This window comes from Winogradskyella sp. (assembly GCF_028282165.1).
Lineage (GTDB): Bacteria > Bacteroidota > Bacteroidia > Flavobacteriales > Flavobacteriaceae > Winogradskyella.
This window is the reverse complement of the sequence record NZ_JANQIM010000011.1, coordinates 57,672-172,854: the sequence shown is the minus strand read 5'-3', so window position 1 is coordinate 172,854 and position 115,183 is coordinate 57,672. Positions and strand designations below refer to the sequence as shown.

Below are 115,183 nucleotides of genomic sequence, written 5' to 3'. Positions count from 1 at the left end.
CGCTAAGAGGCTTAAACATTTTTTGTTGATTTTCTTCTTTAGCTCTTGTATCATTTATTCCCAAGAAAAAGACATTATTGCTAATTATAAGAGTTACACAGAAGCCCCTAGGGAAGTGGTCTATCTACACCTTAATAAATCAACATACGTCAAAGGAGAAGATATTGGTTTTACAGCATATGTATTCAATAAGCAATCCAAAAAACCGTCACTTATTACTACCAATCTCTATGTTAGCCTAGAAGATGAGAACAATAATATAGTGGAACAGGCACTTTTAAAGGTAGAAGATGGTGTGGCCTCCAATGTCATCACTATAGATTCAACTTATGCCCTTGGCAACTATACCATCAAGGCCTATACCAATTGGATACGGAATTTTAACGGACAGGGTGCTTTTATTGAACCCATAAAAATTGTTGAGCCGAATATCAAAAATGATACTAATGTTACTCCGGCTAACGAAAAAATCGACGCCCAGTTTTTGCCGGAAGGGGGTCATTTACTCCATAATGTAGTTAATAGTGTGGGTGTAGTTCTTAAAGATTCTAATGGTCTTGGTATTGCTAATGCCACAGGAAAAGTAATGGATAAAAACAATCAACTTATTACTGAGTTCAAAGTAAATCACCTTGGCATTGGACGGTTTTTACTAATGGCGGAATCTAACAATAGTTACACAATTGAGATAAATCACGACGACAAAGAACACCATATGGGACTCAATCAAAAAGTAGAACCTTTAGGTGTAACACTCTCTGTAGTTAGCCATAGAAATAAAGCCATAGTTACATTAATAACCAATAATGAAAGTTTAGCACAAATAAAAGATAAACCTTATGCTTTAGCATTACACAATGGTAAGGAAATTGATATTATTGATGTGGTTTTTAAGGATGAAACCACTATTATAAAAATGTTTGATCTTAATACCTTACCTGCTGGAATAAACATGTTTACTTTGTTTAATGAAAATAAACAGCCTATTGTAGAGCGCTTACTTTTTAACTACAACGGTATTCAAACTATTAAACCACAAAAGGTTGTAGCTAGACAAGTTCAGGATTCTATTGAAATAGAACTTAATATTAATCAAATTGACCCAAGCCTTTTCAATAATATCAGTGTGTCCGTTTTACCACAGAAAACAGCATCTTATGGCCACCAGCACAACATAATATCGCATACATACCTTAAACCTTATGTTAAAGGACCTATAGAACAAGCAAAATATTACTTCACAGATATTAATGAGGAGAAAAAAATGGAACTCGATAACCTACTTATAACGCAAGGTTGGAGTAGCTACGATTGGAACAATATCTTTAATAATCCTAACACTTATCCTCATCCGTTTGAACGGGGCATTACAGTAAAAGCAAATTTTCCCTCAAAAGATCTCTCCAAAGATGGAAAACCAAACTATCTAATGTATTATATTAATGATGATAGCAATTTTATGGTTTCTGAATCAGAACTAGGCCAAACTAGCCATCTGCTCGAAAGCTTGTTCCCAAAAGAGGATAATACGTTAAATATCTCTAAGGTTTCTAATGATAATAAATTGGATGTGCCATCATATTACCTTCAATTCTTTCCGAGGGTTATCCCTAAATTAAATACTAATGATATCGGTATGCAAGTTGTTGATGTGATAACAGAAGAGAAAATTGATAATTTTCTTGGAGGAAACCTTATCGTTAAATCCTCAAAAAATATTCAACTTTTAGACGAAGTCGTTTTGAAAGGCAAGATTGATCGAAAGTTAGAACGACAAAACGCATTACGTGCTAGAAGTTTTGGGAGGGTTTTTGTCGTAGATGAGCAAATGGACAATTCGCATACTTTTCTCAGTACTTTTCTTGAATCTAGAGGTATGATCGTAGATGAAGAGAAAGGCACCTTTACGGCAAGCTTTCCAACAGGCGTCAATGGACCCGCAAATATGTTTTTTGATGATGCGTTATTAATTGATACCGGTATATTAGTTAGATATTTTCTTTTTAACATCGATTATATTGAAATCAATCGATGGGGATTAGGAGATGGCATGAGAAGTCCCAATGGCTTCGTTAAAATATACAGTAAGGATTTGTCTCATCCACGTTTTCAAAAAGAAACATCTAAAGAGTATAAATTTCCATTGACGTTTAGCAAAAAGAAAAAGTTCTATGCTCCAAAATATAGATATTATGGTGATGATTTCTACAAACAATACGGAACTATAGATTGGAAGCCTAATCTTTCCTTAGATGTGTCTGGCAAAATCAAGTTCAATATACCAGAGCAAGATGTGCCAATATCACTTTTTATCGAGGGTATAGCAAATGATGGGGCATTTGTTTTTGAGGAAAAATCAATATCCTTAAATTAGACAAAAATTTGCCTATTAGTGCATGCTAAAAGTAGCATTTCACCCTATCTATAAACACCCTCTTCCTCAAGGCCATCGTTTCCCCATGGAAAAGTATGAGCTGTTGCCCGAGCAATTACTTCATGAAGGGACTTGCAGCCTTGATAATTTTTTTGAGCCTAATAAGCCTAATGATAAATACTTATTAGCAGTTCATGAACCGGAGTATTACTATGATCTAGTTAACATTACTTTAGATCAACGTGCCGCTCGAAAAATCGGATTTCCGTTGAGCGAAGTTTTGGTAGAACGCGAAGTTATTATCGCAGATGGCACCATGAAAGCTTCAATGTTTGCCCTAAAACATGGTATAGCCATGAATATAGCCGGAGGCACACACCATGCCTATACCAATCGTGGTGAAGCCTTTTGTTTACTCAATGATCAAGCCATTGGCGCACGCTATTTACAAAACAAAGACTTGGTGGCTAAGGTGCTAATTGTAGATTTGGATGTACACCAAGGTAATGGTACCGCTGAGATTTTTAAGAATGACGACTCCGTTTTTACATTTTCCATGCATGGCAAAAGCAATTATCCCTTTAAAAAGGAACTGAGCGATCTGGATATCGCTTTAGAAAATAATACAGATAATGAAGCTTATCTCAAAATTCTAAAGGAAACTTTGCCTAAGCTCATAGATGAACAGCGACCAGATTTTATCTACTATCTATGTGGGGTTGATGTTATTGCTTCCGATAAATTAGGAAAGCTTGGCATGACCATAGAAGGCTGTAAAGACCGTGACCGTTATGTACTTCAAACTTGTAAAGACCTTGGTATTCCTGTGATGTGTAGTATGGGAGGAGGCTATTCACCAGATATAAAAACTATAGTCGATGCACATGCCAATACGTTTCGTTTGGCACAAGAGATCTTCTTTTAATCAAAAAGCGCAAGTGAGTCACTTGCGCTTTTATTTACACCACTATTTCCCAGAGAAAATCTCCTTTAATTGTGTTACCATATTTCCATTACCAGAGACTGTGATTTCACCAATTTTTTCAGCGATTTTTTCAACATACTCCATCTCTTTTAGTTTGTACAACATGGCATTCTCCTCCATCAACTTTGCTGTGTTTAACAAACTACGAGTAGAAGCTGTTTCCTCACGTCTCATAATTACATTAGCTTGCGCTTTCTTTTGTGCAACTAAAACTTGGTTCATGATATCTTTCATTTCACCAGTTAAAATTACATCTCTTATACCGCAGTTTAGAACGGTAACACCCAACTTAGAGGCACTTGCTTTCACATCTTTAAATACAACCTCGGCAATATTGTCTTTACGTTCTAGCAATTCATCTAAAGTGTAGGCACCAATATAAGCACGCAATACTAATTGCATAGTAATGTACAATTGCTTTTCGTAATCCTTGTTATCTAAAAGTGCTTTTTCTACATCGATAACTTTGTACTGTGTGTAAAAGTTAATTCTAATAGCAGCCTTATCTTTAGTTAACAATTCCTGACCTGCAATTTCTAATTGTAACTGACGTAAATCAACTTTAGCAATCTTAATAGACGTATCATTTCTCCAAAAACGGTATGTACCGCCTTCTAAAGTTTTTGTATAAACATCATCAACTAAAAGTACTGCTTTTTCATAAGCTGCAACCTCAAATGTTCTGATGTACTTACTAATCTCGTAATTACTAAATAAGGACTTGTCTAGGTTTTCTGTTATATAGATCTTGCTCAAATCTACGCGAACATATTTGCGCTCAATTAAACCTTTCCAGTACACATAGCGTCCTGCTGATAGAACAGACTTAAAGTTGCCCTTTTCGTAGAGTAGTACCAATTCGCCGTCCTTTACCTCAACAACATCTAGCATGTTAGCCAAAACCTCATCTTTTAATAAGATCTCTAATGCTACTGGTGCTATAAACATGGTTCCCAAATCATACGTTAATACGCGTTGCTTGAACCCTAGCCAGTGTACTCCTTGAGTAATTACCTTTACGTAATCGCCTCCTTTGAATACTAAGCCTACTTTTCCAACATTAATTCTTACTCGTAACATTGTTCTTAATTTTTAATTAAACATCATTTTTTGCCAATTAAGGCGAATTGGTAATACATGTAACGGACGGATTACCAGCTTCAAAATCGTACTGACGAGCTCAATAAAATTTGAAGTTTATCTTCATTTTTAAAATTCATTTTTATAAAATAGTAGATTGCAAATCATCTCATCCGTACGGAACAGCTGATAGTAAACTCTACCATGTTTAGTGTATTAATTGCCAGATAAAAGCTCACAAGTTTTGGTCTTGCTTTCGACCTTTAATCAATACAGTAATCACTTTATGAGATTACAAATCAGAAATTCAAGGTACATCTCAGATTGCCTATAATTTGTCATTCCTGCTGACGCAGAAATCTAAAGCCAATCTACAATCTACTATTTTGTCATTTTTTATGGAGCAGTGTGACAGACTGCGGCTATCAGTTTTACAAGATGATAAGCTTTGGTGGACATTCTCTGCCCTAAAGCTGCATTTTAAGTGCAGTGTCTACTCTACCAATTGAGTTACAAAAGCCAGCGAGATTTCTCTCGAGCTAATGACCGGATTCGAACCGGTAACAAAACAATCTATTGTTCTGACCTACTGAACTATCTCAAACGAAATGAGAGTGGGAATCGAACCCACGACCTATAGAGTCGGGACTGTTATTTGGTTAACAGACAAACCTTCAAGTCTAGTTGTATATAAAACCATGATACATCACTGCAATGTTTTACACAATAGTGCCATACAGAAACACTCAACAAGACCAGCTTGATATCTTACTATATTTGCACCTCTTATCAGATTACTCGCGATAATTTTAACAAATGTGCTCGTGAATGCTATGCATTTCGAAACGAAACATCTATTGAAAAAATGTTTCTCTTTTTGCTAAAAAGGTGTATATTTTAAAAAAGCGTTCTGAGAATACCTCCGCTTTAGAATAAGCTTTCCTAAGATTATAGCCGTAGCCCTTCCTTAGTTTTCCACGCTCATCCCATTGCTAGAGAATCGCGTACTTATCCGATGCCTTATACACTGTAGCTGTTCGGCAACTTAGACTTGGCTTGCATAGTGGCTCTAAGGCCACGCTTTGCAATTACAAGGGTTGGCTCCCTCACCATTCATAGACGTCCTCTCCCTGGAGGCGGCCTATTAGAATGTTCACCACACAGTAAAGGTTTGCGGCCTCTACTGCCCCATATCTTGCAATGGGTTTAGGCAACTACTAGCTGCTACAATGCCCGAAGTCTTTTGCAAAGTGTTCTACCAATTGAACTATATCCATCCTGTTAGAATACTGGGACTCGAACCCAGACATAAACTGTCTTGACCTAGGAGAAGGGCTTCGGAAATGGCTTCGTAGATTTTTGCCTACAAAATACCAACCTTCTCCATGCATGTTTCCCAACATGCGGTACGTTAAGCTACCGAACCATTTCTGGCCGGGCACCTTTTATACTGCAACAAGCTCCGCAAGGCTGGATGACCTATACGTAACCTATTACTACAACTTTTCCTATTGATGTCTCCATCTCAAGCCTCCAACCTTTTGGCTATAAATTCTAACTCGGCCTCAGCGGTCGCCCCTGGCGCATTATAATTTATGTTTGTTGCTTGCTTACCTGCACTATTTTCATAAGAAAACAGTCTCCACCTGTAGTGTCTACAAGCAGATTTATCCTTGTTACCAAGTTTATCTAAGGACGATAAGCCGCCCCATCAACCTTTAATCGAAATTAAAGCATGATGATTTTTATTTGTTATGAAATCCAACGTATGGATTTCATAATATGTCAATGACCGTCATTTAAAACAATCAGCCTGGAATCTGAATGCTTAAATGTTCTTACTTCAATGTCTATCAAGATTCGAACTTGATCTTAGAGGATATACCTCTCGTGCGAGCCATTACACTATAGTCATCTTGGTAAACCAAGGCAAAGCTGTTTTTGCCTTGGTTATAGTTCTCCTTTCTTTTTAATTACAATAAATTATTTAACCTATTCTGAAACCAACTTTTTTGTTGCTTTTCAGTTTCCTTCTTAGCTTCATTTTCGACGACTTTGGTCTCATTTGCTTTTGCTTGTCTCTTTTTTTTAATTCGAGAAAGCATGGCGTCAACAAAACTGATGAAGTCATCATTCAAAGCCAATTGCTTTGCCTCTTTAAGGACTTTTTCTGCCTCTTCATATTTAAATAAGCTTTCAAACAATTGCCCTTGAGTCAAGGCAATACTTGCCTTACCAACACCCTTCAATGTTTTAGCAAAGTCGATCAACTTTTGAGCTTCTTCAAAATCCTCATTGTTAATCAATACTCTAACATAATCTGGGTAGATATCTGGTGACGCTATGTTGCTAGCCAAAGCACGCTCAAAATAACTTTTAGCCGTTTCGTAATCACCTAATTGTTCATAGTGCACTTTTGCCATTAAGTGCAAAGCTTTTACATTCTCTGGGTCATAAGCCAAAGCGTAATTCAAGGCTTCAACCGCTTTTTCCAATTCCCATGGATAGGCTTCAATAGCTCTAAACAAATAGGTGTTATATAAATTGTTTTCCATCATATTATTAGTTGTGCTAAACTTGTGTTCAGCATGTTAATACTGTTTTAAATACACCATATTCTTACTGATGCTCTTAAAACTGTTCAGATCTATTAAATACTAATGCTTAGAAATATAAAATCCGAAACAGTTGGTTTTGCTTCGGACACTTATTTGGAAAGTAATTCTACAAATAATACCGAAGCCTCTCAAATGACCCTAGGCCATCACTAAAATGATTAAATGCTACTATGTACGTTAGCATGACTTCTTCGTTTTTGTTATTATTAAATATTTGCAGATGGTTTATTCACTTCTGCGGTGCAAAGATGAAAACAATTTTTAAAAAAACAAATAAAAATTTAATTTAATTTATTGATTATCAAATAGTTATATAAAATTCAAGATATAGAAACTCCTGTCCGCATGATGCAGATTATTGAAGGTTTAACGCAAGCTTCTGTTTTTCAAATGCTTAATCTTCAAAGGCTATTATTTTATATTTTAAAATCTCGTTTCAAATTATTTGTAATTTTTTTACTTCATATTTGGTTTTTCATGATCATACGTTTCCTATTCACACTCAAATGATCTGTTGTATACAAAAAAAGCGTCCTTATTTTTGGACGCTTTTCAATCTATTTATGATTTTCTACTTAATCTATTGCCGGTAAAATATTACAAATAGTTACATAACGTCCTTGACCGTTGAAATAATTCAATACTATTTCCACGATAATCCCACTGACATGCCAGTGATTTTGGTGCTCTATGTACTATTGTTTTTATCATTTGCATTGCAAATATGCCATAATATTTACCTAAAATCCAAATTTTTCTGGTGTTAGTACTCTAAAACTACTTCAAATTAGATTAAATATGAATAGGCTACTATAGCTTTTATTAACTCTATTTTAAGGATTTAGTCATTATTTTTGTAAAAAATTGAAATTATGTTATCAAAAACAATAGAATCTGCATTAAATAAGCAAATAAGAATAGAAGCCGAATCATCCCAAGTGTACTTAGCCATGGCGGTCTGGGCAGAAGTAAAGGGCCTTGAAGGTATCTCTAACTTTATGTACGACCAATCGGATGAGGAAAGAGAACATATGCTTAAACTGGTAAAGTTTGTTAATGAACGTGGTGGACACGCACATATCTCAGAACTCAATGCACCCAATGTAACGTTCAATTCCTTTCGGGAAATGTTTGAAAAATTATTGGCACACGAAATTTTTGTTTCTGAAAGCATCAATGAACTTGTACACATATCGCTCGAAGAAAAAGACTATGCTACCCACAATTTCTTACAGTGGTACGTTGCTGAACAAATTGAAGAAGAAGCAACTGCACGTACTATTCTTGACAAAGTAAATATGATTGGCGACGACAAAGGTGGTCTCTATTTGTTTGACAGGGATATACAACAACTAACTGTAAACTCAGCAGTTGAAACTCCAAGCGAGTAAATTTTAATAATAATTATGAGAACTGGTAATTAGTATGCACTGTTACCAGTTTTTTTATTCTGCAAATGTTAAAGTTTATTTAGAATAAATAAAAATAGTTACTTTTGCGCCATTGTTTCAATAGCTATGGGCAAAAAAAAGAAAGACAAAAAACTTAAAAAAGAGCGCATCAAAGTTCTTCAGTCATCGGGTTTAGATAGTCTTGGTAAAGTGAAGTCTAAATGCTGTAAAAAATATAAAAAAGCAGAACACAAGCGTTGCAGAAAATGTCCTTGCTTTGATCTATTGAAAAAAGTGGCTTAAGCCTAAACTCTTTTTCATCTATATTAAAGATCAACCCGTTAAAATTTAGTAACTTTAAGACTCGTAAAATCTAACGATAGCTATGGCATTTAAGCAAAAGTCTTGCGAGCATCTTAAAGCGATTACCACAGTAAAAGAGCCAAAAACCTATGAATGTGAAACCTGTATAACTACTGGAGGTACTTGGGTGCATTTAAGGACTTGCCAAACCTGTGGCATTACACTTTGTTGCGATAGTTCGCCCAACCAACACGCTAGTAAGCATGCCATGGCTACCCAACATCATGTGATCGCTTCTGCAGAACCAAAAGAAAAATGGTTATGGTGTTATGAACATAAATTGATTAATACTTATTAAAATTCCCAATGACAGATCCAAGATTCCCAGAATTAACACAACGCCAAATAGAATATCTCAAACCTTATGGTATCATAGAGCATTTTGAAAAAGAAACCGTTGTCTTTGCAATAGGCGATTTACAATATGATTTTTACGTGATCTTAGACGGTGAAATCTGTGTTAAAAACCGATATAATAACGATGCTATTGTTGTCACCCACAAAAAAAATGAGTTTACGGGCGACAGCAGTATGCTATCAAATCGTAGTGCTCAATTTAATGGTTACGCAGCAGCAGGCACAACAGTTTTGCGCATAAAGCCAAACAAGTTGAAAGAAGCGATTGCCAAATATAGCGACATCAGTGATATCTTATTAAGTGCTTTTATTCAGCGCCAAGAGACCATGCTCAACGATTTTGTGGGTGGTATGAAATTAATAGGTTCTGGTCTATCAAAAGACACCTATCAGCTTAGGGATTTTATGGAAAAAAATCATATATGGTATAACTTTCTAGATACCGAAACCTCTGAGGAAGCTTTGGAGTTACTAGAGACCTTTAATCTCTCCGAAGCGGATTTACCCTTATTCATTAGTAGTGAAGGCGATATCTGCAAAGAACCTACTCTAGATCGACTCGCTGAATATACAGGTGTTTTAATGGATTTTGGTGATGAAGTATTTGATTTATTGGTTATTGGAGCTGGTCCAGCAGGATTGGCAGCTAGTGTTTATGCAGCATCTGAAGGGCTTTCAGTGGTTACCATAGATAGTAATGCTCCTGGCGGGCAAGCAGGTAAAAGTTCGAAGATTGAAAATTATCTTGGTTTTCCCACAGGAATTTCGGGAACAGACTTAGCCAATAAGGCCTATGTACAGGCCCAAAAATTTGGTTGCAATATTTCCATTCCCCATAAAGCAGAACGTGTGGAGCATAACGGCGATTATTATACTTTGTATGCTTCAAACAACAAAGTCATAAAATCTCGAGCCATAATCGCAGCAACAGGTGCAAACTATAGGCAGCTACCTATTGCCAATATTGAGCAATATGAAGGTAGCGGTGTGTATTATTCTGCTACTGGAATGAATGCATCGTCGTGCAAAAATGAATTGGTCGGTGTTGTTGGCGGTGGAAATTCTGCCGGACAAGCAGCTTTATTTTTGGCAGACCATGCCAAGGAAGTTCATGTTATTATTAGAGGCAATGACCTCGGTGCAAAAATGAGCGACTATCTGGTACAACGTATTGAAGCATCGGACAATACCTTTGTACATAAGCAAGCTCAGGTTACAGAATTGAACGGTGAGCATCACCTAAAATCAGTAGTACTTACCAGTGCTGATGGTACCAAAACACCTATGAATATAACCAATTTGTTTACTTTTATTGGTGCAAAACCATGCACGGAATGGCTTAAGGGTCTCATTGACACTGACGAGCGCGGTTTTATACATACTGGTGCTATGGTAAATCCAGAAAACTTATTGCAGTGCCCTATTTACAGACGAGAAAAACCACAATCCTTAGAAACCAACATCCCAGGGTTTTTTGCTGTAGGCGATGTTAGAAAAGGATCGGTAAAACGTGTGGCCTCTGCAGTTGGTGAAGGTTCGATGGCCGTAAGCCAAGTACACCAATATTTGGCAAATCTCAAAACCTCTGCTGTTGAAAGTTGATCTGTTTGTAATGAATGCATAACAAATCAGACCAAAGCTTCATGCAATTACACTTTAAAGAATTTACCACAAATGCCTTTTTCAAAATAGAAAGTAATAGGCTTTTAGAGCAATTTATTCAACCGAAGCAAACCGAATTATACACTTTTATTTGGACAAAGAACCAGCCCATTGAGGTGGTCATAGATAGTATTCCCATATCTGTAAAACCGAATAGTATTTTGGCACTTACACCCATTCAGTATTTGCAAGTTATACAACCTAATGATGTAGTAATATATCAGTTTAACCGTGAATTTTATTGTATTAAAGACCATGACCATGAAGTCAGTTGTGTTGGTATTCTCTTTTTTGGCAACTCCAATATTCCTATTATCCATTTAGACGATGCAGAACAGCGGAAATTTGAATTGTTGCACGAGGTGTTTATAGACGAACTTAATACCAAAGATAATATCCAAGCCGAAATGTTGCGCATGCTCATGGCGCGTTTTATTATTAAAAGTACACGTTTGTTAAAGGCTAAAGCAGGTCTAAACGAAACCGCTAAAAGTAGTAAAGTAGATTTATTGCGTTCGTTTAACTTTCTGGTAGAGCAACATTTTAAAACAGAGCATGGCGTTGCTTTTTATGCACAGCAATTATTTAAATCTCCTAAAACACTATCTAACAATTTTGCCAAATTAAATAGAAGCCCTCTTCAGATAATCCATGAGCGTATTATTTTAGAAGCAAAGCGATTGCTCATTTATACCGATAAAACTGCCAAAGAAATAGCATACGAAGTAGGCTTTGAAGATGCATCTCACCTTAGCAGACTATTTAAAAAATACACATCTCAATCACCTTCAGAGTTTAAAAAACAACTAAAACCAATAGTTGAGGAAAAATTGACAAGTTAAAGGGCAAATTCTTCATTTTATCACAAACGATTCTCTTCCATCTTTGCACTGTAATATTAAACAATGAAAAGATGAAACCTAAGAACAAATCTATATTCAATCTTATTGAAATATTTAGAAAAAGTCCCAAACGCATTATAGGTACTATTATTCCAAAGACACATTGCGAACGAAAATACATTCACGATTACTATTGCGATGCTGAAAAACCGCACATTAGCAACTAGGGAAAAAATGACAAATATTTGGGAATAATAATCATTTTATAAGACCTCACTTGGTTGCAACTTTGTACCAAACAAAAAAAATCAATTCCGATCGCTATCGGGAGAATTTGAAAATTCAAAATCAAACAAATAATCGTTAAAAACAACTAAAAACTGAAAATTATGAACACATTTAATGTACCAACAAGAGAAGAAGTAAGTGCTAACAATCAAGCTATTTTTGATAACCTAAATAACGCACTTGGGTTTGTCCCTAACTTATACGCAACTTATGCACATAGTGATACAGCCTTAGAAAACTATTTAAATTTCGCCAATGCAAAAACGTCATTGTCAGCAAAAGAAAAAGAGGTAGTTAACCTTGCTGTTAGTCAGGTAAACGAATGTATTTACTGTCTTTCTGCCCATACTGCCATTGGGAAAATGAACGGGTTTACAGATGAACAAATCCTAGAATTAAGAGCTGGATACTCTTCCGTAAATACAAAGCTTGATGCCTTAGCACGATTAGCTAAAAATGTTACAGAAAATAGAGGTCGTACTGATGAAGTCGTTTTAGAGAATTTCTTTAACGCGGGTTATACAAAAGCTAATTTAATCGATGCCATTTCCTTGGTAGGTGACAAAACCATCTCTAATTACATTCACAGTACCACACAAGTACCTGTTGACTTTCCTGTGGCACAACCATTAGAAGTTCAGTCCTTTTAAATCATGAAGAGCACGGTCTTAGGGTACCGTGCTCAAGTATAGTTATCTAAATGGAGAAGATTCATATTAATCCCAAACAAACGATCTCGCTTAGAAAACTACATGACTTAAACCTATTAATTAGTTAATCTAATGTAAACAAAATGAATTTATAAAACAATTTTTAAATATTTAATCATGAAAAGAATCATTTCAATACTAATCATAACTTTAAGTTTTACCTTGACAAGTAATGCACAAGAGAGCATGAAAAAAGAAGCTATGATGAAAGAAGACACAAAAGCAACTGTGGTATCTCTAGAACAAACAAAAGGAGAGTTTACACAAAAGACCATTACACTTGCTGAGGGATCTTACATTTTCGAAATTTCTAACAACAATGTAGGCCATCAAGTCGGTTTTGTATTAGCTCCTAAATCTAACCCTGAGGCTCATATTAAAACAGCTTACGTAACAAAAGCCGTAGACAATAATTCTAAAGAAACGTCTAATATTACAACTTTAGAAAAAGGAGAATATGTCTACTTCTGTCCCTTAAATCCAACACCACAATACACACTAATTGTCGAGTAAACGAGATTCAATTTTAAAAACAAATAAGCGCGACCCTTAATCAAGGTCGCGCTTATTGCTAAAGGAAGCCAAGTAATTTACGAGCATTATATTATTCAACTCGAAAGAAATCTACTTTGACTCTTAGGTCTGGGCTTCCATAATTAACCACTGTAGTATTATATTTGTAATAATCATCCATCAATTCTTTTCCCGCAGAGTAAAAGTCGGTGTAAGAGCATAACCCTACCTGAAGCGTCTTAGGCAAATCATTTCTCACAAAAGTCTCAATAACGGTCCACTGGTCCTTCTCATTGTACCTGTAAGATAACGTAAATACTCCGCCTTTTCTATCGGCTTTTAAGCTCACCCAGTCAAGTTTATTAGGATGAAGTTTCAATTTAGATTTACTATTAACTGTCGTTTTGGTTTCAAAAACTGGTTGGACCAGATCTCTCGCAAATCCAGTAGTCAAGAACATCCAGTTTTCACCATTAGGGGTCCAGGATTTAGGCGTAATATCTCTTGGTGCTCTTATCATTATTCCTGAGAGCGACCAGGTTGCTTTTGGAACCTCCGAATTAAGACCACTTATTTTTAATCTTGTAGTTACTGTAAAATTCCCTGTCAATTCCTTAAAAATAAAAGGAGCATGATAATCTGCATACCATCCACTTGTATTGGGTTCCATAACAAGCATTCCGTCTTCAATCTCAATACTTTTCATCATATCTGGCCATTTCTCTTCTTCATAAAAACGCTTCCAATTTTTCAGGGATTTTGAATCGGAAAATTCATCTGATAGATCTAATTTCTGATTCACAGTTAAAACACTTAGTGTAGAATATCCTGTTAAGGATATCAATATTCCTACAATAACTAGTTTGAGTTTCATGCTAAAAATTTTATAATGGTAAATGAGTCAATAATTGCTGTTTCTCTGATTTTTGTTATAGATATTAAGACATTTTAAATGTACATATTGGAATTAGAAATTCTTTCCAATGTTATAAAACTGAACTCGGACCCATAGTAAATATTACGTGGTACTTTTTGTTGGATAACTATCACAAACGTTATTTGGCTAGTCATTTTGATGAGTGTAAAGAACGCCGTTGGGGATGAACACCGTTTATTTTCATTCTATATTCAAATACGATTCCCCTTAGTTATAAATTGGCAATTTATGAGTATTCTTATTGTGTTCTGTTTTATAAATTCAAACTTTGGAATTCAAAATAAACGTGTGCTAAAGAATTATTTTCGTGATGGTTTAATTAATTAAATTCTTTAAAATACAAGACCATGAGAATGAACTATTCAAAAAAAATAATCTTAATCATCTTTGTTTCACTAACATGCAGTTTTGTGGTGGCACAATCAAAAAAGGACAGTATAGCAATCAAAAACACAGTAAAAGACTTCATTGAAGGTTGGTACGAAGGCGATGCCAAAAGAATGGAGAACAGCCTGCATCCTGATGTTGTTTCAAAAATCGTTATTAGAAGTGATAAAGGCATCCGTTTAGGGCGTTTTACCGCAGAAAAGTTAGTAACACTTACAAGGCAAGGTGGTGGAACTGATGTCCCTAAGGAAGAACAACGCAAGAACATTAAAATACTGGAAATATATCAGAACATGGCATCGGCCAGAGTGCTGGCTTATGATGCTATGGAATTTCTGCATTTAGCAAAATGGGAAGGCGAATGGAAAATTATGAACATACTCTTTGAAAGATCAAAAAAATGAAAAGGCAGATCATGGGTTTAAGCAAAACAATTTGCAGAAACATATTGGTACTCGTTGTAATATTTGGAGTAATCTCTGCTTGTAAAGGGCAAAAGCACAAGACAACCATAGATAAAGGCCTTGGCATTTCATATCTAGATTCTCTAAGAGCAGATAAGAATATACCAGGAATATCTGCTGCCATTACAGTAGATGGTTCGTTAGTTTGGGAATATGGTTCGGGATACTCAGATATGAGCCAAAAAAAGGAAGCTTCATCGCATACGTTGTATCGTATCGCTTCTGTATCTAAATTAATTACCACAGCTGCAATTGCAAAAATGGTGCAAAACAATGCTATTAGTTTCTCGGATGATGCCAACCAGTATTTCCGGATATCTGATAACGAAATCAGTATAGCCAGAATACTTTCTCATACCTCCGGGATTAGACATTACTATTACAACGAAAAGATCGAGAATTATCCACACTATGATAAGGTAAGTGATGCTGTGGAGATTTTTATTGATGATCCGTTAGAATCTGCTCCGGGCGAAAAGTTTCGGTATTCAAGTTTCGGAATTAATTTAATTGGTGCGATTATAGAAAAAAAGTCTAAACAATCTTTTGAAGATTTTGTTCAAGAAAATGTGCTTCGTCCATTAAAAATGAATCACACGTTTATGAGAGAACCTAAGTCTTCGAAAGACTTATCGGTGTTTTATGAGAGTGACCAATCCGTTGTTTCTGAAATAGATCTAAGTTATAATATTCCCGGAGGAGGTATGTACTCTACAGTAAAGGATTTAGTGAAGCTTGGCGATGCATTTCTACAAAATAGTTATTTAAAAGAAGACATTAAGAACCAATTGTTTACCAATGCCAAATTGAATAATGGCGAAGAGGTGACTTACGGTTTGGGGTGGATCGTCCAGAAACTAAAAGATGGTTCGAAGGTATATTATCATGACGGACACATGGACGGAACGCATTCAATATTGGCAATTTATCCAAAGTTCAATACCAGTATTTCCATCATTTCAAACAAGGGAAGTAATTTTGGAGTTACTGAAGCCTTAGAACTTTTCTGTAAGGTAAACACTATCGATAATTGCCCCGAAATAATTGCAGATAACACTAATGACCCGGAATTAATCATGAAAACCTTTCAGAATTTGAGTTCTGGTTTTCAAGATTTCCAAAGTGCAATTGGTACTAAAGACAGGCCAAAAATTGAAGGGCTGATTTCCGATACTTTTAAGAGTGGTCTATGGCCTAATAAAAATACGTTTACCGATTTTTTAATGGAGATTGGAAATGAATTTGAAGTCTTTGAACAGGACTTTACGGTCAGGGGACTAGAAAATGGAGAAAATGCCTTTGTTAAAACCATCAGATTTCAAAATAAATACCCGAATAAAAGTTGGTTTTTAAAGTATGTTTTAAATGATAGCCAATGGTCTATAATTTCTATTGGAGAGTATAACTGACCTGATTAAAAACGAAGAAGAATCACATATGAATGGCGCTCATAGGTTTAACCATAGAATAAGATATTGTTCAATATAAAAATAAACGGATGACTAAAATTTATGTTTTTACTTTGCTGTTGTTCTCATTGGTTTCATGTAATCGGCCGATGACTAATGAAGCGTTGATTACAAAATCAATTGAATATCACGACCCAAATCAAAGTTGGCCCCTTTTTAAGGGCAATTTTAAAGTTGATTTAGCTGGGCAAGAGGTAGCATTGGTTATAGATAACGCTAAAGGGATTTTCCATTGGACAGAAACGCTCAAATCTGGAGAAAAATTGACGGGAGGGTACGCAAATAAGGATACTTGTATGGTAAAACTCAATGGAAAAGATATTTTACCGGAAGGGAAATTGGATAATTTTCTACTTGATTGTGAAAATATTATAGGACGGACCAATTATTGGATCTATATGTATGGACTACCCATGAAGCTAAAGGATGAGGAGGTAAATTTCATTGGTTTACCTCAATTAGTAACCTATTTAGATGAAGACCTTTGGATGATAAAAGTCAATTATAATATGGCCCAGTCTAAGGAATATTGGCAGTTTTATTTTGATCCTAAAAACTATTCCTTTAGAATTGCGAGGTTCTTTCATCCTGCTCTCGGGTCTGATAGTGAGTATATTATTTATTCAGAACCAGAACGGATTAAAGGGCTTTTAATTCCAACGAATCACTCATGGTATATGAACGCGTCTAAGGAATACATAGGCTCAGAAAAATTAGAAGTCGTTTCAAATCCTTAAACTAATGCAGTATAAAAGCATGTTGTGGCTTGTTAAAAGATCAAGTTTCTTTTAGAGAAGTCAAGGAAAATCAACTATTCAGGATTGAATAAAGTATACACTATTAACCGTTAAATCAATGATAAGTGCTTGCTAGTGAACAAAAAAAATATAATCTTAGTAAATAATAATTGAATTATATTTTAGATTAAACATAGTGGCAGATTTCTTTTCAGTCTTATACTTGGTTATATTTTGTCAAGGTATTTTCTTAGGAATACTACTTATCTGGCTAGCAAAGAAAAATGGTAAACACCAACTCTACCTAATTTCCTTATTGGTTTTTTGCATTAGCCTCCAATTATTGATCTATGGTTTGTCTTATAATAAGCTTATTTTAGGCACACCTCACTTAGCGGGTTTAGAGGGCCCTATCCCTCTTCTTTATGGCCCTATTCTATACTTCTACTTTAAGTATTCTGAACAAAAATTTAAGATCAAGCTTAAATCACTTGTTCATTTATTGCCATTTATATTGTACATTATTTATAGGTTAGAATTTTATTTTTTACCTGGAGAGGAAAAATTTTTTCTGTTAGAAAAAAGTCTAGACATTTCAAAAGCTGTAACTAGAAGTATTCCAATATCCTCATTTATTATTAGAGGTCTATTTATAACGCATTTGACGTTCTACATTTTTAAGTGTAAATCTATACTCGACAGTATACGCAAGGTAAAATCATCTGATCATCAGAATGAATTTGGTTTTCCATTTCAAATTAAAATCTTTAGAGGGTTTGTATTATACACTATTTTCTTTATTGTTTATAGTGTTATCTTATTGTCTGGCTTAGGTTTTTATAACTTGCCTTGCTATTTAACTAAGTGTTTAATGGCGTTCAGTTTATATTATATCGGTTATATTTTTATTATCCATGATGGTTTTAATGAACCGCTTAGGCATGTTATTAAATACAAAAACTCTCCGTTGTCGCAAGACGTTAAAGACGATATATGGAAAGAGGTTAACAGTTATTTGATTGATAGGGATATGTACAGGTCCTCAAATTTAAGGCTATCGGAAATATCCCAGGATTTGGGATATCCTGTTCACTATATCAGTCAGATCATTAATGAGAAAAGCGAAGATAATTTTTCTGCCTATGTAAATTACTTAAGAATAGAATATGCTAAGAATATCCTCAGCACAAAAAAAGATGTTAAAATATCGGACTTAATTATCGACTCGGGGTTTAACAGTAAGAGCTCGTTTTACACTGAATTTAAAAAATATACTGGGTTGACACCGCTTGAATTTAAAAACGCTTAATAAATTTTATCGTTTGGACACCTTTTGCGAATCCTTGATTCTAAATTCAAGACTTGTTGAGTAAACGATTTAATTTAAACATAAACAAGAGCGCCACTTAATCAAGGTCGCGCATGTTTCTCTTTTCTGATGAGCAAATAAATTCTTTATTCTATAAAAAAGCTTACTGAAAAGATGCCTAAAGCATCTATGGATATTACTTCCCAAGCATCAAAAGTTCGTTGCAAACAACCTCAGTAGTATAGCACTTTATGCCATCTTTATCCTCCCACGACCTAGTGGTTAGTTTCCCTTCTATGGCTACTTCCTTGCCCTTTGTAATAAATTTTTCTACAATCTCAACTGTTTTACCCCAAGCTACAATCTTGTGTCATTGATTTATATTTTACGTTTTCGCCTTGAGATTTTTCAGCTATGACTAATTGAATTTAATGAGACCACATACAAGTGAGTTTAGATGTGTTATACAAAAATTGTGCTGTCATTTGTCTTTACAACAACTGCAAGATATCAACATATCTTATGTAAATAGAGAATTATACGGCTCTAGATTCTGTAGCTAAACCTAATTTTTTATTTTGAAAATTTTAGTTAAGATATCATCCATGAGACACCATTTAGTAAGTGAGGATTGTAATAGATTAGCACCTACGAAAGCTGTAAACCAAAGCCAATTGAGATCGACATAAATAGCCAACAATAGACTTATTAGGATAAAACTTCCAGCGATTCCGCGAACGATTCTATTTTTCATGTTTTGTTTTTGGATTAAATGTGTTTTTCAATTGGCACCACTACTGCCTTTATGGGGTTACTGGTTTCAAGATGCTTATTAAACTCTCTAATGAGTTCAAAAAGAATATCCACCTTATCATCCTGCGTAAATGAAAATAGCAGGATTGATTCGGCTCCACCAGATTTGCTTGAAAACCAGCTATTCGTTATTAATAATGATTTCGCAGTTTTATAACCGTCAATCTCCGAGCCACTAAAACTCTCTATTTTAGCTTTTTTAAAAAGCTCTAAGACCTCATTATGATAATGCTCAACAGAAGTGACAATCAATAATTTCATTTATTTGTAATTTTTTCTTTCAATTAGATAATACACCAATGGTACAACTAACAGCGTTAACACTGTAGCTGTAATAGTCCCTCCCATAAGCGAAATGGCTAAGCCTTGAAATATCGGATCAAACAAAATGACAAAAGCACCTATTACGACCGTTCCTGCTGTTAACAATATTGGGGTTGTTCGCACAGCTCCAGCCTCGATAACAGCTTGTTTTAAGGGAATACCTTCTGTTAGCCTAAGATTTACAAAATCAATCAGTAATACAGAATTACGAACCATAATACCTGCTAAGGCAATCATTCCTATAAATGATGTTGCCGTAAAAAAAGCTCCTAATAGCCAATGCCCGATTACAATACCAACCATAGACAGGGGAATAGCCACCATCATTACAATGGGTGCTCTAAAGTTTTGAAACCAACCAACGATCAAGATATATATGATGATGATGACTCCCAAGAATGCAATCCCAAGATCTCTAAAAACTTCTAGGGTAATTTGCCACTCGCCATCCCATTTTACAGTGAAATTATCTTCAAATTCTGGCTGACCTAAATACTTTTCTTCTAGACTGTAACCTTTTGGCAGTTCAATGACTTTTAACTTTTCTTCCATGCCTAGGATAGCATATACTGGACTTTCTAGCTTACCAGCCATATCTGCCATGACATAAACCACTCTTTTTTGATTTTTTCTATAGATATTTTTTGCTCTGGTACGCTTATAGATATTCACTAAATCTCCAACAGAAATCATATCCCCTTGTTTTGACTTAATCTTTAATTGAGAAATGTCAGAAATGGTAGATTTTTCCTTTTCATCAAGTGCTAATACCAACCCTACCTGTTCAGATGAATATTCATTATACATAGTGCTAGTAGCTCTATTTGATAGTGCCATGTTCATCGTGAAGGCTATCTGTTGCGGAGCAACACCGTACAGCATAGCTTTTTCATTATCGACAACAAAGTCATATTCAATCTGGTCAGCTTCTACCATCCAATCGATATCCACGACATCTTTGGTGTTTTTAAGAATATCTTGAACAGTATTAGCCACTTCAATTTGCCTATCATAATCAGGACCATACACCTCAGCAACTATTGTCGACAAAACTGGCGGCCCAGGTGGTACCTCGACCAACTTTACATTAGCATTGAATTCTTCAGCAATTTTCTGAATGTCTGACCTCATTAGTTTTGCAATATCATGACTTTGAGAACTTCTGTCATGCTTATCGGTTAGATTCACCTGAATATCTGCCATGTTGCTTCCTCCACGCAAATCATAATGACGTACCAAACCATTAAAGGTGATTGGGGCTGAAACACCCACATAGCTTTGATAGTTTACTACTTCTGATCTAGTGGCTAGGTACTGAGCAATCTCTTTCGTCACAGCTAATGTGCGTTCCAAAGTGGTCCCTTCTGGCATATCAATCACCACCTGAAACTCATTCTTGTTATCAAAGGGCAACATCTTTACGGCAACAGATTTGGTAAAGAACATAGCCAGTGAGCCGATTAATAGTAACACCGTAATTCCTAGGAAAACCCAACGTTTGGTTCTGTTTTCAATCAAGGGCCGCTCAAGTTTATTATATATCTTATACACAAAGGAAGACTCCATTTGCTTAACTTCGTCTACTTCATGTGGCTTATTCTCTTTTTTATCTTTTTCGCGTAAGAATAGGTATCCTAAATACGGTGTAATCGTTAATGCAACAAAGAGCGATAGCAACATTGCTATGGACGCACCGATGGGCATAGGACTCATGTAAGGCCCCATTAAACCTGAAACAAATGCCATAGGCAATACCGAAGCAATTACAGTAAATGTTGCTAGTATCGTAGGATTACCTACTTCGTTTATGGCATATAAAGCAGCTTGCTTAAAGGGTAGACGTTTCATTTTAAAATGCCTATGCATATTTTCTGCTATTATGATGGAATCATCGACTACAATACCAGTTACGAATACCAAAGCAAAGAGCGTAATTCGGTTTAAGGTATAATCAAGCATATAATAGCTCAAAAGCGTAAGGGCAAATGTTACAGGGACAGATAAAAACACTACTAAACCGCCACGCCAACCCATAGCCAGCATTACAACTAGTGTAACCGCTATTATCGCACCGATTAAGTGCATCAATAGTTCTGATACTTTTTGAGAGGCCGTTTTTCCGTAGTTTCTGGTAATTTCTACGTGGACATCATCTGGAATTAAAGTACTTCTAAGTTGTTCAACTTTATCAATTATGACATCCGATATTTTCATCGCATCAGCACCTTTTCGTTTTGCAACAGAAATGGTCACTGCTGGATATTCTGATTTAAAATCGCTCTTTTTTTCACTAGCTCCACCAAACCCTAGCGAGACATAGTTTTTAGGCAATTCAGGCCCATCAACTACTGAAGCTATTTGCTTCAAATAGATAGGTTGATTTTGTTGTACGCCAACAACCAAATTCTCAACATCTTCTGCAGTTTCTAAAAACTTTCCTGTGCTTACTGCATATTCGGTATCACTTTTATCAAAACTTCCTGAGCTTAGCTGTTTGTTGTTAACCTTTATCATTTCAGCTACGGTCAAGAAATCCAACCCACTTGTTGCGAGTTTGTCTTTGTCTAACACAACACGCATTTCGCGACTACGACCACCAATTTTTTTTGTAATGGCTACATCATTTACTTTTTCAATTTCATCGGTGAGTTCTTGCGCTATGAGCTTTAGCTCGTAATCGTCGTAATTCTCACTCCATAAGGTAAGTCCTAGCATTGGGACATCGTCAATAGCACGTGTCTTTACCAAGGGAAAGGTCACTCCTTGTGGCATGATGTCCATGTGCTTGTTGATTTCATTGTAGAGTTTTACAAATGATCGCTCAATATCTTCCCCAACATAAAACTGAACTATCACCATACCCTGTTCTTTCATAGACGTAGAATACACATACTCTACTCCTTTTATATTTGAGATTAATTTCTCTAAAGGTTTTATGACACGCGATTCTACTTCTGTCGGGCTTGCTCCTTGATAGCCGACAAAAATATCAGCCATTGGTACATCTATCTGCGGTTCCTCTTCTCTGGGTATCAAAAATGAACTGTATACCCCAATAACCATAAACACTATCATTAAGAGAATAGTAAGTTTAGAGCCAATGAAACTCTTCGCTATTTTTCCTGCTAAACCGTCTTTCATTTTTTTAATGATATTTACATTGGTTATTCAATTGTAACTTTAGCTCCGTTGTATAGTTTTGCTTCGGAAGAAACTATGTAGGATTCATTGGTTGATAGCCCTGATAACACCTCTACATTATCTCCGAACACTCTTCCCAAGCGCAGCCAACGCAATACTGCCGTGTTGCTTTGGCTCACGGTATAAACGCCAGATAATTGACCATTGTTTACCAAGGCTTTGGTTGGGATTAATACCCTGTTTTTAGTAGCTGGAGTATTCTCTACTGGAAATTGAACCATAGCATACATTCCAGAAAAAATATCGGTATCTGTCTTACCTAAATTGATTTTTACCAAATATTGCCCTCCGGTATTTTTAGCTGAGGTACTTACTTCAGTAACTTTTCCTTTCACAGATTTATCTATTGATTTTATCAACACATCAACTTCAGTGTTATTCTTAATTCGTAAAATTTCATTTTCCGGTACCGTAGCGATTACTTCAAATTGACCTTGAGTTTCAACAGCAATTAAGGGTACTCCTGGATTTGCCATATCGCCTTTCTCAATAAATGTATTGGTGATAACACCAGAGAAAGGTGAGCGAATATTAGCATAACTAAATTGCGCATTTACCTCATTCTTCATTTGCTTTGCCACCTCCAATCTTGCTTTGGCCATCTCAAATTGAGCCATCATATCATCGAGTTCTTTTTGCGAAGCACTGTTTTCTGCAAACAGGTTTTGGAAACGCTGATAATCCTTTTTAGTATTTTTGTAAACCGCGGTAGCTTCGGTTATGTTTGCATTGATTTGTGCAGCCTTTGCTTGCAGATCGGTATTGTTTATAGATATTAAAAGTTGCCCTTTACTTACCTTATCTCCTACTTTAACATGAGTTTTCGTTACAAAACCCATCATCCTAGTGCTTAAATTAGCACTATTACTTGCTTGTATTTTACCGCTTACTGTTAGGAAAGGATTGTTATTATCAGTTTTTACGTTTTGAACCACTACTTTAACGGCGGGCGAGTCATCCACAAATGTCTTCTCTTCATTAGAACCACATGCCATAAATAAGAGCAAAGTCGCACACAGAACTGATTTATATATTTTTTTCATTACTTTCTCTTTTGTTGTTTTTGTTTTACTTTGAAAGGAATTTTAGATAGGATTGGGCATTGTTATACTCAAACACTGTTTGAAAATATTCTAATTGTTTTTGCGCATATAGCGTTTCTGCCAATAACAAATCTGAAGTCTTTTCTAATCCTTCCTTAAAACGATTAATCCTAATTCGCAGTGATTCTTCAGATTGAGACAGTGCCAACGCTGTTAACTCCAACTTGTTCTTAGTATCAATAAGCATCCTGTTTGCCTTGTTTAATTCTAACTGGCTTTGTGACCTATATTGTTTATACTCTAATTGAGATTTTTCGTAAGTAGCCTTACTTTTCTGTGCTTTGCCAAAGCGTTTAGAACCCTCAAAAATATTCCAACTTAGCTGTGCCCCAAATGTATATCCACTTGCATTGGCTTGAAAAATTTTATCATCAAATAATTCGTAAGAACCAAATGCATTTAAGCGTGGTAAAAATGACATTCTATCTGCTTTACTTATAGACTCATAGGCATCTGAAGTCAGCTCCATTGCCTTTACATCAGCTCTATCCTCAGAAACAGTTTGTGTATCTTTCAAACCATAGCCAATTAGTTGCAAGCTATCGGCTGGTTGATAGAGGATATAGGTTTTATCATCCATTAAATAAGAAAGATAGTTTGATGCATTTGCGACATTGCTTTTTGCGGTTTGCAATTGGTTTTTTACTTCCGTAACACGCACTTCTACTGCTAAAACATCTGCTCTTTGTAAATAACCCTGCTTAAATCTATCATTGGCTAATTTAAGATTGGCTTGTGAAGCTTCTAAAACTTTTTCTAGCACACTCACTCCTTTGTAAGTCAATTGTAATTGCATATAGGCTTTTTCTACCTCAAATTCTAAATACTCTTTAGTGCGTTGCTTTTGAAATTCCATAGCCTGCATCCTCATCTTTGCAGCTTTGCGCTGATAAATACCATCAATATTAATAACAGGTTGTTGGATTTCGAACTTAGTTGCATAGTTCTCTATTTGGCTAGGATCGTTCAATAAAAGCGGATTGAAATCACTTTGGGTCAAGATTTCTTGGTTCAATTTTGAACCAAAGGCCATCAATGGGTTGGTGGTAGCAATCGCCGTATGCGACGCCATTATATTAGGTAGAAAAATTGTATTGGTTTGGCGAAAATCGGCTTGAGCCTCTTGAAAACTTTGTTCCGAAATCTTTAAAGATGTATTGTTTTTGCTTACCCTACTAACTACTTCTTCTTTTGTAATTAAAGTGATTTGTTGTGCATTGGTTTGGTAAAACCACAATAGTGAACTAAATATTGCGACGGTTTTGTATTTCATGTTACAAAAAATATTGATACAAATTTAGTTTTGGAGTTTGGCATTTACAGTAACTCAGGTTACCTATGAAAAAAAAGCACCCATTATAAAAATGGATGCTCTTTTACTAACCAACCAAAATCACTGACCAATAAACATCAGTTTGTTCTTCTTGTGCCGCCATGTCCTCCGGCAACTACAATCATAATTTTTATACTTAGATAAATAAACTTGAAGAATTGTATTATAGGGTTTTGCATGCGATGCTTCTGTTTTTTTGATATTCTTTCCATGACTGATTTATTAGTTTTTCTATTTGAATCTTCTAGTTTTAATGCGAAATCTTCTTGTTCAAATTGATTTCCTATTCAGGAATCAACCACCAAAAGGGCTTCATTTTTGCTTTGTAAATAAAGGCATGGTGTAATGCTAATTTTAGCCAGTGGCCGGCCAAACCAATATCTCCAAAAGTTTTGCCCAATTTACGACCATGGGTATTTGGATACTTTTCAAAATCTGGGACAATAGGGTATGTTGTGATACTAACACCACTTCCTTCTAGCATACCAAAACCTGCTGAAGCAATACAAGCAGCTCCCATATTGCCTAGTGAGCCTTTATGGTGCAACGAGATGTTATGGCCATTTTTAATGGAGTCTATAATATTGTCGGCCACAAGTTTTGCCGTAATCCCTGAAGGCATTCCTGTGCGCGGAGGGGAAGGTGTTATCTGTGTACCGCTTTTACTTGTTCTTGGTTTTGAAATCGGATGTGGTGGCGCAAAAGCAATGCCTGGCGCAAAAATGTTGGGATAACTAGGGTTTTGATAGGTTTCTGGCCAATCTTGGACACGCCATTTTTCATAGGGTTTTGGGGTGTAATCGGCATCAACAATCATAAAACCTTTAAAGAGTTTGTTTGTGATATCGTTTCCTACTTTACTGAATGCTTTGAATCCATGACCAGAAAACGCTGGGATGAGCATGGCAAAATCGTAGGTTAGGGATTTTTGTTCACCATCAAGCGTTTCGTAATGTGCAACACCATCTTCAATCTTGTTAACGCCTGCGCCCAGTATCCATTTGATCCCTCTGTCTTCAAATATCATTTCGACCATTTCGCTCGATTTCATATTGATGTTTCCGTAGCTCATTAACATACCATCCATGCCAAAATCACCTAATCGGTATTCATTAGAAATCCAGGTAATTTCTGCCTTGTCCCTTATCTTATGTTTACATAGTTCTTTTTCGACGTTTAAAATGTACTCAAAAGCTGCACCCTGGCACGTAGATTTTGCGTGACCAGTACCGATTAGTATTTTCACCTTTTGCCCATTTTTCATACGTGTTATCTGTTCATTCAACGCATCCCACGCATGTTCTGCATGACCATAGGTACATACAGAATAGGCTTTGTTAATGCCTGGTCGTAAGCCTACTGTGGCTTCAAAATCTAATTTTGGACCTGTAGCGTTTATTAAGTAGTCGTAGGTTACCTTTTCTTGAGCACCCTTATTTTCGCCCGTAACAAATTCCACAACCACATATGGTTTTTCTTCATTTTCATCTCCTTCGGGATGAAAAGATATTGCTTTGGCTTGCTTATAACCAATACCTTTCTTTTTGTATAGAGGAGCTAATGGAAAAAGTACATCTTCAGGTTTCATTCTACCAATGCCTACCCAAATATTTGATGGTACCCATTGATAATTGCTGTTTGGGGAAACCACTAAAACTTCATGCTTTTTTGGTAGTTTTCTGCGTAAATGTGATGCAGCTACATGCCCAGCTATTCCTGCTCCTAAGATTACAATTTTGGACATAATAAATTGGATTTTAAACAAAGGTAGAATAGTATGGATACCGCCACAGTGACTTAGGTTACATAAAAAAGGGCATCAGTAATGACGCCCTTCTCCCATGAAACACTTAGTTATTGCTCATACCTAATGCTAATAACTTGTATCATCTAACTTTACCTTACCATTGAAAGTTCTATATAGAAAAAGGAAATACATTGCTAACAAAGGTGCTCCTATGAGCACTATTGTTAACATTATTCCTAAAGATTTTTGAGATGAAGCAGCATTGTAAATAGTTACACTATATTTTGGATCAATGGTAGAGGGTAACAAAACAGGATACATTTGAAAGGCAACTAACATGAGTAAAAAAGCCATAGTCAATGATGAGAATACTAAAGCATACTCATATTTCTTTTTTGAAACAAGTCTTGGTACGTTGGCGACGGCCAAGAACGCTAGAGCTGGTAAGATAAAAAATACTGGGTTCTCCTTGAATTTATCTGTAACCCCTGAAATATATATCAACGTGTAAAAGGATGTAAACGCAAAGCTAAGAATAAAAAAAATCATCCCCTTTTTCAATAAAAAAGTTAATCTGGCGTGTAAGCGTCCTTCTGTTTTCAGCAATAAGAAAATGGCGCCTTGGGTCATAAAAATGAATAACGTGGTTAATCCTACCATAAGGGCATAAGGACTTAAGAATGAAAAGAAAATACCACCTTGGTAGCCAAAATTTTCTCCAATTTCAAAACCTTGTAATAAGTTTCCTAGAACAACACCTAACAAAAAGGCTATTAATGTATTGGATACAAAATAGACAATATCCCAAGTTCTACGCCACCATTTCATTTCTTCGGCACTACGGAATTTTATTGCTGCGGAGCGTAACACAAGTAGCATCAAAAATAACATAAAAGGAATATACATGGCCGATAACATAGTAGCATACATTACCGGGAATCCTGCAAACAGGGCACCTCCACCAATGATGAGCCAAACTTGATTAGCATCCCAAAGCGGACCTATGGCGTTAATGGCTATGCGACGACTTAAATCTTTTTTAAAAAACAAATGCCAAGCTCCTGCGCCGTAGTCAAATCCCTCTAAAATGGCATAGCCAGAAAATAGAAGACCTACTACTAAATACCAAAGTGTTGGATAATCTAAACCTAAAATTGTTTCCATAGCTTTTCAATTTATACAAGTTGTAAGTCAGTTTGTATTTCTTCGTAAGGCCCTTTTTTAATTTTTTTGTTCAACGAATAGAGGAACAATAGAAATAATATAGTATATACAACAAAGAACAGAATTAAAGAGAATAAGATTTGATTAGACGACACCTCTTGTGAAAAAGCTTCGTTGGTTCTCAGATGCCCATATACTACCCATGGCTGTCTACCCATTTCCGCGGCAAACCAGCCTACCTGATTAGCTATTTGGGGTAGGAGTACAGAGAAAGCGAAAATCTTCAACAACCATCTTTTGTTAAATAATTTCTTTTTCCACCAGAGAAAGCTGGCATATATAGTGAGACCTATTAAAAACAGTCCTATGGCCACCATAATATGATAAAATTGGAAAACTGCATTGACTTGAGTAGGCCTGTCTTCTTTTGGAAATGCATCTAAACCTGTGATTGGAGCATTAAAATCTTGATGTACCAAAAATGATAAACCGCCAGGTAATTTTATTCCCCTAACCTCTTGTGTTTTGTCGTCTACCCAACCAAACAAATACAAATCTGCGGGTGACGAAGCTTCGTAATGGCCTTCCATAGCGGCTAACTTAGCGGGTTGATTTTTTGCAACTCCATCTGCAGAGCTGTGTCCAGATAAAAGTTGTGTCAAAGAGATAACAGTAGCGACTATGAGTGCTATTTTAAATCCCCTTCTGGAAATTTCAACATACCTTCCTTTTAAAAGATAATACGCATGTACACTAAGCACTAAAAAAGCTCCTGCCAAAAATGCACCTTGCCATACATGGATTATTCTATCAACACTAGACGGATTAAAGACCATCTCCCAGAAATCGGTTATTTCTGCCCGCGCATTTAATCCTTCACCTACAATGTGATAACCTGCAGGTGTTTGTTGCCAACTATTGGCCACCACTATCCAAACAGCGGAAAACATAGAACCTAAAAAGACTCCAATTGTAGAAATGAAATGTACTTTAGGTGATACTCGATTCCATCCAAAAATCAAAATACCAAGGAAAGTACTTTCTAATCCAAAGGCGAATAGTCCCTCAGCTGCTAGAGCACTACCAAAAATATCACCTACATACTTAGAATATACAGACCAATTCGTTCCAAATTCAAATTCCATGATAATACCAGTTGCAACGCCGATGCCAAAGGTTATAGCAAAGACTTTCAACCAAAAACGGGTCAGTACCTCATAATGCTTGTTTCCTGTTTTTAGATAGAGCCCTTCAAATATGACCATTAATAATCCTAAACCTATGCTTAAAGGTGGATAGATATAGTGAAAAGCAACAGTAAACGCAAATTGGATTCTAGCTAGAATTTCTGTATCCATAGGACTAAAATTTTAGTCAAAGGTATTTTGCAGAATACTATTTTAAAGCAACTGGTGTTACATATAAAGAAAATTAACTTTTAGCGCAACTTTAGTTACTTGATTTTGCTTCTAATGTGTATAGTTTTGTAATGGTTATAATGAGTTAAGGTCATGGTTTATTAAAGGTTGACTATAATTCATTTTCTTTATGTAATATGGGTAATTCTTTCTTTTAGCAACTACCTACTAATTGCTCTAATACTCAATTTGAATTTTTTATAGCTTTGGTTTCAATACGACTAATAAACGATCATTTTTATAAACGTAAAATCAACAATTCTCGGGTTGATTTTAACCCTAATTTTTTAAGAATATTTCTACGGTGAGTATCTACGGTGTGTTTGCTTCGGTTTAACTTTTCAGAGATTTGTGTAGATGTTAAACCTTTTTTCAATAATGCGGTAATTTCTTGTTCTGTTTTTGTTAAAGCACTAATACTCTTTTTATCATCTTCCATTAGATTATTTTTCTGATGAACGTTTCCTTCAACATCAATATATTTTATAGTATAACTAAACGATTCGCTCAAAGGAATGGTGGGAATCGCTTTCCAGTGGGCAATATCAAGTATAACATTATGCTCTGCATCAAATAACAAAGGTTTTATCGTGGCATGAGTGATCTGGTAGCGATCTTGCTTTCGGTTAAAAATTCGGGCGATATAATTAATTTCCAAGCTATCTCTAAAATCTTTAGGAATAGTTTGTAGATAGTCAAAAACCTGTTTTTGAAGTACTAAAACTTTAGAGCGATCTTCTGGATGGTGTAACTGCAAGCCCAATTCTATTCCATTGGCGTAAAAATTTTCGGGAAAATATCCACAAATAGCAAAAGCGTTTTTTGAAGCATATTTTACACTAAAATCCCTGTAATCTTGAATAAAAATTGCCCCTTGAATTAAGTTTTCGGCTTGATTTAGCCTCTCAACTATTTCTTGAAGTTTTTCATGATAATCATTAGTACTAAGTTTTAACGTGTCTTTCCAGTGGCTAAAAATCGAAGTAAACGTACTCACTAGCTAGTATTTTGGTACTCATTATTGAGTATTCTTTTTCTTGATTCAAATATAAGAATAAATCAGTGTTGATATTTGACAGCGTATATAAATAAAACCGTTTAAAACATAAATTAACCCCAAATATAAATTACGAAAACATGGATAAAGTTTTGCTTAGTATTATTGTATTCGCTTCTTTTTGTTTGAACTTAATCGCCCAGAATGTTGTTATTCCCGATACAAATTTTAAAGCCTATTTGGTTGGACAACCGTTTATTAACACAAATTCTGATTCTGAAATACAAGTATCAGAAGCACAAACCTATGTAGGACCTATCAATTGTTCAGGTTTGAATATTTCTGATTTGACAGGTATAGAAGCCTTTACATCACTCACCGCTTTAAATTGTAGCAGTAACCAGATTAGTACCTTAGATGTTTCGCTAAATATAACACTAACTAACTTAAATTGTAGCAATAACCTAATCACCAGTCTTGCATTACCCATAGGGTCAAACCTTACTACTTTAAATGCCTCGTCTATTTTATTGGAGTCATTAAATTTAAGTATGCTCACAGGACTAACTTCCGTAGAAGTACAAAATAATTCAATCATAAATTCTTTAAATGTTGCTAATGGTAACAACGAAGATTTTAATGATTTTGATGCATCTAACACTCCTAATTTAACTTGTATTGATGTAGATAATGTTTCGTACAGCGATGCGGTTTGGATTCCTTGGGGAAGTATAGATAGCGGAGACCAATTTAGTTTAGACTGTTCAACTTTAAGCACAATTGATTTTGATTTTGATTCAAAATTTAGACTATACCCAAATCCTGTCAAAAGTGAATTATTCATTGCAACGAAATTAATAATTTTGAAAGTTGAGATTATCTCCATTACAGGACTAAAAATCCTCGAAATGTATAATAATCTTGAACCAATTGATGTATCGAGATTACCATCAGGAGTTTTCCTTGTAAACATTATCACAAAAGAGGGGATTATTAATAAAAAAATAATAAAAGAATAGACTATCGCTGTTTTTATTATGAAAGAAAACAATAATAGGACTAGAACTATTTTGTAACTATTTTTTTTACGAATTCTACTCTTTTACTGTTTCCCCAATTTGAGATTTCTTTATCGACTAATTCTTTGTGTTTTTTACGGATATCTCTAAGCGAGTTTCCAACAGATCTTCTTAAGTATTCACTTTCGTCATCTCTGTTTGCGCTGATTAATGTAATAGCTATTTGAGGGTTTTCTTTAAAATAAGGTCTGCTTGTCCAAATTCTTAGTCCTTCAGTTACAGCTCTCTTTATGTTAGGGTTCTTATCAGATAACCATTTCTTAATCTTGGGTAAGCTATTTTCATAGCCTAAAGTTTTACAATAATGGTCAAAAGCCTTAGCCAACATTTCTTGGACTCTCCAATTTTCGTCTTTTCCAACTTCGGTTTCTAAAATATGTAAAGCATCTGTATTCTCTGTTGAAAGTTGTCCTAACAGATAAACTGCTAACATTCTTACTTGATAGGTTTCATCGGTCAAAAAGCTATTTGCCAAATCAAAGTGGTTTTGAGTTTTGTCTTTCAATATCAAACTTCCTGCCTCGATAATATGTTTAAAACCATGTTCGATTTTTTTTATTCTCTGAACCAGCTCCTGCATTTTACGTGATGCGTTTAAGGTTATTTCCGTATTTTCTCGCTATCCACTCTTCTCTCCCAAACTCTAAAAAACACAATCCATTATATGTGATAGAAGTATTAGAAAAGGGTACTTTGTTATAACATGTTATTCGATTAATTTGTCTAAATGCCTATCAACTTTTATTTCTAAGCTTACTAATTCTCCTTTATAAAAAACACTATTTATAATCCAAGGAATTGGCATTTTTCGTCCATCTTCTTGAGATTTAATATGATGTATTTCTATAGGAACATTCTTCTTTTTTGCATATGCTCTCAATAATTCGTTGGTGTAAAAATCAGTGAATGGGCAAGTATTAGAATAATATGCGGTGATTCCGTTATTGTTTGGACAAACACCAGATTTAGCAGTTTCCAAAAATCTTGGAAATTCAGCATTAGGATTTGTTCTAAATCCCCAAAGTTTAAAGTAAGGTTTTGCTTCATCAATGATTTCGAAACCATTATACTTTAAAAATCTTGGGTCAGTCATAAAAGGTCGTTTTTTATCACTTGACACCGCAATAACTCCATCCATGTTCTTTGAATCTTTCAGACATTGTTCTAAGAGTTTCTTTCCATTTCCTTTTCCTTTGAATTGTCCGGCGACCCAAAAACAATTGATAACCATAAAGTTCTTTCCTGTTAAGGGCAGCCAAGAACTCTCAATTGGAACATACTCAATAAAGACCTTTCCTCTAACATCAACTTTTTGAAAGTTGTAACCATTCTTAAACTCTTTCTTTAACCATTGCTTTTTCTTTTCATAGCCATTTCTACTTTTCTTATCGCTTATAGCACAGCAAATATGTTCGTCTTGTATATTCTTTTCAGTAAGTTTTAATATTTCCATTTTTTGCAAAAAAAGATGTTCTTTCTCAATACTATTTTATTGCAATCCATAATTCTGTAATTGAATCGGGATTGTCTGGGCCTAAATACTGCGCTCCATATCTCTCAAAACTTGCCCTTGCATCAAGCTGATATTCAGAGTTTGGTAACCATGTGCCATAGGCATAGTCAAATGACATTTGGATATTGCTCATTTTCCCTTTGTGTTTAAAGACAGCATATTTTCCACCTTCAATGGTTAAAGGCTTCAATCCAGCGGGTATGCCATCAAAACTATGAACCTCTACAGTTGCCCATTTTTCAAACTCCTTATCTTTTGTAAAACTCTCAATCTTAAAACTTGAATCAAATGGGTTCACTTCGTAACAACCCGTATTGGCATTATTCTTTATTTCTCCAATTCTTAACATAAAATCATTCCATAATTTTGGAATCTTGTTATTTGCTAACGACGTTAATATACTTAGCCCAACTAACTTTTTTTTATCAATATCTACAATTTTTGGCGTCATCGTTACATTACTTTTTAAATGATTTAATCTTTCGATTGTTAATCTTGCACGACCAAAGGCTATTTGGTCTTTATTCTGCATGCGATACTTTCTAGGGCTTGTACCGTAAACTTTTTTGAATGAACGGGTGTAAGCCTCTTGAGATTCAAATTGATAATCTAAGGCAATAGTCAATATTGAACGGTTAGAGTTTATTAAAGACTTTGAAGATCTTGAAATTCTTCTGCGTCTAAGATAGTTTCCAACTGTCTCTCCTGTTGTTGCCTTAAATACTCTGATAAAATGATACTTTGAAAAAAATGCTTTTTGCGCAATCGTCTCAACGGTAAGCTTATTCATGAGGTTATCCTCAATAAAGTTTATAGCTCTTTCAATTCGTTGATAATAATCATTTTTAACCATTTCTTTCATTGTAAAAATAGTTGAGAATATGATTGATTTTTTGATATTTATTGCTAAGTTATTGTTTAATTAATTTAATTAAAACACGCGTCTGTTCGTCGTTTGATTTTTTTAATATTCTCAATGAGTTTATCCATTTAATTCAAACTTTTACTTATTATGAACAACTTGCCAATGAAATAGGTTTCATATGGATTGAAAGGCCAGCAAGGTTTATATAGCCATTTATTTAGACCGTTTCTTTTAATAAAAAATTGAGGCGAAAACCACATTCTTCACCTCAATTTTTCTAAAAAGTAAGATTAAGATTAGCGAATACATTTCTACCTGGTGCAAATATAGGATCATTTGTTCCTCTCACAGAACGGTTGAGATGTTCATAGTAGTTCTCGTCAAATAGATTATTCACACCTGCATTAATGGATAGCTTATCAGATATTTCATAACCGATATTTATGTCTAAAAGGGTAAACGATGGGGTTACGGTTTCCCCAAATTCATTAGAAATTCTAGATTGTTCTGCTACATAACGGAAAGCAATTTCTGGGCTTAACTTATTCTTAAAGTAACTACCTGAAAGAACATATCTCAAATCCAAAGGTGCGATTTCTGGTAGGGGCTCATCACGTTCCATATCTTGACCATAGGTATATGCTATACCCAATTGATGTTGCAGACCTGCAAATAGTTTCTGCGACCAACTGATTTCAAAACCAGTTTTAAAAACTTCATCTATATTAATAAACTGTCTAACGCCCGGACTTGAAGGTAAGCGTGGATCGAAGTTGGGATTGATAACCGAAGAAATATAGTCTTGCAAATAAGACACAAACACATCGATATTGACTTTTGTTTTCTTATACGGCGTCCATTGTAAAGTTACATCAACCTGATTGTTGACTTCAGGATTTAGATCTGGATTACCTAACATTTCGAATGGGTCCTGACCTACGGGAAAAAAATTGATAAACCGTTCTGTAAGGCCGCCACTTCTTTGAGCACGTCCTAGCCAAAAGCCTGTTTTTACGGTAGTGCCAAAATCCTTAAGAATACCAACACTAAAACTTGGGTTGACTTGGGTAACTCTACTGTCTGAATATATTTGAGTAAACTCACCACTGGCATCATTAACTTTTGCATTGTTGAGTTCTAATCGTCCAGAAAATATGTAGTCAAAAGTAGATCCGTTTAGCTGATATTCTGTAAAAACTCCTGTTTTACTTATCCTACCATCTTGCCAAGCATTGTCCTCAAAAGTATTTCCTGCATTTGGTCCCATTAAAAACGCTCTCAGTCTGGTACCTTCCGCACCTTCTATACGTAAGTCAGCTCCTGCATATAAAGTACCTTTGGTAAAACGCCAAACACCTTCCGTTCTGCCACCATAATTAAAAGTTTTAGCCGCAGTTTCAGCATTGAGTGTGCGAGGGTCTAATGGCTTGAGCAAGTTGTTCATGAGATGATCGACAAAAGAGCCAAAAACCGTCGTATTCCAGCTTTGTAGTTTAGCTCTATTAAACTGGATATCATGTCTTACATTAAACATCCAAGTATCGTCTTCCCTCAAATCCATGGGTAAAGCAGGAAAGTCTGCATCTCTGGCACGATTATAAAGTGCAGATATCCTAAGCTGTTGCCTTGAAGTGATTTTAAATCCCATATTTGTCCCAAAGCTACCGCGTTGAAAATCTGCCTGTACTGTTTCGTCATTGCCTGAGGTATAATCATTGCCTTGAGACCACGAACCAAAAAAGCTAATATCATGCTTCTTACCACTGAAACCTATTTGACTCTCACCTCTTACAATGTCTCCATTGCTTTCGTAACCTGTTGATAGTCTACCATAAACATCATTTTCTATCGTAAAGCGAAGGTTAGTGGGCACAAAGTTTATGGTTGCTCCAAAACCACTTCCATAGCGAAGAGCATAAGGCCCTTTTAATACCTCAATACGATCTATCATATTAGGAGCCATTTGGCTTGTTGGTGGATCCATTCTGTTAGGGCAAGCCGCTGTTGCACTTTGCGCCCCGTTAAATACTATATTAAGTTGGTCATATTTAAACCCTCTAAAAACAGGGTCAAACCCATAATTACCTCCTTTACGAATACTGTTAAATGCTGGCAATTGGTTGAGTAATTGTGCCCCATCGTGTTCCATACGGTCTTGATGCTCTATGTTGAGCCTGCTCTCTGGTTGGGAACTCTGTTGTTTTACGCCTATAATAGTTACGGGATATAGATTTACAGTTTCTTTGTTTCTGTAAAACACTTTATTTTGGATGGCTATCTTAAGATCATTACCATATAACAACCATGAACCATAACTCATATGTGATATCGTTAGGGTTGCATTTTCAATAAAATCGAAACGAATCGTACCGTTTTCGTCCGAAATTCCATTTTGTTCGCCATACTCAAAGGTGGCTTGTACTATTGGCATGGCTGTCTCAAGGTCTAACAACCTTATTTCTTCTTGCTGAGTTTGAGCAAAAAGATGGGTAAATAGTGCACATAGTACTATGACTAAAATATATTTAATCTTCATTTTTAGTTTTATAATTTTATTAGAAAGTAATACACAACTAGAAGCACTACTGGAATACCAGAGTGCTATCTAAGAGTTTGGGTAGCAACACCCACTATGTTATACTAAATAGAATTTTGGCGGATGGAAAACATCAGGAAAATAGTTATAGTGATAAAAACAATCCCTGTAATAGGAAATCTTTTTTTCCGAATGACCGTCTGTTGAGATTAGGAGATGATATTTTTCAATTTGAGAATAGTAAACGACTTCATATCTGTCTTTTTCATTACTAGTTGGGACTTGATCTCGTTGCTGTTCTTCCGTTTTTTTAAGTTGCTCAGAAAGATAACACTTTCCGTTACAGGTTGACATTGGCTTCTCCTTATCTACACATAATACTTTCGCAATAAATTCCTGATTGATTTTAAAGTCGATCAAAATCCCGATCCTTATTAGGAAAGGCATCATTATAGCGGTAGTTACTATTATAGAAAACGCTTTTTTCAAACAGTTTTGAGCTTTATAAAAAGTAGAGATTTATGTTCCTCCCTAAATACCATAGAGTGGTCTGGTTTATAACTATTTTATGGCTTTAAAGATCAAACTTATCTATTTTTTAAACTATGATAATAATCATAAACTACAACTTATGCAGTATCCTAGCTTTTATTCTGTTTTTACGACAGTTCCTTCTTGGCAAGATACCAAGTTACTTTCTCAACGGAATCGTCTTCTAATCTTTTGTTGAGTTCATCCAACGATTTTGGTGGTGGTACAATGGCTTTGTCTCCCTTTTTCCAGTCCAACGGCATGGCGACTTTATATTTATCCGATGTTTGTAATGCCTCTAATGCCCTCAGAATTTCACTCATGTTTCTACCTACATTCAGTGGGTAATACATAATTAAGCGGATTTTCTTTTCAGGATCAATGAAAAATACGGCGCGTACAGCAGCTGTTTCACTTTCATTGGGCTGAAGCATCCCATAAAGTTTTGAAACTTTCATATCTAGGTCGGCAATGATGGGGAAATCAAAATACACCCCTGTGTTTTCCTTTACATTTTGTACCCATCCTAGATGCGCATGAATGCTATCGATACTAAGTCCCAATAATTCTGTATCAAGGGCATCAAATTCATCTTTTCTTATCGCAAAACCGCTCATTTCCGTAGTGCAAACCGGTGTAAAATCAGCTGGATGCGAAAACATAACAACCCACTTATCCTTGGCAAACTCTGAAAATTTAATTTGCCCTTTTGTTGTTAAAGCCTCAAAATCAGGTGCCTTATCGCCAATTCTTGGCATACTTTTTACGAGTTCTTGGTGAGTATCTGAGTTTTCCATAGTTATTTGAGTATTGTAAGTTACTTTTGTATAAAACTAAAGTGTAGCGAAGTAAATTGCAGTAACATTAGTTACAAACAACTAAAAAATGAAATATCTACAATATAGCGGACAAAAAGACGAGGACATTATTCAATTATTCAAAGAAACTTTTAATGATTCTGAAGGTGAAGATGAAGGAAAGCTTATTAGTAATTTGGTTAGTGATTTTCTTAATAGTGACAAACAAGAAAACATACGTGTATTTGTATCTGTTAATGAAGATAAAATTATTGGGTGTATTATTTTTTCAAAAATACAGTTTGAGCAACCTCATGTGAGAACGTTTATATTATCTCCTGTTGCAGTAGCTACTGATTATCATGGTAAAGGCGTTGGGCAAACACTTATCAACTTTGCACATTCAATATTAAGAGATGAAGGCGTACAGATAGTACTAACTTATGGTGATATTAATTTTTATTCAAAAGTTGGGTATTATCAAATTTCAGAAGAAATTATAAAAGCTCCTCTAAAATTGTCATATCCTCATGGGTGGTTAGCGCAATCCTTACAAGCTAAAGCGATACAACCTATAAACGAACAAACGTTTTGTGAAGCTCCACTAAACAAACAAGAGTATTGGTAAAGATTTTTTGTTGTAAACTTTTAGATATTGATATTAAAGGTGCCTTTTTATAACATGTATTAGGGTTGAAGTATCAACTATTCCTGATTGTTTCCATTTGATGGCGCCTTGTTTAAAAAGAATAAGTGTAGGGATACTTCTTATGTTGTAGTTAGAAGCTAACCTTTGATTTTTGTCAACATTAATTTTAATTATTGATACCTCTTCTTTTAGTTCTGCTTTAACATCCTGAAGTATTGGCAACATGGTTTTACAAGGCCCACACCATTCAGCAAAGAAATCTACTAAAACAGGTTTGTTAGAGCTTGTAAGTTCTGAAAATTTACTCATTCTTAGCGTCTTTAAATGTAATGCTCCAAATGCCTCTTACTTGATTTATCTTATAGCCTTTAGCCAGATCGTTAGGGTACAGGCTATTAATTGTAGCTAACACCTCAGATGTTATTTGCTCATTGGGTTCACCATGGCATTGCAGACACATAGTATTAGTTGTAATTGGGTAGTAAAATTGATTATATCCGTTCTTTTTTTCTACTACAGGCTCTGTTTTCTTGTCGTTTGCAATGAGCTCTTTAAAGTACTCGATTTTTTCTAGTTCTTCTATATTAGCCTTGTTGTTGGGATTTCTAGGTTTATCGCTTACTCTTTTTATAGTAGCGTTAAATTGGGTTGCCATGCTATCGGTTAGTGGATATGCTTTTTCATTACAAAAGGTTAAGGCTTCTAAAGTGCCTTTTGCTTGTATTGTGCCCATAAGATTCTTACCCAAAACCTTTTTAGTTCCTAAGGCATAACTAAGTCCAACATCTTTAACAGTCATATCGCTTACGCCAGCGGCTATCTTACCATTATTCTTATAGGGTTTTCTCTTCTTTTTGTGCCCATTTTCCCAATGTTCCTTAAACCAAGATGGTTCATCGATTTGGTAATCATAAATATACTCAGCGATCTGTACTATCTCTTCTTTTTTAAAAGGTTGATAAGGCATAACCCCAAATCTTCTTACCGCACCGCGCAGTTTTGCTCTATCCTTTGAGGGGTTTTTGAGAAAGTTCCACATTGCGTCAGTAAACACTTCTTTTGTTGTTTCATCGTCAATATAGTGGGCTTTAATGGCAATCATTGGTGGCCCGATTCTACCTTCTTTTTCTGCTGCTGATGGACTGTGACAAATGTAGCATTGAGTTTCCATCAATTTTTTACCAGAATGAATTTTTGTGGCTATTTCTTTTTTCTCTTCTGTCTTTTCATTTATAACAGGATTATAGGCTTCGGAGTTTCTATTATTGCAACCCGTAACTACTATAAGAATCAAAAAAAGGAAAGTTAGCGATCTGTTCATTTTAATTTCTGTTGCGATTAATTCTGTTAATATCTTAGCTCCAAGATGAATATCCCCCTCGAAGATCATAGATTTCTTGAAAACCCATTTCTAAAATCATTTTAGCTGCTTTTTGACTTCTATTTCCTGAATGACAGTAGAGAAACACAGGTCTACTTTTGTCTAGTTTTTTTAAAGCATCTACAAAGGTCAAGCGATTAAAAAAATCAATGTTTACTGCTTTTTCAATATGTCCAGAATTATATTCTCGGGATGTTCTAACATCAATGAGTTGAATATCTTTCTCATTGATTGCAGATTTAAATTCTTCAGAAGTTAGAATTTTTATATTGTTAGTCTCTTTTGTTTGTGATCCAAAAATTTTAAGAAGCGTCATAATAAATTAAGTTTGATTTGTCTCAAAAATAATATGCATTGGCTTCTTAGGCAGTAACATAGGTTACATATTATTGGGGTGAAACTATAAGCCGACAGTCTATTATTATCCTTTTCAAAGTATTATAAATTAAGGACCTTTATATAATTTCTGTGAAGATCAACATGACCTAGTCGTTCTAGTTTTTTCAATAATCTAGAAATAACCACTCTTGATGAGTTTAAATCGTAAGCTATTTCTTGATGAGTATTTTTGATGATGTCGTTTTTGACAATTCTTCTTTTTTCTTTGATGTAATCGAGTAAACGCTGATCCATTGCATTAAATGCTATACTATCCAAAGTATGGAGTAATTCATTGAGTCTATTGTGATAGCTTTCAAAAACAAAATTTCTCCAACTTTTGTATTTAGCAATCCATAATTCCATTTTTTGAATAGGGACTAATACAATTTTAGTGTCCATTTCTGCAATTGCTCGTATTTCACTTTTAGTATTTCCCATACAACAAGTCATCGTCATTGAGCAGGTGTCCCCTCTTTCTAAATAGTATAGTAGTAGTTCCCCATCATCGCTATCCTCTCGTAATATTTTTATGGCACCCGATATTAAGAGTGGCATTCCTCTTAAATATTCCCCAATATCAATCAATTTATGTCCCTCATTTACTTCTTTGAAGATTCCAACCTCGATTATTTCATTAATTAGAGTCTCTTCAAAATGTTGTCTATAACTCGTTTTAAATTCTTCTATCATTTGCTTGTGTTTTGTCAATGCCTAAAATCAATTAGTACAATTATGCTATTGCGAATTAGTTCAGAAAATTTCAAAACATCCGTAGTATTTAATATTTAGTACATTGATTAGAATATTACTGACCAAATAAAGTATGTTTAATAGCTTAAATACTAGGTTCATTAAAGCTTTAATTGATTTGGCTAAATTAAAACCTATAGTTGTCAATATTAGTAACTTCTGTTACAGAGAATGATTAAGTTTTCTATGTTAAGGGGACTTGAAAAATTTTACTTTAAGGGGGTTTCAATAGTTTAGGCAGGCTAGAAACCTGCCTAATTTTAATTCAAAATATAGCGATATTATTTACTCAACATTAGTAGCTCATTACAAACCACTTCGGTAGTATAGCGCTTTATGCCATCTTTATCCTCCCACGACCTAGTGGTGAGTTTCCCTCCTATGGCCACTTCCTTGCCTTTTGTAATAAATTTTTCTACAATCTCAGCTGTTTTGCCCCAAGCTACAATATTGTGTATTGACTTGTAGTTTACTTTTTCGCCTCGCTCTAAAACATGTGCCACTCTGTACAAAATCATTAGATAGGCAAACCCTTAATTCAGAATCAAATTCTCTAGCAAAAGTGAGGTCGTTGGAACCAATGAAACACTAGATGTTCCTAAATAAGTTTTTTGGACAGTACTTAATTTGGCACCAAACTGTATTTAATTAAAAATTTAATGCCCAATACCGCCGAAGCTTTTACCATTTTTCCGCATCCAAGAAAAGAATATTGGTAACCCTATCCCGATATTGAACTCATTTGATTCTTGTTTTTAGAACCTTATAAGACAAAAAAATATTTTTTTTGGAATTTTACTACATATGTAGTATGTTTGTTCTACTACACTTGTAGTATTAATTGTAAATAAAATGAAAATAGACACTTTACAACTAGAAGTAATGCAAATTATTTGGGAAAATCCAGATATTACGGTTACGGAGATTCAATCCATTTTTAAAAAACGTAATCGTCATCTTGCAATTACCACAATAGGCACAATTTTAAGAAGGCTAGAGAGCAAAGGCGCGGTTACTCACAAATCCCTTGGAAAAAAGTACATCTATAGTGCTCTGATCGACGAATTGAAAGTTAAAAGATCGATGCTCTCTAAAATTACGGATCAATTTTATAAAGGTAAAAGTTTTGATATTGTAAATCACTTAATCGATGAAGACATGTTAACCTCCGAGGAAATTGATCTATTACAAAAAAAAATCATAATGCTTAAAAAACAAGGAAAATGGAAATAATAGCTGGAGACTTTTGTCTATTAATTTTAACCTATTTGGTACATAGTACCATAATATATTTTGTTATAGTCCAGACTGTAATCAAGTATTCAAAGAATAAATCTAGAAATGAGATCTTTTTGTTATTGGCACTATTTCTTCCAATCTTAACCACAGCTTTTCAGTATTTCTTTCAGCACGAATTAATTAATGTCAATAATTTTGTATATGAACGGTTTCCAAATCATATAACTGAGAGTAACTTACAAAGCCATACGGCACAAAAGGTTAATACGATTAATTTGTCCTATATAATAGCACCTATTTGGTTATTGATAAGTCTTTTTTGGTTCTCGAGATTATATGTTAAACGAAGAACCTTTTTTCTGAAAATCAAAAATTTTAATTGTAAAAATGACGAAGGCCTTGTTTCAATTTTATTAGAAGTAAAATCTAAACTGAAAATAAGAAGATCCATAAAAATAGTGCGCAATAAGTACATCTCAAACCCGTTTGCAACCGGTCTTAATAAGATATTTATTCCCGAAAACCTAAATGAGCTTTTAGACAAAAAGCAATTAAAAAATGTAATAAGCCATGAATTGGCCCACTTAAAACGTTTTGACCCTCAGAAAGCCATGGTATACAATCTCTTAAAATGCTGTTTGTTTTTTCAACCCTTAGTTTTCATTATAACAAAAAAGCTACATCATCTTTCTGAAAATCTATGCGATGAATATGCTGTAAAGGTAACGCAATCTAAATCATCCCTGATAGAGTCTTTTCTTATTATCGCTTCGCAGATAAACGAAAAGAGAGTGTCAGAGTTGGTATTAAATATCGATAATTCTGATTTGGGAAATAGAATTAATCATATTTTGGGCATTACAAACATTAAGCCAAATAAAAACAGAAGACGAGACATCGTAATAAGCATATTGGCTATTCCATTATTTTCTTTTCTCTTACCATCCATGCAACATCCAAATGGTTTGGCAACCGATGATTTAACAGGCAATTTGTCTCAATCCGAGGCTGCAACAGAAGCTGTAACTGTTATTAATACTAAAAACAAAACCAGTAACCCTGTCCCTTCTCAAGATAGCATCTCCTCTGTGAAAAAGAGTTCTAAACCAAAGAATAGCAATACGGATAAAAAACGCTTTTTACCGTCTTTAAAAACCAGTTCTAATGACAAACCCAAGGTAAAAGTTATAATTATTAACAATGAACGCTATTATTATCTTGAAAAAAATGGCAAAAGAACATATTATAATAGCAATGGCGATTTAGTTGATAAAAATGGAAAACCTCTAAAAAAATGAAAATACAAAAACTACTTGCACCGGTTTTTATAATTATACTCTTAGCCTTATTTTCTTGCAGATCTGATTCGCAATTTAAGGATAATGAAATTATTGAGTTGCCGTTTGGTTTCACTAAAGGCTTTGGAAGCTATAACCCCTATGATGCATACAACCCTAGGCACGGAAGATTGTTCCTTAGGGAAATAAGCAACAGGAGTCCATGGTACAATACTATAATTACTACAACCGGAATTCCCGATACATGGGACAATGCCATAGTTTTGCGCATTCTTTTAAATCCACATCAGTTTGCATTTCAAAACTTTAATGAAGGTAAGATAGATAGTGTTTTCTTTGATCAACTCAAGGTGATGTGGAAGATCGACTCGGAAAACTCTAACACTTTTTATGACGAAAACCTAAAATGTTTTGTCCATATCGCCATAAATAAATCCGATGGAAATCAATTAGAATATATACTTGATGCGGATAATGATTTGGATTTCTCCAATAACCCAACAATGAAACCCATTAAATTGGTTGATTGGCAACAACAAAAAGATATTGACCCTAGTTATATTCATGAAGTAGAGTATCAATATGCAAAAACTGACAAAATCAAAGAAACAACAGTTCCCATGCTATTCTTCATTGACCAAAAAGGGCGGTTGTCGTACACAATCCATGAGCATGCAGAGGCTAAGCTTTTGGGCAAAAAAATCTCAATTAACTCCGGCTTTATCAATCTAACGTACAAGAATGCCACAATAGATATATTTGATACTGATGATAATCTAGGTTCTGAAAAGAACAAAAATGTCCATAAAAATCAATTTTTAAAAGTAGACAGCCAAGTTTTTCAATTCTTGGAAGTAGATCCCGTAGATCAAATATTACGATTAAGGAAAATGCCAAAAGATACACTTTTGTACTCAAATCAGGTTGGATTTTACGCTAATCCTATTGTGGAAAAAGAATTCGGCACCAATAACGATATCCGCTTATCCGATTACAGAGGTAAGTACGTTTTTATAGACTTTTGGGGAACTTGGTGCAAGCCCTGTCTTGAGGATATCCCAAATTTAGAAAAAGCATTTTTAAGTTCGGAAAGGTCCGAGATCGAATTTTTAGGGATCGCAGAAGACAGGCCCGATGCGCTTGCCAAATTCTTGAAAAAAAAAGGTCTCCTTTGGCCTATCATTATTTCTAACCCTAAAAACAAAATAGTAGATACATATAGAATTCAAGGATTTCCATCCTCAGTGCTTATCGATAAGGAGGGTATAATTATAGCAAAGAACCTTAGAGGAAAGGAATTATTGGACAAGATAAAACAACTAAATCTAAAGATAAAAAACAAGATGAGCTATTAATGCTTGAAATTTTTAAAAAATCACATCCATTTATATTCAACACTTATAGTGTTTTAATTATATTTAACCTATAACCACTTGGTTTTCAAAATCTTAAAATTGGCGTAAGGACTCTGTTCGCCCTGATTATATCAACTATAGTTGCCTTAAGTATCTATAAAGTTTCTGAAAAGCTATTTCCAAAAAAGAAATTCGGATTCGCTTTCTTTGGCAATAGTAATACTGCAATTAATAAAGTCTCAGAGTTAGAAGATTATTTGATGACGGGAACAAAAAAATAGTCTCTGTTAAGGGTTTTTATCATAATATGAATATTTCAAAAAAAACTGCCATATGGCAGTTTTCTTTTTATTTCCCCAACATCAAAAGTTCATTTACCATTACTTCTGTGGTGTAACGTTTAATTCCATCTTTATCTTCCCAAGTGCGCGTGGTGAGTTTTCCTTCTATGGCCACTTCCTTGCCTTTTGTAATAAATTTTTCTATAATCTCAGCTGTTTTGCCCCAAGCCACAATGTTGTGCCATTGGGTATCGGTGACACGTTCGCCTTGTGCATTTTTATAGCTCTCATTGGTTGCTATAGAAAATCTTGCCAAGGTTTTGCCCGATTCTAAATTAATGATTTCTGGGTCATTACCTAGGTTGCCAATCAACTGTACTTTGTTTCTTAATGTGTTCATGTGTTTTAAATTTTAATGCCTGCCTTTGTCGGCAGACAGGTTAAACAGTTAATACTATATCCTGTCCCGATAACTGTGGGATGCTTCAGGATCTTTTAAGTGATGTCAAATTTTAATAACATTAGACTGTATACAATGCAACTACTAATTCGACATGGCAAAGATGCAAAGGCCTACAAATGTTAGTCGGTAGTTACTCGTTTAAATTCGTTTGTAAATGTTTGTAGTCGTTTGCAATCGGATATAGTCTTGGTTAAAAGGGAACTATATATAAGTTTATACCAATAAGTATAGTTTGGGATATGGGATTATCCATTTTTTTTGAAGTACGTAAGCCAATCGATTCAAGTAATGCAGTACCACTAATTCGGTAAAGCTATTTGGGCTCTTGCCGACCATCCAAGGTCTAACTAAACTATTGCAGTCAATGAACTTGTTAATTCATTCCCAATTCGTCTAATATTGAGAACTCCTCTACCATCAGTAAATAATAGAATGATGGTCTTTGTTGTTTGAGGCTTTATATTTTGGTTTTTCTTCTGTCTTGCCTGGACTACACATAAAACAGCTACATGGCTTTCCAGTTGTTCTTAAAGCATGTTGAACTGTGCCTGTAAGATTGTAGTTCTTCAAACGCTTTTTGTATTTATAATACCCTTTTAGCCGTCGCTCTAATTTATTCATGAATCTAGCCTTCCTTTTTATCCTCTTTCGGTCGAGGAACGGATACCTTTAGAACGTCGTCCAAAGTGCCTTTTATCTTTAAGCTATCGTCTTTCTCGACTGGCTTTTTGTCTTTTTTACTCATAACACAAATTTACATAATAAATGACTAACCAAATATAGACCAGCCAAACCAAGAAACTATAAGTGCAATGATAATTGAAGGTATTGCAAATATAAATTGCGGTGTAATATTGTCGTCATCTCCAACGTAGGGATTGAAAAGATGTAAAGTATATACTAAGCCAATAAAACATGATATTACAATAGGAACTAACTTGCTTGTACCCATAATACCCATAGATAGCCCCATAAAGAAAGAAATTGCAGCTATTTCTATATATCTATTTAAAAAATCCTTTGGTTGTGGAGCCATGCATAAAAATAATAATTATCAATGATAAAAACGGCTTACTATTATTCAGCCGTTAATAACTTACATGGCAGAGTGCTCTCGCTATCCACCAAAAACTTTTCAAAACGCTGTTGGCTATCCAATGAACGCGTATTGAAACGTGCGCTATATTCATCCAAATAACGTTCCAAGTGCTTATCGCTAACTTGGTGGTAAATTCCGGCATCTATACACAACAAGACACAAGTAAAAATGGTATTCAATAAAGTATAGTGAATTTAGAAAAGCAATATTTGAAATTAATTTCTTCAAAAAAAGAATAACCTTTAACTTTTAAAGATCGGTTTATTCATATTAATAATGCTTTAAGGCTTATAAACTATACATTTAGCAATAATTATTCGTTAATCAATAAAGTAGGATTTTTTGAAGTTTTCCCCAAAAACATAATCTGATGATATTTTACAACAATATCTCGGTGATTAGTCCATTAACAATGCTTACGTATTGTTATTTTGAAAATACTCAATCATTGATGCAATGATCTAGTCTGGGTAAAGGTCTGCTACAAGCCGAATTTAGAATAAGGATAAGCAAAGTAAGATTTAATCTTTAGTCACTAATTAAACAATCTAAATAGCAAAAAACAATGAAGGCAACAGTTAAACATTATCTACTGCTACTAGTCCTTGTATTATGCAGTGGTAAGGTATGTGGGCAGAATCCTGTTTCAGAAAATATCAAAGTGACCACTATTCATTCCGAAATCCTTAATCAAGATCGCGAAATTCTAATTTTTTCAACAAAGGGGAATATCGACGATACTAACGATTTCCCTACAATATATCTACTCGATGGCAGGGAAAATTTCTTGTTAGTAGTAGGATTGATTTCAAATTTGGTTAGAGCTGATGTATTGCCAGACCTCAACTTGGTAGGAATTAATAATTATGATTATGATCGTGAATATGACTTTTCTACAAAGTCGTTAGAAGAGGTCCACTTTAAGACGGGTGGTGCCTCGAATTTTCAAAAATTCATTAGTGATGAACTTTTTCCATATATCTCCACTTCTAAAACCTCTAGCACATACAAACTCTTGATAGGACATTCTTTTGGTGGAAGCTTTGGATTAAACATGCTACTTGAAAATCCAAAAAGTTTTTCGTCTGCCATTCTTGTTGATCCAAGTGTTTGGTGGAATGATAGTGAAGTGATTAAAAGATTAAAAAACAATCCAAAAATTATTGATCAAGTTCCTGTTTATTATTCACGCTCTGGCAAAGACTCATTAAGTCTTAAACTTTTTGATTCACTTGAAAAAGTATCTGGAAGTAAAAATTCCATTTTCGACAGATACCCTATGGAAAATCATATAAGCGTGTTACCCTATTCAATAATCAAAGGGTTAAAGTATGTATTTGGTCCCTTTATCCATTTGGAGAGTCTCTACAATGATTTTGATTTTAATGAGATTAAAAAAACAATCCGTGAAGTAAACCGTCAATACAACACAAATATTCTTCCAAGGGTTCGACCTATTGCATCGGCAGCCAGAAACTTAACTAGAGAAGCGAAATACGATGATGCCATTTCTATGCTGAGCTATTTAGAAGAATTACATCCAAAAGACATTATGGTACTCAATTTTTTAGCTGAGGCTTATGAAAAAAGCGGAGATATAGAAAAGGCAAAGGACACTTACAATAGATCATTAAAAATAGCCAAAATGAAAAAATCTCCTATGGTGAGATGGATCGAGAAAAGATTGGCAAAAATAGATAACTAGAGCTATTCAATACGTTAAGTAAGAGGGTATTATAAGGTTATCAACTGTTGGTTAAAACGACTAAAAATGTTTAAGTCGTTCCGTTTTCTATGAATCAAGCACCAGCCTTTTTACGAATTTCTTTCCGATGGGCAAGTCCCCAATCAGCAAGATTGCTAATAACAGGCACAAGATTTTCGCAATACTCAGTCAATTCGTACCGTACCGATATTGGCCTTGTATCTAAAACAATTCTTCTTATAAGTAAGTTAGTTTCCATCTCTTTTAACTCTCTACTCAACATCTTTCCAGAAATCCCTTCTACAACATCTAGCAAATCAGAATAGCGCTTGCCACCAAAATAAAGTGCCACTAAAATATGCATCTTCCATTTTCCTCCTAATACATACATTGTATAAGCAATTGCACGAACCTTGTACATGCAAGCCTTTATTTCTTCCTTGTCTTCTGCCATAATAAGTCACTTAGTTACCTTAATGTTACTATTACTTTTTGTTACTTAATGACAAAAGTATATAAATACTGTAGATATTTGTATAAACAAAACATTAAAAATGAAAACATCAAATAAAACAATTTACTGGATTTTTACGATCTTATTATCTGCTTTGATGATTACATCGGTTGTTAGGTATATATTAGACTTAGAAACATTTAAATCGAATTTCGAGACATTAGGGTACAACGGCCGAATTGTAATTCCTCTTGCAATTGCCAAAATACTAGGCCTGATAGCCATAATAAGCAATAGAATTAAATTTCTTAAAGAATGGGCTTATGCCGGATTTTTTTTCAACTTTCTACTAGCCTTAGAATCGCACATAGCACTTAACGATGGGTATTTTCTCGGACCTATTATAGCACTCACCTTACTAATAGGTTCTTATGTCTTTTACCACAAAGTATATATCAATAAGATTAACCAACGGACTGAATAGTAATATCGCTGTTCTCGCTTACCCTTTGGTAGGAAGGGATCACTTCTGGGAATATCTATGGGATTTCTTCCCTTACCAAAAAAGTCTATTAGTAAAGAGGTGCCGATAGCACTTTAAGTCAGAAGACTATGAATCAAACTATTTTCAAAAGCTCTTCAATAGAAATATCTAATCCATTAGCTATTTTCATTAATGTAAGTAAACGCGGATTGGTTCTTCCATTTTCAATCATGTACAATTGAGTTCTACCAATCTCACAGTCAAAAGCAAAGGACTTTTGATCAATCCCCTTTTCTTCTCTTAATTGCTTGATTTTAGCACCTAATTTTTGAAAATATTTTAATTCTTTCGTGTTCACTATACCGAATATCTATAAATTATTCACATCTCGTATTCGGAATAATGAACACGCCGTACCCGCAATTAGACTTGAAGGAAATTGGCTAAGAGAACTAGGATTTGACATCGGAAAAGAAATTGAAGTCAAACAACAAAAAATAAACTCACCATTACATTAGCGGATATAAGAAAAGAGAACTAATTTCGTCAAACATTCTATATTGCTCATTATTCGAAAATTCCCATCCTAAACTTAAGATTCAGTTTTTATTGGCGAAATTTCTTTCGTTTCCGAAAAGACCTCTACGACTTATTTGCTAACTTAGTGCAAACGCAATACATCATATTCCAAACCACTTACTAAAAAAATGACCGAAGTTGAAGACCTAATATATCAATTTAACCATACCCAAAGAGAAATAATATTGTTTTTTCATAAGATGCTAACAACAGATTTTCTACTAACAGCTAAGATAACTTTCAAAAACCCTTGCTATTACAAAAACAGTTGGATTTGCTATTTAAAACCTATAGAGAATGAAAAGGTTGAACTAGCATTTATGAGAGGTAACGAATTATCAAACAGTCAAGGTATTTTAAAAAGCAACGGACGAAAACAACTAAGAAGTATCGAGATTTCTGATCTAAAACAAGCACCATTAGACCTTATAAAAGACATCTTAAATGAAGCTATATTTTTAGACGAAACAAAACCTTACGCATCTAAACGCAAACAAAAAAAATAACACTATAACCAACAAAACCCTTAAAAAAGGTTCTGTTCTCACAGATTCAAAGTTTTGTTTGTCTTTAAAAAGTAAAGCACAAGATCTTTACGGTTTATACTTACATTTTTAAACAGCTTCAAAATATCTTTTTAAATGCACAAAAAAACTTAAAGTAGAAAAAAAGCACCCATAATGGGTGCTATTGATCATTTGTTATTAATAGGGGGATTAAAAGTCAAACAAGAAATAAAAGTAAAAAGTAAATCCCTTAATTACTATTTACGTTGTAAATGTAAGAAAAATATTAATATATTTTGTAGCTTTCCATAAATTATCTTAAGAATTAAAATTTAGATATAGACAGAAAAGAATGTATTAGAACTAAATAGCTAAATCGGAAACAAAGTGAAACCTACGCAGCTTCTTAGCTACATCTATCCCATGACTAAAACAATAGCGTCTAAATACAGTGGTATCTTAGAGATAACATGGCATAACGGTAAAAAATATCTCAATTCAAAAAACGCTAACTATAGTTATGGGTCGCTCCAGAAAATCTTAAAATTCGGAATTGAACAAACAAAATTAAAAAAGGTTAACTCCATTCTTATTTTGGGCATGGGAGGCGGTAGTGTTGTTGAAACCCTAAGAAAAGACTTTAAGTACAACAAATCTATTACCGCAATAGAGATTGATCCCGTAATCGTTGATATAGCCAGTACTGAATTTGGGATTTCAGAAGACGAACATCTACACATTCATTGTACGGATGCCTATAGTTTTGTTAAGACAAACAAAGAGCAATATGACTTAATTATTGTAGATGTATTTATTGATTTGTCAGTACCTGACCAATTTTTGTCAGAAACATTTTGGGACTTTTTACTCCGCTTAAAGTCCTCAAGAGGAGATATCATTTTTAATGCAGCAGTTAAGGACTCTAAAAATGAAAACATTCAGCAACTTATCGGGTATCTCAAAACAAAGATTTACAAGGTCGATGTTTATGAAAACGTAAACGACACCAACACCCTTATTATCTTAAAGTCGCTGTAAATGTTTCTAAACTTATATTTTGTACCTTGTATTTTATGAAGTATAATCTTACAGATGCTCTAGAAGTTTTAGAACAGACCCCAAGAACCCTGAAGTCTTTTTTAGGGCATTTATCAGACCAATGGCTCTACAATAACGAAGGTGAAGATACCTGGAGCCCTTACGATATCGTTGGCCATCTTATCCATGGTGAAAAAACGGATTGGATTCCTAGACTAAAAGTTATATTGGGTAATTCTAAAAACAAAACCTTTACGCCTTTTAACAGGTTTGCGCAATTTGAAAACTCTAAAGGAAAATCCATGGCACAATTACTCGATGAGTTTAGCGCTCTAAGACAAGTCAACCTCCAGACGCTAAAAGCACTAAATTTATCTAAAACACAGCTACAGCTTAAAGGTATACACCCAGAGTTGGGAGAAGTCAACCTATCGCAACTGTTAGCTACCTGGGTCACTCACGATCTAGCACACATAGCACAAATAAGTCGTGTTATGGCCAAGCAATACAAAACCGAGGTTGGTCCTTGGATGGCCTATATTTCAATCCTTAATTAATTATGATGCAAAGACAATGTCCAGAATGCGGTGATAGAATTATAGGCAGGATCGATAAAAAATTCTGTAGTGATGGCTGTAGAAACACCTACAATAATCGCATTAATAAAGACTCCAAAAATCTTATAAGGAATATAAATAACCGCTTACGAAAAAATTATAGGATTTTAGAAGCTTTGAATCCTAGCAAAAAGATTAAATGTTCTAGAGCTAGATTAATTGAAAAGGGATTCGATTTCAATTACTTTACTAGTATCTACACGACTAAAACAGGTAACACTTACTATTTTATTTATGACCAAGGATACCTACCATTAGAAGGTGATTATTATGCTTTGGTAAAACGAGATGATTAACCTTTGGTCTTGCTATTCCAGTTGACGCCTTTTAGCTGTAAAGCAGCTTTTAAAATATCTTTTTGGCTTATCTGGCCTACCAGTTTACCTTTTTCTACAATAGGGAAACGCCTTCTTTTGGAATTAAGAAACTTATTTGCAGCATCAAAGACATCCATATTACCATCTATAGTTTCAACGTTTCTTGCCATACGTTTTTCTACATTATCGTGCTCTAATGGCATATTATAGTAACGACTTTCACTAAGTTGTTTTAAGCAATCCCCTTCAGAGATTATCCCTACCAATTCTTGCTTTTCATTAACCACTGGCCCACCAGAAATCTTATATTTTATTAACGACTCAACGACTTCCTGTACAGATTGATCTGGTCTAAACGTTATAAGATTAGTTGTCATATAGTCTTTTACTTTTAGTGCTATTGGTTGCGCAGTGTTTTGTTGTTGCTTTCGCGACCCTTGAAAACTTTTTATTCCCATAACGTTTATTTTTTAGAGTGAATTTTAAAGTTACTGAAAATTAATTGTTTAGCAAAATGAAAGTCTCTTAAGCTAATGTTATGTATTTTTGGCTCTTAAATTCCGTAAGACATTTGAAAAAACAAGTCAGCATAATGGGGTGTGGCTGGTTGGGGTTTCCCCTTGCCACAGCTTTGATCGGCGAAGGCTATAACATAAAAGGTTCGACCACTTCAAAAGAAAAACTCCAAACACTTACCAAGGCATCTATTGATAGTTTTTTGATTCGCTTAGACAGTAAAGGGATTTACGGAAATTATACAGACTTCTTATCTGGCAGTGACATCGTCATCATTAATATTCCTCCAGGTCTGAGAAAAAATCCATCAAAAAATCATGTTGCCGAAATACGGCAGTTAATTGCAGCTATAGAAGAACAAAACATACCAAATGTACTCTACGTAAGCTCAACTTCTGTATTTAAGGACGAAATGCATTTTCCGGTAATTGGGCATCGTACCCTCCCCAATGGTATTTCAAATAGTGCAAAACAACTTATCGAAATTGAAAACATGCTTCAAGACAACCCATTTTTCAACACCACCATTGTTCGTTTCGGAGGTCTTTTTGATGCCCAAAGGCACCCTGCCAAATATCTTTCGGGAAAACAAAATGTTCTAAATCCTGAAGCTCCAATAAATCTTATTCATAAAGAAGATTGTATAGAGATCCTCTCGACACTCATAAAAAATAACGCTTGGAATCTTATTCTAAATGCAGTTTATCCTAAACATCCTATGAAAAAGGACTATTATTTGGCTTACTGCAAAGCGCATCGTTTAGATTTGCCTAAGTTTGATTTATCTAAAACGAGTACAGGAAAAATTATTGACAGTTCAAAATTGGAACAACTTTTGAGTTATAAGTATAAACAAGGCCTATAGAAATTAATAATTTTTTTAGACCTAATCCCTTTAATTTTTATAGATTTGGCCTTTAAAATTTAGAATTAATGAAACAGATTACAATTGCAGTTATTATGCTATTATCGGTAAGTGTTTTTGCACAGACCAATGCAGAACTGAAAACGCACTACGAAGCTTATTACAAGCAAATGAAAAAACAAGGTGATGTTCAAGGTATAATCAATGCCATTACACACTTAAATCTTTTAGAGCCTTCAGTAGCACGAAAAGATACATTGGCTTATTTATACCTATCCGAAGGTAAATATATGCAAGCACTAAATACTATAGGAGTAGAAAAAAATGCTACCGACTCTGATATGAATGTGGAAGTTAAAGCCTTATCACTTAAAAATCTCAATCAGCCAAAACTAGCTTTAGAGCATTATGAGGTATTGTTTCAACGCACTCCCAATGTGTATTTAGCCTATGAAATGGCCGATATGAAAATTCAGGTTAATGATTTGGCCGGCGCCAAAGCCAATATAGAATACGGTTTAACCAACGTAAAGGACGATATGAAACGTGCTTTTTATGAAACCCAACAACCTTACGAAACATCCATGAAGGCTGCCTTGTTATATTTAAAAGGCCTATTGACATTCTCGGAAAATAAAACGGCCAATATTGATGCATCCATAAAACTAATGAACGATGCCTTAGCTATTGACCCAAATTTTAACCTTGCCAAGGTAAGCAGACAAGCTTTAGAAAGCCAAAAAGCGCAAAAAGCAGCTGCTGAAAATAAAAAGAATTAGTTTTAAAATATTACACAAATAAAAAATGCTGTCTAAAATGACAGCATTTTTTATTTTGTTTTAAACTTCATTTACCAAATCCTTACACGGTCTTCTGGCGCCATATACATCGCATCTCCTTCCTTGATATCAAATGCTTCATAAAACGCATCAACATTCTTTAGTGGTTGCGTTGCTCTAATATGTCCGGGTGAATGTGGATCTGTATTAATTTGTGTTCTCAAGGCCTCGTCTCTTATTAATGTTCGCCATACCGTTGCCCAAGACATAAAGAAACGCTGCTCTGCGGTAAATCCATCAATATCTTCTGGCCTTCCATTTTCTTCAAAGTACAATTGCAAACCGTCATAAGCACCTAATACACCACCTAAGTCACCGATATTCTCACCTAAGGTAAAAGGTCCATTGACATAAACACTATCTAACACTTCAATTGCAGAATATTGATCAGCAAGAGCTTTACCTCTTTTTCCAAATTCTTCTAAATCTTCAGGTGTCCACCAATTTCTAACATTACCATCTGCATCAAATCGTGCTCCTGAATCATCAAACGCATGGGAAATTTCATGACCAATTACAGCTCCAATTCCACCGTAATTTACAGCTTCATCGGCCGTATAGTTATAGAAAGGTGGTTGCAAAATTGCGGCAGGAAAAACAATCTCATTGTTTAATGGATTAAAATAGGCATTAACCATTTGTGGTGGCATTCCCCATTCAGTCTTATCAACTGGTTCGTTTATCTCACTCAAGTTCTTCTTTTTCGCCCATGCACCAACAGCAAGCATGTTCTCCGCATAAGAATTCCCTTCTTTTACCTGTAGCTCAGAGTAATCTTCCCATTCGTCCGGATAAGCTATTTTTACAGTCATCTTGTCTAACTTTTCTATAGCTTTTTCTTTAGTAGTTTCGCTCATCCAGTCTAATTTAGTAATACGTGCTTGAAAAGCTCTAATAACATTGGCTATCATTTTTTCAGCTTTTTCTTTAGCCTCAGGTGGAAATTTTGCTTGCACATAAAGTTGCCCTACAGCTTCGCCTACACTACCATCTACGGTACTAAGTGCGCGCTCGTCTGCTGGGCGCATTTTCTTAGAACCATTAAGTGTTTTTCCATAAAACTCCCAATTTGCCTTTTCGATTTCGGTAGTTAAGTACCCTGCTGCATTGTCTAGAGTATTCCAGACCATTAGTGTTTTAATATCCTCAATAGGAGTAGACTTTAAGAAGGCATCCATGGCTTTCATATACTTTGGTTGCATCACAAGTAAAGTATCAATCTTTTTATCTATGCCCATATCATCCATTAGCTTCTGCCAATTAATTGCTGGTGCCATTGCCTGTAAATCTGTAACAGAAGTCGGGTTGTTAAAGTTTCTTATGTCTCTACTGGCTACTTTGTCTAGTCTTGGTTCTGCCAATTGAGTTTCTAAAGCCAATATTTTATCTGCAGCCGCTTTAGCATCAGCTTCAGAATAATTAATGTACTGCAACATTCTTGCGATATGCGCAACGTACTTGGTTCTAATTTCTTTTGTTTTTTCATCCTGATCTAAATAATAATCACGCTGCAATCCCAATCCGCCCGGAAACAACCAAGCTATGTTCATACTGCTGTCGTTAAGATCTGGATTGGCACCAATCCCTGCAAATGGTGCACCCACACCTAATGTTGTTGCAAAAACAGTTTGCATATCATTAAGGTTTGAAATGCCATTTATTTTATCCAATAATGGTAGTAGTGGTTTTATTCCTTCTTCATCACGAGCTACGGTATCTAATTCAGATTCAAAAATCAAAAGTGCTTTTTGCTGGTCAGATCCTTCTGTATAAGTGCCTAACTCTTTTGATGTCTTTAAAATATCCAATACATCTTTATTTGTAGATTTACGGAGTACACCAAAACCTCCCCAACGCGATTCGTCGTCTGGTATCGTATTGGTTTCCATCCATTTACCGTTAACGTATTTGTAAAAATCTTCTTTTGGACTTACACTTGTGTCCATGTTTTCCAATATAATCCCTGGAATTTTTTCTTCTGCCATTGCAGTGTCCTTTTTGGCTTCATCTTTACATCCTACAATAGTAAAGAAAGCCAAACCCGATATCGCTAGAACGCGACTAAGATTGGTTTTCATCATTTGGTTTTAGTTAATTCGAATTAAAAATATTACTAATAAGACCGATTAAACAGACCATTTGTTACAACTTAACAAAACTTTAAGATAGAATGTCTCTAATATTCTGACTTAATCTGATCATAAATATCCTTCTCTATTTTTTTATTGATTTGGTAGTTGAGATTGGAAAAAGCTACCAAAACTTCTTTTACACTTTGTAACTTAAGGCTATCAGAAATATTATCTAAAGTTAGGTTTTCGTTTAACCTTAGAAGTGTTGTTTCTACGATTGTGGTTCTAGATACTACAGGGTTTGTTTGCAGTGTGTCCGGGATTCTAAGCTTTAAGGTGTCTATAAACCCTTTCAAAAGTGCTTTATCACCATTAAAAAATGACAGATCTGCTTTTCTTAAATAGCTAACCTGTATAGCCAACTCTTGGTATTTATCCCAATTGGCAACAACTTTTTCTCCATTGGCACTCAATGCGTAATCTGTAAATTCAAACCCACTGATAGTCTTTTCGGTAATAGCTATTTTTTGACTTGTGGTTTCTTTATCTGTTGTCCCTGATGCCTCCTTATCACCACCACAACCCATCAAAAGTATAAAAAAGATATTTAGACAAAAGAGTCTTATTTTCATTCGTATCTATAATTTGGATTGTAAATATACTTAAACTATTATTTTGAGCTCTTAGTATATAAAAAACAAAGATTGCTAAATCTGTAGAAATAAGACCTTTTTTTTGAAAAATTTAATTTTTATGAGGCTAAATTCTTGTTATTTTTGATGATGCTATAATTAAACGATATGCCTTCTAGAATTTTAATTATTGGAGCCTGTGGACAAATTGGCTCTGAGCTTACCACTAAACTTAGAGAGATCAATGGTATAGAAAACGTGATTGCCAGTGACATAAATACCAGAAAATTGGATTTGGTTAACTCTGGTCCGTTTGAAATTATTGATGCCAAAAACTTTAACGCCATAAAAGACTGTTGCAAACACTATAACATAGATACTATTTATTTAATGGCTGCTTTATTAAGTGCTACAGGCGAAAAGTACCCTATGGAAGCTTGGGACCTTAATATGAATTCATTATTTCATGTACTTAATCTGGCCAAGGGTGGTACAATTAAGAAGGTGTATTGGCCTAGTAGTATTGCTGTTTTTGGGCCAACAACACCAAGAGAACTTACACCTCAACACACCATTTGCGAGCCTACAACGGTATACGGAATCACCAAGCAAGTCGGGGAACGCTGGTGCGAGTACTATTATAAGAAATACGGTGTTGATGTAAGGGGTCTTCGTTATCCAGGTATTATAAGCCATAAAGCTATGCCAGGAGGAGGTACTACAGACTATGCTGTAGAAATCTATCACGAAGCCATTAAGACTGGTAAATATGAGTGCTTTCTTTCTGAAAACACAAATTTACCTATGATGTTTATGGACGATGCCATTAAGGCTACTATAGATTTAATGGACGCTCCTAGTGAGGATTTAACCATTAGATCCTCATATAACTTGGCAGCCATTTCCTTTACACCAAAACAGATTTACGAAAGTATAAAAGCGCATTTACCTGATTTTACGATGACTTACCAACCCGATTTTAGACAAGCCATTGCAGATAGCTGGCCATCTTCCATAGATGATTCGGTAGCCCGAAGGGATTGGAATTGGCAGCATCGTTTTGATTTGGATGCTATGACCAAGGTAATGCTCAAAGCACTCAGAAAAAAGTATCATAACCTTATTTAAAGATTATTAAGCAGGCTATGCATAGCATTATTCCGACTAAAGCATATAAGCAAGCCTGATACTCATATTTTTTTTCCATCTGATTAGTTATTCAAAGCACGCCACTTTTGCACTTACGGCTTTTTTTCTGTTGGTATTGTGAATTTAAATATGGTTTCCTCTATCCTAAATACAAAGTTTAACCATATAGCTCTTTGAGTCATTACATTCATTACAGAGCTACTTGAAATCAAAAAAACTTACTTAATGTTTTTAAGAGTACACTTTCTTTTCAAACAACATCTTATATTCTATATCCATATACAGATTTAGAAGTTCTATATATATATAAAATACCTTTTCCTTTTTTCTATAAAGTTTTTGATGAACTCTATTATTAATATTATTTGCTATTTTCTCTACTTCTATTTGTAGATCTATACTATCAAAATCATTTGTATTTAGCATTTTCATTTGAAATACTTTTCTTAATGCATTGTACCAACAATTAGCCTTTAGTTTTCTTAGAACTATTCCTTCTGGCCTAATTAAATTAAGGGATGACTTAAACATCGCTAAGTCTTCATCTACAATTTTACGATTATTAAATCGCTTATACTTTTCATTAACTAGTTTTATGTCCCCGTCGGTGATACGATTTCTATTCAAAAACTGAGAATGTTTTTGTAGCATTTTGCTCTCAGAATTTACAATAAAGCTACTAATCATCTTTTTGAGATAACCAGAATCGTATACATTAGTCTTTATATGACTCAATATTAATGCTGCAACAGTACTGGCTTCTTTTTTAATAATGCTATCTAGATAGTCGTATTTTTTTAAAACTTGATTCTTAAATGCCAATTTCATTAAATCATAAGTATTTTTTTTACTTGTTTTTACAGTAATAACATCATACAATAATCTAAGATTGGATTTATCCATTTCTAAAAAATCAGATATGGTATTAAAATCACAATTATGAGCCAGTAGTTGTAAAAAGTAGGTTTCAACTTTTGAAAATTTTATTTTTTCTTCCATCTATATTTGGGGTTATTATATATTATAATCCGTACTTCTTATACTTACGCCATCTTACAAACTCACAGTCAATGACTTTTTTATCCTTAAAGGTGAGATACAGATATTTTTTAGACCAAAAGGTTTTGTGCGGCAGCTTATACCTCCAGATATTGGAATTATAATCATTGTATGCCTGGCCCAAAAGCTTTGATACCTCATCCATACTGAGGCTTACAAGTTGTTTACCACAATCTGCAGCAATCGTAGTCAATAAATCATGTTCACTGTCTTTTTTCATATTCTACAAGACATCATTCTTTTAAATGCAGATAATGTCTAATAGAGCATTTAATAGCAATACTCTTAAAGAAACTAGGGCTAGGACATTGAAAAAACCATTAGTTGGCTATTCCAAACAAATTTCTTTAGCAAGAAGCTGTATTAAGTATCTTAATAAAAGCATACTGAGTAAAGTAAGAATCTTACTTTAGTTCATCTTTGATGTTGCTTTACACAAAAATTGCCGTACAGATGATGAACATTAAAAAAGAAGCTATAACTATGATAATGAGCCAAACTACTCCTTTAAAACTCAGAACTCTTTTAATTATATTATTCATCTTTATATTTTCATAAATTCTCTCACTTGCTATATATGTTGATGTTCTATGACTATTACACATTAAAAACAGCCCTCTATATATCCATTATTACGTCTTTGCTATTAATCTTATATCTATTATCTAATGAAGTATATATGGAGTTTAACCTTAATTCTGCTATCTTATACTACACTTTAACATATTAAGAATTTCAGTAATACATCAATAAGAAGGCTGTATGTTATATTTTATTCTTTCATATCATATTCTCTGTACTTGTTGTCCATAATTTTTTTCTCGTTCATTTCTATAGCACTGCATTATTGTGTTATAATGACAAACTCACTTCTTCTATTTTTTCTATGATCTTCATCACTACACGCAACACCATTTGCGCATCTGTTAATCAATTGTGTTTCCCCATAGCCTTTTGCCGTTAAGCGACTTCGTGATATACCGCGCTTCACCAAATGATCTAAGGTTGCCTTTGCCCTACGATCCGACAATCTCATATTGTAAGCGTCATTACCCCTACTATCTGTATGTGATCTAATATCTATTTTAAGGCTAGGATACTGCTTCATGGCCACTACTAATTTTTCTAAATCAGCGTAACTTTCTTGTTTTATAATAGCCTTGTCTAAATCGAAATAAATGATAATGTTAAGAAGTGGCGCGAGGTCTGGAAGACCCGTTTCGGTTGCGCTATTGTCTATTGTTGGTTCTGGCTTCAGCGCTATATCAACAATATCGATATCCTTATCTCTGCGCGAAAACGATTCGTCGGTTTCATATTCTGGTTTTATAAACCGTAATCTAAAATCTGAGTCACGATCGGCTTCAAGATTATAGTCGCCATTTCTATCGGTCTTAACGGTTGTAATCGCATTATCATTTTCGTCGAGCAAAATCACAGAGGCATTTACCAAAGGTGCTCCAGTAACACGATCCGTTACTTTTCCTTCTATTTTACGTTTTAATAAGGTCTTAATCGCTTTGGTCTCTACAAATCTGTAGATATCATCGTAACCATCTCCGCCAGACCTGTTTGAACTAACGTAGCCCAGCTTATCCTTTATGGCAAATGCGATATCATCAAATGATGAATTTATGGGCTTCCCAACATTTAGAATATCCTTAAATGCCCCTTCATTGGTCATTTTTGAATAGTACACATCGTAACCCCCTAAACCATAATGTCCGTCTGAAGAAAAGTACAAGTCGTTATCTGAAGTGATAAACGGAAAAGACTCCCTCCCTTTAGTATTTATAGATTCTCCAAGGTTGATGACCTTACCGAGAGACCCATCCGCATTTACGCTTACCTTAAAAATATCGGTCTGTCCCAAGCTTTGTGGCATGTCGGACACAAAGTACAATGTCTTACCATCTGCACTTAACGTAGGATGCGCATTAGAGTAGTTATCGCCATTAATGGATAAATCTTCTACATCGGTCCATTTGCCATCTACCAAATGGGCTCTGTAAATCTTTAAATGCTTGGTCTCGTTATTGCGGCGTTTATGCTTTGGAGTGGTATTTGTTCTGGTAAAATACATGGTATTACCATCTTTACTAAACGTAGCACTGGTTTCGTGGTGCCTTGTGTTGATGTCTCCCTTGAGCTTTACGGGGTCGCTGAGGGAGCCGTCTTCTCCCCTCGTGGCCTCGTACAAATCCATAAAGGCCAAACCGTCCCAAGCGCTGCGGCGTTTAAACAAGGACACCGTATCTTTTGTAGAGGCGAATACCACTTTGTCGTTACCTAAAAAGGCCGTTCCAAAATCTATACCTTCAGTATTGATCTCGGCTCTGGTAAGCTCATAGCGCCCAGAGTTTTCTTCAATGAGGTCTAGATAATCTTCTATCGATCTTGATGAAGCCTTGGTATTAAGCCCTGCTTTTTGCAAATAGGCATTGTACCATGTTTTTGCTGTCTCGTCCTCTCCCATAGCTTTTAAAGACTGGGCATAACGCAAGTAGTAATGCGCTTCTCCTATATTGGCATTGTAAGCAAACAATTCCTTGTACCACTTTAAGGCATCCTGGTAATTGGCATTAAAGTAGTAGGTATTGCCCAGTTTTTTAAACAACTCCTCGGATTTGTACCCCGATTCCGCTACTTTTAAGTACACTTCCGAAGCATCTAAATAAGCCAATCTATCGTACTTTTTATCTGCCCTTTCTATTCTGCCTTCTTGAGCTAGGGTTGTTGTTATCCATCCTATCATAAGGAGAAAAACAATGCTATATCTTATGGTTATTTTCATGATCTACCGTATTAAAAATTAGAAGAACCTTGGGCTTACGACTCTTTTTGTTCTATTGATAAGCTCAAAGCGTAAAAAGATCTCATGAGACCCGGAATTATAGTTGCCCAAATCCGTGGTGTCAAAATCATAAGCGTAGCCCACCATAATTTGGTCGGTTACCTGAAATGCCGCCAATCCACTTACAGCAGCATCCCAACGGTAGGCCGCACCAAGTGTAAATTTGTTATGGAATAGTACATTGGCGGTAAGATCTACTGCCAAAGGTGCCCCTGAGGTTGCTTTACCCAAAACGGCAGGTTTAAGCTTTACATTATCACTTAAATCGAACACATAGCCCGCTATGGCATAAAAAGTAGCACGCTCGCTAGCGGTAGATACTACAACATCGTCGTAATGATCGGTCTCTAACAAGTTGGGTACCGAGACCCCTATATACCACTTATCGCTATGGTGCCAATATACCCCTGCACCTACTAATGGTGATAATTGGTTGTTAACGTTCTGTGCATTGGGATCTGCCGGATTAAAATTTAATTCTGAAAAATTAACGTCCAACAGGTTAAACCCGCCCTTAACACCAAAGGCCAACTTGGTGTTTTCTGAGATTTTAATGCTATAAGACACATCTATGGCCAATTGCTGTTCTTTTGACGGGCCAATCTCATCACTAAAAAATGAGAAGCCCAATCCTACTTTTCGTCCTACAGGTGTGTTTAACGAAAAGTTAAGGGTCTCTGGTGCGCCATCTAAGCCCACCCATTGGTTTCTGTACAGCCCATTAATGCTTAGCATACCCCGATTGCCTGCATAGGCCGGGTTGATGGTCTGTGTATTATACATGTATTGTGTGTACTGGGAATCTTGCTGTGCATGCCCAGAAAAACCCATGCCAAAAAAGATGAGCAGCATCAATACAATTATTATGTTATTATGTTTTATCATCACTCTATTGCTTTAGTTTCCGTTGATATACAGATACCCAGCCTTTTTAAACTGCTGCGTATTAGTACCCTCCTGATAATCAAAGGTTAGGATATAGAAGTACGTTCCTATTGGTAAATGATCATTACCTACAGTGGCTCTTCCCTCAGAAAATCCATTAAACATTTTATTGCCCTCGTCGTAGTCTTGCGCTTCAAATACCTTTACGCCCCAACGGTTAAATATTTTTACATTCATGTTTTGGGCACAACTGGTATCGTTAATGGCCTGTCGTATTTCAAAGACATCGTTAATACCATCATCGTTAGGAGTCAATAAATTGTATATGGTAAGGTCGCATGGGAGTATGGCCGAGCGCTTTACACGTCCTAGTGTAAATACACCGTAGTCATCTACAGCCGTAGTAACGGTTTGGTTGGCCTCATCTATAACACCACCTTCATCTATCCATAGCTGTAGGGATGGGTCCCAGCGTACAATATGTATCCCTTCTAAAGGGGCTTGCAAAATATCTGCTGGCGTGGTGTTGTCGTCCCATGTAAGGGTTACCAGAACATCGCTATCTCCGGTGCTACGCTCAACGGTCCAATACTCTGCTGTATCTACGAGTACCAAATTTGGACCTAAATTGCTTACCGGATAATTGGTATTGGTATCCTCAAAAAAGTATTTTGCCGTAAAGACATCATTGGCTGTATCGGGTGCGCTTATAGCTGCATATCTAAACCATTGGGCATCACCGATAGGATACTCAAAACTGGTATCTCCATTTTTTTGCACCTGTCCGTCTACATGGCTCCCATCATAGGCACCCATATGCGAGGCGTTGTTTTCAAAAATGACCAATCCGCCAAAATCATCGTTTTTAACAATCCCCTCATTAAAGTCTGCCTCATTGTCTATGCTTATCTCACTACTGAGTTCAAAAGAAGCTGTACTGCTTGAGGGGTTGTTAAAACGTACATCATAAAAATAGCTGATGTTTGCCCCAGAGAGCTGCTGTATGGCAGTACCCTCAAAACGGGTATACCCTGTATTGCCTGGGGTAAAGTCTACTATACCATTGTTTGCGAAATGGCTGTATATAAAGGCTTCACCATCATTTATAAACGTACCCGAAGCGGTATTCTCAAAGGCAGCAACCGTAGAAAATTGCGTATTGGGCATAACATATAAATCTCCAGTATTTATGGTTTGGCTATGGGCTATGCCATAGAGACCGAGTACTGTAAAGATGCATATCTGTATTTGCGTTTTCATTTAAGTTATTGTTTTGTGTGTTAATAGCAACATAAAATAGACCTGTGGTTGTAATGCGCATAAACGCTTAATTTAAAAGGGGCTTACTATTGGTAAGGCTCCAATTGTACAAGATGTAAGCCCCTCACCTACTTTTGTTGTTTAAAGTAAGGCAGCTATTAATCTAGGGTATATGGCATTTTTCATCTGTTTTAGTTTAAATCCTTAGGTCTTATAATGTTTAGTGTCTGTTGCAAGGGCCGTACCCTTTGCATTGTATCCTCTTGTATTTTGTTTAGTGCTCCCATGCTTAAAACAGGTCTTAATTGATCTTGGTAATGTTTACATTATTTCTATCGAAATAGGCAGCTTCAATTCCAAGATATACATCACGATAAGGAGGAGGGGCTGGACTTGTTTCGATTGTTTCGAATAACAATCTTTGATAGGTAAATGTTATGGTATCCCCAGGGTTGGCCGTATAGTACAAACTGACCGTTTGCGCAAAAAAACTTGTTATTCCCGGCTGATATATCTCAAGTACATCCTGCAGAACGCCATTGACATAGACCCTAAAATATATAGAGATCTGAACAACCTCATAAGAATAAGAAGGAATAGGTGCTGTCCCATTGTTCAATGCGAAAAACGTTCTTAGAGTGGCTTGGTAATTCCCACTTTGTGGCGCCGTAATGGCAGGAAAGGGAAATAAATATTCCCCGGTGTCCCTATATCTTTGTTCGCTAATGGCTTGGTACCGCGATTGGTGGCTTTGTAATGCTGTAGACAGATTACTCCATTGTGCTCCATCAAAATAGACCAGACCTTTATTTAGAGTCGGCGTTATATTGGTATTGTAAACTACCATTCCCTCAGTAGGTGCATTAATGGTAGCAACATCATTATAGGCCGTTAATGCCACTCTGGGCGGTAAAAAGCCTTTATCCGTAGCCGATACATTTAAAGCCGTGTTGGCCCCAATCGTTTCTGTGCCTATACCAACGCCGCCATCGGCTCCAAATACCACCTGTGTTTCTATGGCAGCAGGGTTAGCCTTGTTGTTAACAAACCGTAAATCACCATTGACGGTACTATTATTAACCGCATACCAGGTATGTACTGGTGAGCTTAAACCCAAAGCAGAATTGCCGGCGGTATTGGCAATAACAGCTTGCGCATCTTGCGCGGTGTTACCTACCACTTGTAGCCCCACACTTGGGGCCGTTGTGCCTATACCCACTTTGCCCATGGTATAGATGTCTTCGGTATTTAAAGTGGCAATGGCATTATCATCTGCCCCAAACCAAGGCTCTGCTCCTGTAATATTAGATACCGTACCATTTTCGCTGGTATAGGTATAGGTGCCATTGCCGTTATCTACCATAGTGGTTACGGTTTCCGCGCCCGGTGTGGCCGTGGTCGTGGCCGTACCATCCTCACTGGTGTAGGTGTAGGTGCCATCGCCGTTATCCACAAAGGTGGTGACGGTTTGGGCATCATTGGCATCAAAGGTGGTGGATGTGGCATTCTCAGAGGTGTAGGTAAACGTACCGTCGCCATGGTCTACCAAGGCCGTTACCGTTTCCGCGCCCGGTGTGGCCGTCGTTGTGGATGTACCATCCTCACTGGTATAGGTGTAAGTGCCATCGCCGTTGTCCACAAAGGTGGTGACGGTTTGCGCACCGTTGGCATCAAAGGTGGTGGATGTTCCATTCTCCGAGGTGTAGGTAAACGTGCCGTCGCCATTATCTACCAAGGCCGTTACCGTTTCCGCGCCCGGTGTGGCCGTGGTTGTGGACGTGCCATCCTCACTGGTATAGGTGTAGGTGCCATCGCCGTTATCCACAAAGGTGGTGACGGTTTGGGCGCCATTGGCATCAAAGGTGGTGGATGTGGCATTCTCAGAGGTATAGGTAAACGTACCGTCGCCGTTATCTACCAATGCTGTTACCGTTTCCGCGCCCGGTGTGGCCGTAGTTGTGGCCGTGCCATCCTCACTGGTATAGGTGTAGGTGCCATCACCGTTGTCCACAAAGGTGGTGACGGTTTGGGCACCATTGGCATCAAAGGTGGTGGATGTTCCATTCTCCGAGGTGTAGGTAAACGTACCATCGCCGTTATCTACCAATGCTGTTACCGTTTCCGCGCCCGGTGTGGCCGTAGTTGTGGCCGTGCCATCCTCACTGGTATAGGTGTAGGTACCATTGCCGTTGTCCACAAAGGTGGTGACGGTTTGGGCATCATTGGCATCAAAGGTGGTGGATGTTCCATTCTCCGAGGTGTAGGTAAACGTGCCGTCGCCATTGTCCACCAATGCCGTTACCGTTTCCGCGCCATTACTACTCCCCACTCTTACCCATTGTGTACCATCATTGTAGTAGTATCCTGGGGTAACGTCTCCTGCTGTAGCGGTATTATAGACGGTCATTCCTTCTTTATGGGCGCTTAAAGGTGCCGCTGTAGTGGTGTTGGTTAGTGCAATACGAGGCAATAACAAGCCTTTGTCCGTGGCTGAGACTTCGAGCGCAGCATCTGGATCAGGTGTTAGGGTGCCCACACCTGTTCCATCTTGTGCTGCAGCTACGCCACTTAGGGTGAATGCCAAGATTACAATAATTTTTCTCATAATATTTATCTAATGTTTTTTGAAAGTCTTATGGATCACATCTAACTCGATGTTTTTAGTTTTGTATCCCTAAGGCTTTTTCAATTTTTATTAAGCGTTGCTCTAACGCTTGGTTTTCTTTTTCTAATTTTAGTATCTGTTTTTGCTGTGCTATGGTATGTAGGAACAACTCCTCAACCTTTTCTAGCGTCTGTACCGAAAGGGCAGTGATATTGACACTGTAGCCCTCTTCTGTTTTTTCTAGGTCTCCAATGCTTGTCACTCCCGGTAAGTGTTTGTGCAGCTTAATGAAGGCATCTACCTCCTCAATACTGCTAAAATTGTAGTCTTTATTGATAGTACTTTCTCCATCTACATAGTCTTCAAATACATAGTCTGGATAGGTCGTAGTACCAGATTGCAGATTACCCGACGCCTTGATGTTGCCAACCACATCGAGCTTTTCCGTTGGTGCAACAGTACCGATTCCCACATTACCTCCTGAAGTACCCGGTGGCACTACAAAATTGGCCACTGAAGTTAAAGAAGGGGCGGCCGATAGACCGTCATAGCCTACAGATATATAATCTGAAGCTTCATCGTAGTATATTCTTCTATGGATACCGGTATCATTGGTTCCTGCGAAATTTATGTATCCGTTTACGCCGCCACTGGCAGCATCCTGCGGACGTCTTAAAACGATGCCCCCATCGCCTGACGCCGAGGTATATGAACCGCCCGTACCGTTTGACGTATTTTGAATTAAACAAGTCGATCCCGTCGCTTTTGAGATATTTAAATCCGTCGCTGGTGTAGTGGTACCAATACCCACATTACCTAAGGCATAGATATCCTCGGTATTATCGGTTGCTGGCCCGTTATCATCGGACCCAAACCATGGTTCTAAATCGTTGGTGTTTACTGTGGTGGCCGTACCATTCTCGCTGGTATAGGTATAGGTCCCATTGCCATTGTTTACCAAGGTGGTTACAGTTTCGTTAGCATCAAAAGTGGTTGATGTGGCGTTCTCCGAAGTATAGGTAAACGTCCCGTTACCGTTGTCTACCAAGGTCGTTACGGTTTCTGCGCCCGGTGCGGCCGTAGTCGTGGTGGTCCCATCCTCGCTGGTATAGGTATAGGTGCCATTGCCATTATCGACAAAGGTGGTCACGGTCTCGTTAGCATCAAAGGTCGTTGATGTGGCGTTCTCCGAGGTGTAGGTAAATGTACCGTCGCCGTTATCCACCAAGGTGGTTACGGTTTCCGCGCCCGGTGTGGCCGTAGTTGTGGTTGTACCATCCTCGCTGGTATAGGTATAGGTGCCATTGCCATTGTCTACCATTGTTGTTACCGTTTCTTGAATAGAAACAACATTACCTGTACCATCATCATGAGTCGCAATTTCGTTACCTGTCACTACTTGAGTCATTACTGAAGTATTTCCTAAAACACTCAATGCTCCTCCATTACGTAATTGGCCTGTCACCTCATCAGCAACTACCAATACATCATTAGCATCAGCTACAGGTAAATCTCTTACTCTAACCGTACCATTTACATCAAGTTTGTCTGTAGGATCTAAAGCTCCAATAGCTACATCGGCATTTTGGTGTACATATATTGCTAAATCATCAAACAATGGAGTATTAGTAGACGATCTATTTTGCGTAACATCTTCTCCTGTATTGGTAGCACTAATTGAAAGCCCAAGTATTCCAGGGCTTCCAGAATATGCTTTTCCGATAAAAAACTGTCTATTAGGAGTAGAGTTATCAACAAAATGAATTCCAGAAGATCTTAAGGGATGGGCATTTTCAAAAACCATTTTTGCAGCTAAATTGACACCACCGGTATTATTAGATTTTAACCTTAAAGAAGTAGCTCCAGTGAGCGGGGCAATGTCTAGATTATGACTTGGTGTTTCAGTAGCGATCCCCACATTGCCCATTGTGTATATATCCTCTGTATTGTCAGTCGCTGCTGCATTATCATCAGTACCATACCAAGGTTCTGGCGCTGTAATATTAGATACGGTACCATCCTCACTGGTATAGGTGTATGTGCCATCGCCATTGTCTACCAATGTCGTTACGGTTTCTGTTCCACTCCCTACTCTCACCCATTGGGTCCCATCATTGTAGTAATACCCAGGAGTAACATCCCCTGCTGTAGCGGTATTGTACACGGCCATCCCTTCTTTATGGGCACTTAAAGGTGCCGCTAGGGTGGAATTAGTGAGGGCAATACGCGGCAACAACAACCCTTTATCTGTAGCCGAGACCTCAAGCGCAGCATCCGGATCTGGTGTTAGTGTGCCTACACCAGTTTGTGCGCTAGCCATTGAACTACAGATAATTAGAGCAGTTATATAAATTATGTTTTTCATTTTCTTTATTTTTTAATTTTAATCTTAAAAAATATCTTACTGCTATATTTTTAGCATATCTAGTCTCTGTCTATCCCTAAAGCCGCTTCTATTTTTGCCAAACGGGCCTTAAGGGTTTCGATCTCTGCGTTTTTAGACTCGAGCGCTTCTTGTTGTGATTGGAGTGCTTTTTCTTGCTCAATAGTATGCAGATATAACTCCTCTACTTTTTCTAAAAGCTGTACCGATAAATTTGAAAGATTAAAGGAATAGCCCATCTCTGTTTTTTGAAGGTCCTTAATAGAGGTGACGCCAGGCAAGTGCTTGTTGCTCTTAATGTAGGCATCGACTTCTTCTAAAGATTTAAAGCTATAGTCTTCCTTGATGGATGAAAAGCCGTCAAAATAGTCTTCGAATACGTAATCTGCATAGACACTGGTTGTGGTACGTATAGAACCCTCAACCGCCAACATTTCATTGGCCGGTACACCAAACATGGTATTTCTACCAATGGCCACGCGACCTAGGGTGTAGATATCCTCGGCATTATCCGTAGCGCCTGCGTTATCATCCATACCAAACCAAGGCTCAATGCCGGTAAGGGCAATGGTAGGGTTATCATTATCTTCATTGGTGTAGGTCAGTACTCCTGTAGCGTTATCAAGAGCTAAGGTGGTATTGGTTTCGGCATCGCTCACCACACTGCTAATAGGGGCAGATAGTACAAAACCATTGATATCCGTATACAATACATTGTTTACGGCGGTGGCGCCACTGTCGTCGCGAGTATTGGGATATTGCACAAACCGTACATTACCATTTGGTAGAAATGCTACTCTTCTGTTAGCGCCGCCAATACTTGGAGCATCAAAATTCAATTCCCCCGCAAAAGAGTTCAATGACCAGGTACTAGCGCCAGACTCTAAAAAACTAATAGCAGGTTGGCCAGAATTCAAAAACATACCACCAGGTAATATTTGCGTTAGAAAATCATTATCTGATCTGGTTAATAGAATTGTACTATTTAAAATGTTGGCAGCATCTCCTTCTAAGTGAAGTCCTGCAGATGGGCTATCTATATGTATCCCTACATTTCCCATGATGTAGATGTCTTCCGTATTGTCGCTAGCCGCAGCATTATCATCCACTCCAAACCAAGGTTCTGGTCCTAAAATATTGGAAGCTGTACCATCTTCGCTGGTGTAGGTAAATATACCATCACCATCTATATCGTTTAAAGTGGTTACCGTCTCTTGTATTGAAGTGACGTTACCATCACCATCATCATGGGTAGCAATTTCGTTACCCGTTACGACCTGGGTTACAACTGAAGTGTTTGCTATAGCTGAAACATCAATCACTGTGGCTACACCATCCTCATCGGTATAGGTCATTGTGCCATCGCCGTTGTCTACTAAAGACGTTAAGGTCTCTAGATTGGCGATATCAATTACTGTGGCTGCACCATCTTCATCCGTGTAGGTCATTGTGCCATCGCCGTTGTCTACTAAAGACGTTAAGGTCTCCAAATTAGCGATATCGATTACTGTGGCTGCACCATCCTCATCTGTGTAGGTCATTGTGCCATCGCCGTTGTCTACTAAAGACGTTAAGGTCTCTAGATTAGCGATATCAATTACTGTGGCTACACCATCCTCATCTGTGTAGGTCATTGTACCATCGCCATTGTCTACTAAAGTGGTTAGGGTCTCTAAATTAGAGATATCGATTACCGTGGCTACACCATCCTCATCCGTGTAGGTCATTGTACCATCGCCATTGTCTACTAAAGTGGTTAGGGTTTCGTGGGCAGCAATCATGGCTGTAATATCTATTACGGTATCTACGCCATCCTCATCGGTGTAAGTAATGGTGCCGTTACCATTGTCTACAAGTGTGGTTAATGTTTCGTTAGTGGCAATCATGGCTGCAATGTCTATTATAGTCGCTACGCCATCTTCATCGGTGTAGGTCATTGTACTATTGCCATTATCCACTAAAGAGGTTAAGGTTTCTAGATTGGCGATATCGATCACTGTAGCTACACCGTCCTCATCCGTATAGGTCATTGTACCGTCGCCGTTATCCACTAAAGTGGTTAGGGTTTCGTGGGCATCAATCATGGCTGTAATATCTATTACGGTATCTACACCATCTTCGTCCGTATAAGTTATGGTGCCATTGCCATTATCTACGAGTGTGGTTAATGTTTCAAGGTTGGCAATATCGTCGCCGTTGGTTAGTCTTTGCCACTTAGTATCGTACCAATAATAATAGCCGGGTGTGATGTCGGCCGCAGTAGCTGTATTAAACACCAAAAGGCTTTCTACGTTACCATTGGTTATGGTGGCCGTATCTGTACTGCTCGTTAGTTGGATCCTTGGGATTAAGATCCCTTTGTCGGTGGTTACAATATCCAATTGTGCGGAGCCATCTGGTAATACTGTACCAACTCCTACTTGTGAATACGCATTATAACAGAGCAAAACTGTTATAATTACTATGAGTTTTTTCATCTCTCTTAAGTTTTAAAAAGTTAATTTTGAGCTAATAGTTTTAGCGAAGATTAGCATTAGTAAAATCATAGACAATAGCCTGGGAAAGAATGGGAACATACAGGTATAAACGGGAATGCTTTTAGTTGAAATTCAATTTTTTTCGTTTTGTTTTTTCCTCAAAAACACCTAAATATCCCCTATTGTTCATGCCTAACTTATGCAGTAAATACGGCTACGCAAGATGACGATACGATGACATGGAAACGTGTTGATCTACTAAACATTTAGATCGTAACATCCAAACATTAAATTATCTTGTTTATTATGGATTATATCTAAATGTTTAGTAAATATCGTAAGGTCATATGGTCCATGTAGTGAGTATTGATTCCACATGAGGTGTACAGGCAAACTACTATTAATTTGATGAGCTTTATGAGAATTGAATGTGTTGTTTTAATGTATGGAGCTTGGATCTAGAAATCGGAATTTTTATAGCGTTGTCCAATATCAACATTGCCGTTCTCGAATTGCCAACAATTTCCGTAACTCTATTGGTATTAACAATAAATGAATTATGGCATCTAAAGAATTCATCGTACCTGTTTAACTGTGATTCTATCTTTTTCAGCGAGGCCTTAATTTCCTTTTCTTTTAATTCGTTATTGAACATATAGTTCGCCGTGGTGTATTTCCCCCTACTTTCAAAATAGAGCAAAGTATAAGTATCTGGAATGATAAGCTCTTCATTGGCCCTATCTCCTGATATAACTATTTTGTTCTTACGGTGTATGCTGCTACTTGCCTCTTTAATTTCTACAACCTGCCTGTAATAAGTTAAATAATCCATCATCTTCAATAGAATATACAATGCATATCCCATGATAAAGTTGACATAAAAACACAGCTCAACGTAATCATCGGTAAGAGAAACTTTGGAGAATGCCTTACTCGATAAATAAGCATACCCAACAGTAACAAGGCTTGAAACGAATAACATAAAGGTAACAAATACCAATTCCGTCTTAAATCTCCACTCCTTTAAAAAGAGCAACATTAGGGGTACAAACACCTTGATGGTGAGTACATAAACTACTAGTGGAATTGTAGCAAAAAAAAGCGAAAAAGCAACTAACCAGGGCCCACTAAGTGCAGCGAGCGTAAAAGGTTTTATAAGCCAAAGAAAGAAAAATATGATGGCAGATAACAAACAGGCAGAACGTATGGGCCTGAAATACGAAAAAAACACAATCGATTCCGTATTCAGAAATGAATACAGTTTATTTAACCACTTCATTATATTATGAAAAAGCTTCACCATGATAGTATAGTCTAAGTCTGTTTAAGCTGAATTTAAAAGTTACATAGTACTTAATGTTCTTTATACTTCTTCACTTTTAGATGCAAAATATTGTTTGGCTTTATCTATACAGTAATGCTTCCAATACTGAAAAATCCTATTACCGAGTAGTTACAGAAGACACAGTGCCCCCTCCGAGTAATGAAAAGAAATTCTTACCTAATCACCTGTAAATCATATCGTTAAATATAAGTTATTATTTGCTATAGTTTACAATACTTAAACATATTTTCAGGAAAAATCAGTTATAGTACATAACGTGATACTTCTTTAAAGGCGCTAGGGTATAAAATATCAAAATCCCTCTTTTTTAGATCATCTTTATAAAGAAAAAGGATAGTTTGATTTGACCTGTTACTTCACTCCAGTAAGCTTTATATACTTTTGAAAATCAATAAGTTCGTTTAATTTTACTCTGTGTTTTATTGCAGTGTGCTCTATCCCATTACCCGAAACTCTTCAATAAAACCCTTGCTTGAAGGTAGCTTTTACCTGTTCTGAAGTTTTTCTTTTTCTCGAAATGTAGATTAACAATTTCACCGAACTTGGTGTTTTGTTCTAATTGGTAAATAAGCTGATTAATAGCATTATACTGCCCTTGGAGGGTAAAATCATAGGTCTTTACAGTAAGATCATTTTTGGTAATGCTATGAGGCTCTAAAAAACTAACGACCTTTAAGTTATTATTTTCGGCATAAGAATTTATAACCTTTAACAGGTTGTTTTGGATAGACGAACCATCTAACTGGTATTTAGTTAAAAGGGAATCGTAATACACTTCCTTTTGTCTAAGCATAGACAGTTGCTTAGGTGCATTTTTAGACAATAGAACTTCTTTAGAGAGCGTATTATATTGTGATTTTTGTTCTAGCGTTTTGCCAATAGCTAGCTGATAACAAGTGTATAGAGATATTATAAACCCAATGATAAGCAATATGTTTTTCTGCTTTTTAGTCATCGCTTAAGATCATTTCAATTTTAAAATCAGAAACTTTTGAAGAAGCACTACCATAATCTATAATATCTATTTTGGAAACCCAATCCTCAGCTTCCAAACTACTTATCCAATTTGAAAATGCCTCGCTATTACTAGACTCCCCTACAACTTCAATTATATTAGTTTTAAGTTCGATGGCATTATCTGCCTTTATACGTTTAAGTAAAGGTTGATAATTAAACCTGTTTAGTAAAATAGAATTTGGTAAGCTATGAATGACCTTGTTAGTGTAATACGAACTTTTAGACCCACTACTTTTTAAAAGGTCATCGACCATTTTCTGCTTCCTAGACACTACCTCATCTAATTTCAAAATCTGATTTTTAGTCGATTGATTAACTTCAGACAGCTGCCGTAATTCATCAACCTTATTAAAATAATGATTGAAAAAGAAGAAGTTAATCAATAATAGGCCTAAAATGAAAAGCCCTCCTGATCTTAAAAATAGATTGAAAAATCGGATTTGTTTATATTCATTTTTTAGTTCATTAGCCTTACCTAAAAAATTAGTTTTTACATCGTTATTATTCAAAACGGTTTGTAAAGCTCCAGAGAAGGACAACAGTTGTTGGCTAGTTATCCTTAAACCATTGATATGGTAGGTTTCTGATGAAGTCTCTGTTTTTTCAATATAATTAACGCTACCGCTCTCTATTATAACCTTTGCATTTGAAGTATAAACCTGATTTTGGTCTATGAATCCCGAAATGCTACCCACTAAAGCACTTCCTAAAGAAATATCGATAACCGCTACTTTTAATTCTGAATATCTTTTAATGATGTCTTCTATATAATCTTTGCGACATAACGCAACGTAGTGCTTTGTTGCTTCAGACAATACCTCGTAATAAAACTCGTCTAAATTTATATTTGGGAAAGCCTTGTAGACTAATTTTAACCCATCTTGCTGTTCGCTTTCAATGGTCTTTGTCAATACCTTATCATTATTTAGCACAAGGTAAATATGTTGATTTTTAGGTAGTTTTTGTACAATGGCTTCTATAGAATGATCTTCAAAAAAATCATCTACCAACAACTCTTTTTTAGCTTGCCTTAATAATGTGACATTAATGCTGTCTTGTCCATTTTTGGAAGTATGTTCCACACCACAAAAACGACGACCATAGTTGAGATATTTTAGTAAACGATCTCGCATTAATTAATCACTGTAGGTTTAATCAATACCGTTAGTTTGGCCTTTCTCCCTTCTCGTACACGTTTACTGAACAACCACTTTATTATGGGGATCCTCGCTAAAAAAGGCACGCCAGAACCAGAATTATTAGTAGACTGTTCTTCGAGGCCTCCAAGCACTACTATATCTTGGTCCTTGACCCTTATAATGGAACTGAACTCCCTAGAATTGATATCTGGTGGTGCATCTTCGGATATGCGATTACCAAAGTTAGACTGTACAACAAAGATGTCTAAGGTAACTTGTCCGTCACCAGAGACCAAGGGCTTAATGGTTAAACCTAATTCAGCATCAATAGGAACAAAATTAACTGCAGTTTGTGTTACTGGATTGTCAGAGCCAATTACAGCTTGATCCGTGATTGTATAATAGGATGTTTGCCCATTAGAAAAAGTAGCCCTATGTCCATTTAATGTTGATAATTTTGGTGTTGATCTAATTTTTAGGTCACCATTACTCTCCATGGCTTTAATTGTAGCAAAGAAGTTAGGGACTACACGACCAATGTTAAGTGATCCAAAACCATCAAAACCGCCTATTATTCTGTTGACTGTATTAGCGCCCAAGGTTAAATCGGTTTCTGGAAAAATACTTCCTTGGGTTGTTGTAGGCTCTTCTCCGATACCCCAACTTACACCAGTTTCTACACTAGAAGTTCTGTTTACCTCCAAGATCATGACTTCTATCAACACAACGGGAACAGGCTTATCGATTTTTTCTATAAATTTTCTAAAGCGTTCAATATTGGCACTTGGACCATTTACGTAAAAACTATTGAGTTCAAAATCGACTTTAATATCCAAATCTTGTTTTACTTCGTCGGGAAGGATATTTACCAAGGCTTCTGCCTGATTAGAATAGGAATTAAAATTCCCACTCTGATTTGTGTTTAGCTGTCCTCTATTCTGATTAGAATTAAAGTTATTGTTCGTTTGATTAAGATTTCTATTATTGAATGCTGTGTTATTAAACCCCTGATTAAACCCTGAGTTAAAACTACGACCAGCACTTCTGCGACTTTGTCCGCCTTGTGGGTCTGATAACAATTCTACGGATCGGTGTTGCAAATGTATAATTGCTATTTCTCGTATGCTTAATTGATCTTCTGTTCCGAAGTAATAGATATTGCCCTCTTTTTTAAAACTAAAACGTCTGGATTGAGAACCTCCCTGAGCGTTTCTATTTTGATTTGAATTGGCATTTTGGTTTACAGCAGAAATAGGTTGCGATTCAAATAGCTTAACCAGTAAATCATCAAACTTTATCGCCTTAGCTTTAAATGTAGCAATTCCTGCTTCGTCTAGAGGTGTGGCTGTAAATATATCTATATTGAGCGCATTACCTATGTCATTAATGATGTCTACAATTGGTGTGTTTATAAAATCTACCTCAAGAAGTTGTTTTTCGGGGTTTTTGATTTTAAAGAAAAAGTTAGAATTACGCCGTCTCGCTGGTCGCTGTCTTGGCTGCGCATTGCCTTGGTTAACGACTTCATTTTCAGCATCATTTTCAAAAATATAAAACCCTTCTTTTGATTTTTCCATAAAGAGGTTGTTAGCCAAGGCTAGATTTTCCATAGCTGAATCAAAAGGAATTTGTTGAATATATGCTGTTATAAGATTGTTCTCTAGTCCTGGTGTAAAAACTAAATTCTTACCAGACTCGTCCATTATACGCTTAAAGACATCATATAATTTATCGTTTTTAGCATCTATGGATATGGTATTATCATTGGGATTATAGATAATGGGAATAATGCGCTCTTCTGGTTGCTGAATATCCTTTATATAACGTTTTACAGACATAATGGTGCCTGTAAAGTCTATTGTTAAACTGTACTCTTTACATAAAAACACCAAAAGATCAGAGACGATAACATTGGGAAAACTAGGTGAAATGGTTTGATTATTGAGTTCTTCCGAAGGGTTAATGTTAAGCTGATGGACGTCGCCAACAGCCAATAACAGGTTGGCTAAGGTTAAATTAGTAGCATTGATTTCCGTTTTAAAGACATCATTTAAGCCAGAAACCTCTGTTGAAAGAATCTCTAACTGATTTTTAAGCTGTTCTATACGCCGTCTTTCATCGTCTTGGGCAAACGAAATGCTAACGCTTAGTAGTAGTAGTAGATATAGTATTTTTTTCATGGTATTTCCCACGAAAGGGGAATCAATTTAATTAGTTCTTAGTTTTTTGTCAATCCGAAAGCAAAGCATAAACTTCATCAACCGACGTAATTCCTGCTTTAACGAGTTCTATGGCATTACTCTTTAAAGTCCCTATATTGTGCTCCTCAATGTAAGCATCTATTTCTAAATCATTTTGCCTAATATGGTTAATTAACGTTTTGGTTATAGGAATAATTTCGTAAATCGCTTTTCTACCTAGATAGCCCGTGTGATAACACTTGTGGCATCCAACAGCCTTAAAATGTGTTTTTAAATCTTTTGGAATCTTAAAATTAGAAGGAAATGCGTCTTTTGATACACTAACCTCTTCCTTACAATCATTACATAGTTTTCTCACCAAGCGTTGAGCTACGCTAACATTCAGTGTACTCGCAATTAAAAATGAAGGGATTCCCATATCTACTAATCTCGAAATGGTTGCCCATGCCGAATTGGTATGTATGGTCGATAACACCAAGTGACCTGTTAATGCAGCTCTAATTGCCATGTTGGCGGTTTTAGCATCCCTAATCTCACCAACCATAATAATATCTGGGTCTTGCCGTAAAAAGGTACGTAAGGTGCTTGCAAAGTCTAGCCCTATATTTTCTTTAAGTTGTACTTGATTAATCCCCTCTAGCGTATATTCGATTGGGTCTTCTATTGTTAGGATATTGGTCTTATCATCGTTTAAAAGCTTTAGGGTCGCATATAGTGTTGTGGTCTTACCAGAACCCGTTGGCCCAGAAATAAGGATAATACCATTAGGCTTTTTTACTGTTTCTTTATAGGTTTTGAGCTCCGAAGCAGTAAACCCTAATTCTTCCAAATTAATTTGATTGGCATCCTTACTCAATATTCGAAGTACTATTTTTTCGCCATGTAAGGTCGGTAATGACGATACACGTATATCGAACTCATCGGTATTGGTCTTAACCGTAATACGACCGTCTTGCGGTAATCGTTTTTCTGAAATGTCGAGCCCAGCTTTGATTTTTAATTTATTGACAATTACAGGATATTCCTGTAGGGAAATAACAAACTGTTCTTTGAGTTTACCATCCAATCGTAGACGCACTCTGCATTTATGCTCATAGGGCTCAAAATGAATATCACTACTACCCACGTCCTTGGCCGTAAGCAATAATTTTTCTAAAAAATCAGTACTGTAATGCAAATCTTCCGATTCACTTTTGTTGCTCTGCCTAAAGTTAACCGATAAGTATTGTTGTATGTTTTCCGTGCTATCTTCAATAAGTTCAATGTTCTTATTGAGTACGATTTCGAGTTCCTGTTTTAAAGACTCTGAAACTTGATCAGACTTAAAATGCAAGGTGCCATTTTGTGCTTCTACAGGTATGATTCTATAATGGTAAGCTTGCTCGCTAGACACAAGTTGTAATAAATCCGTTGGTATGTTAAAGGTATCTCCCAAAATTAAATTGAATACACTGATTTTAAGATGCCTGTCCAATGCGATACATAAGCTATCGCAAAAAATAAGCTTAAATATCCAGCCAAAGGCACTGTTTTATGTTCTACCGATCTTCTTTTTATTAAGAGATGAAGTGTTAAGGAAAAAATTAGGCCAAATACGAATAAGACCAAAAAAGAGATGCTAGAAAATGTAAATGCCAAAGCAAAGAAAAGTAAGGTGTCGCCCAGACCAAAGGTCTGTGATATAGATGTATTTAGCTTGAACTTTGAATAACCAAGAACAACTAAAACAAGAAACAAAACAAAGGCAAAGTTGATAATTAAAGTTGTTTTAATAGCTTCATAAAACATATTGTTATACAATAATATGCCCGAACAAATTGCTATTACAGGAAACAAAAACCAATAAACTAACCGTTCTTTAACATCTTGATAAAACACGAACAATAAACTCATAATCAAGACAATTTTTACAACAATCACTAATCTTTTACAATTTGTTTTGGAGCACCGTTTTCATCGATTTCCCAAACATTAAAAATCCCGTCTCCATCAAAATCTTCTACTGCAGTGGCTCGTGCCTTAAAACTATTATTCGTAGCACTTAAGATTTCATAGCGATAGACAGCTCTTCCCCCTTCATTTACTGTTTTTGGTGCCTCAAAATCTATTTCACTCAAGTCAAGGGAGTATTTTGAGTACATGTAACGATATGTGGTCTGGGAATTATAAATGTGGTTTAATTGCAATTGTGCTTCCGTACTTTTGGCCTTGCTTATCAACGGCATTAAATTGGGCAAGGCTAACAAAAGTAAAATACCGATTATAACCAAAACGACTAAAACCTCTTGAAGATTGTAACCTGCGACTTTCATAGTTTGAAAAATTAAATTAACTAATATAGTGATATGTTTTTATGAGCATTATAAATAGACCTTACAAAAGGTATGGCGCACCCTTACTTTTTGTAAGGTTTGTAGCTTAAAGAAATCCTTTTTTTTCGGCTGATTTTATTAAGGCCTGATCGTCTTGTTTTTGAGTTTTAAAAACTTCTTTGAGATAGCGTTTTCGGCGTTCTATTCCAGCCTGAGATAAAGGTACTGTTTTTTTTAAATCTTTTGTCTTTGTGCCTTTTGCTATTTTATAAAGCAATAATTTGTCGGTTTCGTCCAAGCTAATTTTGCTCGAAAAATTCTTACGGATTAATTGTAATATACTCGAGCTGTAAAAAGGAATGCCGTCTAAAATACTATAAACAACATCACTAATGGTTTTCATTCCTACATCGCTTTTAAAGAGTAAACCATCAGGATTGATATTGTGCAAAATATCATGGAACAAAAGCGCATCATAATGCCCAGTGATCATGATGGTTTTAGTTTTTGGAGACAACTCTTTAAAGATAATAGCCAGTTCTTCACCATTGGTATATTTTGAGTCTTCAGAAGGCAGCCTAATATCCAAGAATACAATGTCGTAGGGATTCTTAGGCAATTGACTTTTAAATATTGATAAAGCTGAATCACCACTCTTGGCATAATCTATTTTAAATGTTAGATTATCGTCCTGCAGGCTGATTTGCTCTAAAGAATTCTTGTAGGCATCTAAGATAATCAGATGGTCATCTACTAGTAATATATTGATTGGCTGTTTCATAAAATAGCAAATTAGAAATTACACTTTTTAAAAAGAACTACTAGTTTTAATTAAGGGTATCTAAATATAAGGTTTTTATCACAACAGTAAAACCTTACAAAAAATAAGTTTTAACCTTACTAAAAGTAAGGTGTATTTCAAGCGTTTTTGAAAATTCGTTGATTAATTTTAACATCTAAAATCAAATCAGTTAATCCCTACATGAACAAACTCTCATTCTCCTTAGCCTTATTGGCTCTAGTTCTTTCGGTATTTACTTTCTTTTATTTACAATCCTCTTCAGAGCTGGTGTATGTCGACGTCAATCAATTAATGGAAGGCTACGAGCGCACTAAGGTGGTTAGAACGGAATTTGAAGCAAAAGCAAAAACCCTTAATGCCAATGTGGACAGCTTAATGGTCGACTGGCAAAATGAATTAAGAAGCTATGAAAAAGAACGCTCTAAACTATCTAAAACAGAATTAGAGCTAAAGCAAAAATTATTGGGCAACAAACAACAGCAGATCAATAATTACCAACAAGCCATACAAAAGCAAATACAGGATGAGGATAAAAAAGCCACTCAAACCGTTATTAATGATATTAATGATTACGTAAAGCAATACGGCAAGGATAATGGTTATAAGATCATCTTTGGTGCTAGTGGTGGCGGTAATATAATGTATGCGCACGATGCTACAGACTTAACAGATGAAATACTTAAAGGACTGAATGCAGAATTTAAAGGTGCGAAATAATATCATTCCTTCAATTTTGTGTTGCTTAAAGTCTCAGCGATGGTGCAAGATAGAAATTTGCTTATTAATAGCCTGTGTTATAAGCTGCTTAGGATGCAGCCATAGCACGTTTGATTCCGAAAGAGAATTAATGAATTTTATACAAGATGATTCTAATGGCTATATGCAACGCAAGTCAGTGAATGGTGTGGAGTTTAGCTTAATGTATAGGCCAACAGATCTGTTGGTTAAGCAAGAAATTGGCAATGGAGGGGTGACAAAGAATAGACTAAAAGAACTTAAAGACAAATACGGCAAGTACATGTACTTTAATCTTAGCATGAGTAAAAACAATCAAGAGCTTCTCAGTACTGCACCAAAAAACCAAAATGAGTTTGGTGACATGGTTAACCAATTGGCATTTAATATGAATAAGAAAGTACATCTATTTACAAAAAGTAAGGACACTCTAGAAGTATTGGATTTTGTTTACCCAAGAATGTATGGTATGAGCAGTGCAACAACTATAATGTTTGTATATCCGAGAAATGAAGAATTGCTCAGTAAAAATGATGTGCTAAACCTCACAATAGAAGATTTAGGCCTTTATACTGGTGAAGTAAAGTTTAAAATAAATACAGATAAAATCATAAACGAACCGCGATTAAATCTTTAGTTCATGAAATTTATTCTATTACCATTAGTCCTTTTATTCTATAGCTATGGCCTATGGTCTCAAAGCTTTGATTACGGTATTACTTTAGGTGGTAATCTTTATGAAATTCAATCAAGCGGTGGTTTGCAAAATGAATCTGGAACAACAAAATTTAAAATATATGTTGGTGGCTATGGAGACTATCAAATCTCTGACAAAATAGGTGCCATACTGTATGTTGCTTATAATCAAAAAACATTAAATGTAGGTGGTGATGTTGATTTTTCATTTATTGACTTTAGCCCAGCTATTAAATACGTCCCAGGAAGTTCTTACAGCAAAGGTTTCTTTTTTGAGTTAGGCCCTAGATTTTCTCTACTATCAAGTGCAGAAGCAAATAACACAGATGTAAAATCATTATATGAAAGCACAAATATTGGAATACAATTAGGGATAGGATACCATCTTTTAGATTATCTAGAATTGTTACTAAAATTAGACTATGGTTTTACGGCTTTATATGATGTTGGTGGAACAGATAGAACCATTTTCGGTGGAATACTCACTTTAAACCTTGACATTAATAAGATTTTAAATACACTAAAATAAGATAAATATGAGACCCAAACTTTCTCACAGAATTATAGCTGTTTTTTTAACACTAAATTTTCTGACTACGCTATTTCCGATAAATAGTCTATGGGCCAATAATAACGGTCCTACAGCTCCCGAAGCTGTAAGTTTTGAACCAGTAGATGCCACAGATATGGTTAGTTTAGTCACAGGAGATTTTAGTTATGTGCTTCCGCTATTGAATGTTCCGTCTCCAGAAGGTGGCTATCCTATTTCTTTAAACTATCATGGCGGTATCGCTTATGATCAAGAAGCCTCTTGGGTAGGTTTAGGATGGAACATAAATCCAGGTGCCATAGATCGAGGAGTCAATGGGTTTCCAGATGATTGGAAAGGTGGACTTGTAAGAAACCGAAATTACTACAACTATGAAGCTCATAACGTGGATATAGGAATACAAGCAGGTATTTCCGAAGCGGTAACTATAGATGTAGGGATAGGATTTGGTTGGGATTCGAATGGGTCTAGAAGCGGTATGATAAATCTAGGCGGCAACATAGGTAAGAAAGACAGTAAGTTTCATTACGGAGGCAATGTTTCATTAGGATATAGTAATACTCAAGGTATTATTGCCAATATGGGAGTTGGAGGGTCTTATGGCAAAAAAGGTGGTAATAGAGCTGGTATTAATGGATCTGCTGGCACAGGTGGAGTTGGTATCGGTGCGAATTATTCGATAGCTAATGAGGTAACTAATAGTGATGGAAAAGCAAGTACTTCATATAATTCATTAGGTATTTCTTTGTCTTCAAATGGTGGGTTTTCAGGGTCTTTTTCCAGTTCAGCAGGAATTGGAAGTGCTAGTTTTTCAATAAATAACAGTCAATCTGGAAAGCTAACGGAAACAAGCTTTGGATTTAATATTCCTATTATTCCAAAAGTACTTTCATTAAAATTTCAAAAACGAAAAGTACAATATGAACTTGATGAAACCTATGCTAATTTTGTTTATGGCCCATTGTACTATAATGAAATGCCAAATCTTCAAGGTTTAGATGATTCTTATGCTACTGTTTTAGGTGCAGAACATGATAGGGATTACTATATGGACGCCTATGAACAGCAATTACCTCAATCACAAAAGGAATTAGTAGAATTTAAAGACGCCTTTGAAAGACAGAAATATGCGTTTACACAACCTTCTTATGATTCCTTTCAGGTTAACGCCCAAGGGCTAAATGGCCAAATGCGACCTAGATTGTTAGAAAATGGTAACCTAGTCGCAAAAAGCTTAAAGTTAGAATATAATTCTGATAAAACAGGTGCAGGAATTAAGTCGGGCAACGCATTTATACCCGTTAGTGGTAATCTGTCGAGTCAAGACATACTTAATATTTACAATAATTGTGCGTCAGATATATTAGCCAGTACATTAATCCCCATTGACGGTTTTGAAACATATACCGAGCAAAGTGCCATTGTGAATTGGAACTACAATCATGGCAGAAAATTCACTAATACATTTGGAGGATTAGGAGCATCTGCCAATGACCCAAATAAAATCAATTTTTATTTTGACAATAGTTATCCATCAAGTTTAATTGTTAATTCTTCAACAATACCTTCTGGTTCAATAAATGGCAGTAACATTAATAGTTATGTAGGCAATTCTAATAATAAGATAAGTTCTCGACAAGAAAACATAAACTATGTTGAGACCTTTACAAATGAGCAAATGAGTAGTACGACATTTGCTTCCCAAAATAATATTTTAGAACCGTTTAATGGGGATAATATCTATAATAGACAAGCCGATGCTGGATACACTCCAGAAGGAATAGGAGGATTTAGAGTAACTACACCAGATGGCAAAACCTACCATTACTCATTGCCAGTCTATCACTTTGAAGAGTTTTATAGGCAAAAAAAGATGAATCCCGATACTTATGAGTTTTTCTCAGAGCATAGTTTTTATCACGAGCAACGTAAAGTAGAACCTTATGCAACGCATTGGGTACTAACTGCAATTACAGGACCAGATTACTATAAAACTGATGCTAATCGAAAATATCCCAATGAGGATGATTATGGGTATTGGATAAGATTCGATTACGGTAAATGGACGGATGGTCATGTATGGAGAAGTCCATATGATGGCTATGTTGATCTAAACTTAAATCAAGAATGGGTTCAGAATCAAGCCACTCAAGAGTATGGTTGGGGTAGAAAACAATTAACCTATTTAAACAAAATCGTTACCCGAACGCACACAGCGCTTTTTGTAAAATCGGTTCGTGAGGATAGTAAAGGTAAACAAATAGGTGTGCCTAATGCAACTATTTCAAATCCAAATAGATTTCCATCTTTTGAAGGAGATTACAGAATTTATTACCCGATACAAAGTGGTCTAAAGTTAGATGAAATCATTTTACTTAAAAATGAATACGACAACTCCTCAAGCCAAGCACAGATCCAATCCATAATTTCAAATCCTAGTTCTTCAGTCACTGTTCCTTGGGTAAGTCCGATGAAAAGACCATATAACTCCAACAACAATCAAATTACATATACCATTAACAATCAGCAAAATGTTCTGGATAATGGGGATTTTGTTTTAGATTCTAATAATGAATATGCGATTTACAATAACGCTTTAAAAATAATAAAGTTTGATCAGGATTATAGCTTAGCTACTAATACCCCCAATTCTTTTGCCCCTGCTCAAAATGGAGTTAATGCAAAAGGTAGATTAACACTAAATTCTGTAAAAACTTTAGGTAAAAAAGCCTACGACTATATGCCGCCATATTCATTTTCGTATATCGGTAAAAATATAGCCTATCAACCTTGTCCATCATCTAGTAATTGTGATAAGGATGCTTGGGGATATCATAATACCATTCCTGAATTGTGGAGTATGAATGAGATTAAGACGCCTACAGGATCAACCTTAGAAATAGGTTATGAAGAAGATGATTACTGGACAGAAGCCTTTGCAAGACGATATTGGGATGATTTTCTGAAGTTTAAAATCATACCTAGCCCTTCATGGAGCGCAGGATCTGAGTTTTTATTGGAGATAAGGAATGATGACAATGCATCAAGTCAAGTTACGGTTAATGATTTTAGGGATTATTTTGTGGAAGGCGAAGCTACAGCTATTGAATATTGGCTCTGTATTATGAAAAATACGTGCAATTTATTTGGATGTGAAACAGACAGAGAGAAGTTTAGCATGCCAGCAACTGAGCTTATTGTAGAAGAAGTAACCGCAAATCGATTATTACTGAAAGGTGTCTTTGGACAGGATATGAATATTTTAGAATTGGATAGAGCTTCTGATGCAGCTGGGTTCTTCTCATATACTTATGGTTCTCATTCCAATCAAGGATCCAACCCACCTCAAAAAGAATTCGGTGAATGTCCATCATCTGGCGGCTCTAATTACCATAGACACGGTATGTATTATAATCTTGTAGCTAATAAAGTACCTGGCAGTGGTACTGGAGGTGGTGTGCGGGTAAAAACAATTACTGCAATTGATGAAAATGCTAATAGATATGCTATAGAGCACTCTTATCAAGACCCTATTAAAGACAGAACATCTGGAATTACTTCGTTTGCACCAGTAAAAGGAGTTAAATATGTTGCTTACCAAGCAGAACTGCCAGGCCCTAGAGTGACTTATGAATATGTTACAATTAGAGAGGTTGAAGGTAATTCAGGCAATTCAACTTTTAACGGTGAAACGGTTTTTCATTTTAATGTACTTGAACCTGCAACAGATATATTTAAGAAAGACATCACTATTGGAAACCTATTTAAATCGACAGTTGTTGAGAATACTAATCTAGACCCAAGTAAGAAGTTAAAAGCAGCGGATATTTATCTTGAGGATAATACAGCTATGATAGGTTCAGTTCGAAGTAAAACCCTTTATAACAATTATGGGCACTTGATTACTAAAGAAGAGAATATTTATAAGCCTATAGAAGAACTTAAGAACTCTGACAAAGGTTCTATTCAAGAGAGTTTCCATAGTATGAAATCTATCTATAACTACGATCATGACTATGTGAAGTTCAATACGGGGTTCGATCTTTATTTTGTAAATTATAAGCAATCTGTTGAATGTAACTATAATAACACCTTAACAGCAAGGGATCGCTATCTCAATGTGTCAACGAAAATAACGTATCCTGTATATCAAGAAGCTTCAATTAATTATGGTAACGGTTTTAAAACTACAACTGAGTTTTCTAGCCCGGATTCTAAAACCAATGAGTTTTTAGTCGCAAGGACTACTCTTGCAGATGGTACACAGGTCATAAGTAAAAAAGTTCCAGCTTATACCAAATATCCAGAAATGGGTTCTAAAGTCGATAACCCAACATACAAAAACATGTTAACCCAAGAGGCTATGGTTGTAGCTTCTACGGGTGGCCAAACTTTGAATGCCAGTATAACAACTTGGAATGACAGGTGGCATTATAGAAATACCGATGGTACCAAAACTACTGAAAGTGGTGTATGGCGTAAGCATAAAAATTATGTCTGGAAAGATGATATAAACCCCGTAACAGGGACGTACAATACGCCAGTTAGTAGTGCCGTAGATTATTTTAATTGGGGAGTAGGAGAACCAACAAGCGACAAATGGCAGAAAGCCTCTGAGATTACGGAATATACGCGTTGGTCGAGTCCTGTGGAGACCAAAGATATAAATGGGAATTATGCGTCATCAAAAATGAGCGATAATTATTCTAAGGTTATAGCTAGCGGAAATGCGGCACAAAATGAAATGTACTATTCAGGTATGGAGTATACTGAAGGTGGTAATTATTTAGATCCTGAAATAATTGGTGCTTCATATCAAAGCAGCGCTATGGCACATACCGGAAAATATTCTGCAAAATTAGAAACTAATAATGCTATTACTGTTGCATTGAATCACGGGCAAATGAGCTCCGACAAGTATAAATTATCTGTTTGGGTGGATGTAAATAACTACCAAAAACTGATGTTCAAAAAAGGAAGCACTACAGAGTCTTTTAATGGTGAGACTGTTTTTGCTTGCGAATGGGTACAACTTAATCACTATTTTAATATTCCAGATAATAGTGCAACTGTAGATTATGGCGTAATTAATTTAGATAACACGACCTATGTCGATGATTTAAGAATACATCCTGTATATGCATCTATGAATAGCTATGTTTATGATTTAAAAACTGATGAATTGACATATATTTTAGATGCGAACAATATGGCATCAAAGTTTGTATATGATGATGCAGGACGTTTATATAAAACTTACAAAGAAATCGAAACACCATCGACCCAAACGTCAACCTTCGTAAATGGAGGTTTCAAGTTAGTGAATAAATATCGTTATAATTATAAAGATGGTCCTGATGTGCTTGCCAATTGGCCTGTACAAGAGGAATGTCGATGCTGTAATGATGATGGTCAAGATTCACCACCTGATCCATCCGATGATAATGACCCCGTAATTGTTGGTGATGATCCTTGTGACTTTAAATACGAAAGTTTGCTCTCGGCTACTATCGAAGCAAGTAGAAGAAGCAGTTTAATGCAAACTTTTATTATTAATCATCCTTGTATTAAGAATCCTGATGTGTTACAAGCTGCAGGTTTATCGCCTATTAGATGGCGTTGGATTACAGATTATACAACAAAGACATTCTCAGAGTATGTAGATGGGGGAATAGCTCAACAAGTTCCTTTTGCAATCGTACCTTGTAAGTCAGGAAAAGGACAATTTAATAAGGCCTGGATAGTTGAGGCGCTTATACCAACATTAGATGGTAAGCCAGTTATAGTTAAACAAGAAGTCATAGAGTCTGGATGCAAATTTACCCTTTCTAACGAAAAGTGGGCAGATATTGAAATATCTACCGACTATGGTGCTTGTTCAGAGCAAAATAAATATCGCTTCAGACCTTATGTAATAAATCCTTTGCACGAAAACTATAGTTATCAGTACAGAACGTTCAATCACATTTCGGATCAGTGGTCTTCTTTTATGCCTGTTAGCAATAATAAGAATACATTCTGTGGCGAAATATTTTATGTCAGAAACCAGAAATGCAAATCTGGTTACTCAAACTATCAGACTATTCAATATCGCGTTTTAGATAATGAAAATGGCGATCTATATCAATCCAATCCTATGGATGTGTATTTAGACTGTACCACTGTAACCGATGAATCTAAGATTCTACCACCGCTAGGCGAGCACGCCGAATTCAGCGAATCAGGTACGGTTGTAGAAAAAGATCGAGATGGAAAAATAGTTAATGTATATAACATTAATAAGCAATCAGGGAATTTTAATGTAATCAAACACTAAATATGAAAGTTATGACTAGAATATTGAAACATCAGATAGTACTATTATTAGCATTATTCATTTTAGGGTTTTCAGAAGCTCAAGAACAACCTCCAATACCTCAAGATAATATGAATTGGATAAGTAATATTAGTTACGATATTACTGGAAATACAATCGGTAAGGGTGTTACCTTTTTTAATACCTTAGGAAAAGGTACACAAAGCCAATCATGGGATATATTAACCGATAAAGTATGGAACTCACAGGTATTATACGATTATCAGGGCCGACCTGCTTTTCAAAGTCTAAGCGCACCACATGGTACGACATTTAGATATAATGGTGATTTTATTCTGGCTAATATTTCAGGAGGTACACCCTATAACACAAGTTATTTTGAAACTGATGAAGATAATCCAACAGCAATATCTACAAGTAATCCTAATACTTTAGGCTATTATTATAGTACAAACAACACTACTAATCCGTACCAAGATGTTACTGATTATCCTTTTTCAAGAACGGTATTTAGTAAGCTAAATCCTGGAACTTCCAAAAAAACACTAGGCGGAAACAAAGTAAATGGCGAATGGTTACAGACATATAGTTTTACCATGCGTGCTGGTGAAGCATTAAGCTTTGCCCAAGCATTTAATAATTCATCCTATAAGAATCGGCGTATTACAAAAACAGTAAGTAGAGATATCCACGGTGTTGAAACCGTTGTATTTGTAGATAGCGATGGTAATACTTTAGCGGCTGCTCGGAGTGGTAACGAAGATTCTGGCGTAACAACCAATGTAAGAAACAATGAAATTAGCATAGGAGATCAAGGCTGGTTAGACATTCATATTTCTAAAGGCTGTACACCAACAATACATCTTAGAAGCACCAATACTACAAGCACATCAACAGGTGGTAATAATGGTGGTAATAATGGTGGAAACAATTCCGATTGTAACGACCTTACAGTGAGTGATGAAATATTAGCCATCCCTGATGAGGATATACAAGATTGTTTTAACTTAAATCGCATGGCGGTTTATGAATCAAATCCTGAAAACGCCAATAAAAGTATAGAACAAAAAGCAGAAGAGTTAGGCAAATTATTACATGCCAGGTCTACATCTACGGATGTTAGTTTACCAGAAGGTATCTATTATCGTATCTACAATCTAATTACTGAAGAGGTGATTATGGAGGTCTCCTCAGGCACACATACCTTACCTGAGGAAGGCTTTTACAGAATTGAACTACGTTACGGCTATGTAGATGGTTCAGTTCATTATTCTTTTGACGTTAATGAACGACCAGGCTATTTTGATTTAGAGAATAGAGACTATTTAGTAGATCATTGTCAGAATTATTATGACTACAGCTTAAATTATTATGATAAATCCGGTCGATTATTAGAGTCCACACAACCTAACGGAAAGGATTTTAAAAGTACCTTCAAGTATAATTCATTAGGGCAGTTACTCTCTACAAGTAGCATAGATGAAGGCGAAGCACGCTTTGCTTATCGTAAAGATGGGCAAATCCGTTTTTCACAAAATTCTAAGCAACAGTATAATGAGGAATTTTCATATACCAATTACGATCGTTTGGGACGTCCTGTAGAAAGTGGAGTCTATCGTGGTGGTGATATCTTTATTCCTAATGTAATCGTTGCTGCAGATGGTACAACACCTTTTGATCCCCAAGAAGCACAGTCAGGACCTATAACCGCTATTCATAATGAGAACATACAAATAAGCGGCTTTTGGGGTATTAATGGCAATGGCTATAAAAGCAATGCAACAGAAGGCTCATTGTGGAAAAGTAGTTTGGCCTCAAGTCAAGCGATACAAGATGAAGGGTTTCTTAGATTTCGATCAAACTTTTCAACGAATATGATTCCCGAACTTCCTGATGATCCTATAGATCCTGATGACCCTTTAGATCCTGATGACCCTTTTTTAGATCCAGGCACTGATACAGGTATTGGTGAAGATGAATCAAGTACAAATATTGGTTCTACCCAAAATAGAGTGTCTAATGGAACTAATTCACTAGTATTAGGGCGCGTTAATGAGTTTTACAATGTTATTGTAGGCTTAGTAGAGATTAGTAAAGATGCCGATTTTGTGACTAATGATGTCTTCCCAATGACCTACGGGATTAACTTGGTAGCCAAGTTCAATAATACCACAGGTAATGTCACCTATCATACCTATATTATGGAAGATGGCCAACTACTTAGTACCACTTTTACAGATTTTTTAGGTAATACCATAGAAACATTAACGGATTTTGGTGCGTTTGATCCTAATGGTGAATATAGTGTACATCGTACTGACACTCAGATTCACTATAAATTAAATGGTACAACGTTTCACAGTAGTGCATCATCTACGTCTCAGGCTCTAGTGGCGAAGGCCTTGTTTAACAAAACAGAAAATGGCGCCATGTATATATTACTTGATGAAGTTTTGCCACCACCGTCCGCTAATCCATTTGAAGGTATAGTGGATGACAATGATGGATTAAACGACTCCAATTGCTTTGAACAACACTTTACAGAATATGATAGTCCTGATATAGCACTAGCAGATAGGCTTGCCCAATGTGGTTTACCACAGCGTACTTACAAACAGACCTTTTTATCAGGTAATGTCTCTAAGACCTATACCTTAAAACCAGAGACCAATATCACATGGTACAGTTACGATGTTTATGGCCGTGTTAAATGGATCATACAACAACCAACAGGTTTAGATTGCTTAAAAACTTTAGATTATATATATGATACTGTAACGGGTCAAATTATTCAAGTCGATTACCAACGTCATAGTGCCACGGAGCGTTTTGTACATCGTTATACCTATAATGATGCTGGTCAATTAGTCACCGTAGAGACATCTACTGATGGCATAAACTTTAAAGAGCAAGCAATGTATAAATACAATGAAGTAGGCCAACTCGTGCGTACGGAACTAGCTGAGAATCTTCAGGGGATTGACTATGTATACAATTTAAATGGACATCTTAAAGCCATTAATCATCCGTCTTTAACACCAGCAAACGATCCAGGGAATGATGGTGCAAATGGTTTTATGACTGATGTTTTTGGTATGGCCGTACAATATCATGATAATGACTATGCACGCGCATCTACACCTACATCTTTAGCAAGTATCTCACCATCAACACCAAATCAGTTTAATGGTAATATTCAAGCCATTCAATGGCAAAATCAAAATGGCGGTGCCAGTACGTATAGTTATGCCTATAATAAAAACAACTGGCTTCAAGAAGCCCAGTTTAATAATGCAACTGTTTCATCAGGAGATTATAACGTTAATAATATTACCTATGATGCTAATGGAAATATTAAGACCCTAAACAGAAACGGATATACCGATGCAAATGGTACCAATGCCATGGACGCGTTTACCTATCACTACAAAAGGGGCAGCAATCAATTAACTACCGTAGAGGATAGCAACGATAACCCAGATCCTAATCGTTATAACGATCTTAAAAACCAAGCAGAACTTAGTTCTATAGATGATCCTTTTGGTATCTTAATGCCAGATAATTACACTTATAATGATATAGGTCAAATGGTGATCAACGCCCAAGAAGGTATAGGCTATGAGTATAATGCCTCGGGATTAGTAACCAAGATTAAGGCATTTTCACAGACAGCAACAAACAACTACCTTACTTTGGCCGAAGAAGATTATGAAGATGCTACCTGTACTAATGGAAGAACCACGGCTACCATATGGTTCCAAGATGTGGTGAGAGGGTCACGACAATTAGGCCGTATTAGTTTTGCAGATCAGATTGACCAAAATGAAGACTTTGAAGATGAAGAATGTATGCGTGTATTACTTTTAGATGGTGAGGCTAGTATTGTAGCATTACCCGAATACTGTACAAGCTTTGATTCTGATAACGATAGCCAATACAATAACAGACACCAAATCAATTTTTATGATTATGCCAATGATAATACTTACAGTACCTCTACACGATTTAATGTGGTTCCTAATGCGTATCACAATTTAGATTTAGATGTGTTGGTATTGAAAGAACAAACAGAACGCATTTTAAATAACACAACAAGTGTTTGGGAAACACAAACCACACCAATTAGCATTACTAATGCCACGGTAGAAGTTATCGAGTACGCTATTGATGGTTCTGGCACGGCAACGGTATTGCAAAGTGTGAATATAACTCCACAAATAGGCGATACAGAAATTTGTAACCGTAGCTTAAATAGTATCAATCTTAGCTTTGTACCAAGCTCACAGAAAATAACATTACGATTAACTGTAGTCAATAATGGTAACTCTCCAGGCTTAACTTTAGGTACAGATTATAGTAAAATTCATCAAACTATTGAAGTTGACAATATAAATCTACAAGTAGCCAATGAAGATAAGCTGGCGTTCTATTATGATGATAGAGGGCATCGTATACGTAAAGAAGTATATGCTGAAGGTATATCTCAAGCAGATATTACATACTACATTAGAGATGCAAGTGGAAGTGTTATGGCCATTTACAACCAATCTACCCAGGCTACAGGTTTAGATGCATCCATACCACGTGAACACCCTATCTATGGTGCAAGTCGAATAGGCATCCATTACAAAGATGGATCAGAAGATGGTCTAGATGCCTACCAACTCACAGATCATTTGGGCAATATACGTGCCGTAGTTATAAAAAGTGGCACTAATGCCTTATCTTTAATTAACAAAACCGATTACTATCCCGGTGGAATGCCCTTACCAGGACGTAACGTTGTTGGTGATTATAGATACGGTTATCAAGGAGAATATGCGGAAACAGATAAAGAAACTGGTAAGCCTGCTTTTGAACTTCGTCTTTACGACCCTAGAATAAATAGATGGTTGACTACAGACCCAGCTGGTCAATACCATAGTCCTTACATGTCGATGGGTAATAATTGGGCAAATAGAGTTGACCCTGACGGAGGTACAGATTGCCCAGACCCACCGTGTGTAAAAACAGAAACCTTAGATGAAGTTGTTGTTGTTGCAAACCCAAAGCTTAAGAAGTTGTATGACCAAAGAAATTCTTTGATGGAAAAACTAAATGGTTTAAATTCACAATTACGTCATGCTAACCGCCTAGAGTCATTAACTAAGGATTTAACACAACAAGATGCGATAAATGGAATAGCAACATCTGTATTAAAAAAATTCAAAGAACTTTCGCCTGAAAGAATGCAAGAAGTAATTAATGACCCTAAAAAATTAGAACTTACCATTAACGATTATATAGTGAGACTGACAGCTTATTATGATGAAGAAGAACAAGCTTGGGGTATAAACTATACTACAAAAGATGGGCAAGGTATATTAGAGGATTTATCTTCTACAAAAGATGTTATTGTCCTAGCAGCTAATTTATCTTCTAAATATGTGAAAGTTGCAACAGAAGCATCTCATAAAGCTTCAAAAGCTAATTTATATAGAGTTAAGGCAAGAATAAAAAGAGTAAAACAACAGCTTCAAGATGTTAATGATGAAATACATAAGTTAGAACCTAATCGTGGTTTTAAAGGTGGCTTTGGCTTTGGAGGTGGCAGCTTTGGAGGTGGAGGAGCTGGTGGTAGCTGGTAGTAATTAAATTTTTAAGATTAAAATATGAGTCATAAAAGATATTAAAATAATAGAAACCTATCATAGTGTTGTTAAGTATAATTCTCTTGGGTATCGGGTAACGTAGCAAATTAGTTGATAACAAACCTACGAACTGTAACTAATTGAAAATCAGTAATTCTAAGATTTAAGAATTACTGATTTTTATCGTTATGTGATATTATTGAATAAAAGAATGTTTATTAGAAATTATAAAATAAGGGTTTTTAAAATAGACGTGTAGTAAATTAGTGGATGGAAAAATCTATTGGCAGTAGTTGCGAAAAATAGTACTAATGCTTTATCTTTAATCAACAAGATGGGCTACCATCCTTTTGTTATGGTTATATCCCGCTAGCGCAGACTTGTAGTCCGTGCAAACAATAATAATTTATAAGTCGCCTTTTACAGCAGCTTTTTTATGCTCTACAACTAAATGATATTTTATCAAAGACATCCTTCAATAAGGGGAAAATTCATCAAAGAAATTGATCCTAAACTTATAGAGCATCAGATTATAAAATTAATGTAGCTCCTATATTTCCAAAATAATTGAATTCATGGCAAGAGATATTAGAAAAGATGAAAAGGAAATAATTAATGCTTTGCTAGACAAAGTTTCTCTGTCTCAACTCAAGATTCAAGAAAGTGCTGTTGTCGAAGATTTGAAAGATGGTCAAATGGGAAGCATCCGTTTTGTAAATAACAATTCCCTAAACAGAAAATACGGTAAAAGATTAATAGAAGTAGAATATGTGGATTTAGATAATATCCCTGTATATATTTCTTTAACACTTGACAACAAGGATAAATTATATGAACTCGATATTTGGAAAGTTGATTTTAATCCATTGATTAAGTATCCTACCCCACATGAATTAATTTTTATTCATAGTACAGATTATTAGCACATAACATTAATGTGGTAGTTTTTTTCTACTTTTAAAAAGTTCTTTAAAAACAATATAGGTGATACGATAAAACTAGTGCAACCGTTCTTATAAGATGAACTTTAATATTCAACAAAAAAATTCCTACATATTTTGATAGCTAATTGCACAACAAAACCCATAGCTGTCGAGATATTTTTTATATTTACTAAAATCTAAACACTATGTTTAAAAAGCATCTGTTTTCTCTATATTTACTGATATGTCTTTGCTATAACTGCAAATCCATATCAGTAGCTAACGAGTCCCAAACTAAAACGACCCAATCCATAGAATTAGGAATTATAGGTGAAGATAAGCTGTTTCTTTTAGAAGAGGATTACAATAGTATGGCTATACCTTTATATACCAAACCCATAAGGCTAAGCGTAAGCATGCAGGAGTTTAACAACTCTAGTTTTAAGGCGTTTACAAGTGCCAATAACAAAAAACAACAATCTTTTAATATCAGCTATGCAGATTCCTTAAAAAACAAGCCTAAGTTTCTTAAGCTAGAGTTAGCCGACAGAGTTACCGTTCTCAATATGCTAAATGATAAGCAGAATAGTAATGTGAAAGATTATTTGCGTAATAAGAAAAATGCCCATCTTATTTCGGCGTTGTCAATAGCGTTAAGTAACGAAAAAATGAATGCGATATTAGACGCCGATGTTCTTTTCTTAGAACAGGATACTAACAAAACGCTTGTTTTAAAAGCATACCAGAAGAATCAAGTCCTCACCAGTCTCAAGTTTCACGATGGCGTGGTATTTGCCTATCAGGCCTCAAATTTTTGTTGGCAAGAAGATGATAAGTATCAGCTAAGTATTGTAGATATTGTTGAGAGTACCGATAAATGCCCCAATAGCACCTATAGAAATGCAAAACGTGCTAAAAAGAACATCAATTACTTTAAATTTTAGTTATGCGGTTTTTAAAATTAATTTTTGCTGTTATCTTACTCACAAGTTGTGAAGAGATTATAGAAGTTGTAGATATTTCTGATGAAACGGTAGTCTTAATTGCGCCGGTAGATGATGCCGTTATAAATACCGGTTCGCCATCCTTTTCATGGCAAGCAGTTAAAGATGCGGAGCAGTACAATATACAAATTGCCAGCCCAACATTTAATGAAGCGACTCAAGTCGTTTTAGATTCATTGGTAAGCACAACTAATTTCATTCAAGTCTTAGCCGAAGGAAATTACGAGTGGCGCGTTAAAGCGGTTAATTCTGGTTATGAAACCGATTATGTCACTACCGGGTTTTCAATAACTCCTGAAGCTACTGTAGACATCTCAAACGAAACGGTTACTTTGTTGACGCCTGCCAATAATGTGACTCTACAAGAGGGCAACGTTGTTTTTTCTTGGGACATAGTGGCTAATGCAGATGAATATACCATTCAAATTGTACACCCCAATTTCGCAAGCGCCGTTACACCCATTGCGAACACCACTGTCACTGCTACGTCCTTTACGGCATTGAACATGACAGCTAACGAGTATGAATGGCGGGTAAGTGCGTCCAATTTGATTTCCGAGACCGAGTACACCACGCAAAGCTTTACCGTTGAAGAATAAAACCAAGACATATCTTTTGCTTGCAGCGGTTCTAGGCATCTGGGGAACTGTTGCTTTCAAAATAGTCAACGGTATAAGCCCAGATCAACCACAAACTACAGCAGAGAGTTTTGATGTAGCCTTTAATCCTGAAGTGCAAAAGGATAAGGATACATTTTCAATACAGACGATAGACAGAGACCCTTTTTTGGGGACATTATCGGCCAAAAAACAAGCTTCAAAACGCGCTAAAAGTATTAATGTCAAACCCAATACATCTGGAGTTGCCATGCCAATAATTACCTATGGTGGGTCTATTCAAAAACAAAACTCAAAAGAGAAAGTTTTTGTGGTGAATATTAACAACAAGCAGTATTTGCTAAAGGTAGGGCAAGTAATTAATGATGTTAAACTCATAAGAGGTAATAAAGAATCCATCGTTATTCGTTTTAATGGAACAAACCAAACAATAAAACTTTAACCATGCTTAGGTTAAGGGTAACGGCTGGGGCATTACAATTGACTACATTTATCATAGTGGTCATTGCTTTATTGCTTACCGCTTTTATTCTACTGGTAAATACGCACAAGCAATTTCAAATTCAGTCCAATTTTATTAAAGAAACCACTAAGCAAAGTGATCACGGAGTTAATTATGCTCTTCGGAACGCTATTCGTTTGAATGACACAACAACGATCAACCTGAATGATGAAGACTATAAAACCTTAAAAGTTTATCGTAGCTTTTGGGGAGTTTTTGGGCGCGTGTTGAGTTCAGCAAGTATAAAGAAAAACCGTTTTCAAAAGGTAGCTCTTATTGGTTCTAAGCAGCCCAAAAATAACAGAACAGTCCTATACGTGCAAGACAATAACAAACCTTTGGTATTGGTCGGTAATACTAAAATTGAAGGGCTTGCCTATTTGCCGCGGCAAGGTGTAAAACCAGGTTATATAGCCGGGCAGTCGTATTACAGTTCACAATTAATTTACGGACCAGCTAGAGTATCTTCACTCTTGCCCAAACTATCATCTGAAGTTGTCAATAATATATCGCAGTTAGAACACATAAACTCTACACTATCACTACATCAGTTTTTGAACATGCAGGATGGAAACCAATATAGTAATTCGTTTTTAGAGCCACTTCAAATTGTATTTTCTAATAGCAATATAGATTTGAGAGCAGTTGAACTTACTGGGCATATCTTGGTGCAATCAAAATCTAAAATCGTTGTTCATCCATCGTCAAACTTAAAAGACGTGATACTTCTTGCACCTGAAATTGAAATATTGCCCAATACGGTTGGAAATTTTCAAGCAATAGCTTCAAAAGAGGTTATAGTAGGTGAAGATGTGCAATTGAATTATCCCTCTGCTATAGTTGTTAGAGAAAAACAAGATGTTCAACAAAGTGGTAGTGCCATAAGTTTAATTGAAGAAGAATACAAAATTACTATTAACGAAAATACAGTCGTTAAGGGATTAGTCTTGTTTTTGGGACAAGAGAACCCAAATAACTATAAACCACAAATCCTACTCAAAGAAGGTGCAACTGTTTACGGTGAACTATACAATACTGAAAACACTGAACTACAAGGTAGTGTCTATGGCACGGTATACACCAATGATTTTATCGCTAATCAGTCGGGTTCCATTTATCAAAACCATATTTACAACGGGACGATAACTATCAATGAATTACCTCAGCAATATGTAGGATTGTTATTTAACGATTCTAAAAAAGATGTATTGAAATGGCTCTATTAAAAAAGCTAAATAGTGCATATAAACTAAAAGGTTCTACCCTAATGGAGACCTTAGTGGCAACCATCCTTATCGTTTTAATATTCATGATAGCAAGCATGATATTAAATAACTTGTTTTCAAACACCATAAAAAACAATACACAAGCCATAGACCATCGACTCAACGAATTGCAATATTTGCAACAACATGAGCAGCTACTGCTACCCTATACAGAGACCTATAAAAACTGGACTATAATAATTGATAACTTTAAAGAAAATAACGAAACTTTGGTTGAGTTCGAAGCTATAAACTCTAAAACCAAAAAAACTATTACTGTTATTAAAAGTGAAGAACAATAGAAAAATAAAGTCATTTACATTAAGTGAGATTATTGTGGTTCTCATACTCACCAGTATTGTGGTTGGCTTGGCATTTTCGGTGCTAGGGCTTGTTCAAAAGCAGATGTTGGCCATTCAATCGAATTACAACAAAAGCTTAGAACTGCAAAAACTAGAAACGAGTTTATGGTTAGATTTTAATCGTTATTCTAGTATTCACTATAATACAATAGAAAATCAGTTGGTTTTGAAGCACGAATTAGATTCTGTTTCCTATACATTTTCAAGAGACTATATCATTAAGACCCAAGACACATTTCAAATTCCGTTAGAAACAAAACTGCTTTATTTTAATGGTGTATTATCAGAAACCAAGAAAGTAGATGCCATAAAATTGAGAACAACCAAAGTCTATCAAAACCGAGAATTATTTATCTTTAAAAAAAATGATGCCTCAACATTTATGGATTAATGGGATTTCAATTAGAGAATATACAAACTGTTAAAAAACAACATCATAAAAATGATGACAAAACCGCTTTTCTTCAAAAAGAAATCAACCTTTTTGGCAATAGTTTCTCCAATAAGATAAAAGAAGATTTTTATACAGAATTAAGTGTATTATTAAAAGCGGGCATTACACTAAAGGATGCTTTAGAGCTCATTGAAAGTGCTTTAAAAAAGAAAAACCAGAAAGAGAAGCTTAAAAATATTTCAAAAGCCATAGTATCTGGTTCAAGCCTATCTGAAGCCACAAGCCATCACAAAGAGTTTTCAGAATACGAATACTACTCACTTAAAATCGGTGAAGAAACAGGAACACTTATAGAAGTGACAAAACAATTAGGTGAGTTTTATGCCCGAAAGAACGAACAGCGACGCAATTTGGTCAGTGCATTGACGTATCCAACCATTATATTAGCAACAGCCATTTTGGTGGTCGTGTTTATGCTAAACTATGTTGTACCCATGTTTCAAGATATTTTTGAGCAACAGAAAGTAGAACTCCCAGCTATTACTAAATTCATTATTAACTGTTCGCAGTTTCTAAAAAGTTACGGTTGGTTCTTATTGTTAGGGCTTATAATCGTCATAGGTTCTAGAGCGTTGTTTAATAAAAAACAGTGGTACAAAAAGATAAAAGACAAATTCATTTCTAAGTTACCCTTTATTGGTGAGTTTGTAAAAACAGTATATCTCTCCCAGTTCACACAAGCAGTAAGTTTGTTAACGGCATCTAAAGTGCCTGTAGTCAATAGCATTCAGCTTGTAAAGCAAATGATTAATTTTTATCCACTGCAAAATGCCTTAGCATCCGTTGAGCAAGATATTTTAAAAGGGAAGTCTTTAAGTAATAGTTTAAAGCCTCACCCCCTTTTTGACGATAAAATGGTAGCCTTGGTTAAAGTAGCAGAAGAGACGAACCAAAATGAGTTTATCTTTCAACGCTTAAATGTGCAATACAATACTCAGGTACAACAAAAATCTAAACTGATTTCAACATTGCTAGAACCTGTGATCATTATGATTGTTGGGTTGTTAGTTGGTGTTATCTTAATAGCTATGTATCTACCAATGTTTAAGCTCAGTAGTGTTTTGGGTTAAATTAAGTACCTACTAGAAAATCAATTCTTAAAATCCTTTCCCGTTAATTCAAGACACTTTTTTTACTTCCAATTTTGTCCAGTTTTATAGGGGAAGTCTTCTAAAGATACGCGCAACCCTAGTTTAGCCTTCGAAAATAGTGATTATCTCTGATTCACTACAAAATCACGAAGCAAATGAAATATCTATTTCGCTCTATACATTGTTGGGTCTTTTGTGTCTCTTTATGGATATTTACTCCTATACAGGCTCAAGAGTTAGACCTACCAGCTTACATAGCCTTGGTCAAAAAAAACAACCTCGATTTAAAACAGAGTGCCCAACAAATCCTCATTGCTAAGGAAGAAACAAAAGTGGCCAAAGCTGCTCTCTTGCCAAACGTTACTTTGAGCGGGTTTTACCAAAGGGATTTCAATCGAAATTTTCTCTTTATCAATGATTTTGATGGAAGTGTCACGCGCTTTAGAACCAACTTTAACAATAGTGTTAATGCCAGTGCCGAACTTAATCAGACGGTTTTTGACCCAGCAGTTTTTTCAGCCATTAAAATTGTAAAGCTTGCTGAGGAAATCAGCGGTTTAAACGATCAACATCTAGCCAATGAATTGATAGCACAAGCTTCTGCTCTGTATTGGCAAGCCATTTTTACCGAAGCTAGTATTAAAGTGCTAGAAGAGAATTCTGGTTTGGCCAAAGCACAATTGACACAGCTCGAAAAGCTTCACGAAAAAGGAACGGTAAGTGATCTGCAACTACAGCAAACCAAAATTCATTACCAAAAGACACTTCCGCCACTTAAAAATGCCAAGAACCAATTAGCACAATTGATCAACGATCTTAAAATACTGGCTGATCTTCCCGTAACAGAGGAATTTGTGCTGGCGGACGACCTTCAAACCATTGGTTTAAGTCACCCCTTGCTTACCGATAACACTAACCTCGAAGAACAACCACAACTAAAAACCCTGAAAAAAGAACTCGAAATTGCGAACAGGCAGATCAACATTGAAAAGAAATTCTGGATGCCAAAATTTAATCTTGCCGCTGCATATACCTATGACGCCCAGGCTAATAACTTTAGCTTTAGCGCTAACGAAAATCGCCTATTTATCATGCAACTGGGCGTCAGCATTCCCATATTTTCCGGAGGAAGCAACAAGGCAAAAATTGCCAAGGCAACAATTGAAAAGGAAACTGCCGCCCTTAATTTTTCAAAGACCAAGCGAGAACTAAGCAACCAATTGCAAACAGCACAAAATAACTATCACAACGCTGTTGCCAACATTGAGACCTTTAACCAAACCATTCTTTTGAATGAAAGTGAAATTAATATTTTTCAAAAGCAACTCGATCTTGGTGTGGTTACCCCTTTGGAATTTAAAGAAAGTCGTCTACGGCTCACCCAATCCAAATTAGACTTGCTCAATGCCTATTTGGACTTGCACATTGCGCAGCTTCAGATGTTGCGGATTACAGGCAAAATAAACTAACCCGTTTAACCAGAGAATAACTATCAAAAATGAAATCAACAAAAAACATAGCATTGATAACCTTAGTCAGCTTACTAGTACTAGCCTGCGACTGGGAATATCCTCAACAAAAACCTATCGAAGAAAAGCCTGTTCGAGTAAAGACTATCACCTTAAAAGAAGAGGTTTTCTCCGAATACAAAACCTACTACGGAGAGTTGAAATTTTCCCAAGCCACTAGTTTTGTAGCACAACAGTCAGGTATCGTTACGACACTTAAAGTGAGTCCAGGCCAAAAAGTACGTCGTGGTGAAACCATTGCGACATACCCTCCTATCAATCATCAATTGCAAATCGATCAGGCAAGGATTGCCCAAAGAAAAACAGAACAAGATTATGTGCGCCAGCAAGAATTACTAAAGGCAGGCGCTGTATCCAAAGTTTCTGTAGACGCTTACCGATCCGAATTGGAAGTGCAAACTAAAGTCGTTCAGCAATTACAAAATATAAATACGATTCGTGCGCCTTTTTCGGGTATCATAACTCAAGTAATGGTTAACATCGATGAGGAAGTAAGTATGGGGCAAGCCCTGTTCAGTATGGCAAAAACAGCCGACGTAGAAGTTGATTTTTACGTTTCTCCCCAAGACATTAATAAAGTAGCCATTGGTGCTACAACTCACTTAATGATAGCGGATAAAAAATTAGAAGGGAAAATTACCAAGACTGCTATTCAGCTAGATCCAAAACGCAAAGCATTCCAGGTCACTGCATCATTCAAAAACAGTGGTTTAACATTTGCTGGAAGCCATGCCAAAGTTGAGTTGGAGACTGGGAAATTGCCCTCTAGTATTTGGATTCCAGTTATTTCTTTAAAACAACTGGGAAGCCGACATTATGTATTCCTTGTAGATGACGGAAAAGCCATTGAAAAGACTGTAAAAGTAGGGCAACGTAAAGAAACCTCCGTACAAATAATAGATGGACTCAACGTTGGGCAACGCCTAATAACCGATGGTTCGGAAAAAGTCGAAAAAAACACCTTGGTGAAAATCATCCAATAAAAAATACAACTATGAAGGTTACAAATTTTGCCGTATCCAGACCGATCACCACAGCTATGGTATTTTTAGCACTCTTGCTATTCGGGTTTATGTCGTATGTAAAATTACCTGTAAATCTTATGCCCGAGGTGAATTTGCCCGCCATGGTCATCATCACCGATTATCCGGGTGCTACGCCTGGCGAAGTAGAGACCGAAATTACCAACCTGCTTGAAAAGGAGGTGGCGACCATTAATGGACTCAAACTAATGCAATCCTATTCCATGCCCAATATGTCTATGATCATTGTTCAGTTTGAATTGGATAAAGATCAGGACAAAGCCATGGCCGAATTGCGAAACAAAATTGATTTGGTGGTTTCCTTTTTACCTAAAGAAGCCAAGCTTCCCTTTGTACGCAAGCGTTCAAAGCCCTTGTTGGCACCTTTTAGTATGAACAGTAATTCGGTAGTGGATATGATTATCACCGGAAATGTAGATGCCAACCAATTATATCAGCTTTCCAGACGGAAAATCAAAGATAAGATCTCTCGTATTGATGGGGTCACCAAGGTTGAATTTAACGGAGGCAAACTACGTGAAATCCATATTGAGGTGGACAAGAGCAGCCTGTACGACCTAGGTATGAACATCACAGATGTGGCCACGCAATTAAAAGACAATAACATCGATATGTCTGGAGGCGACATCGTAAAAGGGGGACGGGAATCCATCATTAAAACGGGAAGCAAATACAAATCGATCGAATCGGTAAGAAACACCTATATCACTACGCCTTATGGGGAAAAGCGAATTACGGATTTTGCTGTGGTGAAAGACAGTTTTGCCAACTTTAAACGAGATGCCTTCTTTTATGACGGAGTCGCAGACAAGGAACTGAACAATATTGTGGGCATCAGCGTGCAAAAGAGTAGTACGGCCAATGCCGTATCCATCGCCAAGGCAGTAAAAAAGCTAATTCCCGAAATTCAAGAAGACCTACCCGAAGGCGTTACCTTAAGTTTGCCTTTTGATTCTTCGGAATATATCGAAAGCTCGGTAAATGATGCTATGTTCAACGTAATTTTGGGCATCCTGATTACGGGCCTAATCTTGTTTCTATTTGTCAATAATATCAAGGCAACCGTTATTGTGAGTATTTCCATTCCAGTATCGCTCATCATCAATTTTCTAGCAATGCGCCTTTTTGATGGGTCGCTCAATATGCTTTCACTGATGAGTTTTGCCGTTGCCATTGGTGCCTTGGTGTCTAATTCCATTGTGGTTTTGGAGAATATTCTTCGTCTAAAAAAAGAAGGTATCCCCATAAAAGAAGCTTGTGTAAACGGTACACAAGAGGTCTTTACCGCTGTATTGGCTTCCACGGGTACGAATCTGGTAGTTTTTTTGCCTATAGCTTCCATGAATTCCATCGTAGGTGCATTTTTTAGGGAGTATGCACTCACCATTGCCTTTGCCACTATCTTTTCGCTCATTGTTTCTATTACCTTAACGCCAATGCTGGCCTCGCTTTTGTTAAAGGATAATGCAAAGCCTTCCAAATTTTCAAATTGGATCATCAAATCATTTGACAAGCTGCAGGCTGTCTATGAAAATTCCCTAAAAAGGTTAATGTCTCGAAAACGCAACCCTATCATCTTATTTCTAGTGATGTTCTTTTTCTTCATTATGAGCATGGGATTATTAGATGCCATTGGATTTGAATTTGAACCAGAATCTGACAATGGCGATTTGTTTGTAGAGCTTGAAATGCAGCCAGGGACTTCACTTCAACGAAATCGTGAGATCACCAAATTGGTCGAAGAAAAGATTGCTTCCTATCCCGAAGTACAGGCAGTATTAAGCACTTTGGGTAGTAAAAATTCCTTTACCACGGGTTCTAACTATACCAATATTTCAATAAAACTGAATAAAAACTCAGAGCGTAGCTTATCGAATAGCGAAATAGGAGAACAATTATTGAATAATCTCAAAGAAATCCCAGAAACAAAATCCGTGGTAGCCACTGTACATTCTGATGAAAGTGGGGATTTGGGATTCTCACTAAAATCCGATAACGCCATAAAGCTCACCGAAGCCAATGACCAGATACTAAACCTTTTAAAGGATGTAGATGGTTTGATTTCGTATGAATCAAGTTTACGAAATGGCCCTCCTTTGCTTCAATTTAAACCCAAAAAACGCTTATTGGCAGAATTGGGTATCTCTTTAAATGAACTCGCATTGGTAATTCGGAGTGCCATTACAGGGATTAAGGCCACAGTGATGAGCGAAAACGATGTGGAATACAATATTAACATTAAGCTACCTGTTAACCAAGCCAACTCAGTAGCAGAGATTATACAGCTTCCACTGCATACCGCTACTGGGATATTTACTGTAGGACAGTTGGCAGAGATTGCTTACGAAACGGCTCCCGCCCAAATTCTTCATAAAGAAAAATCGAAAACAGCGGAGTTTAGTGCTACCTTGGCACCAGGTCATATCTTAGGAGATGTAAGAGCAAACATTGATGCAAAGCTCGAGGATATTAGTTTGCCTTTGGGTGTTGATTTTCAGTGGAGTGGAAATGTGGAAGAACTGGATAATACGGTTGAAGATATGACCATTACCTTTCTATTGGCATTGGTACTTATGTATATGCTGTTGGCCTCATTGATGGAAAGCCTTTGGCAACCTCTAGTCATTTTTACGACGGTTCCCATGGCCATGATTGGGGTATTCATCATTATGTATTTAGCAGGGACGACGATGAACATTATGTCCTTGATGGCCATTATTACTTTGCTTGGATTAGTGGTCAACGACGACATCCTTATCCACGACTACACGGAACAGTTGATGAAAAAGAAGAAAATGGACATCTACAACGCTACGATTCTTTCTGGGAAAACCAAGATGAAGGCTGTGATTATGACCACCGTAGCTATCATCTTCGGAATGCTTCCCAACGCTATCGGGCTGGGTGATGCAGGTGCCGAATACCGAATTCCTATGGCTATTGTTACTATTGGCGGGATGATCACGTCCACGGTACTGACGCTCTATTTAATTCCCTCATTGTTTTATGTGATACGAAGTATAAGACTCAAAAAACAGTGAAGAAGGCCTCCAAGATTGACCTCTTAAAGTTTGCTGTGGTGATGCTTGTTTTTTTAGCAGGTATGGTCGTCATGCATCTTTACCGTATTCAAAACACTTGGATATGGATTGGCTATATCAGTCTTTGGTGGGTGACCGAAATGGTCATTATAAAAAATGTTCATTTAAGGCTATGGATTTGGGTGCTAATTCTTGGTTTCATCTTAGCTATTAATGCTGTTGTGATTTTTTGGTTTGTGTGAGAAGCCTCAGCACGATAAAATAACAGTACAGACAACTTGTAGGTTAGCGGCTTAATACTAACTTTGTTCTTATGAACGCCTTAAACATAGCTCCCTTACTAAGTCTTACTGTTGGGGTATTTTTGTTTGTCTTTATCCTATTCCGAAGATCAGGGCTGGGGAGCGACCGAAGGATTCGCTACTTACTGGCAACCTTAGTTTTCTACTTCACATTAGTGTCTTTTGATTATTATATGACGTTAAGCGAAGGTGGAAACGACTGGTATTTTGGAATTTCCTATTTGTTCTATCACCTTGTCGGATTTTTGTTTTACTACTTTATTGTCCTTTTGATAAAACTGAGTATTTCATTTAAAAAATGGATGCTTATCGTTATTGGTATTACCCTATTGCGATGGATTTTCTTTTATCCGCTTTTTGAAAATGAAACTATGGATGAACTCCTGACTTTTTTAGAAAGTTCAGAGTATGATGAGTGGCTGTTTTTGGAGTATCTAACTGTAAGTTTGCTAAATGTTTTTTTCTTCTTTTTGGCATTTTATCGATTTCGGCAGGCACCTACGGCGCTTATCCTAAACAAAAACGAAAAATTACAATACCGTTGGGCAAAGTTTATTTTAATCGCATTCGTTGTTTTACAATTGGGAATGTTTATCAATCTTTTTGTAAACGGCTATAGCTTGGATACCTATCAGCTTTCAATGAAGTTTGAATCGCTATTAATTGCGGTCTTCTTTTTCATTTTCACGTTTTCCATGATGCATTTTCCAGTGTTTGCCTTTTCAGGAGATTTCGAGGATTTGCCAGAAAATACCAAGAAGAAATACGCTAAGTCTTCCTTAAAGGACTCTTCCGAGCTTTTTCGTCAAATTAACACATTGGTACAGGAAGAACGTCTATATCTTGATTTTGATCTAAAACTAAATGTGCTTTCTGAAAAACTAGGTACTTCAGTTCATCATGTTTCGCAAGCAATTAATCAAAATTCGGGAATGAGCTTTCCTGATTTTATCAATAGCTATCGGATAGAAGAAGCCAAAAAGAAACTTCTTGTGCCTAAACCCGACACTATTTTTGCCATTTCGCTGGATGTGGGATTTAACAGCAAAGCGGCTTTTTACTCTGCCTTTAAAAAAATGACTTCCCAAACCCCTACTGAGTTTAAGAAAGCAGCTAAAAGAAGCTGAAGACCAAATTGTGTCCTGTTTTATAGGGAAGCACATTTTTGCAGATTTACTACCATACTTTTAGAGTAAAGATTAATAATCAAAAACTACATTATGAATACTCTAAAAGTAATTTCGGCATTCGCTTTGGTGCTCGTATTCTTTACTACCACTATGAGTGCCCAAACAAATCATCCGTTACTTGGAAAATGGGAGGCGACTTACACGGAAAAGAATGAAAGTTACCAAGTTATATACGAATTTAAAATAGAAAATGATAGACTAAAGTGCTATACGTATAGCATTGAAAAAGATAAAGGAGAAGACGAAAAGTACAGCTCAGTCATTATGAAGAAAGTGATATTTAAAGGAACAAAAGGAACTGGAGTTTACATTTTTGAACATGAAGGAAAGAATTATGAAGTTCAAGCCAACCTAAAACTAGAAAATCATAATACCTTAAAGATAAGTTATACGGCCTGGGGATATAGCGATAGTGAAACTTGGAGACGTGTGAGGTAGTAATTTAATGTACTTCAAAGTATTAGAAAGAAAAAGCCCATCCTTTTTCAAGAATGGGCTTCGTCGCTACGCTCCTCAGTCCCGATAGCTATCGGGAGGGCTCACTTCGACGTCGCTCAGTACGGGCTTCTCGCCCAGTTTTTCCAAAAAAGAAAACCCATCCTTTTTCAAGAATGGGCTTCGTCGCTACGCTCCTCAGACTGGGCTCGAACCAGTGACCCTCTGATTAACAGTCAGAAGTTTTCATTTATATTCCTTTATATATGTTTATTATTATTCTGTTATACAGTTATTTAACAAAAAATATCTTCTATTCATATATCTTTATTTGTGCAAATTATGTATAATTGTATGCAAATTTTATGCAAATATACATTTTGTGATGAAAAAAGAATTTTCGATTTCAATATACTTAGACAAACGAAGTATAAAAAAAGATGGTAAATACCCTGTAAAATTAAGAGTTTATTGCACAAGGTCTAAAAGACAAAAATTACTCTCTACAAAATTTGCTTTTACAATTGAAGAGTTCGAAGCTGTATGGCTCTCACCAAAACCACGAAAGGAGAATAAAGATTTAAGGTTAAGACTTCAGGGGTTAGAGAATATGTCCAATAAAAAGGCTGCTAGTATTAGTCCTTTCTCTATTGAACAATTTGAAAAGGAAATGAATTATAAACCCGATTCAGGACAGAAAGTTTATTTCCATTATAAAGATTACATAGAATTCTTAATCAAAAATGACAGGTTAAAAACAGGTAAAAGTTATAAGTATAGCGAAGACAAGGTTAAACAGTTTGTAGAAACACATAAGAACAGAAACTACCTTGAATTGTCCTTTTCTGATATCGATATACATTGGTTAAACGAGTTTGAAATGTATTATAGTAAATCCTTAAGCATATCCTCGATAGGAATAGTTTTAAGAAGTCTTAAGGCAATTTTCAACAAAGCTATAAGCGAAAACAAAATTGATGAAAAGAAGTATCCCTTTGGCAATAGAAAATACAAAACACCTTCCGCCAAAGGCGTGAAAAAATCACTTAATTCAAAACAGTTGAAAACACTTTTTGAAGCCAAACCTAAAAGTCCTCAACAGGAAAAAGCCAAAGATTTTTGGTTTTTATCCTATAGTATGTCAGGTATAAATATTAAAGACATCGCCATGCTAAAATATGAAAACATGGATGGTGATACCATAAAGTTTTACAGAGCTAAAACAAAATTTTCTTCAAGAACCAACCTAGAAAAAATAACTGTTTATCTCAACTATTTTAGTAAGTCGATTATTAAAAAATATGGTTTATCAAATCAAAACCATGAAAACTATATTTTTGATATAATTTCAGAAAGCATGTCTTCCGATGAGAAAATGAGAAAGATTGAGAACTTCACTCGATTTATAAATCAACACATTAAAAAATTATCCCAATCAATCGGGCTTCCAGAAGACATTTCTTCATATTGGGCTAGACATAGTTTTGCAACGACTTCTATTAGAAAAGGTGCTTCTATGGAACTAATGCAGGAATCTTTAGGTCACAAGAATATTAAAACAACTCAGGCTTATTTTGACGGATTTGAAGATGAAACAAGGAAGGAATTAGCCAGTAAATTAATGGATTTTTAAATATAGCTTTTATGACAACTAACATTTTAGAACATTTAGAAAATATAAAAATTTACACCGATTACATTAATTCCGGATTAGATACAATTGAAATGTTTTGGGAGGAAATAGACAAAGGAAATTTTACCCTTAGAGAGAGTGTGAAAACAACAAAATTCGAAGTTAATAATAGAGATTTCCAACCATCTGAGACTGAACTAAAAGAATTAGAGCAAGAAAGAGAGAGAAAAGTAAATATTGATTTTTCAGAAGAATATATAAGAGGAATTAGAAATAAAATAGAAACTGCTTTAGACTACGATCAAGCTATTATTCCAAGCGCGATAGAATTGCAAGATATTTTCGAGAACATAATACAAGAAAATGGAAATCTAAATGAATATTTAAGCACATCTCACGAAGTATTTAATAGATATGCAAATATCATTGGTAATGACTTACCTAAACATTTTTTCAGAAAGCTATCTCAAATTGAAGTGAATGAGCCAATTAAGGGCATAACTGATAAAATAAATCATATTCACAAAAATGATTTTAGTGTTTTTGAATGGGCTACCATTTTTCACTATGCAAATGAAAAAAATCTACTTGAACCTTTCAACACTAAAAAAGAAGCTTGGGGGAATTTCATGGTTATTCATAAAATTGACACTACCTTAAATTCATTTAAAACAAATTATTATTCAGTAAAAAGAAGACTCTACAAAAGACAAGATTACCCCATTGCAAAGTTTGAAAAAATAATACCCTTCATTGAAAAAAATTATCAAAAGGCACTTACTTCACTTATAAGCGACAAAAATATTTTAGAAGAAGAACAGGCAGAATAACTACAATTCCATTGTTTTGAAGTAGGGAGTAACCATTACGTGACCCCTTACCTCATTTTTTATTGCACCCATTGTTTAACTAAAAAGAAACAACAATGGAGCAAGTATTTATTAATTTATCGTTATCAGAACTCGAACCAATTTTCAAAAAATGGGTTAAGGAAGCAACACAAGAATTGAGTTTTGAAAAAAATGATACAAAAAAAGAAACAGGAGATTTACTAAGCATAAAACAAGCATCCGAATTTTTAAATCTCGCAGTACCTACAATTTATGCTAAAGTAAGTAAGAAAGAACTTCCTCATATGAAAAGAGGAAATCGACTTTACTTCTCAAGAGAATCTCTTCTAAATTACATAGAGGGAGGGCGCATCCAAACTATTGCAGAGATAGAAGGAGAAGCCTACACTTATCTTAATACAGGAAGGAGGAACAATAATGCCTAATTGTTTTTTGAACGTTACCAAACCGACTGTGATTGAGGAAATAGACATTTACACCTTTCTTGATAGAATCAAGAACCCAAATACTGAGGTCAAATCTATTATTAAAAGGGCAAGAGATTTAAAATCTAATGGTAAGGATGAAGGCTATAATGTCCTGAAATGGCAAATCCCCTGCTATACATTAAATTTTACCTTCAGTGTTTATAAGAATAATCGCAACATAAAAGAGCCTACTGGATTTTTATACATTGACATAGACAACAACACCAAAATTGACACAAATAATCCACTAATATTCGCTAGTTGGCTCTCACTTTCAGGAAAAGGAAGAGGGTTGTTGGTCAAAGTTGATAACCTAACTTTGGACAACTTCAAATTAACATATGAGTCAATAGTCAAAGAGCTTGGAATTATAGCCGATAAATGCGCTAATAAAGCTTCACAGTATTGTATTCAAAGCTATGATAAGGATATATATATCAATAATAATTCTTTAACTTATATAGCAAGCACTAACAATCTATATACCCCCAATACGGATGTATTTATAAAAAAAAGAAAGGATAACTCCGATTTGGGGGAAAATAACAATTGGTTGTATGATAATTTTGCTGATTTTGACTTTGGCGGAAAAGAATACTTATTTTTCCCTGAAAAGAAAATTCTAACTGCACTTGCCTATATCCCAAGCTATATACCTATTGGGAATAGAAACCAAATTTTATCTGCATTAGCTTACCAAATGAAAGCTTTAAACCCAAATAAATCAAACAAGGAACTTCTTCGATTAATTTACAGCATTAATAATTCAAGATGCGAAGAGCCTTTAAAAGAGAGGGAAGTTTTAAGGATTCTCTCAAAGGTTTTTGAAAACAAGGAAATAACTCCAATTTTAAATAGGGAAAGAAGGGTAATATTCAATCCTAAATCAAACCTGACTAGTTTGGAGAAAAAAACTATTACGAATAGGTTAATGGGGCAGCTAAAACAAAAAAAGACCATCGAGGAAATAAATGATTGCATCCACAATTGGAATGTAAACGAGTTAGGTAAAATAACTCAAAAAAAACTAGCCAAAGTTTCGGAAAAAAATATAAAGACAATCGAGAAGTACTACAAGAACTTTCATGAATTAATATTAAAAAAAAATCAATCTATTCTTTTTAATAGGTAATCATTGCTGTCTACCATTTCATGACATATATATTTTTTAAATAAACTCTTTTCTTTTTCAACGTGACTATAAGTAGTCAAAATTATTTGACTCTTATTCTCACTTATTTTCTCGATTAAACTAATGAATTTCTTTAATGTCTTATTATCTAAATTTTGCTGTTTAGGCTCATCAAAAATCAAAAGATTTGGAAACCTGATATTTTTATCTTTTTCCTTTTTTACAGATGTTTGTAAAAGACTTAAGTAGTAACTTAAAATTATTCTAACATTATCACTTGAACTGACAATATTGTAAATATCATAAGAATCTAAGTAAGGTGTATAGTTATCGTTTTCATCAATTTTAATTTGATTTATTAAATACTCTTTACTTCTGAATAAATCTAAGCCTCTTACATTATTTCGAAAGTTATCGACTATAGATTTTAAAATTTCTAAATCTCGTTTTGTGTATTTAAGGTCTTTTAGTTTACCTTCAATTGTCTTCTTCTCAGACTCCAACTCGGCTAACTCTTCTCGAAAATATTCAAGTTCCTGCCATTTCCTAGAAGCCCACCTATACCTTTTCATCTCCTCCCTAATATCATCCAATTCTAAAACTTTTAATCGGACTTTAGACCTATTAGAATCAGAATAAGTATTTATACTATGCTCTATTGTTTCCTCTACATCTTTAAGTTTGGCTTTTTGGTCTGCAATAGAAACTCTAACCTTTTTCAGCTCTAATTTCTTTGATTTTAAAACCTCTTTAAAAGATTTCTCTTCATCCTCTAAAAAAGCTAAGTTTTGGTCAGGGGAAGAAATTTTTCTCTTTAATTCTGAGTGGCATAATTTACATACTCCTTCTTCCTCTAATTTTAGCTCTGATTCACAAACTGGACAAGTATTTATATTTAATGACAAAGCAAGGTTTTCAATTTTCTTTAACTGTTTATTCTTTGCTTTATTTATATGTATTCTTTCTATGTAATTAATATATCCGTCTATTTCTGAATTTAACTTATTTGCCCTGTCAACTGATTTACGGAGTTGATAGTCTAACCTTCTAAGTTTTTGTCTCAGTCCTTTACTTTCATCTTTATCACCTCCATCATTTTGATTCAGATTTTCAAGGTTTTGTAATTCACGATTATACTTTTTCTCCAAATAGTTTAAGCCATCATGAACACTAGTTTTTCCAATATCATTTCTATTGACTAATAATACGTCTTCATCTTTTTCTCCATTAATCCCAACAATAACCTCTTCTTCCCTATCATTTAGAACTGCTTTTTTCCTTCTGATTTTCTCTTGTATTTCTTTTTTTCTAATTTCAATAAGGTGAGATTCAAACCTATCTAATCCCATTAAGTATTCAAATGCAACTCTTCTAACATCCCTAATTCCATAGCGAGTGACTTGCATAGATTGAATTTGAGACCAACCAGCTCTTTGTTCAACAAAAAATAAAGGCGTTAAGTTTTCTAAGTATAGTTTAGAAATGCCACCGTCATAAGTAGGGACTTCTAAAAAAGGTATATCTAAAAACTCATAAAGAAAGTGCTGTAAACCGCCTTTTGTAGAAACTCCGTCTCCTGAAGCAACGTAGTAATCAATTTTTTTTGTGTCGTTAAAATCTCTTATTTTACAATCTTTAATGCCTACTACGTTTGTTTTTCCAATAATACTCCTAGCAATAGATATTATTTTATTGCCATTGGAGATCTCTAGTTGAACATAAGATTGTGATATTTTTTCCCCTTCAATACTATCATAAAACTCAGGTTTAAATGGGTTTTGAGCAGATTTGAAAATTCCAAATGATTTTTCTAAACCTAAGGTATATAACATACCTATAATAATACTTGTCTTTCCTAAAGAATTTGGCCCATATACGATATTAAGACCCCTGTCAAACTCAATATCCGCTCCAAATTTAGAGCCAACAGATGTACTAATATTATATTTTAGTCTATTAATGAATAAGTTTCTCATTCTCTTTCCAATATGACTCTGGGATGACTTTTGTTATTATATGAATTGTTTTGTCTTCAGAAATTGTTTTACCAAAAATCTCTAAAAAATTAGCTTCATTGGGGAAAATTTCATCAAATCGTTGTGAATAATCAATTCCTTTATCACTAATTATTGCTCTAGGGTTCTTTTCACTTTCAGTAAAGACAATAAGCTCTCTAACTAAAAGAAAAAGAAACATATCGTTAAATCTTAAGTCCCAAGGCAAACTTTTGTATTGAACAATATTTCTGTCCATTTCTACACTAGAGGTAGAATTATAATTCTTTATTTTATTTATTATAGCTTTATTGTCTTTAAAATACTGCAAAATGAATTCTCTTTGATAGGTGGTATTTCTCAATAGAAAATCCATGCATGAAATTACGTCTTTTGATAACCCTCTTTTTGTGTTGAGCATTTTTAATATTAGCAAAACTCTATGCGCCCTATAATTTAATCTATCTTCAGGTTGAATATAATATGGTCTCTCCAAATTTATTCTT

At 35.7% G+C, this 115,183-nt stretch carries 99 protein-coding genes and 2 pseudogenes (1 of these 101 running past the window's edge); 51 read left to right on the top strand and 50 right to left on the bottom strand.

Annotation, left to right across the window (positions count from 1 at the left end):
* Together Q0972_RS05655 and Q0972_RS05650 are read left to right on the top strand one after the other, a co-directional pair.
* On the top strand, positions 1-2,374 hold a 2,374-nt coding region (locus Q0972_RS05655; RefSeq protein ID WP_299363635.1), incomplete at its 5' end, for a hypothetical protein.
* A 22-nt stretch (positions 2,375-2,396) separates the two neighbouring features.
* Complete coding sequence (locus Q0972_RS05650) at positions 2,397-3,299, top strand: histone deacetylase (RefSeq protein ID WP_299363634.1); 903 nt, start codon at positions 2,397-2,399, stop codon at positions 3,297-3,299.
* Between the two features lie 42 nt (positions 3,300-3,341).
* On the opposite strand, the gene Q0972_RS05645 is transcribed toward Q0972_RS05650, so the two are convergent.
* Entirely contained in the window at positions 3,342-4,439 is a 1,098-nt protein-coding gene (locus tag Q0972_RS05645; protein ID WP_299363632.1) for a slipin family protein, read from the bottom strand.
* A gap of 1,973 nt (positions 4,440-6,412) precedes the next feature.
* The gene (locus tag Q0972_RS05640) at positions 6,413-6,997 is read right to left on the bottom strand and encodes a tetratricopeptide repeat protein (RefSeq protein WP_299363630.1); all 585 of its coding nucleotides are present in this window, start codon (positions 6,995-6,997) and stop codon (positions 6,413-6,415) included.
* A gap of 932 nt (positions 6,998-7,929) precedes the next feature.
* Between Q0972_RS05640 and Q0972_RS05635 the strand changes: the two genes are divergently transcribed.
* From Q0972_RS05635 to Q0972_RS05605, 7 genes are all read left to right on the top strand, one after another.
* The gene (locus Q0972_RS05635) at positions 7,930-8,448 is read left to right on the top strand and encodes a ferritin (protein WP_299363628.1); all 519 of its coding nucleotides are present in this window, start codon (positions 7,930-7,932) and stop codon (positions 8,446-8,448) included.
* 385 nt (positions 8,449-8,833) lie between these two features.
* Positions 8,834-9,109 carry a UBP-type zinc finger domain-containing protein gene (locus tag Q0972_RS05630; protein WP_299363626.1) on the top strand — a complete coding sequence of 92 codons (276 nt, stop codon included), beginning with the start codon at positions 8,834-8,836 and terminating at the stop codon, positions 9,107-9,109.
* Positions 9,110-9,117: 8 nt separating this feature from the next.
* Positions 9,118-10,770, top strand: a complete 1,653-nt coding sequence (locus Q0972_RS05625) for a cyclic nucleotide-binding domain-containing thioredoxin-disulfide reductase (protein WP_299363624.1) — start codon at positions 9,118-9,120, stop codon at positions 10,768-10,770.
* A 41-nt stretch (positions 10,771-10,811) separates the two neighbouring features.
* Entirely contained in the window at positions 10,812-11,672 is an 861-nt protein-coding gene (locus Q0972_RS05620; RefSeq protein ID WP_299363622.1) for a helix-turn-helix domain-containing protein, read from the top strand.
* Positions 11,673-11,743: 71 nt separating this feature from the next.
* Entirely contained in the window at positions 11,744-11,899 is a 156-nt protein-coding gene (locus tag Q0972_RS05615) for a hypothetical protein (RefSeq protein WP_299363620.1), read from the top strand.
* A 162-nt stretch (positions 11,900-12,061) separates the two neighbouring features.
* The gene (locus Q0972_RS05610; protein ID WP_299363617.1) at positions 12,062-12,610 is read left to right on the top strand and encodes a carboxymuconolactone decarboxylase family protein; all 549 of its coding nucleotides are present in this window, start codon (positions 12,062-12,064) and stop codon (positions 12,608-12,610) included.
* 177 nt (positions 12,611-12,787) lie between these two features.
* Positions 12,788-13,183, top strand: coding sequence for a cupredoxin domain-containing protein (locus Q0972_RS05605; RefSeq protein WP_299363616.1), 396 nt, complete (start codon positions 12,788-12,790; stop codon positions 13,181-13,183).
* Between the two features lie 91 nt (positions 13,184-13,274).
* On the opposite strand, the gene Q0972_RS05600 is transcribed toward Q0972_RS05605, so the two are convergent.
* Positions 13,275-14,057, bottom strand: coding sequence for a hypothetical protein (locus tag Q0972_RS05600; protein ID WP_299363613.1), 783 nt, complete (start codon positions 14,055-14,057; stop codon positions 13,275-13,277).
* A gap of 416 nt (positions 14,058-14,473) precedes the next feature.
* On the opposite strand from Q0972_RS05600, the gene Q0972_RS05595 reads away from it, so the two are divergent.
* The 4 genes from Q0972_RS05595 (at position 14,474) to Q0972_RS05580 (ending at position 18,486) form a co-directional block, all read left to right on the top strand.
* Complete coding sequence (locus tag Q0972_RS05595; protein ID WP_299363611.1) at positions 14,474-14,911, top strand: nuclear transport factor 2 family protein; 438 nt, start codon at positions 14,474-14,476, stop codon at positions 14,909-14,911.
* The gene (locus Q0972_RS05590) at positions 14,908-16,380 is read left to right on the top strand and encodes a serine hydrolase (protein ID WP_299363609.1); all 1,473 of its coding nucleotides are present in this window, start codon (positions 14,908-14,910) and stop codon (positions 16,378-16,380) included. The genes Q0972_RS05595 and Q0972_RS05590 overlap by 4 nt, the downstream gene beginning before the upstream one ends.
* Positions 16,381-16,469: 89 nt before the next feature.
* A complete protein-coding gene (locus tag Q0972_RS05585; RefSeq protein ID WP_299363608.1) occupies positions 16,470-17,177 on the top strand; it encodes a DUF6503 family protein in 708 nt (235 codons plus the stop codon).
* A gap of 871 nt (positions 17,178-18,048) precedes the next feature.
* Complete coding sequence (locus tag Q0972_RS05580) at positions 18,049-18,486, top strand: AraC family transcriptional regulator (protein WP_299363607.1); 438 nt, start codon at positions 18,049-18,051, stop codon at positions 18,484-18,486.
* A gap of 196 nt (positions 18,487-18,682) precedes the next feature.
* Here Q0972_RS05580 and Q0972_RS05575 read toward each other — a convergent pair.
* The 11 genes and pseudogenes from Q0972_RS05575 to Q0972_RS05525 form a co-directional block, all read right to left on the bottom strand.
* A pseudogene (locus Q0972_RS05575) lies at positions 18,683-18,850 on the bottom strand (single-stranded DNA-binding protein); the annotation flags it as partial.
* A gap of 201 nt (positions 18,851-19,051) precedes the next feature.
* A complete protein-coding gene (locus Q0972_RS05570) occupies positions 19,052-19,240 on the bottom strand; it encodes a DUF2892 domain-containing protein (RefSeq protein WP_299363606.1) in 189 nt (62 codons plus the stop codon).
* Between the two features lie 14 nt (positions 19,241-19,254).
* Entirely contained in the window at positions 19,255-19,560 is a 306-nt protein-coding gene (locus tag Q0972_RS05565; RefSeq protein WP_299363605.1) for a hypothetical protein, read from the bottom strand.
* Positions 19,561-22,764 (bottom strand): efflux RND transporter permease subunit, encoded by a 3,204-nt coding sequence (locus Q0972_RS05560; protein ID WP_299363603.1) that lies wholly within the window; start codon positions 22,762-22,764, stop codon positions 19,561-19,563. It abuts the gene before it with no gap.
* A gap of 23 nt (positions 22,765-22,787) precedes the next feature.
* Positions 22,788-23,867, bottom strand: coding sequence for an efflux RND transporter periplasmic adaptor subunit (locus Q0972_RS05555; protein WP_299363602.1), 1,080 nt, complete (start codon positions 23,865-23,867; stop codon positions 22,788-22,790).
* A gap of 25 nt (positions 23,868-23,892) precedes the next feature.
* A complete protein-coding gene (locus Q0972_RS05550) occupies positions 23,893-25,200 on the bottom strand; it encodes a TolC family protein (RefSeq protein ID WP_299363601.1) in 1,308 nt (435 codons plus the stop codon).
* Positions 25,201-25,337: 137 nt separating this feature from the next.
* Positions 25,338-25,472: a hypothetical protein gene (locus Q0972_RS05545; protein ID WP_299363599.1), complete on the bottom strand. Its 135-nt coding sequence runs from the start codon at positions 25,470-25,472 to the stop codon at positions 25,338-25,340.
* 71 nt (positions 25,473-25,543) lie between these two features.
* Positions 25,544-27,004 carry an FAD-dependent oxidoreductase gene (locus Q0972_RS05540; protein WP_299363597.1) on the bottom strand — a complete coding sequence of 487 codons (1,461 nt, stop codon included), beginning with the start codon at positions 27,002-27,004 and terminating at the stop codon, positions 25,544-25,546.
* A gap of 129 nt (positions 27,005-27,133) precedes the next feature.
* A complete protein-coding gene (gene cydB / locus Q0972_RS05535) occupies positions 27,134-28,171 on the bottom strand; it encodes a cytochrome d ubiquinol oxidase subunit II (RefSeq protein WP_299363596.1) in 1,038 nt (345 codons plus the stop codon).
* Positions 28,172-28,182: 11 nt separating this feature from the next.
* Positions 28,183-29,529 (bottom strand): cytochrome ubiquinol oxidase subunit I, encoded by a 1,347-nt coding sequence (locus Q0972_RS05530; protein WP_299363595.1) that lies wholly within the window; start codon positions 29,527-29,529, stop codon positions 28,183-28,185.
* Between the two features lie 298 nt (positions 29,530-29,827).
* The gene (locus Q0972_RS05525; RefSeq protein WP_299363593.1) at positions 29,828-30,586 is read right to left on the bottom strand and encodes a helix-turn-helix transcriptional regulator; all 759 of its coding nucleotides are present in this window, start codon (positions 30,584-30,586) and stop codon (positions 29,828-29,830) included.
* Positions 30,587-30,726: 140 nt separating this feature from the next.
* Between Q0972_RS05525 and Q0972_RS05520 the strand changes: the two genes are divergently transcribed.
* The gene (locus tag Q0972_RS05520; RefSeq protein WP_299363591.1) at positions 30,727-31,605 is read left to right on the top strand and encodes a T9SS type A sorting domain-containing protein; all 879 of its coding nucleotides are present in this window, start codon (positions 30,727-30,729) and stop codon (positions 31,603-31,605) included.
* A gap of 46 nt (positions 31,606-31,651) precedes the next feature.
* On the opposite strand, the gene Q0972_RS05515 is transcribed toward Q0972_RS05520, so the two are convergent.
* The 6 genes from Q0972_RS05515 to Q0972_RS05490 form a co-directional block, all read right to left on the bottom strand.
* A complete protein-coding gene (locus Q0972_RS05515; protein ID WP_299363589.1) occupies positions 31,652-32,245 on the bottom strand; it encodes a DNA alkylation repair protein in 594 nt (197 codons plus the stop codon).
* Positions 32,246-32,371: 126 nt separating this feature from the next.
* Positions 32,372-33,118: a YoaP domain-containing protein gene (locus Q0972_RS05510; RefSeq protein ID WP_299363588.1), complete on the bottom strand. Its 747-nt coding sequence runs from the start codon at positions 33,116-33,118 to the stop codon at positions 32,372-32,374.
* A 31-nt stretch (positions 33,119-33,149) separates the two neighbouring features.
* The gene (locus tag Q0972_RS05505; protein ID WP_299363587.1) at positions 33,150-34,040 is read right to left on the bottom strand and encodes an AraC family transcriptional regulator; all 891 of its coding nucleotides are present in this window, start codon (positions 34,038-34,040) and stop codon (positions 33,150-33,152) included.
* 280 nt (positions 34,041-34,320) lie between these two features.
* Positions 34,321-36,579, bottom strand: a complete 2,259-nt coding sequence (locus tag Q0972_RS05500) for a TonB-dependent receptor (protein ID WP_299363586.1) — start codon at positions 36,577-36,579, stop codon at positions 34,321-34,323.
* A 99-nt stretch (positions 36,580-36,678) separates the two neighbouring features.
* Positions 36,679-37,068 (bottom strand): hypothetical protein, encoded by a 390-nt coding sequence (locus tag Q0972_RS05495; protein WP_299363585.1) that lies wholly within the window; start codon positions 37,066-37,068, stop codon positions 36,679-36,681.
* A gap of 170 nt (positions 37,069-37,238) precedes the next feature.
* Positions 37,239-37,907, bottom strand: coding sequence for a peroxiredoxin (locus tag Q0972_RS05490; protein WP_299363584.1), 669 nt, complete (start codon positions 37,905-37,907; stop codon positions 37,239-37,241).
* Between the two features lie 88 nt (positions 37,908-37,995).
* On the opposite strand from Q0972_RS05490, the gene Q0972_RS05485 reads away from it, so the two are divergent.
* A complete protein-coding gene (locus tag Q0972_RS05485; protein ID WP_299363583.1) occupies positions 37,996-38,535 on the top strand; it encodes a GNAT family N-acetyltransferase in 540 nt (179 codons plus the stop codon).
* Positions 38,536-38,568: 33 nt separating this feature from the next.
* Here the strand turns inward: Q0972_RS05485 and trxA are convergent, their stop codons facing one another.
* From trxA to Q0972_RS05460, 5 genes and pseudogenes are all read right to left on the bottom strand, one after another.
* Positions 38,569-38,865 (bottom strand): thioredoxin, encoded by a 297-nt coding sequence (gene trxA / locus Q0972_RS05480; RefSeq protein ID WP_299363582.1) that lies wholly within the window; start codon positions 38,863-38,865, stop codon positions 38,569-38,571.
* Positions 38,858-39,877 carry a DUF3365 domain-containing protein gene (locus Q0972_RS05475; protein ID WP_299363580.1) on the bottom strand — a complete coding sequence of 340 codons (1,020 nt, stop codon included), beginning with the start codon at positions 39,875-39,877 and terminating at the stop codon, positions 38,858-38,860. The genes trxA and Q0972_RS05475 overlap by 8 nt, the downstream gene beginning before the upstream one ends.
* Positions 39,878-39,911: 34 nt before the next feature.
* The gene (locus Q0972_RS05470; RefSeq protein WP_299363578.1) at positions 39,912-40,253 is read right to left on the bottom strand and encodes a rhodanese-like domain-containing protein; all 342 of its coding nucleotides are present in this window, start codon (positions 40,251-40,253) and stop codon (positions 39,912-39,914) included.
* Between the two features lie 122 nt (positions 40,254-40,375).
* Positions 40,376-41,008 carry a Crp/Fnr family transcriptional regulator gene (locus tag Q0972_RS05465; RefSeq protein WP_299363576.1) on the bottom strand — a complete coding sequence of 211 codons (633 nt, stop codon included), beginning with the start codon at positions 41,006-41,008 and terminating at the stop codon, positions 40,376-40,378.
* Between the two features lie 341 nt (positions 41,009-41,349).
* Positions 41,350-41,553: pseudogene (locus Q0972_RS05460) on the bottom strand (single-stranded DNA-binding protein); the annotation flags it as partial.
* 367 nt (positions 41,554-41,920) lie between these two features.
* On the opposite strand from Q0972_RS05460, the gene Q0972_RS05455 reads away from it, so the two are divergent.
* Genes Q0972_RS05455 through Q0972_RS05445 form a run of 3 tightly spaced genes read left to right on the top strand, consistent with a single transcriptional unit; the run spans position 41,921 to position 44,960 of the window.
* Complete coding sequence (locus Q0972_RS05455) at positions 41,921-42,301, top strand: BlaI/MecI/CopY family transcriptional regulator (protein WP_299363574.1); 381 nt, start codon at positions 41,921-41,923, stop codon at positions 42,299-42,301.
* On the top strand, positions 42,292-43,605 hold the full coding sequence (locus tag Q0972_RS05450; protein ID WP_299363573.1) for a M56 family metallopeptidase: 1,314 nt from the start codon (positions 42,292-42,294) through the stop codon (positions 43,603-43,605). The genes Q0972_RS05455 and Q0972_RS05450 overlap by 10 nt, the downstream gene beginning before the upstream one ends.
* On the top strand, positions 43,602-44,960 hold the full coding sequence (locus tag Q0972_RS05445; protein ID WP_299363571.1) for a TlpA disulfide reductase family protein: 1,359 nt from the start codon (positions 43,602-43,604) through the stop codon (positions 44,958-44,960). The genes Q0972_RS05450 and Q0972_RS05445 overlap by 4 nt, the downstream gene beginning before the upstream one ends.
* A gap of 348 nt (positions 44,961-45,308) precedes the next feature.
* Here the strand turns inward: Q0972_RS05445 and Q0972_RS05440 are convergent, their stop codons facing one another.
* Both Q0972_RS05440 and Q0972_RS05435 read right to left on the bottom strand, forming a co-directional pair.
* Positions 45,309-45,641 (bottom strand): single-stranded DNA-binding protein, encoded by a 333-nt coding sequence (locus tag Q0972_RS05440; RefSeq protein ID WP_299363569.1) that lies wholly within the window; start codon positions 45,639-45,641, stop codon positions 45,309-45,311.
* An 832-nt stretch (positions 45,642-46,473) separates the two neighbouring features.
* Complete coding sequence (locus Q0972_RS05435) at positions 46,474-46,740, bottom strand: hypothetical protein (protein WP_299363567.1); 267 nt, start codon at positions 46,738-46,740, stop codon at positions 46,474-46,476.
* Between the two features lie 628 nt (positions 46,741-47,368).
* Between Q0972_RS05435 and Q0972_RS05430 the strand changes: the two genes are divergently transcribed.
* Positions 47,369-48,508 carry an alpha/beta hydrolase-fold protein gene (locus Q0972_RS05430; RefSeq protein WP_299363565.1) on the top strand — a complete coding sequence of 380 codons (1,140 nt, stop codon included), beginning with the start codon at positions 47,369-47,371 and terminating at the stop codon, positions 48,506-48,508.
* Positions 48,509-48,602: 94 nt separating this feature from the next.
* On the opposite strand, the gene Q0972_RS05425 is transcribed toward Q0972_RS05430, so the two are convergent.
* Complete coding sequence (locus Q0972_RS05425) at positions 48,603-48,962, bottom strand: helix-turn-helix domain-containing protein (protein WP_299363564.1); 360 nt, start codon at positions 48,960-48,962, stop codon at positions 48,603-48,605.
* A 100-nt stretch (positions 48,963-49,062) separates the two neighbouring features.
* Between Q0972_RS05425 and Q0972_RS05420 the strand changes: the two genes are divergently transcribed.
* Positions 49,063-49,446 carry a DoxX family protein gene (locus Q0972_RS05420; protein WP_299363563.1) on the top strand — a complete coding sequence of 128 codons (384 nt, stop codon included), beginning with the start codon at positions 49,063-49,065 and terminating at the stop codon, positions 49,444-49,446.
* A gap of 133 nt (positions 49,447-49,579) precedes the next feature.
* Here the strand turns inward: Q0972_RS05420 and Q0972_RS05415 are convergent, their stop codons facing one another.
* Complete coding sequence (locus tag Q0972_RS05415; protein WP_299363561.1) at positions 49,580-49,804, bottom strand: helix-turn-helix transcriptional regulator; 225 nt, start codon at positions 49,802-49,804, stop codon at positions 49,580-49,582.
* On the opposite strand from Q0972_RS05415, the gene Q0972_RS17910 reads away from it, so the two are divergent.
* The 5 genes from Q0972_RS17910 to Q0972_RS05395 all read left to right on the top strand — a co-directional run bounded on the left by Q0972_RS17910 (position 49,797) and on the right by Q0972_RS05395 (position 52,482).
* Positions 49,797-49,964, top strand: a complete 168-nt coding sequence (locus Q0972_RS17910) for a SymE family type I addiction module toxin (RefSeq protein ID WP_367182392.1) — start codon at positions 49,797-49,799, stop codon at positions 49,962-49,964. The genes Q0972_RS05415 and Q0972_RS17910 overlap by 8 nt on opposite strands.
* A 189-nt stretch (positions 49,965-50,153) precedes the next feature.
* Positions 50,154-50,531: a DUF1801 domain-containing protein gene (locus Q0972_RS05410; RefSeq protein ID WP_299363559.1), complete on the top strand. Its 378-nt coding sequence runs from the start codon at positions 50,154-50,156 to the stop codon at positions 50,529-50,531.
* A gap of 423 nt (positions 50,532-50,954) precedes the next feature.
* On the top strand, positions 50,955-51,569 hold the full coding sequence (locus tag Q0972_RS05405) for a spermidine synthase (protein ID WP_299363558.1): 615 nt from the start codon (positions 50,955-50,957) through the stop codon (positions 51,567-51,569).
* A 35-nt stretch (positions 51,570-51,604) separates the two neighbouring features.
* The gene (locus Q0972_RS05400) at positions 51,605-52,126 is read left to right on the top strand and encodes a DinB family protein (RefSeq protein ID WP_299363556.1); all 522 of its coding nucleotides are present in this window, start codon (positions 51,605-51,607) and stop codon (positions 52,124-52,126) included.
* 5 nt (positions 52,127-52,131) lie between these two features.
* The gene (locus tag Q0972_RS05395) at positions 52,132-52,482 is read left to right on the top strand and encodes a hypothetical protein (protein ID WP_299363640.1); all 351 of its coding nucleotides are present in this window, start codon (positions 52,132-52,134) and stop codon (positions 52,480-52,482) included.
* Here Q0972_RS05395 and Q0972_RS05390 read toward each other — a convergent pair.
* On the bottom strand, positions 52,479-52,961 hold the full coding sequence (locus Q0972_RS05390; RefSeq protein WP_299363554.1) for a CBS domain-containing protein: 483 nt from the start codon (positions 52,959-52,961) through the stop codon (positions 52,479-52,481). The two genes, Q0972_RS05395 and Q0972_RS05390, sit on opposite strands and share 4 nt — an antisense overlap.
* 113 nt (positions 52,962-53,074) lie before the next feature.
* On the opposite strand from Q0972_RS05390, the gene Q0972_RS05385 reads away from it, so the two are divergent.
* On the top strand, positions 53,075-53,884 hold the full coding sequence (locus Q0972_RS05385; RefSeq protein ID WP_299363552.1) for an NAD(P)H-binding protein: 810 nt from the start codon (positions 53,075-53,077) through the stop codon (positions 53,882-53,884).
* A 68-nt stretch (positions 53,885-53,952) separates the two neighbouring features.
* Positions 53,953-54,663, top strand: coding sequence for a hypothetical protein (locus tag Q0972_RS05380; protein ID WP_299363549.1), 711 nt, complete (start codon positions 53,953-53,955; stop codon positions 54,661-54,663).
* 71 nt (positions 54,664-54,734) lie between these two features.
* On the opposite strand, the gene Q0972_RS05375 is transcribed toward Q0972_RS05380, so the two are convergent.
* Positions 54,735-56,801, bottom strand: a complete 2,067-nt coding sequence (locus tag Q0972_RS05375; protein WP_299363638.1) for a M13 family metallopeptidase — start codon at positions 56,799-56,801, stop codon at positions 54,735-54,737.
* A gap of 98 nt (positions 56,802-56,899) precedes the next feature.
* Entirely contained in the window at positions 56,900-57,427 is a 528-nt protein-coding gene (locus tag Q0972_RS05370) for a hypothetical protein (protein ID WP_299363546.1), read from the bottom strand.
* A 168-nt stretch (positions 57,428-57,595) separates the two neighbouring features.
* Between Q0972_RS05370 and Q0972_RS05365 the strand changes: the two genes are divergently transcribed.
* On the top strand, positions 57,596-58,555 hold the full coding sequence (locus Q0972_RS05365) for an NAD-dependent epimerase/dehydratase family protein (RefSeq protein WP_299363543.1): 960 nt from the start codon (positions 57,596-57,598) through the stop codon (positions 58,553-58,555).
* A gap of 252 nt (positions 58,556-58,807) precedes the next feature.
* Here Q0972_RS05365 and Q0972_RS05360 read toward each other — a convergent pair whose 3' ends face one another.
* The 16 genes from Q0972_RS05360 to Q0972_RS05285 form a co-directional block, all read right to left on the bottom strand.
* The gene (locus Q0972_RS05360) at positions 58,808-59,575 is read right to left on the bottom strand and encodes a hypothetical protein (RefSeq protein ID WP_299363541.1); all 768 of its coding nucleotides are present in this window, start codon (positions 59,573-59,575) and stop codon (positions 58,808-58,810) included.
* A 22-nt stretch (positions 59,576-59,597) separates the two neighbouring features.
* Entirely contained in the window at positions 59,598-59,855 is a 258-nt protein-coding gene (locus Q0972_RS05355; RefSeq protein ID WP_299363538.1) for a hypothetical protein, read from the bottom strand.
* A gap of 624 nt (positions 59,856-60,479) precedes the next feature.
* Positions 60,480-62,429, bottom strand: a complete 1,950-nt coding sequence (locus tag Q0972_RS05350; RefSeq protein ID WP_299363536.1) for an OmpA family protein — start codon at positions 62,427-62,429, stop codon at positions 60,480-60,482.
* A gap of 18 nt (positions 62,430-62,447) precedes the next feature.
* Positions 62,448-63,341 carry a type IX secretion system membrane protein PorP/SprF gene (locus Q0972_RS05345; RefSeq protein ID WP_299363637.1) on the bottom strand — a complete coding sequence of 298 codons (894 nt, stop codon included), beginning with the start codon at positions 63,339-63,341 and terminating at the stop codon, positions 62,448-62,450.
* 45 nt (positions 63,342-63,386) lie between these two features.
* Positions 63,387-64,634, bottom strand: coding sequence for a gliding motility-associated C-terminal domain-containing protein (locus tag Q0972_RS05340; RefSeq protein WP_299363534.1), 1,248 nt, complete (start codon positions 64,632-64,634; stop codon positions 63,387-63,389).
* A gap of 301 nt (positions 64,635-64,935) precedes the next feature.
* The gene (locus Q0972_RS05335) at positions 64,936-67,239 is read right to left on the bottom strand and encodes a hypothetical protein (RefSeq protein ID WP_299363531.1); all 2,304 of its coding nucleotides are present in this window, start codon (positions 67,237-67,239) and stop codon (positions 64,936-64,938) included.
* Positions 67,240-67,294: 55 nt separating this feature from the next.
* The gene (locus Q0972_RS05330; RefSeq protein ID WP_299363529.1) at positions 67,295-69,604 is read right to left on the bottom strand and encodes a hypothetical protein; all 2,310 of its coding nucleotides are present in this window, start codon (positions 69,602-69,604) and stop codon (positions 67,295-67,297) included.
* Positions 69,605-69,663: 59 nt separating this feature from the next.
* The gene (locus Q0972_RS05325) at positions 69,664-72,099 is read right to left on the bottom strand and encodes a hypothetical protein (protein WP_299363527.1); all 2,436 of its coding nucleotides are present in this window, start codon (positions 72,097-72,099) and stop codon (positions 69,664-69,666) included.
* A gap of 415 nt (positions 72,100-72,514) precedes the next feature.
* A complete protein-coding gene (locus Q0972_RS05320) occupies positions 72,515-73,378 on the bottom strand; it encodes a LytTR family DNA-binding domain-containing protein (RefSeq protein WP_299363524.1) in 864 nt (287 codons plus the stop codon).
* 508 nt (positions 73,379-73,886) lie between these two features.
* The gene (locus Q0972_RS05315; RefSeq protein WP_299363521.1) at positions 73,887-74,399 is read right to left on the bottom strand and encodes a hypothetical protein; all 513 of its coding nucleotides are present in this window, start codon (positions 74,397-74,399) and stop codon (positions 73,887-73,889) included.
* The gene (locus Q0972_RS05310) at positions 74,392-75,594 is read right to left on the bottom strand and encodes a hypothetical protein (protein ID WP_299363519.1); all 1,203 of its coding nucleotides are present in this window, start codon (positions 75,592-75,594) and stop codon (positions 74,392-74,394) included. The genes Q0972_RS05315 and Q0972_RS05310 overlap by 8 nt, the downstream gene beginning before the upstream one ends.
* Positions 75,594-77,780 (bottom strand): general secretion pathway protein GspD, encoded by a 2,187-nt coding sequence (locus Q0972_RS05305; protein ID WP_299363518.1) that lies wholly within the window; start codon positions 77,778-77,780, stop codon positions 75,594-75,596. Before Q0972_RS05305 ends, Q0972_RS05310 begins: the two co-directional genes overlap by 1 nt.
* A gap of 49 nt (positions 77,781-77,829) precedes the next feature.
* Complete coding sequence (locus Q0972_RS05300; RefSeq protein WP_299363636.1) at positions 77,830-79,239, bottom strand: GspE/PulE family protein; 1,410 nt, start codon at positions 79,237-79,239, stop codon at positions 77,830-77,832.
* Positions 79,239-79,694 carry a hypothetical protein gene (locus tag Q0972_RS05295; protein ID WP_299363517.1) on the bottom strand — a complete coding sequence of 152 codons (456 nt, stop codon included), beginning with the start codon at positions 79,692-79,694 and terminating at the stop codon, positions 79,239-79,241. The genes Q0972_RS05300 and Q0972_RS05295 overlap by 1 nt, the downstream gene beginning before the upstream one ends.
* A 26-nt stretch (positions 79,695-79,720) precedes the next feature.
* A complete protein-coding gene (locus Q0972_RS05290) occupies positions 79,721-80,113 on the bottom strand; it encodes a prepilin-type N-terminal cleavage/methylation domain-containing protein (protein WP_299363516.1) in 393 nt (130 codons plus the stop codon).
* A gap of 106 nt (positions 80,114-80,219) precedes the next feature.
* A complete protein-coding gene (locus tag Q0972_RS05285) occupies positions 80,220-80,894 on the bottom strand; it encodes a response regulator (RefSeq protein ID WP_299363514.1) in 675 nt (224 codons plus the stop codon).
* Positions 80,895-81,095: 201 nt separating this feature from the next.
* Between Q0972_RS05285 and Q0972_RS05280 the strand changes: the two genes are divergently transcribed.
* The 23 genes from Q0972_RS05280 (at position 81,096) to Q0972_RS05170 (ending at position 112,683) form a co-directional block, all read left to right on the top strand.
* Entirely contained in the window at positions 81,096-81,632 is a 537-nt protein-coding gene (locus Q0972_RS05280) for an OmpH family outer membrane protein (RefSeq protein WP_299363511.1), read from the top strand.
* A 130-nt stretch (positions 81,633-81,762) separates the two neighbouring features.
* On the top strand, positions 81,763-82,287 hold the full coding sequence (locus Q0972_RS05275; RefSeq protein WP_299363509.1) for a hypothetical protein: 525 nt from the start codon (positions 81,763-81,765) through the stop codon (positions 82,285-82,287).
* Between the two features lie 3 nt (positions 82,288-82,290).
* Positions 82,291-82,875, top strand: coding sequence for an outer membrane beta-barrel protein (locus Q0972_RS05270; RefSeq protein WP_299363507.1), 585 nt, complete (start codon positions 82,291-82,293; stop codon positions 82,873-82,875).
* Positions 82,876-82,882: 7 nt separating this feature from the next.
* Positions 82,883-89,212, top strand: coding sequence for a hypothetical protein (locus tag Q0972_RS05265; RefSeq protein ID WP_299363504.1), 6,330 nt, complete (start codon positions 82,883-82,885; stop codon positions 89,210-89,212).
* Positions 89,213-89,223: 11 nt separating this feature from the next.
* Positions 89,224-94,839, top strand: coding sequence for an RHS repeat-associated core domain-containing protein (locus tag Q0972_RS05260; protein ID WP_299363503.1), 5,616 nt, complete (start codon positions 89,224-89,226; stop codon positions 94,837-94,839).
* A 578-nt stretch (positions 94,840-95,417) separates the two neighbouring features.
* On the top strand, positions 95,418-95,765 hold the full coding sequence (locus tag Q0972_RS05255) for a hypothetical protein (RefSeq protein WP_299363502.1): 348 nt from the start codon (positions 95,418-95,420) through the stop codon (positions 95,763-95,765).
* Between the two features lie 206 nt (positions 95,766-95,971).
* Positions 95,972-96,709, top strand: a complete 738-nt coding sequence (locus Q0972_RS05250; RefSeq protein ID WP_299363500.1) for a hypothetical protein — start codon at positions 95,972-95,974, stop codon at positions 96,707-96,709.
* A gap of 2 nt (positions 96,710-96,711) precedes the next feature.
* A complete protein-coding gene (locus Q0972_RS05245; protein WP_299363498.1) occupies positions 96,712-97,368 on the top strand; it encodes a hypothetical protein in 657 nt (218 codons plus the stop codon).
* Complete coding sequence (locus tag Q0972_RS05240) at positions 97,358-97,828, top strand: hypothetical protein (protein ID WP_299363497.1); 471 nt, start codon at positions 97,358-97,360, stop codon at positions 97,826-97,828. Before Q0972_RS05245 ends, Q0972_RS05240 begins: the two co-directional genes overlap by 11 nt.
* 2 nt (positions 97,829-97,830) lie before the next feature.
* Positions 97,831-99,114 carry a hypothetical protein gene (locus tag Q0972_RS05235; protein ID WP_299363496.1) on the top strand — a complete coding sequence of 428 codons (1,284 nt, stop codon included), beginning with the start codon at positions 97,831-97,833 and terminating at the stop codon, positions 99,112-99,114.
* A complete protein-coding gene (locus tag Q0972_RS05230) occupies positions 99,102-99,455 on the top strand; it encodes a hypothetical protein (RefSeq protein ID WP_299363495.1) in 354 nt (117 codons plus the stop codon). Before Q0972_RS05235 ends, Q0972_RS05230 begins: the two co-directional genes overlap by 13 nt.
* Positions 99,442-99,906, top strand: coding sequence for a type II secretion system protein (locus tag Q0972_RS05225; protein WP_299363493.1), 465 nt, complete (start codon positions 99,442-99,444; stop codon positions 99,904-99,906). Before Q0972_RS05230 ends, Q0972_RS05225 begins: the two co-directional genes overlap by 14 nt.
* A complete protein-coding gene (locus Q0972_RS05220; RefSeq protein ID WP_299363491.1) occupies positions 99,906-101,039 on the top strand; it encodes a type II secretion system F family protein in 1,134 nt (377 codons plus the stop codon). Before Q0972_RS05225 ends, Q0972_RS05220 begins: the two co-directional genes overlap by 1 nt.
* Positions 101,040-101,215: 176 nt before the next feature.
* A complete protein-coding gene (locus tag Q0972_RS05215) occupies positions 101,216-102,529 on the top strand; it encodes a TolC family protein (protein ID WP_299363488.1) in 1,314 nt (437 codons plus the stop codon).
* A 29-nt stretch (positions 102,530-102,558) separates the two neighbouring features.
* Positions 102,559-103,572, top strand: coding sequence for an efflux RND transporter periplasmic adaptor subunit (locus Q0972_RS05210; protein WP_299363485.1), 1,014 nt, complete (start codon positions 102,559-102,561; stop codon positions 103,570-103,572).
* An 11-nt stretch (positions 103,573-103,583) separates the two neighbouring features.
* The gene (locus Q0972_RS05205) at positions 103,584-106,673 is read left to right on the top strand and encodes an efflux RND transporter permease subunit (protein WP_299363482.1); all 3,090 of its coding nucleotides are present in this window, start codon (positions 103,584-103,586) and stop codon (positions 106,671-106,673) included.
* Positions 106,670-106,915: a hypothetical protein gene (locus Q0972_RS05200; RefSeq protein WP_299363480.1), complete on the top strand. Its 246-nt coding sequence runs from the start codon at positions 106,670-106,672 to the stop codon at positions 106,913-106,915. Before Q0972_RS05205 ends, Q0972_RS05200 begins: the two co-directional genes overlap by 4 nt.
* Positions 106,916-106,986: 71 nt before the next feature.
* Entirely contained in the window at positions 106,987-108,102 is a 1,116-nt protein-coding gene (locus tag Q0972_RS05195) for a helix-turn-helix domain-containing protein (protein WP_299363478.1), read from the top strand.
* 93 nt (positions 108,103-108,195) lie between these two features.
* On the top strand, positions 108,196-108,603 hold the full coding sequence (locus Q0972_RS05190) for a hypothetical protein (protein WP_299363476.1): 408 nt from the start codon (positions 108,196-108,198) through the stop codon (positions 108,601-108,603).
* 382 nt (positions 108,604-108,985) lie between these two features.
* A complete protein-coding gene (locus tag Q0972_RS05185; protein ID WP_299363474.1) occupies positions 108,986-110,233 on the top strand; it encodes a site-specific integrase in 1,248 nt (415 codons plus the stop codon).
* A gap of 11 nt (positions 110,234-110,244) precedes the next feature.
* Positions 110,245-111,063, top strand: a complete 819-nt coding sequence (locus tag Q0972_RS05180) for a hypothetical protein (protein ID WP_299363471.1) — start codon at positions 110,245-110,247, stop codon at positions 111,061-111,063.
* 95 nt (positions 111,064-111,158) lie between these two features.
* The gene (locus Q0972_RS05175) at positions 111,159-111,509 is read left to right on the top strand and encodes a helix-turn-helix domain-containing protein (RefSeq protein WP_299363469.1); all 351 of its coding nucleotides are present in this window, start codon (positions 111,159-111,161) and stop codon (positions 111,507-111,509) included.
* A 28-nt stretch (positions 111,510-111,537) separates the two neighbouring features.
* Complete coding sequence (locus tag Q0972_RS05170; protein ID WP_299363467.1) at positions 111,538-112,683, top strand: BT4734/BF3469 family protein; 1,146 nt, start codon at positions 111,538-111,540, stop codon at positions 112,681-112,683.
* Here Q0972_RS05170 and Q0972_RS05165 read toward each other — a convergent pair.
* Together Q0972_RS05165 and Q0972_RS05160 are read right to left on the bottom strand one after the other, a co-directional pair.
* Positions 112,659-114,659, bottom strand: a complete 2,001-nt coding sequence (locus Q0972_RS05165) for a hypothetical protein (protein WP_299363465.1) — start codon at positions 114,657-114,659, stop codon at positions 112,659-112,661. The two genes, Q0972_RS05170 and Q0972_RS05165, sit on opposite strands and share 25 nt — an antisense overlap.
* Positions 114,640-115,183, bottom strand: the 3' portion of a protein-coding gene (locus tag Q0972_RS05160; protein ID WP_299363462.1) for a hypothetical protein. Its footprint extends 53 nt past the window's final position; the window shows 544 of its 597 coding nt (coding positions 54-597); its start codon lies beyond the right edge, outside the window — the gene reads right to left on this strand; it ends in the stop codon at positions 114,640-114,642. Before Q0972_RS05160 ends, Q0972_RS05165 begins: the two co-directional genes overlap by 20 nt.

Coding starts and splice junctions, on each gene's coding strand:
- Q0972_RS05505 (WP_299363587.1), bottom strand. CDS start 34,040: ATGAAAGAAATGGTTAAAAATGATTATTATCAACGAATTGAAAGAGCT.
- Q0972_RS05390 (WP_299363554.1), bottom strand. CDS start 52,961: ATGGGAATAAAAAGTTTTCAAGGGTCGCGAAAGCAACAACAAAACACT.
- cydB (WP_299363596.1), bottom strand. CDS start 28,171: ATGGAAACAATTTTAGGTTTAGATTATCCAACACTTTGGTATTTAGTA.
- Q0972_RS05345 (WP_299363637.1), bottom strand. CDS start 63,341: ATGCTGCTCATCTTTTTTGGCATGGGTTTTTCTGGGCATGCACAGCAA.
- Q0972_RS05615 (WP_299363620.1), top strand. CDS start 11,744: ATGAAACCTAAGAACAAATCTATATTCAATCTTATTGAAATATTTAGA.
- Q0972_RS05280 (WP_299363511.1), top strand. CDS start 81,096: ATGAACAAACTCTCATTCTCCTTAGCCTTATTGGCTCTAGTTCTTTCG.
- Q0972_RS05285 (WP_299363514.1), bottom strand. CDS start 80,894: ATGAAACAGCCAATCAATATATTACTAGTAGATGACCATCTGATTATC.
- Q0972_RS05580 (WP_299363607.1), top strand. CDS start 18,049: ATGGCGTTCAGTTTATATTATATCGGTTATATTTTTATTATCCATGAT.
- Q0972_RS05510 (WP_299363588.1), bottom strand. CDS start 33,118: ATGGAAATATTAAAACTTACTGAAAAGAATATACAAGACGAACATATT.
- Q0972_RS05315 (WP_299363521.1), bottom strand. CDS start 74,399: ATGACTAAAAAGCAGAAAAACATATTGCTTATCATTGGGTTTATAATA.
- Q0972_RS05370 (WP_299363546.1), bottom strand. CDS start 57,427: ATGAAAATAAGACTCTTTTGTCTAAATATCTTTTTTATACTTTTGATG.
- Q0972_RS05645 (WP_299363632.1), bottom strand. CDS start 4,439: ATGTTACGAGTAAGAATTAATGTTGGAAAAGTAGGCTTAGTATTCAAA.
- Q0972_RS05365 (WP_299363543.1), top strand. CDS start 57,596: ATGCCTTCTAGAATTTTAATTATTGGAGCCTGTGGACAAATTGGCTCT.
- Q0972_RS05335 (WP_299363531.1), bottom strand. CDS start 67,239: ATGAGAAAAATTATTGTAATCTTGGCATTCACCCTAAGTGGCGTAGCT.
- Q0972_RS05165 (WP_299363465.1), bottom strand. CDS start 114,659: ATGAGAAACTTATTCATTAATAGACTAAAATATAATATTAGTACATCT.
- Q0972_RS05610 (WP_299363617.1), top strand. CDS start 12,062: ATGAACACATTTAATGTACCAACAAGAGAAGAAGTAAGTGCTAACAAT.
- Q0972_RS05445 (WP_299363571.1), top strand. CDS start 43,602: ATGAAAATACAAAAACTACTTGCACCGGTTTTTATAATTATACTCTTA.
- Q0972_RS05395 (WP_299363640.1), top strand. CDS start 52,132: ATGCAAAGACAATGTCCAGAATGCGGTGATAGAATTATAGGCAGGATC.
- Q0972_RS05360 (WP_299363541.1), bottom strand. CDS start 59,575: ATGGAAGAAAAAATAAAATTTTCAAAAGTTGAAACCTACTTTTTACAA.
- Q0972_RS05205 (WP_299363482.1), top strand. CDS start 103,584: ATGAAGGTTACAAATTTTGCCGTATCCAGACCGATCACCACAGCTATG.
- Q0972_RS05350 (WP_299363536.1), bottom strand. CDS start 62,429: ATGAAAATAACCATAAGATATAGCATTGTTTTTCTCCTTATGATAGGA.
- Q0972_RS05545 (WP_299363599.1), bottom strand. CDS start 25,472: ATGGAAAGAATATCAAAAAAACAGAAGCATCGCATGCAAAACCCTATA.
- Q0972_RS05275 (WP_299363509.1), top strand. CDS start 81,763: ATGAATTTTATACAAGATGATTCTAATGGCTATATGCAACGCAAGTCA.
- Q0972_RS05450 (WP_299363573.1), top strand. CDS start 42,292: ATGGAAATAATAGCTGGAGACTTTTGTCTATTAATTTTAACCTATTTG.
- Q0972_RS05185 (WP_299363474.1), top strand. CDS start 108,986: ATGAAAAAAGAATTTTCGATTTCAATATACTTAGACAAACGAAGTATA.
- Q0972_RS05530 (WP_299363595.1), bottom strand. CDS start 29,529: ATGGATACAGAAATTCTAGCTAGAATCCAATTTGCGTTTACTGTTGCT.
- Q0972_RS05340 (WP_299363534.1), bottom strand. CDS start 64,634: ATGAAAACGCAAATACAGATATGCATCTTTACAGTACTCGGTCTCTAT.
- Q0972_RS05465 (WP_299363576.1), bottom strand. CDS start 41,008: ATGATAGAAGAATTTAAAACGAGTTATAGACAACATTTTGAAGAGACT.
- Q0972_RS05295 (WP_299363517.1), bottom strand. CDS start 79,694: ATGAGTTTATTGTTCGTGTTTTATCAAGATGTTAAAGAACGGTTAGTT.
- Q0972_RS05210 (WP_299363485.1), top strand. CDS start 102,559: ATGAAATCAACAAAAAACATAGCATTGATAACCTTAGTCAGCTTACTA.
- Q0972_RS05175 (WP_299363469.1), top strand. CDS start 111,159: ATGGAGCAAGTATTTATTAATTTATCGTTATCAGAACTCGAACCAATT.
- Q0972_RS05550 (WP_299363601.1), bottom strand. CDS start 25,200: ATGAAATACAAAACCGTCGCAATATTTAGTTCACTATTGTGGTTTTAC.
- Q0972_RS05590 (WP_299363609.1), top strand. CDS start 14,908: ATGAAAAGGCAGATCATGGGTTTAAGCAAAACAATTTGCAGAAACATA.
- Q0972_RS05540 (WP_299363597.1), bottom strand. CDS start 27,004: ATGTCCAAAATTGTAATCTTAGGAGCAGGAATAGCTGGGCATGTAGCT.
- Q0972_RS05180 (WP_299363471.1), top strand. CDS start 110,245: ATGACAACTAACATTTTAGAACATTTAGAAAATATAAAAATTTACACC.
- Q0972_RS05215 (WP_299363488.1), top strand. CDS start 101,216: ATGAAATATCTATTTCGCTCTATACATTGTTGGGTCTTTTGTGTCTCT.
- Q0972_RS05605 (WP_299363616.1), top strand. CDS start 12,788: ATGAAAAGAATCATTTCAATACTAATCATAACTTTAAGTTTTACCTTG.
- Q0972_RS05600 (WP_299363613.1), bottom strand. CDS start 14,057: ATGAAACTCAAACTAGTTATTGTAGGAATATTGATATCCTTAACAGGA.
- Q0972_RS05440 (WP_299363569.1), bottom strand. CDS start 45,641: ATGAACACATTAAGAAACAAAGTACAGTTGATTGGCAACCTAGGTAAT.
- Q0972_RS05650 (WP_299363634.1), top strand. CDS start 2,397: ATGCTAAAAGTAGCATTTCACCCTATCTATAAACACCCTCTTCCTCAA.
- Q0972_RS05400 (WP_299363556.1), top strand. CDS start 51,605: ATGAAGTATAATCTTACAGATGCTCTAGAAGTTTTAGAACAGACCCCA.
- Q0972_RS05570 (WP_299363606.1), bottom strand. CDS start 19,240: ATGAAAAATAGAATCGTTCGCGGAATCGCTGGAAGTTTTATCCTAATA.
- Q0972_RS05190 (WP_299363476.1), top strand. CDS start 108,196: ATGAATACTCTAAAAGTAATTTCGGCATTCGCTTTGGTGCTCGTATTC.
- Q0972_RS05520 (WP_299363591.1), top strand. CDS start 30,727: ATGGATAAAGTTTTGCTTAGTATTATTGTATTCGCTTCTTTTTGTTTG.
- Q0972_RS05455 (WP_299363574.1), top strand. CDS start 41,921: ATGAAAATAGACACTTTACAACTAGAAGTAATGCAAATTATTTGGGAA.
- Q0972_RS05380 (WP_299363549.1), top strand. CDS start 53,953: ATGAAACAGATTACAATTGCAGTTATTATGCTATTATCGGTAAGTGTT.
- Q0972_RS05325 (WP_299363527.1), bottom strand. CDS start 72,099: ATGAAAAAACTCATAGTAATTATAACAGTTTTGCTCTGTTATAATGCG.
- Q0972_RS05620 (WP_299363622.1), top strand. CDS start 10,812: ATGCAATTACACTTTAAAGAATTTACCACAAATGCCTTTTTCAAAATA.
- Q0972_RS05555 (WP_299363602.1), bottom strand. CDS start 23,867: ATGAAAAAAATATATAAATCAGTTCTGTGTGCGACTTTGCTCTTATTT.
- Q0972_RS05195 (WP_299363478.1), top strand. CDS start 106,987: ATGAACGCCTTAAACATAGCTCCCTTACTAAGTCTTACTGTTGGGGTA.
- Q0972_RS05355 (WP_299363538.1), bottom strand. CDS start 59,855: ATGAAAAAAGACAGTGAACATGATTTATTGACTACGATTGCTGCAGAT.
- Q0972_RS05235 (WP_299363496.1), top strand. CDS start 97,831: ATGCTTAGGTTAAGGGTAACGGCTGGGGCATTACAATTGACTACATTT.
- Q0972_RS05405 (WP_299363558.1), top strand. CDS start 50,955: ATGACTAAAACAATAGCGTCTAAATACAGTGGTATCTTAGAGATAACA.
- Q0972_RS05250 (WP_299363500.1), top strand. CDS start 95,972: ATGTTTAAAAAGCATCTGTTTTCTCTATATTTACTGATATGTCTTTGC.
- Q0972_RS05485 (WP_299363583.1), top strand. CDS start 37,996: ATGAAATATCTACAATATAGCGGACAAAAAGACGAGGACATTATTCAA.
- Q0972_RS05585 (WP_299363608.1), top strand. CDS start 16,470: ATGACTAAAATTTATGTTTTTACTTTGCTGTTGTTCTCATTGGTTTCA.
- Q0972_RS05640 (WP_299363630.1), bottom strand. CDS start 6,997: ATGATGGAAAACAATTTATATAACACCTATTTGTTTAGAGCTATTGAA.
- Q0972_RS05470 (WP_299363578.1), bottom strand. CDS start 40,253: ATGACGCTTCTTAAAATTTTTGGATCACAAACAAAAGAGACTAACAAT.
- Q0972_RS05515 (WP_299363589.1), bottom strand. CDS start 32,245: ATGCAGGAGCTGGTTCAGAGAATAAAAAAAATCGAACATGGTTTTAAA.
- Q0972_RS05310 (WP_299363519.1), bottom strand. CDS start 75,594: ATGCGAGATCGTTTACTAAAATATCTCAACTATGGTCGTCGTTTTTGT.
- Q0972_RS05435 (WP_299363567.1), bottom strand. CDS start 46,740: ATGGCTCCACAACCAAAGGATTTTTTAAATAGATATATAGAAATAGCT.
- Q0972_RS05320 (WP_299363524.1), bottom strand. CDS start 73,378: ATGAAGTGGTTAAATAAACTGTATTCATTTCTGAATACGGAATCGATT.
- Q0972_RS05560 (WP_299363603.1), bottom strand. CDS start 22,764: ATGAAAGACGGTTTAGCAGGAAAAATAGCGAAGAGTTTCATTGGCTCT.
- Q0972_RS05290 (WP_299363516.1), bottom strand. CDS start 80,113: ATGAAAGTCGCAGGTTACAATCTTCAAGAGGTTTTAGTCGTTTTGGTT.
- Q0972_RS05375 (WP_299363638.1), bottom strand. CDS start 56,801: ATGAAAACCAATCTTAGTCGCGTTCTAGCGATATCGGGTTTGGCTTTC.
- Q0972_RS05430 (WP_299363565.1), top strand. CDS start 47,369: ATGAAGGCAACAGTTAAACATTATCTACTGCTACTAGTCCTTGTATTA.
- trxA (WP_299363582.1), bottom strand. CDS start 38,865: ATGAGTAAATTTTCAGAACTTACAAGCTCTAACAAACCTGTTTTAGTA.
- Q0972_RS05245 (WP_299363498.1), top strand. CDS start 96,712: ATGCGGTTTTTAAAATTAATTTTTGCTGTTATCTTACTCACAAGTTGT.
- Q0972_RS05635 (WP_299363628.1), top strand. CDS start 7,930: ATGTTATCAAAAACAATAGAATCTGCATTAAATAAGCAAATAAGAATA.
- Q0972_RS05255 (WP_299363502.1), top strand. CDS start 95,418: ATGGCAAGAGATATTAGAAAAGATGAAAAGGAAATAATTAATGCTTTG.
- Q0972_RS05305 (WP_299363518.1), bottom strand. CDS start 77,780: ATGAAAAAAATACTATATCTACTACTACTACTAAGCGTTAGCATTTCG.
- Q0972_RS05270 (WP_299363507.1), top strand. CDS start 82,291: ATGAAATTTATTCTATTACCATTAGTCCTTTTATTCTATAGCTATGGC.
- Q0972_RS05420 (WP_299363563.1), top strand. CDS start 49,063: ATGAAAACATCAAATAAAACAATTTACTGGATTTTTACGATCTTATTA.
- Q0972_RS05260 (WP_299363503.1), top strand. CDS start 89,224: ATGACTAGAATATTGAAACATCAGATAGTACTATTATTAGCATTATTC.
- Q0972_RS05595 (WP_299363611.1), top strand. CDS start 14,474: ATGAACTATTCAAAAAAAATAATCTTAATCATCTTTGTTTCACTAACA.
- Q0972_RS05625 (WP_299363624.1), top strand. CDS start 9,118: ATGACAGATCCAAGATTCCCAGAATTAACACAACGCCAAATAGAATAT.
- Q0972_RS05410 (WP_299363559.1), top strand. CDS start 50,154: ATGACCGAAGTTGAAGACCTAATATATCAATTTAACCATACCCAAAGA.
- Q0972_RS05500 (WP_299363586.1), bottom strand. CDS start 36,579: ATGAAGATTAAATATATTTTAGTCATAGTACTATGTGCACTATTTACC.
- Q0972_RS05230 (WP_299363495.1), top strand. CDS start 99,102: ATGGCTCTATTAAAAAAGCTAAATAGTGCATATAAACTAAAAGGTTCT.
- Q0972_RS05475 (WP_299363580.1), bottom strand. CDS start 39,877: ATGAACAGATCGCTAACTTTCCTTTTTTTGATTCTTATAGTAGTTACG.
- Q0972_RS05265 (WP_299363504.1), top strand. CDS start 82,883: ATGAGACCCAAACTTTCTCACAGAATTATAGCTGTTTTTTTAACACTA.
- Q0972_RS05630 (WP_299363626.1), top strand. CDS start 8,834: ATGGCATTTAAGCAAAAGTCTTGCGAGCATCTTAAAGCGATTACCACA.
- Q0972_RS05220 (WP_299363491.1), top strand. CDS start 99,906: ATGGGATTTCAATTAGAGAATATACAAACTGTTAAAAAACAACATCAT.
- Q0972_RS05330 (WP_299363529.1), bottom strand. CDS start 69,604: ATGAAAAACATAATTTATATAACTGCTCTAATTATCTGTAGTTCAATG.
- Q0972_RS05565 (WP_299363605.1), bottom strand. CDS start 19,560: ATGAAATTATTGATTGTCACTTCTGTTGAGCATTATCATAATGAGGTC.
- Q0972_RS05425 (WP_299363564.1), bottom strand. CDS start 48,962: ATGGCAGAAGACAAGGAAGAAATAAAGGCTTGCATGTACAAGGTTCGT.
- Q0972_RS05490 (WP_299363584.1), bottom strand. CDS start 37,907: ATGGAAAACTCAGATACTCACCAAGAACTCGTAAAAAGTATGCCAAGA.